Raw genomic sequence first — 112,847 nt, forward strand, 5'->3', positions numbered from 1 at the left:
ATTACACAAATACCCCCGATGTATTCTGCATTGAAATTCGAAGGCAGACCTCTCTACGAGTATGCAAGGCAAGGTATTGAAATTGAGCGCAAATCTCGACAAATTACCATTTATGACATCGGGCTTATGGAATTTCAAGGCAGCGTCATGACGATTGAGGTTTCTTGCAGCAAGGGCACTTACATTCGAACTTTGGCAGAAGATATAGGGCACGCACTTGGATGTGGTGCCCATTTAAAAGGTTTGGAACGCACCCAAACGGCCAATTTTCAATTGACAGAGGCTCTGACGATTGAAGCACTTGAAGCTATGGACTCGATATCTCGAGAAAAAGTACTTTTGCCCATAGACGCTCTATTAGAAGGCCTACCATCGATTGAACTAACTTCAGCTGAAACAGAATTGATTAAAAAAGGGCAAAGCATTGATTTTATAAGTAAAAATGAAGAAGAGTTACGTTTATACAGCGTTTCAGGCCAGTTTGTAGGAGTGGGTCAGCCCGACCTTCAAGGACGTCTTTTTCCTAAGCGCTTAATCGCAAATATATTATAAAAAACATATTGTTAAATCAAAAGAATACAATTAAAATACGCGGTTCTGAATGAGGAGAGAAGATTAAATGGCATCAACAGCAGCAGAAAGAGCCAAAGTTGTAAGTGAATATCAACAGGCAAAGAACGATACAGGATCCCCAGAAGTGCAAGTTGCACTTATCACAAGTCGTATTGGTTATTTAACAGACCATTTCAAAACCAATGCAAAAGACCATCACTCACGTCGTGGACTTTTAGCGCTTGTAAGTCAACGTAGAAAATTATTAGATTACCTTAAAGGTAAGAGTTTAGGCCGTTATCAATCATTGATTGAACGCCTTGGTTTACGTAAATAATTTTTTAACTATTTAAATTAATTAGTTTAAGAGATTTATTGATTCGTAAGTTTTGAAGCCGATTGCAATCCTTCTTTAAAGGAAGATGCGTCGGCTTTTTTATTGGATGTTAAATGTTAGTTAATGTATTCGTTATTAAGAAGTGAATAGCGGATGAAAAAAGAAAAGGGTAAATTATGTTTAAAGCAATTAAGAAAAGTATTCAATTTGGTGCACACACCTTAACACTGGAAACAGGTGAAATAGCAAGACAAGCTGATGGCGCAGTATTAGTAAGTTATGGCGATACAGCGGTATTAGTGACAGTTGTAGGAAGACACGATGTAAAAGAAGGCCAAGATTTTTTTCCACTCACAGTTGATTATCAAGAAAAAACATATGCTGCAGGTAAAATTCCTGGCGGTTTTTTCAAACGAGAAGCACGCCCAAGCGAAAAAGAGACACTAACCTCACGTCTAATTGATCGTCCATTACGTCCTTTATTTCCAGAAAGTTTTTACAACGAAATTCAAATCGTAGCGATGGTAGTGTCATCTGACAGTGAAATTGATTCTGATATTCCAGCAATTATTGGTGCTTCAGCTGCATTAGCTATTTCCGGCATTCCTTTCTATGGACCTATTGGTGCTGCGCGCGTCGGATATATTAACGAAGAGTATGTGACGAATCCAACAGCATCACAATTAAAAGAAAGTGAGCTCGATCTTGTGGTTGCGGCAACAGATTCGGCTGTATTGATGGTGGAATCAGAAGCAAAGGAATTACCTGAAAGCGTAATGTTAGGCGCTGTGCTTCATGGTCATAAAGAAATGCAAGCTGTGATTAAAATGATTAATGAACTAGCTAAAGAAGTTGGCAAAGAGCCATGGGATTGGGTTGCTCCTGAGCCTGATAAAGCTCTCATTAAAAAGATTCATGATTTAGCGGCAAAGGATGTGCATGCTGCATTTCAAATTAAATCAAAAGGCGAACGCTCAGCTAAGTTAGATGAAATTAAAAATAAAGTATTCGCAAAGCTTATTACTGAAGATACAGATACTGCTGAAACTAATAAAATTAAAAATGAATTTTTTAATTTAGAAGCAAAAACAGTGCGCACACAAATTTTAGATGGAGAGCCACGCATTGATGGACGCGATACTCGCACAGTCAGACCGATTGCAATTAGATCAAGCGTTCTTCCAAGAACTCATGGTTCAGCACTTTTCACGCGTGGTGAAACACAAGCGCTTGTAGTTGCTACATTAGGTACAGGTCGCGATGAGCAAACTATTGATGCACTTCAAGGTGAGTATTCAGATCGCTTCATGCTTCATTACAATATGCCTCCTTACGCAACAGGCGAAACAGGACGTGTAGGCACACCTAAGCGTCGTGAAATTGGTCATGGTCGATTAGCTAAGCGTGCATTGATTGCAGTACTGCCTTCTAAAGAAGATTTTAGTTATACGATGCGTGTCGTTTCTGAAATTACAGAATCAAATGGATCAAGCTCTATGGCATCTGTATGTGGCGGTTGTTTAGCATTGATGGACGCAGGTGTCCCAATCAAAGCCCACGTAGCAGGCATTGCGATGGGTCTTATCAAAGAAGGTAATCGTGTTGCTGTTCTTACAGATATCTTAGGTGACGAAGATCACTTGGGTGATATGGACTTTAAAGTAGCGGGTACTGAAGACGGTATTACAGCTCTTCAAATGGATATTAAAATTACAGGTATCACAACTGAAATTATGCAAGTTGCATTAAGCCAAGCAAAAGAAGGACGTGAGCATATTTTGGCGATCATGAAAAAAGAAATGAAAGGCAGCCGTCAAGAGCTATCTACATTTGCACCAAGAATTATTACTGTGAAAATTCATCCAGATAAAATTCGTGAAGTGATCGGTAAAGGTGGATCAGTGATTAAAGCCTTGACAGAAGAAACAGGTGCTACGATTGATATCGAAGATGATGGCACTATTAAGATTGCTTGTGTGGATGGTCTTCAAGGCGAAGAAGCAAAGCGCCGTATTTTAGAAATCACAGCAGAAATTGAAGTAGGTCAAATCTATGAAGGCACTGTGATTAAGATGTTAGATTTTGGCGCAATTGTATCTCTTCTTCCTGGTAAAGATGGTTTGCTTCACATTTCACAAATTGCACATCAACGTGTGAATGCAGTGACTGACTTCTTGTCTGAAGGACAAAAAGTTAAAGTGCAAGTGATTGAAGTGGATGATAAAGGCCGTGTTCGCGTAAGTGCTAAAGCACTGATTGAGCCGCCGCCTGCTGAAGAAAAAGCAGAAAGTAAGAAAGAAGACTAATTTGTTTTAGATAGATTTAAGACAATAAAAAACCCGGGATTCCCGGGTTTTTTATTTTAACAAATCATTATCCCGCCATTTGTTTTTCGCGGATTTCATCAAGCGTTTTGCAATCAATGCAAAGTGTTGCGGTAGGACGTGCTTCTAAACGTTTTAAACCGATTTCTTCACCACAGCCTGCGCAGTATCCATAATCTTGGCTTTCGATATTTCTTAAAGTCTCATCTATTTTTTTGATAAGTTTGCGTTCACGATCACGATTTCTAAGTTCAAGCGCCATATCAGATTCTTGGCTTGCGCGATCATTAGGATCTGCATGTGAAGTCAGTTCATCTTGCATCGTGTGCACAGTGCGATCGATATCCTGGCTTAATTCCGCTTTCCATTCATTAAGAATCGAGCGGAAATGATTAAGCTGGCTTTTGCTCATGTAGCCTTCACCTTTTTTAGCTTCATAAGATCTAAATTGTTTTAGGCCTTTTTGAGGTGAGCCTTTAACTTTAAGCGGGACAATTTTTGCAGGGGTAGGCTTCTTAGCTACAACCATTTTAGGCGCTGGTTTTTTATTCACTACGACTTTTTTAGCTAAAACCTTTTTCGGTGCCGGCTTTTTCTTAGCAACGACTTTTTTAGGCGCTGGTTTTTTCTTAGCCACTACTTTTTTAATTGGAGCTTTTTTCTTGGCTACAACTTTTTTAGCTATAACCTTTTTCGGTGCCGGCTTTTTCTTAGCAACGACTTTTTTAGGCGCTGGTTTTTTCTTAGCCACTACTTTTTTAATTGGAGCTTTTTTCCTAGCTACAACTTTTTTAGCTACTTTTTTAACTGCCATTTTTTAATCCTAAAGTAAAAACAAATGAAAATAATCGCGAAAGTTTACACTGATCGACTATGAAAGCAAGATGTAATTGACCTATTTTTACGACTATTTATTGGGTAGATAGCTTTTGTGCGAGAAGCGTATTTTCCATTAATGTTGCAACCGTCATAGGACCTACCCCCCCTGGTACAGGGGTGATAAAACCGGCCCTTGTTTTGGCGATATCAAATTCAATGTCACCTACAATCTTTCCACTCTCAAGCCTGTTAATGCCAATATCAATGACAATTGCCCCAGGTTTAATCCAACTTCCCTTAATCATGCCTGGAATACCAACCGCAGCTATAACGATGTCTGCCAATTCAATTTTTTGTTGGAGATGTTGGGTATAGCGATGACATATAGTGACAGTACAGCCTGCTAACAGAAGCTCTAAGCCCATAGGGCGACCTACATGATTGGATGCACCCACGACGATTGCATCAAGTCCTCGGGTTGAAAGCTGGGTGGCTTCAATAAGTTTCATGACACCGTATGGAGTACAAGATCTTAATTGGGGCTGCCTTATTGCTAAAAGACCAATATTCTTAGGATGAAATCCATCGACATCTTTATGTGGTGAAATAGTCTCAAAAATGACGTCATTATTAATATGAGCAGGCAAAGGCGACTGAACTAAGATGCCGTCGATATTGGCGTCATTATTTAATGTTTCAATAAGCGTTATAAGTTCTTTTTCAGATGTTTCATTAGGTAAATCATAAGCAATCGATTTCACACCTATTTTTTCACAGGCCAACCGTTTATTTTTGACATAGATGGACGACGCAGGATCAGAACCTACAAGAATGACCGCTAAGCTCGGATTTTGAATACCTTCTTTTGATCTCACGCCAATTTCTTTTTTGAGATCTTGAAGAAGATTTTCAGCAACCGATTTTCCATCAATTATCTTGGCTGTCATGGATTGATCAATGAATAAAAGACATCATTTTAACATATTGAATTTTTAACTATATCCATACTGGTTGAATCTTTTGTAAGAAGAGGTATCGAAGAGTATGATTAATATAAATTATTTTTTAAAGGAGCTTAAGGCTATGAAGAAAAGTGTCTGGTTAATTTCACTGGGATTAATTTTTGGTTTAAATACACCTATTTTTGCAGCACATGATGGTGCGGGCGAACATTGTAAAATGCATACAAAAAAATCATTTGAAGAAGCGGATATTGATCGTGATGGAACGCTTGATCGTGAAGAAGCAAAGGTTGTTTGCAAAGAAGATTTCGATCTTATGGATAAAGACCGTGATGGCACATTGTCCAAAGAAGAACTTAATGCATGTAAGGGTAAAAAAGGTAAATCAGGCCATAAAAAAGCCGCTAAACCAGCGTAAATAGAAGAAATCATGAGGGCTAAGATGGCCGCTTCATTTGACCTACGCCCTTAATTAGGCTATATTCTCGGCCTCGGGGTGTAGCGTAGCCTGGTAGCGCGCCTGCTTTGGGAGCAGGATGTCGGGAGTTCGAATCTCTCCACCCCGACCAGATTTAGCATCTTACTTTTTATAGAAAAAAAGGATTTTCTGTAACACGCTTTGTGTTGTTAAGCTGCCCGTAGCTCAACTGGATAGAGCACCAACCTTCTAAGTTGGGGGTTACAGGTTCAATTCCTGTCGGGCAGGCCAATTTTTAGTTCATTGGTGGCTGTAGCTCAGTTGGTAGAGTCCAGGATTGTGATTCCTGTTGTCGTGGGTTCGAGCCCCATCAGCCACCCCAGTTTTTTAAATGCATTGAATCAACAGTTAATAGACGATATAGTCATTTCAACTTTAATTAATGTTTAATGCATGCATGGACGATCAGCAACTTCTTCGATATAGCCGTCATATCTTATTGCCTGATATTGAGTATCAGGGGCAAGAAAAACTTCTTCATAGTCATATTCTTATTGTAGGTGCAGGTGGTTTAGGCGCACCTATTGCAATCTATTGCGCAGCTGCTGGCGTTGGAAAAATGACCATATGTGATTTTGACGATGTAGATTTAAGTAACTTACAAAGACAAATCATTCATGACACACAATCAGTCGGTGTGAATAAAGCCTCTTCCGCAAAACAGTTTATTCAATTACTTAATCCAGATGTAGAAGTTATTGCAGTGACAGAAAAACAAACTGAAGCAAGTATGAAAGTCATTGCAAAAGATGTGGATGTCATTATTGATGGCTCAGATAATTTTGCGACAAGGTATGCGCTTAATCGAATTGCAGTGGAGTTAAAAAAGCCTTTAGTTTCCGGTGCTGCTGTAGGATTTGAGGGCCAGATTAGCGTCTTTGATATGAGACATGATAAGAGCCCTTGTTATCACTGTTTATTTCCAGATACAGGCGATCGCAATGAAACACGCTGTGCTGACAATGGTGTTTTTTCGCCTACAGTAGGCATGATTGGAACTGCTCAAGCTGCTGAAGTAATGAAAATTATTTTAGGTATAGGCGAGTCTTTAGAAGGTCGCTTACTATTGCTTGATGTGAAATCCATGCAATGGAAAAATATCCAACTTAAAAAAGACCCATCCTGCACCGTATGTTCTAAGTGATTTTTTATGGCAGACATCTGCCATGAGGCCTGATATCACTTATCCCTATGTTAAAATGAATCTTTAACAAATCCTCTATGTGTTTTATTCATGGAAAATAATCTGTCTAAACCTTTTAGCCCAAAAGATATTGAAAGTCATTGGTATGATTTTTGGGAATCAAAAGGCTTCTATCAAGCAGGCTTAGATACTAAGCAAAAAAATTCATTTTGTATTTTATTGCCGCCACCCAACGTGACAGGAACGTTGCATATGGGGCATGGATTTAATCAAACTCTGATGGATGCATTAACTCGCTATCACCGCATGAAGGGCGAAAATACCTTATGGCAGCCCGGAACTGATCATGCAGGTATTGCGACACAAATTGTGGTTGAAAGACAGCTTGATAAAGAAGGCATTTCAAGACATGACCTTGGACGAGAAAAGTTTCTAGAAAAAGTATGGGAATGGAAAGCATATTCAGGCGGCACCATTACTGAACAGATGCGTCGCTTAGGGACTTCGCCAGATTGGTCACGCGAACGTTTTACAATGGATGAAGGCTTATCAAAAACGGTGACTGAAACATTTGTCAGTTTATATAAAGAGGGACTCGTTTATCGCGGTAAACGTTTAGTGAATTGGGACATTCAATTACAGACAGCGGTATCTGATTTAGAAGTCGTTCAAGAAGAAGAAGATGGATTCTTATGGCATATTCAATACCCACTCGCATCTGGTGAAGGCCATTTAACGGTTGCAACTACCAGGCCGGAAACGATGTTGGGGGATGTAGCTATCATGGTTCATCCCGAGGATGCGCGCTATCAAAAGCTTGTTGGGCAGATGGTAAAGCTCCCTTTATGTGATCGTGATATCCCTATCATCTCAGATGATTATGTAGATCAAACCTTCGGGACAGGTGTTGTGAAAGTGACCCCTGCGCACGATTTCAATGACTACGCAGTGGGCATGCGCCATAAATTACCTATGATAAGTGTTTTGACACTTGACGGACATATTAATGAATCAGCACCAAAAGTTTATCAAGGCCTAGAACGTTTTGCTGCACGTAAAAAAATTGTAGAAGATTTAGAGGCTCAAGGTTTTCTTATAAAAACTGAGAAACATAAACTTAAAATTCCACGAGGTGACAGAACAGATGTGGTGATTGAGCCGATGCTTACCGACCAATGGTTTGTAGCGATGACAAAAAAAACGCATGACGGAAAAAGCATTACAGAAAAAGCACTCGATGTTGTAAAGACAGGTGAAATTAAATTCTACCCAGATAACTGGGTGAACACTTATAACCAGTGGTTAAACAATATTCAGGATTGGTGCATTTCAAGGCAGCTATGGTGGGGGCATCAAATTCCAGCTTGGTATGGTGATGAAGGTCAGATATGGGTTGCACATAACGAGGAAGAAGCAAAAGCTTTAGCAGCAAAAGATGGCTATCAGGGAAATTTAAAGCGTGATCCAGATGTCTTGGATACTTGGTACTCATCCGCACTTTGGCCTTTCTCAACGCTTGATTGGACGCCTGACTATCCAAAAGCATCCAACCCAGCGCTCGATCTTTATTTGCCTTCGACAGTATTGGTGACAGGTTTTGACATTATCTTTTTCTGGGTCGCTCGAATGGTCATGATGACTAAACACATTACTGGAAAAATTCCATTTAAGCATGTGTATGTACATGGACTCATTCGTGATGCAGAAGGTCAGAAGATGAGTAAGTCAAAAGGAAATGTTTTGGATCCTATCGATTTGATCGATGGCATTTCTCTTGAAGCGCTTATTGAAAAAAGAACAACTGGGCTTATGAACCCGAAACAAGCCGAATCCATTACTAAAAAAACACGCAAAGAATTTCCAGAAGGTATCGCTGCATTTGGCACAGACGCCTTACGTTTTACTTATGCGAGTTTAGCAAGTCCAGGACGCGACATTAAATTTGATCTTCAGCGTTGTGAAGGCTATCGAAATTTTTGTAATAAATTATGGAATGCGACACGCTTTGTTCTTATGAACTGCGAAGGCAAAGAAAATGGTTTTGGCGAATGCGTCGATGGTTATCTTGAATTTTCAAAAGCCGATCGTTGGATTGTGAGCGAATTGCAGCAGAGAGAAACTGCTATTGAAAAAGCATTTCTAGATTACCGATTTGATTTATTGTCACAAGAGCTTTACCAATTTGTATGGGATGAATTTTGTGATTGGTATCTTGAGGTTGCTAAAGTTCAATTACAAATGGGTAGCGAAGCAGAGCAAAGAGCAACACGACGAACACTTTTACGTGTACTCGAGATTATTCTGCGATTAATACATCCAGTGATGCCTTTTATTACTGAAGAAATTTGGCAAACGATCGGCCCTATGAATGGGAAAAAAGGCCCTTCGATTATGCTAGAACCTTACCCACAAAGTGACAGTAAAAAAATTGATCAAGACAGCATTCACTGGATGTCGATTTTAAAAGAGATGGTAGATGTATGCCGAAAACTTCGTGGCGAAATGAATATTTCCCCGGCACAAAAAATTCCACTTGTGATTGCAGGCAATAAAAAATCACTTGAGCTTTACGCGCCATATCTTAAAGCGCTTGCTAAATTAACTGATGTTGAAATTGTGGAAGAACTTCCAGCCATCGATGCCCCAGTGATGTTAATCAAAGATTTTAAATTAATGCTTAAGGTTGAGGTGAACGCCGCAGAAGAAAGGGAAAGAATTACAAAAGAGCTTAATCGGATTCAAATTGAAATCCAAAAAGCTAAAGGTAAGCTAGAAAATGCTAGCTTTATAGATAAAGCTCCTGAGGCAGTGGTAGCACAAGAAAAAAAACGTTTAGAAGAGTTCGAGGAAAGCTTTGAAAAGTTAAATAGGCAACTAAAAAAGTTAGCTTAAACGACGTTTCTTAATAAAAAAAGTAATGGCACCATTTTCATCTTGAAGAGATAAAAGCTCGTGCCCTGTCTGACGACAGAATGCATCAAAATCTTTTTTACTTCCAGGATCTGTGGCAATAATTTTTAAGACCTGATCAGATTTAATTTCATTCAAGCCTTTTTTACATCGCAATATGGGAAGAGGACATTTAAGCCCCGTTGCGTCTACTTCATAATCATAATGCATATTATTTAAGTGCTGAGAAAGTGTAGCCGGCATTTGCCCAAGCAATAACACCGCCTGCTAAGTTATACACGTCATGATAATCATGTTCAGCCAAATAAGATGCAGCGTGAGCAGAGCGAACGCCACTATGACAATAAAAAACAATACTCGATTTTTTGGAAAGTTTGTCGAAAGCCTGAGGAAGGCTTACAAGTGGAATATGTTGCGCGCCTTGAATAATACCTCTTGCAACTTCATCATCATTTCTTACATCAATTAAAACTAAATTATCTTGCTTGATCATGCCGTGTAAGGTTGCGGCATCAATGGTCATAAAAGAACTCATGAAGTTAAATATTAAAGAATTATTTGAATGATCAGCGCAATGACATTTGTTGCAGCAAGCGCTTGAAGACCCCAGAGTGTGAATTTCATACCCCTCACTCTAAGCTCCATATTGGGTGTTGCTTCCAGAAAAGCTTTTGCATAAAAAAGTCGGCCCGTAGTAAATACACCACCTAAAAGCAAAACAATCGTCCAATGAATATGGTTGGCTTCAAGGCATCCTAAGAGAATGAGACCTAAAGGAACATATTCCGCAAAGTTTCCGTGGGAACGAATCGCTTGCTGTAAGTCTTCTCGACCGCCATCACCCAAAGACACTTCATTTTGACGTCTTAAGTTAATGACGTTTAATGTTAATTTAACGTATACAAAGGTAAGAATCGCGGCGTAAATAGCAGTAAGTTTTAACATGATGTTTAAATTAAATAATCTAAGATGCCTTCATTATAACATCGAGACGTGTGCCGTATAAATGGGCGGTTAGTTAATTTTTAGTGCAATGGCTTCTTGAAGTTTGAGAGACAGATCTTTTCTTGATTGCGAGGGTTTGATGGGATGCCCAATATCTACCACGACCTCGATTCGATTGGATTTAGCAACCCGCTTAAATGATTGGAGCAGACTCGTAGCCCCGTGAAAACTCGTACGATTTGTCAGTACGTTATTTTCTTTATACTTGATTGAGAAAGGCAAAAGTAATTTGTCAGCCTCAAAGGCCGATTGAAATAAGCTGCTCTTAAAAGGAAGCACTTGGTATCCTGTTGACGTAACGCCTTCAGGAAAGATGCATATCGATTGTTTTTCATTTTTAAAATGATGGTTCATCGCTTGAATGACTTCAGGCAAATTTGATTTGCGATTGCGGTCAATAAAAATAGCACCTGAAATTTTAGCGAGCATTCCAATAATAGGCCATGTTTTGACATCGGTTGCTGATACGAATGTGACGGGTTTTAAAGAAAAGATTACAGGAATATCAAGCCATGAAATATGATTTGAAACGATAAGATAGCTATCTTTACCTAAAAACTTTAAGACTTCTCCAGTGAGTGTAATTTTAATTTCTAAAATACGTAAGAGACGTTTCGCCCAGAACTGAATAAGAAGATGTGTGATATTTCTTGGCAGAATAATCATCATGACGCATAGGATCAGCGCCAGAAGAAGATGGAGTGCCATTAAAACAGATTTAAAAATAAAATTCATAGTGGATTATAAGAGTTCGATGCCGTAGGGTTTCACAATTTTTGCAAAAATATAAAATGCAACTAAGGTCATGACAACAGATATCCCAAGTGTTGGCCAAAAACCAAATCGCTTAAGTAAAAAAGGAAATGCTAAGAACATGGGCAAAGTAGGCACGACATACCAAAAAGTATACCAAGCATGATTTGCAATTTTAGATTCCGGTTGTTTTTCTAAATATAGCCAAATTAAAGTCAACACTGTGACAAGAGGAAGTGCTGCAATGAGCCCACCTAATCGATCACTTTTCTTAGCCACCTCAGAAATAAAAACAACCATACCTGAGGTGATTAAAAGCTTAAATAAAATCCACATTAATTTCCCTCTTCTTTTGTTACTTGAATGCCAGGCTTTTCTTCAGGATAGGCTTTTAAATAAACTGCCAAGTCTGGATCCAGCGTATCCCAATTGACCAAGCTTGCTACTTTTTTATAAATTTTATGCATAAAGTGATTTCGGTGTTTACAGAAATTTGTAAGATGCACGAGTTCATGACCCGTTTCGATTTTAGCAGGATATGCTGTTTGGCCACTTTGAATTGTTTTGGCACCAATCTTATATGCCCAATTAACAGCTTCAATCCATAAACGGAAATAGATAAACCAATCTCTAGGGGCGTCATAATCAATACCAATAAATTTGTTAATCACATGTTCTTTAAGATCAAAACAAAGCATAAAAGCTACAATTTCTTGAGAAGACTGGTGCCTTAAAATAATAAAGTGCGCTTCTTTTTCGCGAGAAATAAATTCAAAGAATTCAGGCGTGAGTTCTTCAAATTTAGTTTTACCTTTTAAATAAGTTCTTGAGAATAATCGGTAGAGCTGATGAAGGGTTTGATTGTCAGGTAAATGAACTACGCTCACATCAAGGGGAGCTGGAAGTGCTTTCTTTAATTTTTTGCGAAATTGGTATCTTCTAGACCCTTTGAGAGAGTTTATATAATCATCAGCATTTTCGCCTTCTAGTTTTAAAAGTGCCGACGGAAAACTTATAAGAGGAAATAAATTTTTAGATTTAGAAATAGAAGCAAGTGTTTGATGGTATGTATTAGGGAAGTCTTTCCATACCAACATAGCTGCTTTGTATTTTTGTGCTTGCGTCTCAGCAGCTTCCTGAATACAGAGAAAAATATCACCTTGTGTTACTGTCTGAGCTTTTAAAATTTTTGGATCAATCCCGATATGCCCCTCATCAGAGCAGGCACTCCCTATAAAAAAAGTACGTTGATATAAGAAAGACGGGATAACTTTACCGATTAACTTTACGATAGGTAAAATAATCGGAGGCATTACAAGCTCGATGGGCACATCCATTATGAATGCAGGCGCAATGGCGATCGGCTCTCCATTTAAAGAAATCAAGCCGTAAGTAAAAGTGAATTGCTCTTCAAGATGAGCACACTCAAGTGATCTATACCACCATTGACCTTCGTAAGGTGCTGGAAAGCAACTATCCCATAACGCCTGTGGTATTTGCGATTCAGAATTAAGCCATTCAAGAGAGAGCTGTTGTATCATTTATAAGAATTATACTTAAAACATCTTGATTCTCGACTTATGCAGAAATTTTTATTTTTTTTAATTGCACTTTTTTTTAGTGCCTCACTTTTCGCAGTTCATTCAGATTACTGTGTAAGCTGTGAACGGGACAAACGTGGCCACATTAAAAGAAGTCTTGAAGCCAAGAAAGCTTTCAAAAAAATGCAGCCATGCCCTTCGACAGGCAAGCCTTTTGGAGCTTGCCCTGGTTATATTATTGACCACATTATGCCTTTGAAGCGAGGCGGCGCTGATGCTCCATCGAATATGCAATGGCAGACCGTTGAAGAGTCAAAGGAAAAAGACAAATGGGAGTAACTTTTTATATGAAGCGTAATTTGAAGTAGAATAATCCATATCATGAAACGACAAATATTTTATATCGATTATCCGCAAGAGCATCAAGGCGATGCATTACATGCCTATCAATGTAAGTTTTGCAAAATAGATACCGTAAAAATTAATGGATTACTTGAAAATCATTTGCCCAGTTGTATCTATAGGACTGAAAAAGAAAAAACGATTACTGAGTAAGTCCTCGACCAATTAAAGCAGCACCAATCACACCCGCTGAGTCACCCAGCATGTTTTTAACAATCGGCGTTGAAGGCATATCATTAAAAATACGCGCATAAACTTCATCAATACCCTCCTTATATAAACTTTTTTCATTGGAAAGTCCGCCGCCTAATACAACAATATCTGGGTCTAAGATATTAATAAGATTAGCTAAGGCTTGACCAAATCGGGCATAAAAATCTTGTTTAATATTTTTTAGAGATTCGTCTTTCAATGAAGCATTAAAAAAATCAATCGCTGAGAGCTTCTTACCTGTTTTATCTTGAATTCTTTTTTCTAAACCACCACCCGATATAAAACTTTCTACACAGCCATTCGCACCGCAGTAACAGGGATAACCTTGAGGGTCGATCACCATATGACCCCATTCACCGGCAATATTTTGTGGCCCCTGTCTAATTTTTCCATCAAATACAATGCCACCACCACAGCCTGTTCCCATAATGACGCCAAATACAGAAGGGTATCCTTTACCTGCTCCCATTAACGCTTCTGCAAGAGCAAAACAGTTAGCATCATTTTCAATCAGGATGTCATGCACTAATTTGTCTTCAAGAAGGGATTGGAGCGGTAAGCTATTTAAGCAAAGTGTATTAGAGTTTTTAAGGAGATGTGTTTTCTTTGAGATCGAACCAGGCGTGCCTAAGCCTAGAGAATGTGTTTTATTTTGTATAGATACGAGGGCTTTTGTATAGAGCGCATGAATTTGGTTAAAGATATGCGCGCTACCCAAATGGGCTTCAGTAAGTAATCGTTCCCGAAAAAGTATTTTGTCCTGACCGTCTAAGACAGCCACTTCAATCTTAGTGCCACCCAAGTCAATACCGATATGATAATGAGATGCCATTTAATTATTCTGAAAATGACGTCTGATATACCAAATGATGAAAATGATTGCTCCACCTGCAATGACATAATGAAATTCGTGAAAGTAAACTTTTAATGTGTCCCAGTGCTCACCAAATACCATGCCTGTATATGCCAGTGCCCAGCACCAAATAAAGGAGCCAACAAATGTGTAGATAATAAACTTAGTCATATTCATACGTGCAATCCCTGCAGGAAGCGCAATAAAAGTCCTAACAGCTGGAAGGAGGCGGCCTATAAAAATAATAATCTCACCATAATTTTTAAACCAATCATCTGCCATCTTTAAATCTTTTTTAGAGATGAGAACGAAACGGCCATATTTTTCAGCAAGCTGTCTGCCGCCTGTTTTTCCAACATAGTAGGCAGGTATAGAACCCAATACACAGCCTAGCGCGCCCATTAAGGCAACAACCCAGAGCACCATCTCGCCTTTAAAAACAAGATACCCTGCGAAAGGCATGATAATTTCAGAGGGTAATGGAATGCACGCTGACTCAATCGCCATCAGCAATACGATACCTCCGTACCCCATAGTGGATATCACACTCATAATCCAAACAGCCAATAATCCAATTAATTTTTCTAGCATTACGCTTAACCTAATCTAAGTTGATATCGAATTCTATCTTATGTTTCATAAACCTTTAGTGAATCCGCAAATTTTTACTATAATGAATTACATAATTTTTAAACAAACATATATGAAACAGATAACGCTATTATTTTTATTTGTCATACTCTCAAGCTGCAGCATGATGACCTATACGAATCAGAGTAAACTATCAAATACGAGCAAAACTTATATTATTAACTGTGCTTTTTGGGAAGCTTGTTATGCAAAATCAGAAAAGTTATGCTCAAACGGGTATAGCCTTGTAGATAAATCAGCAAGCTTGCCTTACAGTCTAGAAATTTCATGTAAGTAATTTTAGCTATCAAACGATCAAATCCATCATGCATGAAATAAATGCGCAAAAGCCAAATACGGTAGCTTGGCAGTTTAATCATAGCTACACAAAATTACCCAAAGATTTTTTTGCTGAACAGCTCCCAGTAAAAGTATCAAATCCAAAACTTATTTTATTAAACGAGCCTTTATTAAAATCTCTAGGATTAGATAAAGAAGCCTTAAGTCGAGAGGCTTGGGGCAATATTTTTTGTGGGAATGAACTGCCTGAAAAAGCCCACCCTATTGCAGAAGCCTATGCAGGACATCAATTTGGACACTTTGGTATATTAGGTGATGGCCGGGCTGTTCTCTTGGGCGAACACGTCAATCCGGAAGGAGATCATTTTGATATCCAATTTAAAGGATCAGGACAAACACCCTACTCTAGACGTGGTGATGGTCGCGCCGCATTAGGGCCTATGTTAAGAGAGTTCATCATTAGTGAAGCGATGTTCGCACTTAAGATTCCTACCACAAGAAGTTTGGCAGTAGTGACGACAGGAGAAAGTGTGATGCGGGATGAAGTGTTGCCAGGCGCAATACTGACGCGCGTAGCGAAAAGCCATATTCGTGTAGGTACTTTTCAATTCGCTTCTACATTAAATGATATCAATAAATTAAAAGCGCTCGCTGATTACACGATTTATCGCCATTATCCTGAGTGCAAAGCAAAGGACAATCCCTACCTTGCATTTTTAAATGCAGTGATTGAAAGACAAGCATTGCTTATTAGTCAATGGATGCATGTAGGTTTTATTCATGGCGTTATGAATACAGATAATATGTCCATCAGTGGTGAAACAATTGATTATGGTCCTTGCGCATTTATGGACCATTACCACCCTGAAACCGTGTTCAGTTCGATTGACCGTCATGGTCGTTATGCATATGCGAACCAACCCCCTATAGCGCAATGGAATTTAGCAAGATTTGCAGAGACTTTAATTCCGCTTATAGATCACAATACTGATAAATCAATTGAGTTAGCTTCTCAGTCTGTTAATAATTTTTCAGATCAATTTCAAAAGGCTTGGTTAAGAGGTATGCGAGAGAAACTAGGTTTATTTAATGAGGGTGCAAACGACATTGAATTAATCAATGAATTACTAGTGCTTATGCAAAGAAATAAAGCTGACTATACCCTTACATTTAGACATCTTTCGTCGGATGCAATTTTAAAGGATGCTATTTTTAAAGATGCATCATTTAAAGTTTGGTATAAAAACTGGATACATTGCATTCAAAAACAAAAAGAAGGTGAAGAGACATTAAAACTCATGATGTTAAAACATAATCCAGCGGTCATTCCGCGGAATTATTTAGTGGAGAAAGCTTTATCGCTAGCAGTGGTGGATCAGGATTACCGTTTCTTAAATAATTTTATTGCAGCGCTTTTGAAGCCTTATGAGGACTCGAAAGTATTTGGTGAGCCACCATTAGAGGAAGATAAGTCTTATCAAACATTTTGTGGGACTTAAAAAAATAAAATCACACATAAGGCATGTAAGCCTTATGTGTGACGATTGAAACTATTTTGTTTTTTTAGCTTTAGGCGCTTCTTTTGCTTTTGAAGGCTTAACAGATTTTGCAAGTTGCGCTTTAAGATCTTCAAGATCTTTGCTTTGAGCCGTTACTTTTGCTTCTAAGTCAGATACAACAGCTTTCTTTTGAGCGTCAGCTTTTTCATAGTCGGTCACTTTTTGGTTTAGCGTTGCAATTTGACCATTTAGATTTTTAATTTCTGCAGTTTGTAAGCTCAATTGATCTTCAGCGTTATAAGCGCTATACGAAAAGTAACCCGCTACAGCGATTAGGATTGCAATGATGATGTTTTTAAAAGTGCCAGAGTTTTCCATCTATGATTCCTTCTTGATTATGTTGAATTTTAAAGTATGTGTTTATACACATACTCTCTTAGGTAGGCATGATATAAGAAAGTTCAGCAATCTCAAAGAAAACGAAGGCTTTTGAGAAAATAAAAAACCCGCTTAAAAGCGGGTTTTCTTTAAAACAAGCAATCAATTATTTTGAAGCAATCAATTTTGCTGCTTTTGAACAGAGTTCATCGCTTGATTTGTTTACCATGCCTAAAACATCTTCTGAGCGAAGATTTGCTTGGGACAGAGCTTTCTCAGCTTCGGTCTGAGCTTTGCAAGCAAGTGCGAAATCATTATTTTTAATAGCGATAACACTTAAATTTTGTAAGCGAGCCGCGCGTTCTAATTCATGAAGTTTTTCATTGCTTTGAATGAATGTGGATGCAGCCACTGTGGTTGAGATTGCTGCAACAGCAGCGACAATAATAAGACTTAAACGTACTGACTTTTTCATTTCTTTATCCTTTTGGGTTGTATTAATGATGTGCACTTTTGATGCACGTGATCATCTTAGTAGATAATTGTTAACAAATTATGACATTGGCATATCTTTTGCTAGGTTAGAGAAATTACTAAACTATAAATAAAAAAAGCCAGCGAGAGCTGGCTTTTTAATTTGATCTAAATTATTTAGATTGTGTTTTTAAAGCCTTGTTGCACAGCTCTTGATTGCTCTTATGAATCATTCCAAGTAAGTCTTCAGATTTTGAGTGAACTTTACCTAAATACTCTTCTGCTTCGGTTTGTGATTTGCAAGCAAGAACATAATCCTTATTACCAATAGCAATTAAAGTTAAATTTTGTAAGCGTGAAACAGCTTCTAATTCTTTAATCTTTGTTCTGGCACCAACATATTTAAATGCGACGGCTGCTGTGGCAACCAATCCAATAAGTGCAACTGCTATTGTTACTTTTGTATTTTTTTTCATTACTTTCCTTAGTTAGTGCTTTTTAAAATTTGAATGGTGGCCAGGGGCAGAATCGAACTGCCGACACGCGGATTTTCAATCCGCTGCTCTACCGACTGAGCTACCTGGCCAGATAAAATCTCACGATAAAAACCGTGAAGAAGCGGAATTATAGCAAAAATGCTGACTTTTACCGAGTTTTAGCCCTGAATTTAGCCAATATCAGCGTCTAGTTAAGGGGCGGAAGGGATTCTAAACCATCATTTAAGAGAACATTTGGGGCTGGGGTAGAGATGTCATAATTACTTCGTTATCATCCCTTATAATTTTGGTATGAAATCCTACAATATTCTTTTTCTTTGTACCGGCAATTCTGCCCGTAGCATTTTGGCTGAAGCACTAGTGACAACTTTAAGTGGCGGTAAGTTTATTGGTTATTCAGCAGGCTCTAATCCAGCAGGACGAGTAAATTCATTCGCTTCGGAGTTAGCCATAGAAATGGGCTATCCAAAAGAGAAGTTACGATCCAAGAATTGGGATGAATATAGTTTGCCTGATTCGCCTCAAATGGATTTCATTATTACGGTATGTGATAACGCAGCTAATGAAGCGTGTCCTATTTGGTTAGGTCATCCATCAATAGCACATTGGGGATTTCCTGATCCTGCGAGTATTGAAGGAACAGATCTGATTAAACGAGAAGCATTTCAAAAAATATTATTAGGATTAAAAAAGAATATTGAAGCACTTATTCAGTTACCTATCGATCAACTAGATTTGTTATCCTTAAAGAAAGCTATTCAAGACATCCATGATGAATAAAAAATATTTAACAGAATTCCTTGGCACCGCCGCATTATTATCTGTCATCACAGGCTCAGGTCTTATGGGGCAAGCACTTTCCTCTGGTAATAATGCCGTGACACTCCTTGGTAACAGTATTGCTACAGGCGCTGGGCTTTATGTATTAATTATGATTTTAGGCCCCATTTCAGGGGCACACTTTAATCCATTAGTCAGTGTGATGGCATACACCCACAAACAATTAAAACGCAAAGACTTAGTGCCTTATATTGCTTCACAGATTGCGGGTGCAATTGCGGGTGTTTGGATGACACATTTGATGTTTAACCTACCCATTCTTCAAACATCAACAAAGATAAGAACTGGATTAGGTGTTTGGGTCAGTGAAGTGATGGCAACACTGATGTTACTTACAGTGATTTATCTAGGATTGAAATATGCCAAGAAACATATAGCGATGATTGTGGCCTTAACAGTGACCGCAGGCTATTGGTTTACTTCTTCTACTTTTTTTTGTAATCCTGCCGTGACATTTGCCCGAAGTTTAACAGATACATTTGTAGGTATTGCCCCACAAAATATTTTAGGATTTGTCATTCCGCAAATTATTGCGCTCATCCTCATACTTCAAATCATTAAAAAATAGTTTTACACACTACTTCCGCATGCAAAATAGATGCGAAGAGCAGTTAGGTGATGAATATTATTTTTTGAAAGAGCATTCTAGAACACCTACTACCTCTTCCCCAAGATATACCATCATCGCCCCATTGGTTCTATTAAAAGTATAAGCATATTTATCATTCCAAAAGCGCATACTTTTCTCGTCAATAGATACTTTAGTTTGGGGGATTTTATTGACTATAACAATTTGCTTTGCTTCATCAAATTGCACAGACAAAGCCCCACCATCAATTGCATTACAAAAACTAGTCTGCATTTCAGCATATAGATTAGATGCAAAGAGAAGTGATAGAAGTAAAGTTAAAAATTTCATTTGATATCTTTCATTAAGTCAAATGGGCGTTGCGGTTAGGCTGAAAAAATAAAATTGGATTGAAGAAATAAAAAACTGTAAATCCTACCGCCTAAATATTTACAGGGCAGTAGCTTTTTTCGAAACAAACTGTCTTTTAAATAAAGATTGAATGCCCCAGTAAGCCAAAAGGTAGCACATCGTATAGATAAAGCTTTGCGGCAGATATTCCCATCCTGTTTGAATACTCTCTTTAATAGTGATATCAGGGAAAGTACCAGAGAGTAAATTATAAGTTTGAGTTGAAATTACAAATGTTATTAGCGTTGCAATAACACCACATGCCGTAAACCTTAGGAAACTTTTCGTGTTTGAAATACGCAAACCAAAAAACCACATTATTCCGTAAGAAGGTAATAATCCTAAGTAACCTAAATTAACAGGTATCTGATATGAACTATTGATTAATAGAGTTATTAAGTCAATCAAGAGACTAAATACAAAAAGAGAAAAAAACCACTTAGGATTTTTTAAAAGTAAGCCCCCAATTAAAAAAAGTGCAAAACTTGCATCAGGAAGAGCATATGGGCTTACAACATGACTACCCCTTGTTAGAATCATACAAAGTGTTATAAAGCAAAAATAGATGTATTTAGTATTGTTATTGATCATAGTGTTATAAAAAAGTTAATTAGTTATTTAAATTCGTATTCAGCGCTTATATATAAACTTCTTCCATTGGCTGGATAGTAAAAATAGTCTGTCTTACTAAAGTTTAGAATACCAGATTGTGCGTATTTTTTATCGAAAATATTTAATCCAGTTAAATTTATCTTAAATTCATTAATTTTCCACGTGGCTTTGGCATCTAAAGTCAAATACTGAGGCATCTTATCTTTAGTATTTTGAATGTCATCAGCAAAGTATCTTGAACCAACATAATTTGCCTGAAGAAGATATTTGCCATACTCCTGATTATTCCACCCCAAAATAAATGAGCCAGCCTCTTTAGGGACTGAAGGAACGAACTTTGAATCTAATGAACCCGACGTAAATCTTGCATCTAGATAACTATAGATAAATTTTACGTCCACACCTTCTGTTATTTTAAAATTTAAATTTGTTTCTAAGCCTTGCCTAAGGGTTGGATCGTAATTTGTATTAGCCCCTAATAAACTGTTATAAGCTATTTCATTCGTTAATTCTGTTCTAAACAAAGCAACACGAGCATCAAAAACATTAGATTTGTATAAAAGACCAATTTCATTATTTTTAGAAATTTGTGCCTTGAGAATATTTCCATAAAATGTGCTGATATAGTTTTGATCATATCCATAAAGCTCGTCTAAATTTGCAAATCTAAATCCCTGATTATTTTTTACATAGCCACCCCAGTTATCTTTAAAATAATTTAAGCTGATTTCATAAGCTTTTTTATTTTGAGATGTTTCTCCTTGAACGTAAGGATTGTATTGCCCATAAGAAGTATAAGCATCTTGATTTGCTTTTTGTTCGTTGTGATGTGACCTTAATCCAGAAGTGAGATTCAGGTAACTTGCAAGCCAGGTAGTGTTTTGCAAGTAAATACCATAAGATTTATCTTCCGCAGATTGATTGGCATTTCCAAAATTGTTAACATTTAATTTTCCTAAAATATAATCAAATCCAAAAACTGAAGAACTTTTAAGACCGGAAAAATTGTGATCCCATTTAATTCTAGGGGAGAAAGTATATGTATCAATAACCCTATAAGATTTGGAAGGGAAATCTGGGTTGTCAGATTTAAAACCTTGTCTTGAGACTGAAAATTCAGATGAAAACTCAAGGGAATCACTAATTTTAATATTTAATCCGGGTCTAACTTTAAATCCATCTTTTCTTTGAAAATTGTTTTGAAATCGAGCCGCTTTTGGATTTGCATTAAAAACACTGCTACTGATTGCGCCAGGAGTACCATTTTCTTGTTGGTATAATGAATAATCAATAAAGGAATCATATCTATCTGAAGATATTCCTACTCTTCCGGAAATTGCATTTGAAACACTTTGTGAATTTTCACGATAGCCATTTTCTTTAGAAGAACTAATGCCTGAATTATAATAAAACCCCTTATTGCTACCTGATAAATATGCATCTAATCCAATAAAATCATAGCTCCCCAAAGTTGTTTTTATAGAACTAGAATTTTTGCCAGATTTATTTGTAACAATATTAATAACTCCACCAGAAGCCTTATCTCCAAATAGAACCCCGCCACTTCCAGGAAGTATTTCTATATGATCAATATTTGATAATGGAATAGATGACCATTGAATGCTGCTTGAATCTACATTATTTAATCTTTGACCATCAATCAGTATTAAAGTATTTCCAATTGCAGACTCTCCAAATCCCCTCATATCAACAATTGCATCTATACCTTGATTACCATATTGAGAAGACACTTTTATACCAGCCTGTGATCTTAAAAGATCTGGTATAGACGAGTATGGTGAATTATCAATATCATCTCGGGAGATAATTTTAATACTTTGATTGGCATTAAAATCTGTTGAGCTAAATCGATTAGCAGTCACAACGACACCGCTTGGTTTAACAGCAGTTTCAGCAAAAACATTTGCTGTAAAGAGTTGAGTTACTAATAGACTCGGTAGAATAATTTTTTTCATAGTATTTCCAAATAATCATGCAACCCCGCATGAGATTAAAAAATAGAAATACCTTAAGGAGAAAATAAATGTGAAAAGTACTCACAAATCAAATACCACTCCCCGTAGTATTTCTGTGTGAGTTACTAGGCCGGTCTCCGGACTCGTAAGATTTGATTCACGGCCTTCCCGAAATAAATTCAGTGGCATGTATGTATGAATCCACGCTTACTTACCGTTGCGGGGGCAGTATAGGAATTGTTGTTACACTCACCTATTTCCCAGTTTCAATGTTTTCCTAAATGAAGATAAACCTTAAGAAGACATCACCTAACAACTTGAAAACATCGTAGCACATCTTTGCTATACTCAAACTTAACGATTTATAAATTTATTGATTGCAATGCAAAGGATATTTAGTTATGGCAAGAACAGTTAAATGTGTGAAGTTAGGTAAAGAATTAGACGGTTTAGATTTTCCCCCTTACCCAGGGCCTTTAGGTAAACGTATTTTTGAGAGTGTATCTAAGGAAGCTTGGGCTGGCTGGCTTAAGCACCAAACCATGTTAGTGAACGAGAACCGATTAAGTTTTGTGGATCCTGCGGCGCGTAAATATTTAACCGAACAAACGGAAGCTTATTTTTTTGGTGACGGCGCGGATAACGCATCGGGATATGTCCCACCTAAAAGCTAATTAAAAACGAAGACGAAAAAAAACACTTCCGAGGAAGTGTTTTTTATTGTGCAAATTGATTATTCAGCAATCGTCTTTTTAATTTCTTTGATTGTTGAGTGTCTAATGTCAGCACCCTTCACGGCATAAACGATATGTTCTGAAATATTTTTGCAATGATCACCAATGCGTTCGAGCGCTTTGACTACAACAAGTAACTCTAAAGACACTGAGATAGCTTTTGAATCTTCAAGCATATAGGTGAGAAGCTCTCTAATGGTTGCGCGATACTGATCGTCTACTGCTTCATCTTTCTTTGCGATCTCAATTGTTTTACTAATATCTAGTCGCGCGAATGAATCTAATACGGTTTTAAGCATCGAATGAACAGCTTCTACCATCAGTTTAATTTCACCGATTTTAATTTTTTTAATATTTGGATTTTCGTTAACACGAATAGCTGTGCGAGCAATCTTTGTTGCCTCATCACCAATGCGCTCTAAGTCTGTGATGGCTTTAAGAATTGTGATGATCATACGAAGGTCGCCTGCTGCAGGCTGCCTTTTCGCAATAATACGAGATGCATCTTCGTCAATTTCCATTTCAAGGCCGTTGACTTTCTCGTCGATTTTAATCACTTTATTCGCTAGTTCGACATCGTCCTTTTTAAGAGACTCAATAGCAGAAAGAATATTCTCTTCGACTAAACCGCCCATTTTTAAGACCTTCGCTCGTACCGCTTCTAATTCTAGGTCGTACTCTTTATAACTATGTTCTGAAGCCATTTTTAGTAATCCTTTTAAACTCTTACAATTTCACACCTTATATAATATTACTTATATATGACATTTTTAAGACTTAATAAGCTTATTTTTTGATAGTTTTAACCCCGTCTTTTGTGGCCAATAATAATATATTGGCTGGACGAGCCGCAAATAAACCGTTAGTAACGACTCCTACCATTTGATTGATAGTCGCTTCCATTTCGACAGGGTCTTTAATGACAAGACCATGAACGTCCAAGATGACGTTCCCATTATCGGTTGTAAAATTTCGTAACTGAGGCTGTCCGCCTAGTTTGGTAAGTTCTCGAGCCACATAGCTTTTAGCCATTGGGAGAACTTCGACAGGTAAAGGGAATTTGCCTAAGACAGGCACATATTTTGTTTCATCACAAATACAAATAAAGGTTTTAGCAACTGCCGCCACAATTTTTTCTCGAGTTAAAGCCCCGCCACCACCTTTGAGCATATGCATATGCTCAGTGATTTCATCGGCACCATCGACATAAATATCCATACTATTGACACTATTTAAGTCAAAAACCTCTATGCCATGTTTGCGTAAACGATCTGCTGATGCTTCACTACTAGCCACTGCGCCATCAATTTTATGTTTTACTTTTGCCAACTCATCGATGAAGTAATTAGCAGTAGAGCCAGTACCTACACCAATAATGCCAGACTTCACATATTCGATCGCAGCCTTTGCAACCTGTTGTTTTAATTCGTCTTGCGTGAATGCCATTTTTACTTAAACCCTTATATTTTATTTATAATGATGCTTTAACATCTATCATACACGCCAAGGCGACTCTTGAAAATTAGCATATGAAGAATGACTACGTAAAACGTATTAATGAGGCGCGAGTATATGACGTGGCAAAGAAAACACCACTCGAATTTCAGACATATCTTTCAAGCCGTTTTCATAATCAGATTTTTTTAAAGCGGGAAGATTTACAACCTGTCTTTTCATTTAAATTACGCGGCGCCTATAACAAGATGGCGGGCCTATCTAAACCGCAGCTAGATAAAGGCGTCATCACCGCTTCTGCGGGAAATCATGCGCAAGGCGTTGCGTTAAGCGCACAAAAACTAGGATGTCGCGCTGTAATCGTCATGCCTACTACAACCCCCCTTATTAAAATTGATGCTGTAAAACATCGAGGTGCTGAAGTAGTGCTATGGGGTGATTCTTATTCTGATGCTTATCAACATGCGCTCGAGATTGAAAAAAAAGAGGGCCTCACTTTTGTGCATCCTTACGATGATCCCGACGTCATCGCGGGACAGGGAACGATTGCTAAAGAAATTTTAGATGAATATAAAAAACCTATTCATGCCATCTTTTGTTGTGTTGGCGGAGGTGGACTTCTTGCAGGCATGGCAACTTATATCAAAGCGATGCGACCTGAAATTAAAGTGATCGGCGTTGAGGCCAAAGACGCAGAAGCTATGAGCTTATCTTTAAAAGCAGGCAAGCGTGTGGTGTTGGATCAGGTAGGCCTCTTTGCTGATGGCGCAGCCGTGAAAGAAGTAGGCCAGGTGACCTTTCCACTCTGTCAGGCTTATGTCGATGAAATGATTGTGGTGGATAACGATGCCATTTGTGCCGCCATTAAAGACGTTTTTGAGGATACGCGCTCTATTCTGGAGCCGGCAGGAGCTTTATCAGTTGCAGGCATGAAAGCTTATATCAAGAAACATAATTTAAAAGATGAGACTTTGGTAGGCATTGCATCGGGCGCTAATATGAATTTTGATCGTTTACGTTTTGTAGCGGAGCGAGCTGAAATTGGTGAAAAAAGAGAAGCTGTGCTTGCAGTCACCATACCTGAAACTCCAGGAGCCTTTAAAAACTTTTGTAGGTTATTAGGTCAGAGGAATATTACTGAATTTAATTATCGTTTTTCAGATCCTAAAAAAGCGCATATTTATGTGGGTCTTGCAACCAATGATAAGGACGAGCCATCACAGATTAAAGCCATGCTTGATAAGGAGGGCTTGCCTACCATTGATCTTACAAATAATGAGGTTGCAAAACTTCACTTAAGACACCTGGTCGGTGGACACTCACCTCAAGCTAAGAATGAAATGGTTTTTAGATTTGAGTTTCCAGAAAAGCCGGGCGCCCTCATGAAATTTTTAGAGACCATGGGACACAATTGGAACATCAGTTTATTTCATTACCGAAATCATGGCGCTGACTTTGGTCGTGTTTTAGTTGGTATGCAAGTCCCACCCGAAGATGAAATTAATTTTGAAGTCTTTTTGAATCAATTAGGCTACCCCTTCTGGGATGAAACAGATAATCCAGCCTATAAACTTTTCTTAGGTTAGTGCTTCCTTATTTTCATGAGGCGTTAAAGGGATAAATCCCCTGGAAGATTGTGAATAAATATTTAATAATTAAAAGCAAGATATTTTAGGAGAATCAAATGCAGGTTATAAAACCAGTTGTCATATTAGGATTACTTATTTCATCCTTATTAGCAAATGCTGAAGATCGAGGTAGGGCTTATGTATCTAACCAAGAAGGTGGTGTCAGTATTATTAATTTAAACACCATGGAAACAGAAGGCACAATTGATATTCAAGCAAAAAATCCCCGTGGTATTGGCATCACAGAAGATGGCCAGTATTTAATTACTGCAAATAAAGATGACGAGAATTTGTCCGTGATTGATTTAAAAACGAATCAATTTGTGAAACATATTTCAGTAGGTAAAAATCCAGAATTTGTTCGCGTATTTAGAGGACAAGTCTTTGTATCAACTGAGCCAGCCTCGACCGGTAAACCACCTGTGGCAGGCAAAGAAGATGATGATAAAGATGAGCCAAAAATCCCTGCACGTATTGCAGTGGTTGATTTAGCCAAGGGCAAAAAGATTCGAGATATTGTCGGTGGCCCAGAAACAGAAGGGATTGAATTTAGTAAAAGTGGTAAAGAAATTATTGTGACGAATGAAGCTGATAACACAATCACAGTCCACAACTTTAGTAATGGTAAATTATTAAAAACGATTTCAACTAAAAAATACGGAGATCGTCCACGTGGCATCAAAGTAGCGCCCAATGGAAAGTATTACGTCTCCACTCTGGAGTATGGAAATAATTTTATTGTCTTAGATAGTCAATTTAAACATCTTAAAACTGTGCCGACAGGTGAATCGCCTTATGGCATTAGTTTTGATCGAGAAGGCAAACGATTATTTGTCGCATCTTCGAAAGCAAAAACATTAGAAGTATTCGACACCACTAACTTTGAGAAAATTAAAGAAATTCCAACAGGTCGACGTTGTTGGCATTTTAGTTTTTCACCAGATGAAAAAGACATTTTACTAGCTTGTGGAAAATCTGATGAAGTGCTTGTCATTGATGCAGAAAAATTAGAAGTGACTAAGAGAATTCCTAATAAAGAAATTCCATGGGGTATCGTTGTTTATCCTAAAGCTATGGGCAGTTTAGATAGCGTTAAATAAAAAATAGGTGTTTATTTTAAAAGCCCAATATTTATTGGGCTTTTTTTATTTCAAATATTTCTCAATAAATTTCCACTCATCTTCTGTCACCGGAGTAATGGAGAGACGATTTCCTTTTTGAAGTATGCGCATATTTTCTAGTGCTTTAAACTCTCTTAGTTCTTTTAGACTTAATAAATTTGTTTTTTTAACAAGGGCCACATCTACATTGAGCCAGCGTGGATTTTCAGGTGTTGATTTAGGGTCAAAATACTTATGACCTTTTTGAAATTGAAAACGATCCGGATAAGCAAGCTTAGTTATCTTTACAACACCGGCAATCCCAGGTACATCACAATTGGAGTGATAAAAAAATGCAAGGTCGCCCACCTTCATTAAATCTCGCATAAAGTTTCTTGCTTGATAATTTCTAACACCATACCAATCAATGGTTTGTTTGGGGAGCTTTGCCAAATCATCGATTGACACATCGGATGGTTCGGATTTCATGAGCCAATAACGCATAGTTTTAAATAAAATAAAAGGTGGATAAAAGAGCTATGTTGATTTTCTTAAGTGTTGCCTAGACCAGCATCCTGAACCAAAGGTTCAAGGGGTAAAAGCCTAAGGTGCATTAGGTGCAATCGCCAAGGGTGTCTTAAAAGAGCACCCAATTTAGATCGCTCACACCGCAACCTGATGAGCTAAAACCGATGCTATAGACTAGTTCAAGGAATTATTAGCCTAAGCAACACTTAAAAAAACAAACGTGCTCATCGCAATGTTTAGTAAAGAATAGGCAGATCTTTAGTTTTGTGCAAGCACTTCGTCGATTTGATGTTCAATCGATGAAATTTTATGGCGGAATTGAGATAAGCCTTCACCGTCGGAAGTGTTTGAATTGATAAGTTCATTGGTGATATTAAGCGCTGCCATGATGATGATGCGATCAATTCCTACAATAGAGCCTTGAGATTGAATGAGATCAATTTTCTGATTTAAATATTGGACAGAATCTAACAGACTTTTTTCTTGGCCTTCAGGACATGCAACGATGAATTCGCGTGCCATGATAGTGACAGTAATATTTTTTGAGCTCATCGATTTTCTTCAGGAAGTTTTTTCATCATTTTTTCAAGACGAAGACTTGCTTCTTTCATATTGGACTGAAGTTTTATAAGTGTTGCTTCAGTCGATGCGAGCCGAGTCTCGAGCCCCTTATTTTTTCCCTGAGCAGATTCAATTAAGCTGATGAGCTGCTTAATTTTTTTCTCTAGTGCGATGAGTTGTGCTTCCATACCTTCACTATAGTTTAAAGAATTGAAGTGCGTCAATAGCGACTAAATAAATTAAATGCATCATGATTTCTTTTTAGCTCTTGGATGTGCTTTATCGTAAATATTTGCAAGATGCTGAAAGTCAAGATGGGTATAAACTTGCGTGGTGCTGATATTGGCATGACCTAACATTTCTTGCACTGCTCTTAAATCTTGACTTGATTGCAAAACGTGTGAGGCAAAGCTATGTCTTAATAAATGAGGGTGAACCGTACTATCAATACCTTGCTTGATAGCCCACATTTGAATGCGATACTGAATAGCGCGAGCTGTCATGCGCTTACCACGCTCCGTAATAAATAAGGCATCCATTGATTTGTCATCTGTTTTGATAGTTGCACGTTTTTCAATCCAAGATTGAATGGCATGCATTGCTTTTTGGCCTATAGGGACCATACGCATTTTATTGCCTTTGCCGGTGACAGTGATAACACCTTCTTGAAGATCGAGATCGTTGATATTGACATTTACTGCTTCACTTAAACGTAGTCCAGATGAATAAAATAATTCTAAAAAGGCTTTATCTCTTAACCCTAGTAATGTGGTGTCATCAATAGATACGAGTTTAACCATCTGCTCAATTGATAAAGTTTGCGGTAATGTCTTGGCACTCTTGGGTGCGTGGACATCTTTGACAGGATTTTCTTTAAACTGGTGGCGCTCAATCAGGTAATTAAAAAATCCTCGCCATGCAGACAACATACGTGCGATAGATTTGCCATGGAGTCCTTGGCTATTAAGTTTAGCACTTGCTCGTCTGATGTCTTGGATAGAAAAGGATTCAAAACGATCATGCTCGACAAGAACTACAAGCTGGGCAAGATCATGGGCATAACTTTTAATTGAGTTGCTGCTAAGACCTTTTTCAAAGGTGAGGTAATCGATATAGCTTTTTTGGAAGTGATTATGTTCCATAAGTTTTAAGTGATCTCAATATCTCCCTCATAGAGAGTGACAGCCGGGCCTTTCATCATTACAGGATATGAAGATCCTTTCCAATCGATAGATAATGATCCTCCTGGCATATCAACTTTCACAGGTGATATAAGTAAATGACGTTTGATTCCTGATACTACCGCAGCGCATGCCCCTGTTCCACAAGCAAGTGTTTCGCCTGCGCCTCTTTCAAAGACACGCAAACGAATATGATGAGACGATACAATTTCCATAAACCCAACATTGACGCGCTTTGGAAAAAGCTCATGTGATTCCAAATAAGCACCTAATATTTCAACATGAGCTTGTTGAGTATCTTTGACTGTGATCACTGCGTGAGGGTTGCCCATGGATAAAACTGCCATATTGATTGTTTCTTTTTGATGCGGTAAATCTATTGAAATAGGGTATTCATTTTTTTCGACATCTGAAATAAATGGAATAAGTTTAGGATTAAAAATAGGCTCACCCATATTCACTTCAATCAGATGCTCAGCGTCTTCAGTGAGCTCAATAACACCTGATTTTGTTTCCACGCGAATGGATTGTTTATCAGTTAAGTGCTTATCTTTTACAAATCGGTAAAAACAACGCGCACCATTGCCACATTGCTCAACCTCACCACCATCTTGATTAAAAATACGATATTTGAAATCAACGTTTTCAAGGGCTGTATGCTCAACAACGAGAAGCTGATCAAATCCGATCCCGAGTTGTCTGTGAGATAAAGATTGAATCGTATCTTTAGATAACTGGAAAGGAGACTTAGTATGATCGAGCACTACAAAGTCATTACCAATCCCATGCATTTTTGTAAAATGAAGTTTCATAAAATGATTGTCTCTTATTTGTTTGGCTTTTTAAATCGTTGATAATTCCAAAGATACTGTGTTGGATATTTTCGAATGAGCATCTCAAGTCGATTATTAATACCTTGGGGGGAGTGATCTTGACCCAAAGGTTCAATATAGACTTCGTATCCCTGGCCTCCAGAAAGTCTATGACCAAAACCAATCAGGACAGCGGCATTCGAAGATTCTGCAAGCTTAGAAACAAGAGTCATAGTATAGGCGGGTGTATTAAAAAATTGAGCCCATACGCCCTGACCTTCATTGGGCACTTGATCAGGCAAGACACCAATCGCTTCACCCTTTTTTAACGCTTGCATTAATTGCTTAACGCCATGGAGGTTTGCTTCAGCAAGATGAATTTGGGGGTGACGCCTTCCAGATAAAACAATATTTGCAAGCCAGTTATGTTTTGGACGTTTGAATAGAACTGTGATGGGTTGAAAGTTTGCGTAGTATTGTGCGGTAATTTCAAAACAGCCTAAATGAGGAGTTAAAAAAATAATACCCTTTTTCTTTTTGAGGGCAGCTTCAACATGCTGCCATCCGTAACATTGTTTGACCCAGCGAAAATTTTTTTGAGGTGAGTTAAACCAAATCGCAGGGGCTTCCATAAGACACTTTCCAATTTCGCGGATCGATAATTGTGTAAGTTTTTTTAAATCGTTTTCATCGGATGAAATAGAAGCACGTTTTAAATTAGCATCTATACGCTCTTTAAATCGACGATCAAATTGATAAGCGACTCGACCTAAAAATCCCCCTAATCCATGCAAGATAAAGAGAGGTAATTGAAAGAATATGGTAATGAAAAATAAGGATAGTCTTGATAGCATAATTGTATTTAAAGCTGATATTTTGCTATTCTAAACGCTTTACGTAATTTAGAACTTGGAAAAAACCATGAGCGAGCATTTATTTACTTCGGAATCTGTTTCCGAGGGCCATCCAGATAAAGTAGCTGATCAGATATCAGATGCGATCCTTGATGCTATCTTAGAACAAGACCCTACGGCTCGTGTTGCAGCTGAAACATTAACAAACACAGGGCTTGTTGTATTAGCAGGAGAGATCACCACGACAGCTAATGTGGATTACATTAAAGTTGCTCGCGATACGATTCGTTACATTGGCTATGACAATACTGATTACGGCATTGATTATAAAGGCTGTGCTGTCCTTGTCGCTTATGACAAGCAGTCGCCTGATATTGCGCAGGGTGTGGATGGTGCTTTAGATGACCCACTAGACCAAGGCGCAGGTGATCAAGGTTTAATGTTTGGTTATGCCTGTGATGAAACAGCGCAGTTGATGCCAATGCCTATTTGGCTATCTCACCGTTTAATGGAAAGGCAATCTTATTTAAGAAAAGATGGCAGGCTTCCATGGTTGCGTCCGGATGCTAAGGCACAAGTCACTTTAAAGTATAAAGATCATAAGCCGCATTCGATTGACACAGTTGTGCTCTCAACTCAGCATGATCCAGAGGTATCTCTCGAGACCATTCGGGAATCAGTGATTGAGGAAATTATTAAACCTATTTTGCCTAAAGAGCTTATTAAAGGGGACATCAAGTACCTTGTAAATCCTACAGGTCGATTTGTCATTGGCGGGCCTCAGGGTGATTGTGGACTCACTGGACGTAAAATCATTGTGGATACCTACGGCGGTTCAGCACCTCATGGCGGCGGGGCTTTTTCAGGAAAAGATCCAAGTAAAGTCGATCGTTCAGCGGCCTATGCAGCTCGCTATGTCGCTAAAAATATTGTGGCAGCAGGCTTGGCTTCTCGTTGTTTAGTGCAAATTTCATATGCGATTGGTGTTGCAAGACCGACCTCGGTCATGCTGGAAACTTACGGCACAGGTAAGATTGCAGACGACAAATTGACCGCATTAGTTCTTGAGCATTTTGATTTAAGACCTAAAGGCATTGTGAAAATGCTTGATTTATTGCGTCCCATTTATAAGAAAACGGCGGCTTATGGACATTTTGGACGTGACGAGCCAGAATTCTCATGGGAATCAGCAGATAAAGCTCAAATCCTTAAATCAGCAAGTTAAATATTTGAACTTTAGTAAGTATTTGAGTCCTAATTACTTTTAATTTATAATGCAATTCTTCTGAGGAACGCTGCGAGGTTTTTTCATAAAATCCCAGGCTCAGATTACAAGTTTACTTGTAAACGGCGTTCACCAATTTATAACCGTGCCAGTCACGGGATGTTGGTGGATACCGAAACATCCCAGCTGGTCACTTAGCATTCAAAAGGAATTTAAAATGAATACAGTGACTAACCAAAATTTAAATACACAAGACTATCTTATTGCCGATATTAATCAGGCTGACTTTGGCCGCAAAGAAATTACCATTGCAGAAACTGAAATGCCAGGTCTCATGGCTATTCGTGAAGAATATTCAAAAACAAAACCATTAAAAGGTGCCCGCATTAGCGGCTCACTTCATATGACGATTCAAACAGCAGTGCTCATTGAGACACTTAAAGATTTGGGAGCCGAGGTGAGATGGGCATCTTGCAATATCTACTCAACACAAGATCATGCAGCAGCAGCTATAGCTAAAAGCGGCACACCTGTCTTTGCTTTTAAAGGTGAAACACTTGATCAGTATTGGGAATACACGCATCGTATTTTTGAATGGAGCGATGGCGGCTATACCAACATGATTCTTGATGATGGTGGTGATGCAACTTTACTTCTTCACTTAGGTACGCGCGCTGAAAAAGATGCCGCATTGATTTCGAAGCCTTCAAGCGAAGAAGAGATTTCACTTTTTAATTCAATCAAGCAAAAGTTAGCAACAGATCCTCATTGGTATTCTGAAAGGCTTAAACACGTTCAAGGGGTAACCGAAGAAACGACTACAGGTGTTCATCGTTTATATCAAATGCATAAAGAGGGTAAATTAGCTTTCCCTGCAATTAATGTTAATGATTCAGTGACTAAATCTAAATTTGATAACCTTTATGGCTGTCGTGAATCTTTAGTAGATGCTATTAAACGTGCAACGGACGTAATGATTGCAGGTAAGGTAGCTGTTGTGGCTGGATATGGAGATGTAGGTAAGGGTTCAGCACAAGCACTCCGCGCTTTATCGGCACAAGTATGGGTCACTGAAATCGATCCTATTTGTGCACTTCAAGCTGCAATGGAAGGTTACCGAGTCGTGACTATGGATTACGCCGCTGAACATGCCGATATTTTTGTAACAGCTACAGGTAATTATCATGTCATTACTCATGACCATATGTCGCGTATGAAACATCAAGCAATCGTTTGTAATATTGGCCACTTCGATAATGAAATTGATGTGGCGTCTTTAAGTGATTGCAAATGGGAAGAAATCAAACCGCAAGTGGACCACGTGATTTTTAAAGACGGTAAACGAATCATCTTGCTTGCAAAAGGTAGGCTCGTGAATTTAGGATGCGGCACAGGGCATCCAAGTTATGTAATGAGCTCTTCATTCGCAAATCAAACGATTGCTCAGATTGAATTATTTGCGCACTCTGAGAAATATCCGGTTGGCGTATATACATTGCCGAAACATTTAGACGAGAAAGTTGCTCGCTTACAATTGAAAAAATTAAATGCGGAACTTACGACTTTGTCTGAAGTGCAGGCTAATTATATTGGCGTTAAAGAAGAAGGACCTTACAAGCCTGAGCAATATCGTTATTAATCATGGCTAAGAAAATTTCTTACAGTTTCGAGTTTTTTCCTCCCAATACACCGGAAGGTATTAAGAACTTAAAAGATACTCGTCAGCAACTCTCTGCATTTAAGCCCGAATTTTACTCGGTGACATTTGGTGCAGGGGGCTCTACGAGAGATCGGACGCTTGAAACAGTATTAGAAATAAAACAAGAAGGCTTTAATGCAGTACCTCATATTTCAGGTATTTCATCGACAAAAGCAGAAATTAAAACTTTACTTGATCTCTACCAGCAAAATAATATTAAGCATCTTGTAGCCTTGAGAGGTGATGTGCCGCAAGGAGCATTGCCAAGTGGAGAGTTTAAACATGCTAATGAATTAGTAAGTTTTATTCGACAAGAAACTAATGATTACTTTCATATTGAAGTAGCAGCCTATCCTGAATATCATCCTGAAGCGCCCTCAGCACAAATAGACATTCAAAACTTTAAAAATAAAGTGGATGCTGGGGCCAATTCGGCTATTACACAATTCTTTTTTAATGCCGATGCATATTTTAGATTTATGGATGAATGCTTAATTGCAGATATTGATGTGCCGATTATTCCAGGTGTTATGCCAATTTATAACATTAATCAATTAGCTCGCTTCGCATCTAATTGCGGCGCAGAAATTCCTCGCTGGCTCAGAATTAAATTAGAGAGCTATGGGGACGACTTACCCTCATTAAGATCATACGGTGTAGATGTGATATCTGAACTTTGTGAAACGTTGATTGGATGGGACGTACCGAGCTTACATTTTTATACGTTAAACCAAGCAGGCATTATTTCCCGCATCATTCAAAATATAGAAAGTACTTAGTGTAAAACTAAGTTGTGATCTTGGTAGATTGCATCTTCGATAAATAAAAAGTCTTTTTCACGACCTTCATTCCAAAGCGCCATCATCACAATCCAACGCATTTCCTCGATATTAATATGCTCTTGTTTCAGTGCCATAGCTCGATCCAGGATAATTTCTCGTTCATTTGTGTCAAGCACCTTGGCTTGTTCTAGGAATAATACAAAACCTAAGCTTTCAGCACTTATCTTTTTTTGTTCATTCTCGGAGTACATGCGATAGCCCAAGGAAGAACATGCGTTATTTTTTACAGGGATGGCATTAGTCATTGCTTTTAGCTGATTAAACCAAGTAAAGGCATTTTCAATATCTTGATTATCAAATCCGGCAGCTTCAAGTTCTGCAGTAATGCTTTTGAAGTCAGGCAAATTTTGCGTACTCAGATAATTTTCAAACATATAGATCAGCAGTTCTAGCATAAAGATTCCTTTACGATAGTGAATGAAAAATTACTTAGAAGTAAGTGAAGGCTAAATGAATTTGAGTCAGGTAATTGAGCTATTAGCAAAGTATAATATTCTTAATATGTCTAATAAATTTAAGGTGTTTAGACCTTGTAGATAAGTTATCAGCAATAAATAAAATAATCAACATTTATGGCAATTTTAAATATATTAAATTATCCTGACCCAAAACTGCATACTATTGCAAAACCAATTGAGGTTGTGGATAACTCAATTAGGAAGCTTATCGATGATATGGCGGAAACGATGTATTCTGCGCCAGGCATAGGATTGGCTGCAACTCAAGTTGATCGTCATCTTCAATTAATTCTGGTGGATATTTCTGAAACAAAAGACAATTTAAAGGTTTTTATTAATCCTAAAATTATTGAATCATCAGGGCAGCAAGTATATGAAGAGGGCTGTTTATCAGTGCCTGATGTTTTTGAATCAGTGAAACGTGCCGAACATATAAGAGTTCAAGCGCTTGATCGAGAAGGAAAATCTTTTGAGCTTGAAGCAGAGGGTTTATTGGCTGTTTGTATTCAGCATGAAATGGACCATCTTCTAGGTAAAGTATTTGTAGAATACTTATCATCATTAAAACGGAATCGCATCAAAATAAAAATGAAAAAACGCGCCAAAGAGCATTTGGTTAATGCTTAATTTAGCGACATCTATATAGTGAATCCCTTAAAAATTATTTTTGCCGGCACTCCTGACTTTGCTGTCCCAGCTTTGCAGGCTCTTTATGATAAAAATTATAAGGTAGTTGGTGTTTTAACTCAGCCTGATAGGCCATCAGGCCGCGGTTTGAAGCTTCATCCGAGCCCCGTAAAGCTTAAAGCAAATGAATTAAGTATCCCTGTTTATCAGCCTTCAGAATTAAAAAGCCAACAATCATACGAGACTTTGGCGGCAATCGATTTCAATGTGATGATAGTGGCAGCCTATGGACTGATTATTCCCCAAGCCATTCTAGACCTTCCTTCTTTGGGTTGTTTTAATATACATGCGTCTCTATTGCCGAGGTGGCGAGGTGCTGCTCCAATTCATCGTGCTATCTTGATAGGTGATAAGACAACCGGAGTCACTATTATGCGCGTAGTTCAAAAATTGGATGCGGGCGACATGGTTAAAAAAGCTGAAATTCAAATCAGCGAAAAGGATACAACTGAGCAGTTAACAAAAACACTTTCAATATTGGGCGCCAATTTAATGACAGAAGTCATGGATGAATTAGCCAAGAAAGGTGAGCTTCAATCTTCGCCTCAAAATGAAGCGAATGTAACTTATGCCGAAAAAGTAACTAAAGAAGAGTCAAAAATTAATTGGCATGATCCCGCCTTAGTAATTGCAAGAAAAGTCAGAGCATTTAATTCATTTCCAGTTGCACAAACTGAATATCGTGAAGCTGTATGTAAAATTTGGCAGGCTGAGGTTGCCATAGACGCTAATGAAGATGCCAATATAGGCGAAATTATAAAGCTTGACGAATTTATTCATGTGAAATGTGGTGAAGGTATCTTATCAATTAAAGAGCTTCAAATGCCCGGGGGGAAAAGACTTAAAGCCAAAGAATTCATTCTGGGGCATCGACCTATATTGGGAGACGTCTTTAAGTCGTAACTATTTTGCATCAATCTCAACTTATTGCAGCAGATTGTGTGTCCGAAGTTATAAAAGGACATAACTTAAATCAAGTTTTTGAAAGGCGTTTCGAACATCATCAGAATATTACGACACAACAAAAATCGGTTGCGATTTTTTTGGCATATGGGGCCATTCGATTTTTAGGTGAAAATCAATTTTTTATTCAGCAACTCATTGATAAAAAAATAACAAATAAAAAAATCGAAGCTTTACTTTGTGTTGCCTTATTTCAATTGAATCATGACCAATCCACTGATTTTACAGTAGTGAATGAAGCTGTAGAGGCAGCTAAATTGATCAATAAATCCTGGGCAGGTTCTTTTGTAAATGGAGTATTAAGAAATTTTATTCGTCAAAAAGAAAATTTACAAACAGAATTAAAAAATAACGAAGAGGCTTTTTATTCATACCCCGTATGGTGGATTAATCTTATTAAGCAAAATTATCCCAAGGACTGGGAAAGTATATTATTGAATGGAAATAAGCACCCGCCCCTGACGTTGAGAATTAATGAAAGAAAAACTAATCTTAAGCAATATGAAGAAAAACTTAAATCAGAAGTGATTTCTTATCGAGTTTTAGGAAATACTGCATTAGAGCTGGCCCAGCCTACTCCTGTAGAAAAAATACCTGGATTTATGGATGGCGAAGTTTCTATCCAAGACTTTGGCGCTCAGCTTGCTGCAAAACTTTTAGATTTGCAAGATGGCCAGATTTGTCTTGATGCCTGCAGTGCGCCTGGCGGAAAAACTGGGCATATGCTAGAAATTGCCGATATTGAGTTAGTGTCTATTGACCAGCAAAAAGACCGTCTATATAAAGTAAAGGAAAATTTAGAGAGATTGCACCTTCACGCCTATTTGAAATGTGCAGATTTAACAGCAGTGAATACATGGTGGAATGAAAAATTATTTGACCGTATCTTACTAGACGCGCCATGTTCAGCATCGGGGGTCGTTAGGCGTCACGTAGATATAAAATGGTTAAGAAGGCCGCGTGATATTGAAATGTTTGCTAAACAACAAGAGGCTATGCTTGAAGCTATGTGGCAGCTATTAAAAAAGGGTGGTAAATTACTTTACGCGACATGCTCTATCTTTCATGATGAGAATCAGAAGGTTATAAATCATTTTATTAAAGAGCATACGGACGCAAAAGAAGTAAAATGGTCTGTTGATTCAGAATATAGAAAATATGAAAATCAACTAATACCAAGCGAAAATCATGACGGATTCTTTTATGCATTGCTTGAAAAAAATTAAATTAAGTATTTTCTTTAGCCTTTGGATGGCCTTGTTCTTACCTTCATCTATTGTTGCGGCCGACAATAGCTTAATTATCAAAACTGCTGAAATTAATAGTCAATTCGAAGCCTATTTTTTAAATGCTGATTTTGACTTATCTTTTAATGATGATTTAGATGAAGCAATTAGAAAAGGTATTCCTATTAATTTTGTTATTGAATTTGAGCTAAAAAAACCCAGAAAATATTGGTTTGATGAAGAGGTTGCTAAAAAAACAAAAGAGATTCTATTAAGTTACCATGCCCTATCAAAACAATTTATTCTCGCTGAGTCTGAAAATCGTCTTATTGCTTTTGATAATTTAACTCAAGCAAAAAATGAACTTAAAAGAATAAAAAATTGGCGTATTTTTGATAAATCACAGATTGATGATACTGAAAAGTACTCGGCTTATCTTCTAGTTAAATTAGATCAGACTAAATTACCAAAACAGCTTCAAGCAGATATAACAAGCAATCAAGAATGGCAATTAGCTTCTAAACAATTCCAATGGACATTCGTAAATAAAAAATGAGATATCTTATTGCCATTGCTGCTTTAGTTGGTGCATTGCTTTTATTTCTTTTGTCGAAAGCAAGTTCAAGTTCTGAATTTATTTCAGGTAGCTCTTACACAATCGTTCTAATATTAAGCGGCTTTTTTATTTTGAGTCTGATTGCAATCATTGCAAATCAGATTAAGAAACTATTTAGAAATATTAAAAAAGATGTGATGGGAAGTCGATTATCCATGCGTCTTGTTATTTCCTTTACGCTTATGGCAGTTATACCAGGCTTAATTGTTTATTTAGTTTCTGTTAATTTCTTAACGCGTTCAATTGAGTCATGGTTTAATGTCAAAGTCGAATCAGCCCTAGATGGTGGCTTAAAACTGGGGCAAAAAGCATTAGATATCATGTTAACTGACCTGGAGTTAAAAGCGGAGCGTATGGCACTCTCGCTCTCCTCATTGCCTGCGACATCCCAATATGCTGCACTTAGTGATCTTCGCGAAAAAACAGGTGTTCAGGATGCCACAATCATTTCTGACCAAGGAAAAATTATAGCTGTATCAAGCAATGATGCAGAGTCATTTTTACCTGCATTGCCGACTTTAATACAATTGAAGCAGGCAGAAAATAATATCTACGGGAAAATTGAGCCGATAACAAATAAAGGCCTTTATTTGAGGGTATTGGCACCAATTAATGGGACTTCAGTCTCGAACGAAAGATTAATTTTACAAATTTTACAACCAGTACCAAACTCCCTGTCGACATTGGCTGAGTCAGTGCAGGACGTATTCCAAGACTACCAAAAGCTTTCCTATAGCAGGGATTCATTAAAATTAATTTTTTCAATTACATTAACCCTTGTCCTTATGCTTGCCATCTTGACTGCTGTCGCCATCGGATTTTTACTTAGCAGAAAATTATCAGAGCCATTAGCACTTCTTGCTGAAGGTACCAAAAAGATTGCAAAAGGAAATTTTAAGACAATGCTTCCCGAAAAAGGCAAAGATGAGCTAGGTGTGCTCGTGAGATCTTTTAATAGCATGACTAGACAATTAGACCAGGCTACCCAAACATCAGAAAATAATCAGATAAGACTTGAGTCTGCTCGATCATATCTTGAAACTGTATTAGCCCATTTGTCTTCAGGAGTGATTGTTATTAACGATGCAATGGAAATTAAATCATTTAATATTGCCGCTTCTAAAATTTTGCAGGTTGATTTGTCAAAAAATAAAGACCAATTGCTAACTTCAATTTCAAATAAAAATAAATTATTAAAAGATTTTGTTGTGAGCATTCAGGAAGAAATCAAGACATCAAATAGGAAGATGCAACCAGAAATCATAAAACAATTTGAAATTAGATATGAAAAAAATAATCAAGTGCTTTCCCTACAAATCACAACTCTCCCACAAAATAAAGTTAACAACTATGTCTTAATGATCGATGATATTACTATGATGATTCAAGCTCAAAGAAATGCTGCTTGGTCTGAGGTTGCGAGAAGGCTTGCGCACGAAATTAAAAATCCACTTACACCAATTCAACTTTCAGCTGAAAGAATTAAACATAAATTAGGATCTAAATTAAATAAAGACGATACAGAGATTCTAGATAAGGCTGTCTCAACTATTGTGAATCAAGTTGATGCAATGAAAACTATGGTAAATGAGTTTAGTGAATATGCCCGCGCACCTAAATTAAATTTAGAATCAACAGATATTAACGAAACCATTATAGAAATTTCTCATTTATTTGAAAATTCAGGAATTAAGATAACAACTAATTTATTAAAAGGGTTGCCTAAAATAAAAGTGGACGCGAATATGATGAGACAGGTACTAATAAATCTTATTCAAAATGCGCAAGACGCTATGGTTAGTAATACAAAAAAACCGAGTATTAAAATTAATACGAATAAGTATAAAAATTATCTCGTCTTATCCATTGAAGATAATGGCCCAGGTTTTTCAGAAGACATACTAAAAAAAGCATTTGAACCATATGTCACAACTAAATCGCATGGCACTGGTCTTGGCTTGGCTATTGTAAAAAAAATAATTGAAGAGCATGAAGGAATCATTGTTGTAGAAAATATAAAAAGTGGCGGCGCCCATATTAATATTCAACTGCCAATATCTAAAAGTAAATAATTATGAGCATAAAAAAAATACTAGTTGTGGATGACGAGTTAGGCATAAGAGAATTACTCAGAGATATTCTCATTGATGAGGGTTTTGAAATCTTTGTGGCTGAAAATGCCACAGAAGCTCGTGAGCTTAAAAAAAATAAAATGCCTGATTTGATCTTATTAGATATATGGATGCCTGATTGTGACGGCATTACTCTTCTTAAGGAGTGGGTAAATGAAAAATTTATGACTAGTCCAGTTGTAATGATGTCAGGGCATGGAACAATCGACACAGCCTTGGAAGCAACTAAAATCGGAGCTTTTGATTTCCTCGAAAAGCCCATTACGCTGCAAAAGCTTTTAAAGACAGTAAATGAAGCCTTAAAGCATGCAAATAATTTACCGAAAATAGAAATAAATTTACTTAACATTGGCAAGAGCGAGGTAATACAAGATCTTAAAAAAAGACTCGATAAACTCATTTCATTAAAAACACCCCTTCTTCTTGTGGGTCCCCAGGGTGGCTGTGCCAAGATTTGTGCTCAATACTTACACCCAAAAAATCAACCTTGGATTGATGTAAAAGATTTTGAGGTTGTTTCAAATGCACCAGCTGATCTTCTCGATCAACATAGAGGCGGTTCAATCTTCCTAAATGAAATTTCTCATTTAACTAAATCTCAGCAAAAAGGCTTAAATTTACTAATTAGTAAAGCGGCTAATTATGATGTAAGAATTATTTGTGCTACTTCAAAATCACTTACTCAGGAGAATGATGTTGATTTTGATGAGCGTATTTTGAATGAACTTTTGCCTGGGTCATTATTACTTCCTTCAATCAATGAGCATAAAGAAGATATTCCAGAATTAGCATCATCCATCTTGACAATGCATCTTACAAAATCTGATAAATCAGAGTATAAAGTTTTTGATGTTGCTGCTTTAAACATGATGCGCGGCATGAATTGGCTTGGTGATATTGAGGAGTTAGAAAGCTTTGTATTTAATTTAATGCAAACGAGTTTGCTTGAGAAAATTACCGCAGAAGATGTTAAGCGCGTTTCAAATCAATTTAATTTGTTACATGATAAAAATAAAACTTCAAAAAGAATTAAAGGCAATAAAGATGAAGGTTTGGGAGATATTTTTAATAAATCATTAAGAGATGCGCGCGATGAGTTTGAAAGAATGTATTTTAAGCATCACCTAAATCAAGATGATCAGAGTATGGCAAAACTTTCAGAAGTGTCTGGCGTTGAAAGAACCCACCTTTACAGAAAGTTGAAGCAACTTGGAATCAAAGTAAAGTAAATCAGAATTCTATGATGACAGGAGTATGGTCTGATGGGCGCTCGGATTTTCTTGGCTCTTTGTCAATGACGGAATTTGTAGTTTTGTCTGTTATATTTTTATTTGTGAGTATGTGATCAATGCGCATACCAAGATTTCGCCTGAATCCAGCCATTCGGTAATCCCACCAGCTATATTGAATTTCAGAAGGATTAATGACTCTAAAATTATCTGACAATCCTAGGCCAATAATTTTTTGAAATGCTTCCCTTTCTTTTGGACTGACAAGAATATTATTCTTCCAGGCCTCTGGATCGTGACAATCAATATCTTGAGGGGCAATATTAAAGTCGCCTGCAATAATAATGTCTGGAAAAGATACCATTTCATTTTTAAGCCATAGGGTGAAATGTTTTAACCAATCGAGCTTGTAGTGATATTTTTCTGAATCTACAGACTGCCCATTAGGAACATAGACACAAACTATTCTTATTTTTCCATAGTCCGTATTTATAGTTGCTGCAACTAATCTCTTTTGCTCATCCTCGAAATCAGGGATATTATTTTGAATATCAAAAAGCTCATATTTACTTATAATCGCAACCCCATTGTAAGTTTTTTGTCCATTATGGATAGCATGATAACCAAGGGCGCTTATGGCTTCATGAGGGAATTTAATATTCTCTTGTTTTGTTTCCTGAAGCAAAAGCAGGTCAGGCTGCGATTTTTTAATCCAATCTTCAACCTGGCCTATTCTTACTGTAAGAGAATTCACATTCCACGTTGCGAGCTTCATAACATTTAAGCCATGCCGCTATGTCTGAGCAAAGCATCAACAGAGGGTGCACGACCACGAAAAGCAATAAAAGATTCCATAGCGGGTCTAGAGCCGCCCTTTGATAAAAACTCATCTTGAAACTTTTGGCCAGCATTGCTCGACAAGACACCTTCTTCTTCGAATAAACTAAAAGCATCAGAAGCTAAGACTTCTGCCCATTTATAACTGTAATATCCTGCTGCATAACCGCCAGCGAAAATATGAGAAAAGCTGTTAGGAAATCGATTCCAGGTTGGAGGCCTTACAACGGCCACTTCGTCCCGAATATTTTCGAGCAGTTTTAAGGGGTTAATTTTATTCTGATCGTTATATTGAGTGTGCAATCTTATGTCGAATAAAGAAAACTCAATTTGCCTTAAAGTTTGCATGCCTGATTGAAAATTTTTAGCTTCAATCATTTTATTAAACAAAGCTTCAGGTAAGGGGTTCTTATTATCAACATGCTCGGTCATGTGCTTTACTACATCCCATTCCCAGCAAAAGTTCTCCATAAATTGGCTGGGCAATTCAACAGCATCCCATTCAACACCCTTAATTCCTGAAATACTATACTCATCCACTTTGGTTAGCATATGATGAAGGCCATGACCGAATTCATGGAAAAGAGTAATGACATCATCATGAGAAAATAAAGCCGGTTTATTTTCAGAGGGAGATGAAAAATTACATGTTAAGAAAGCGACTGGAAGTGATGATTCGAGAGTGTTTTTATATCGCGATATAGCTTCATCCATCCACGCTCCGCCTCGTTTATGGTTCCGCGCATATAAATCAAAATAAAATTGGCCAATTAATTCATCATCTTCATTTTTGATCGAATAAAAGCTTACATCATTATGCCAAGTAGGCGTTTCTGTTTTAATAATTTTCAATTTAAAGATTGTTTCAACGACTTTAAATAAACCCTTTAAAACCCGATGCTCAGGAAAATATTGTTTCACTTCATTTTCTGAAAAACTATATTTGGCTTGGCGAAGTTTTTCAGATAAATAAGCGATGTCCCAGGCTTCCATCTTTTCTATATTTAACGTTTTGGAAAAAGCATTAAGTTCTTCGATGTCCTTAAGAGCAAAGGGTTTTGCTTTGTGAGCTAAATCCATGAGAAAACTTACAATTTCTTCATTTGATTTTGCCATTTTAGTGACAAGAGACATTTCCGTAAAATGCTTGAATCCTAGTAATTTTGCTGACTCATAACGAAGCGCAAGTATTTCGTCAATGAGCATTGTATTATCAAACTTAGGAGATGCAAGCTCAGATGCACGGGTAGCATAACCACGGTAAAGCTTCTCTCGTAAATTTCTATCTTCCGCATATTGCATCACTGGTAAATAAGATGGGAAGTGGAGCGTAAATTTATAACCTTCTTTTTTGTCCTCAATAGCTTCACTTCGAGCTTTTTTAATATTTTCTTCAGGAATGCCTTGAAGATCATTAGCATCGATCACAAAAATAGAAAATTCATTGGTTGCATCCAAAATGTTTTCTTCAAACTGAGTTGAGAGTTTTGCAAGTTTTTCTTGAATAACCTTAAATCGCGCCTTCTCTAAATCATTAAGTTCTGCACCACCTAATTTAAATTCACGTAAAACGTTATCAATAATGCGCTTTTGTGATGATGTAAGTGACTTAAATATTTCACCCGCTTTAAGCGACTGATATTTTTTATAAAGCGTTTCATCTTGAGAAAGATTTGTATAGAACTCAGTAAGCTTTGTAAGATTATCGTTGTATACTTTTCTTAAGTCATCTGAATTAACAACTGCATTAAGATGCTCAATTTGACCCCATGCTCTTGAAATTTTTTCACTAATCATTTCAATAGGCTCTACAAAATTCTCCCATGAAATAGAGCCGCTCATTTCTTTAAGTGAGTTAATTAAGCTATTCGCTTCTTTGAGAATGCTTTCAATAGCTGGTGAAACATGCTCAGGCTTAATTTGATTGAAGAGAGGAAGGCTTTGGCGGTATAAGATAGGATTAGTCATCATTTTTAAAAAAATAGTTACTTATTAGGATTGATTAATCTTCTTAAGTAAAGTTTCAATTTTATCGACTTCGTTTAAGTTAAGCAGTCTTAGAACAGAAGTTTTAATGTTTTTGATCGAGCTATTTAAAACCTGTTCTTTTACGCTGAGGATATGAGAGGGATGCATTGAGAGTTGCTCAACACCCATACCGATCAATAATTTGGTCAGTTTGGGTTCTCCTGCCATTTCGCCACAAACAGCGATAGATTTTTTATATTTATGTGCAGACTTTATAGTAAGTGCAATCAATTTTAGTACAGCAGGATGAAGAGGGTTGTATAGATGCGAAACTGCATCATCTGTCCGATCAATCGCAAGTGCATATTGAATTAAGTCATTTGTCCCAATAGATAAAAAATCCAGTTCTTGAGCAAAAATATCTGCACTAATTGCTGCTGCTGGTATTTCAATCATGCCTCCAATAAGAATCTTTTCATTAAACTTTACTTTATCTTTTCTTAAGCTAGCTTTTGCCCTTTCTAAAAGAAGTTTGGTTTGGCGAAGCTCACTGATACTACTTAACATAGGGAAAAGAATTTTAATATTTCCAAATTGAGAGGCTCTTAAAATGGCGCGAAGTTGGGTCATGAAAATTTTGGGCTCGGACAAGCACAATCGAATAGCCCTCAATCCCAATGCCGGATTAGGGCTAATTTTTTTATTATTTAATGCTGTTTGTTTGTCAGCACCCGAATCTAAAGTGCGAATAGTGACAGGCCTTTTACCCATTGCTTCAGCTACTTTTTTGTAGGCCTGAAATTGTTCTTCTTCATCTGGCATATCTTGTCTATTCATAAATAAGAACTCTGTTCTGAATAGACCGACTCCAGTAGCACCTGAAGCATTCACTGAGATAATGTCGTTTGGGACTTCAATATTTGCAAAGAGGTGTATTAAAGCCCCATCTTTTGTAATTGATTTTTTCGTCTTAATACGCTGAAGCTTTTCTTGTTCGTCACTCCATGAATCTTGTAGTGATTTATAGTACTTTTGAATTTCTAGTGTTGGATTAACAATCACCACACCTTGAGAGCCATCAACGATGATTAAATCATTATCACGTATTAAAGTTCTGGCATTTTGCAACGCCACAATGGAGGGTATATTCAAACTTCTTGATAAAATCGCAGTATGGGAAGTTACACCGCCGCCATCTGTAACAAAGGCTGCGTATTTATGATTTTTAAAGTGCAGTGCATCCGCTGGTGAAATGTCATGTGCAACTAAAATTGTTAATTTTTCTTTATTTTTTGCAGCAATTTGGTTTGAGTGGCCTAAAAGTATTTTAATGACTCTTTCAACTACCTGTATAACATCTTGCTTTCTTTCCCTTAAATATTGATCTTCAATTTGATCAAATTGATTTACCACACTATCCATTTGTTTCTTAATGGCCCATTCTGCATTACATTTTTCGTTTTCAATAATAGATTTCGGCAAAGAAGACAATGACTTATCGTTTAGTATCATTAAGTGTGTATCAATAAAAGCACTTAACTCTTTTGGTGAATCTGAAGGTAGTTGAGATTTGATTTTATTAAGTTCAACTCTTACAGCAGCAATAGCATCTTCAAATCTTTTGACTTCAAGCGGAATATTTTTGATTTCAATATCATATTGAACAACTTCAAGGAGCGCATTTGAAATTAAATGTGCTCTGCCTATAGCAATGCCATTTGAAACCCCGATACCATGAATGCTAAATGGGGCCATATTACTTTATTCTCCCTCGCCGAAAAAATCATTGATGAGAGCAGAAAGAGAATTTAAAGCTTCTTTTTCATCTATACCTTCTGTCGTAATAGTGACAATTGAGCCTTGGCTAGCTGCAAGCATCATCACACCCATAATACTTTTTGCATTCACTTTTTTTTCATTTTTTTCAATCCATATATCTGACTCAAATTGATTGGCTATCTGGGTTAGTTTTGCCGAGGCTCTTGCATGTAAGCCAAGTTTGTTGATGATTTTAATAGAAAGTGTTAGCACGATTGATTAGCTTGAATATGAATGATGCCATCTTGAGCGCCCTGAATCGCTTTTGAAATAAGAGAGTCAAAAGATTCATTGCGATAACTAATAGTGCGGATTAGCATAGATAAATTAACCCCTGCAATTGCACTGACTTTTCCTGGCTTAATTATTTTAGTAATAATATTGCAAGGTGTTGCCCCAAATATATCTGTCAAAATTAAAACACCATCACCCTGATCTAAAAGATTAATTCTTTCAGATATTTGTTTAAACATACTTTCATGTGTGCAGTCATTTTCGATTGAGAGAGACTCTAAAAATAACGGCTTATCACCAAGAACATGTGTTGCACATTCAATAAGAGATTTTCCGAGTTCCCCGTGCGTGATAAGAAGAATACTGATCATAGGTATTTTAATGATTAATATCTCTGTGACGAATAATCACTTGAGATTTTGGGTTGGAAAAGTTGGTAAATAATTTATTTGCAATATAAACAGAGCGATGTTTGCCACCAGTGCATCCAATAGCTATATTTAGAGAATGTCTTTGGTCTGTTTTGAAAGCGTTGAGCCATTCATTTATGAAGTGATTAATATCATGAAACATCTTATCAACCTCTTTGTAGTTTTCAAAGAAATCTGCAACAGGCTTATCTATGCCCGTTAAGTTTTTTAGATTTGACTCATAGTGTGGGTTTGGAAGACAACGCACATCAAAGATAAAATCCGCATCAAGTGGGATACCAAATTTGTATCCGAATGAACTAAATTGTAAAGCCAAGTGATCTTCTTTTAGCTGAGTCAATTCACTCAACGTCTTTTTCAATATATTGGCTGACATATTACTTGTATCAATTTTGTATCCAATTTCAGCCAAAGGTGCGAGCATGGAGCGCTCTTTTTCTATAGTTTCATCAAGAGATAGCTTTTCATTTGCTAGCGGATGTCTACGTCTCGTTTCACCAAAACGTCTTACTATAGACTCTGTTGATGATTCCAAATAAATAAGCTTTGTTTTAATTGATAAAGACTCAATTTCTTTGATAACAAAAGGTAATTTTTCAATGTCAATACTTCTAATATCAACGCTAATAGCAACTTTATCTTGATGCTCATGATTAAGATGTTGAGAAATGCTAGACAAAAGTGTGACGGGTAAATTGTCAATACAGTAAAAGCCATTATCTTCGAGCGCATTTAGGGCAATGCTTTTGCCCGAGCCTGATAATCCTGAAATAATAATAACTTCCATAATTAATGATCTAAACTTAATTGAAGATTAAGTTTTTGTGAAAAAATCTCTGTTGTATTTGATCCTTTATTCAGCAATATATAGTTTTTAACTGCAGTTTCAATTAAAAGACTTATATGCCTTGCTTGATTTACAGGAAGCTCAATCTTAGGAACGGTAATATCAAAAAGCTTATAAGTGTTTATATTCATTGTCAGTCTCGAATAGACAATTTTTTTTTGGAATGATTTCAATTCAATTACTAAAAAAAGTTTTTCTTTTTTTATTACACTTCTATCGCCGAATAATTTTTTAATATCAAGTATGCCTAAGTTGCGCACCTCCATCATATTTTTAAGGAGTGATGGCGCTTGGCCTATGAGTGTATTTTTGTCTTGTTTGTAAAATGCAACACTATCATCAGCAATAAGCTTGTTGCCTCTATCAATTAAATCTAGGGCTACCTCGCTTTTACCAATACCTGATTTTCCAATAATTAGAATACCTTTACCTTTAATTTCAACAAAAACACCATGTGCATGTTTTGTAATTTCAGGGGCTTTAGATTTTAATAGGCCTAAATTAAAAAATTTCGATAAATACATTATTCTATCGGCTGATGTTTTAAGCCGCCTTCTACTCGGTGGTGGTCTTTATGAAGTTCTTTATATTTAATGACTTGACGATCTAATTTATCCGATAGTAAATCAATGGCGGTGTACATATTTTCGCCTCTGCACTCGGCATGAATATCACTCTTTGGCAGATGAATTGTAGTCTCTGCAATATGTTCTAGTTTATTAACTGTGAGTGTGACCTTTGCATCAATAACATGATCAAAATGATGAAAAATTTTAGCTAATTTAGTTTCAATATATTCCTTTAATGACGGAGTTATTTCTAAATGATGGCCAGTTAAATGAATATTCATGTTATTTCCTTAAGGTTAGTGTTATAGAATTTTTCTAAGGTTGGTTGGAGCAATATTTAGTATTTCTCTGTATTTCGCTACAGTTCTGCGGGCGATATTTATATCCTGATTCTTTAATAATAAAACAATCTCGTTATCTGAAAGTGGTTTTTTGGGATCTTCTTGTTTAATAACTTCTTTAATTTTAGCCCTAATTGCAGTAGATGCAAGTTCATTACCTGAGCTATTATCAATTGAACTTCCAAAAAAGAATTTGAGCTCATAAATACCCCGAGGAGTATTAATATATTTATTTGATGTAACTCTGGAAATCGTGGATTCATGAAGACCAACTTCTTCAGCAATTTCTCTTAGAATAAGAGGCTTCATCATTGATTCACCATAGTCTAAAAAATCTTTTTGATGTTTCATGATGGCTTCTGAAACCTTAAGAATTGTCACAAAGCGCTGTTGAATATTTTTCACAATCCATTTTGCTTCTTGTATTTGATTAGATAAATGATGGGTTGAGTCAGCTTCTGAATTTTTCATTAAGTCTCGATAAATATGATTTAAGCGGAGCTTTGGAATTGCTTGTTCGTTTAATGAAACTTGCCATTTAGCCTTGACTTTTTTTACATTAACTTCATGTTGAATGAAGTGATGACTTTCAATAGTAGAAAATATATTTCCAGGTTTTGGATTGAGACTTTTAATCACTTTCTGAACTTCTCTGAGTGATTCATCTTCACAGCCTAATATTTTTTTAAGCCTAACAAAGTCACGAGCGGCTAGAAGATTGAGATGATTCTTAATAACTTTAATAGAAAGTGTATGAACCGGAGTTTCCTCTTTACTTTCAAGCTGAAGCGTCAAGCATTCAATAAGATCTCTTGCGCCAATTCCAGGAGGCGCTTGTTTTTGAAGTAATTTCAATAAAGATTCTATTTCTTCAATATTTACCTCATACTCCTTTGGAATGCTTGCTAAAAAGTAATCAAGGCACTCTTCTAAATAACCATCTTCATTGATTGAATCTATTAGAAGAGAAATAATTGCTTGATCTTTTTCACTAATTGGAAGTAAATGAAAAATATCTTCAAGGTATTGTTTTAGAGTTTGTGTCGCAGACTCTCGATAATCATTTGAATCGGCATAATTATTATCTTTTGCATATTCGTCACCCCAATTGATTTCGTGCTCATAAATGGGCTCCTGGATTTCTTGATCGTTTAAAATTTCGAATGAAGTTTCTTCCTGAGGAATTCCTACAATATCTTTACTATCTTCCTCGTCTTCCTCAAGCATTTCAATTAAAGGGTTCTGCTGAATAAGGATTTCAAGTTCTTGATTAAGCTCTACCGATGACATCTGAAGAAGCTTAATGGACTGTTGGAGTTGAGGGGTAAGCGATAGGTTCTGGGACGCTTTAAATTGAAGATTTTGTTTCATCGCCTAAATAGCGCTAATTTAAATAGTTATAGATAAAAGTCCTTGCCCAAATAAACATCTTTGACATTTTGATCGTTAACAAGAGTTTTAGGTAGGCCGGATGCGAGAATTTTCCCTTGATTTACAATATACGCGCGATCACAAATGCCTAAAGTTTCACGAACATTATGATCTGTTATAAGAATCCCAATTTGTTGTTTAGCAAGATATTTAATGATTTTTTGAATATCAATGACCGCGATCGGATCAATACCTGCAAAAGGTTCATCCAATAGAATAAATGTGGGATCAGAAGCAAGGCATCTAGCAATTTCAACGCGACGTCTTTCGCCACCGGAAAGGCTAATTGCAGGACTATTTCTAATATGACTAATACCTAATTCTTGAAGAAGCCCTTCAAGCCTTACATTCATTTTTTCACGCGTTAACTCTTGCAATTCTAAAATGGCTAAAATATTTTCAGCCACTGTCATTTTTCTAAAGATCGAAGGCTCTTGAGGAAGGTAAGAGAGACCTAATTTTGCTCGACTATGAATGGGCATTATGGATATATTTGCACCATCGAGCGAGATGCGTCCTCGATCAGTCGGGATAAGTCCTACAATCATATAAAAACTTGTTGTTTTCCCAGCACCATTGGGACCCAGCAATCCTACAATTTCACCACTTTTGATAGTTAAAGATACATCTTGAACGACAGTTCTTTTTTTAAAAGTTTTTTTAAGGTTTTCAATGACTAATTCACTCATAGCGACTTATTATTCCTGTATTTTTTTCTTGGGTTGAATAATTGCACGCGTTCTGCCGCCCGGCACAGTCTCGCCCGCTTTATTTTTAGTGTTACCTGACATTGCTTTTGCAAATTCAGCATTTGCGTCGTACATGATGTAATCACCTTGAACGACATCCCCACCTTTTTTTACCCACGCTTTACTATATAAATGAACTTTGTCCATGCGGCCATCATATTCAATTCTCTGGGCGCTTCCTTCAATATATTCATTTTTACCTTCTTGTTTTTGTTTAAAAGTTGTGGGATTGCCGACACTTGTACTATGTTGAAAGCCTTGATTGTCTTCTCGGATGGTAAGTTCATCAGCTTTAATAAGAAGTGTACCTTGCGTCAAAATGACATTGCCAGAATATACACTTGTATTCTTTGAGTCATCAGAAGTCATTGTGTCAGATTCAAGCTCGATAGGCTTATCTCGGTCTGCCTTTTCTGCAAAAACGTAAGACGAGCTGATGGTAATGATGCATAAGCTAGCAAAGATAGTTTTCAGTGACGATACTTTTAAAAAAGATAAGCACATTATTTTTTTAGATTCTTATTTTGAATAATTGGATTAACGTTTAAATTTGTTTTTTTAACAGGCTTTTCATAATGCACACGAACTTTACCTAATAACGTCATTATTCCATTCTTTTTGTCATAATTCATACCAATTGCATTAACGACTGTTTTGGGATCTTGAGTAATGCGAACAGGCCTTTTTGTAAATGCTTGGTCTTTATTTGGCAATACAGTCAACTGATCTGTAAAGAGCTCCATTTTTGGTTTTGTTTCAGACTCGAGACGGACCACTTTTACATTATCAATAATTTGTACTTCTTCACCGTCGGTCGAAACAAGACCAATTCCACCTTCAATTTTTGAGCTAGGTAGATTATTTTTATATCTAATAAAAAGAGGTTTTTTAAGCCGCGTCGTATCATCTTGAGCAAAATGTGTCATTTCATTTGCAGATAAAATGAAATGAATAGATCCATTTGATTCAGTTTGTATTGTTTTGAAATTTGTTAAAAAATAATCGGGGCTGTTGCTTAGTTTATTTCCCCTTTTTTCACTTTCATTTTCAACAGAAACTTGAACCCAGTAAGAAATAAAAGCTAAGATTGCAGCAAAAAAAATAGGAAATAAAACAGAGAAGCGATTGATCATTTAAAGTAAGGTGCTACGATTTCATCATAAGTGCCTTGAGCCTTCATAATAAAATCACAAGCCTCACGAACGGCGCCATAACCAGCAATCTTTTCTGTAACAAGATGCGCAATTTTTTTAACTTCATCGTGCCCTGCAGGAACAGTAATAGCCAAACCTGATTGCAACATAGGAGGCAAATCTACAATATCATCTCCCATAAATGCGCATTCTTCAGGCTTTAATCCTGTCTTTTGAACGAGGTCAGCAAATGCTTCTTTTTTATCTGCAATGCCTTGGTAAAAGTAATCTACCTCTAAATTTTCAGCGCGAATAAGAACGCTATTTGAATTCCGGCCAGTAATAATTGCAAGCTTAACCCCACTTTTTTTTAGTAATCGCATACCTAAACCATCTTGAGTATTGAACATTTTGTATTCTTGACCATCATCCCCAATAAATAGAGAACCATCCGTCATAACACCATCAACATCAAAAATAACGAGTTTGATTTTTTGCGCACGCTCTTTTAGGTTTGAATTCATTAAATGACTTTCGCTTTAAAGAGGTCGTGCATATTAAAAGCCCCTACTAATTTATTCTCTCTGTTCACTACAAGAATGCCATTAATTTTATTGAGATCCATTAAGTTGATTGCATCAATAATGATTTGATCATCAAATATTGTCTTAGGGTTTTTGTTCATAATTTCTTTAATAGACTGTTTTTCATAATCTACTTTTTTAGAAAGCTGTCTTCTTAAATCACCGTCAGTAAATATACCTATGGGTTCGGATTGAGCATTTACAATCGCTGTAAAGCCTAAGCCCTTAAGAGATATCTCAAGTATCGCATCAGAAAGTAATGCATCTTCTTTGATTGAAGGCGCTTTATCGATTTCTCTCATAATATCTTTTACCCGAACAACTTGTCTTTTGCCTAAACTGCCACCTGGATGTGATCGGGCAAAATCTTCAGCGGTAAAAGCTCTTTGATCAAGAACACAAATTGCTAAAGCATCTCCTAACGCAAGGGATGCTGTGGAGCTAGCGGTAGGGGAAAGCCCTAAAGGACAAGCTTCTTGAGACACATGAGCGCTTAAATGAATTTCGGATTCTCTAGCAAGCTCAGAATCAGTATTGCCTGTAATTGAAATAATTTTTGCACCGATTCTTTTAATGACAGGCAGGATAGATAAAAGCTCATCACTTTTACCAGAATTTGATAGAAAAATAACTACATCATTAGATGTAATCATGCCTAAATCACCATGGCTAGCTTCTGCAGGATGCATAAAAAAGCTTGGCGTGCCTGTACTTGCGAAAGTAGAAGCTAGTTTTCTTCCGATATGCCCCGATTTGCCCATTCCACTTACCACAACTCTGCCATCGCAATGTAAAATGAGCTGAACCGCGTTGACGAAATGATCATCAAGTCTATTCGCTAAAGATAAAATTTCTTGTGCTTCAATTTCAAGAACTTGGCGAGCGCGTTCAAGAGTATTTTTTGATGATGTCTTAGTCATAATGACATTGTAGAGGGTAATAGATACTCGTGTAAAAGGGTTTATATATGCTTTAAGCCTAAAAATTATTGATTAATATTGGATAAATGAATGTTTGACTCTCTTCCCCTGGTCCTGATTTTACTTGTAAGCTCAGTTTTACTAGTTGGACTATTCCGATATTTAAAATTACCCGCGATGATTGCCTATTTTGTTGTGGGATTAATTTTAGGGCCTCATTTGATTGGTGTTCTGCCTGATTCTGAGTCTAGTCGCCATGTTGCTGAGTTTGGTATTGTATTTTTGATGTTCAGTATTGGCCTTGAGTTTAGCTTGCCTAAACTTTATTCCATGCGACGTATCTTGTTTGGCTTAGGGGGTGCACAGGTACTTATTACTTTATTTGCTTCTATTAGTCTTGCCTGGTGGTTAGGACTTCATTTAACTTCAGCATTCGTAATCGGCAGTGCAATTACTATGTCATCAACAGCAATTGTCTCAAAAATTTTAATGGAGCGCGTTGATTTAAATTCAAGACATGGTCGATTGGCCATTGGTATTCTGCTCTTTCAAGATATAGCTGTTATTCCAATCTTAATATTGATCCCAGCGCTTGGGGCTTCATCAGGTGATATTGGGACTATTTTTTTAATGGCACTTTTAAAGGCCATTTTTTTACTTTCTATTCTTTTTAAATTCGGTAGACCTTTAATGAACTCTTGGTTTGCTTTGGTAGCAAACCATAGGTCACGTGAATTATTCATTTTGAATGTCTTGATGATTACCCTTCTTTTTTCTTTCGCTACAAAAATGGCTGGATTATCTTATGGTATTGGAGCATTTATGGCTGGCATGCTCATTTCTGAAACTCGCTATCGTTATCAAGTTGAATCAGACATTGCAGCCTTTAGAGATATTTTATTAGGACTCTTCTTTATAAGCATTGGTATGCTGCTAAATCTTCACCAAGTAGCTTCGAATATCGGTTTTATCACTTTAGTTACTTTAGGATTTATTTTATTCAAAGCGTTTGTGATTATGGCCCTTGCGCGATTGTTTAATTATGAAATTGGGGTAGGTATAAGAACGGGGCTTATATTGGCCCAAGCAGGAGAGTTTAGTTTTGTGATATTAGCCCTTGCCAGAGAAGAGCATGTCATAGGAGCCCATGCTTTCCAAATTATTCTAGCTGCTTCATTACTTTCAATGATTTTAGCCCCATTTATTATTCAGTATAACGGCCGTATAGCGCGTTATCTATCAAAAAGCTATAACCGTAATAGTTCTGACACAGTTGAGGCGATCCAATCGGTAGGCCGCACTTTAAAAGACCATGTAATTTTGTGCGGTTATGGAAGAAGTGGGCAGTATTTAGGGCGATTTTTGAAAGAAGAGAATATTCCTTTTATTGCGATTGATATCGACCCAACGCGAGTGAGTGATGCATCAGCTGGTGGAGAGCATGTGATGTATGGCGATGCAAGTAGAAGAGTTGTTTTAGACGCTGCAGGGATTAAAACAGCTAAAGCACTTGTGATTAGTTATGCTGACTTTAGGGCCACTATGAAAGTGCTTCATGTGATTCAAGATACATATAAAAATATACCAGTCATTGTAAGGACGCTCGATGACACACATATGGATGAGATTAGAAATGCAGGAGCCAGTGAAGTTGTACCAGAAATTTTAGAGGGTAGTTTAATGTTAGCCTCCCATGCGTTAGTTGTTTTAGGTGTTCCTTTAAATCGAGTCGTAAAGCGTATCCGGTCTTTTAGAGAAGAGCGTTATAAAATGTTTAGAGGTTATTTTGCCGGTATCTCAGACGCAGAAGCTGAAGTGACAGAGCCACAACTGAGACTTCATGCGATTGAAATTACAAAGGAATCTCATATTCATTCATGGAAACTTAATCAAATTCCATTCGCCATGCTTAATGTAGAGCTTAAGTATTTGAGGCGTCCTAATATGTTAGAAGATATAGAGCCTAGAGACGACATTGTTTTATCTTCAGGGGATGTTCTTGTTGTGTTAGGTGTTGCAAATAAACTTAACGCTTTAGAAAAATACGTTCTGACTGGCAAATAAAGTATGACAAAAAAAGTTGCTGTCATTGGCGGCGGTATCGTGGGATGTATAACTTCATTCTTTCTTATTAAAGAAGGATATGAAGTTACTTTAATTGATCAGACTGCCATAGGCCAGGAAGCTTCGTGGGCTGGGGCTGGCATTCTCTCCCCTTTATTACCTTGGAACTACCAAGATAGCGTCAATGATCTTTGTTTTGGAAGTGCTGATTTTTATCATCAACTTTCTGAAATTTTAAAAAAAGATACAGGCATTGACCCTGAATGGGCTGAGTCAGGAATGTTGATATTCGACGAGCATGATAAAGATCTCGCGATGAATTGGTGTCAAAAAAATTCTATTGAAATTAAACAAATTCAAATAGAAAAAACATCATGCTTGCTTTTGCCGCATGTTGCCCAAATTAGAAATCCCCGCTTATTAAAAGCCTTAAAAAAATACTTAATTAAAAATAATGTCGTGATAATGGAGCATCAAAAAGTTAGCCCAATTTCTGATTCAAATAATTTTATTCGCCATCTTCAAATCGAAAAAAATATTAATTTGGAAGCAGATTGTTATGTTGTGGCATCTGGGGCATGGAGCTCAAACGTTTTAAATGAAATTGAGATGCCAAAAATTCGACCTATCAGAGGGCAGCTTATTCAATATCCTGCTATTAAAGAAAGATTGCCATACATCCTTTATAAAGATGATTTCTATTTGGTGCAAAGACAGGATGGCGTTGTTCTTGGAGGAAGTACAAAAGAAGACGTTGGTTTTGATAAAGGCATTACAGAAGAGGCTAGAAATTCTCTTCAGCAGAAAGCCGAATCTTTAATGCCTATTTTAAAAAACTACAAAATAGAAAATCAATGGAGTGGTCTGAGGCCAGGCTCCCTAGATAATGTGCCCATGATAGAAAAGCATCATAAATACAATAATGTATACTTAAATGTCGGTCACTATCGTTATGGGTTGACGATGGCCCCAAAAGCAGCAAGAATAATTAGTGATTTAATAACTTTAAATGGATAGGTGCTATGCGATTAAATATTTTTACAATTGTACTTCTATTCATCACAAGCTTTAATGCTATGGCGATTGAAGAACCAGAATTTATCAGCATTGAAAAAAAAGATGCATTTGAAATTAGAGAGTACCAGCCTAAATTAATAGCTCAGGTTCTTGTTAATGGAACATTTGATAGCGCATCGAGCAAAGGATTTCGTTTGCTAGCCGATTTTATTTTTGGAAATAATAAAACAAATGAAGGGTCAAAAAAGATTGAAATGACAGCGCCGGTAGTTACGCGCGATGCTTCTGAAAAGATAGAAATGACAGCACCAGTTATTTCTGAAGAAACAGAAAAGGGATGGTATGTTAGCTTTAATATGCCGAAGCAATATACAAAAGAGACTCTTCCTGTTCCTAATAATTCAGAAGTTAAGATTATCGAAATTCCTGCAGAAAAATTTGCAGTTATTTCATTCTCTGGTTTGGTACGAGAGAAAAAATATGTCGAGATGTTAAGTTTACTTTATGAAGAAATGAAAAAAAGAAACTTAGATCCAAAAGGCCCTGTAATACTAGCTCGCTATAATCCGCCTTGGACTCTCCCATTTCTGAGAAGAAATGAATTGATGATTAGATTTTAAAAAAAAATTAAAAATATTTGCATTCCTGGATTTTCTTCTTCTTCATCAGTCTTTTGAAAGCATTTACCGTTTCTTTAATGCTAATAGCTTCAATCCCTTTTTTTGGAGGAATGATCTGAATGTATCTTTCAGATTTTGGCCCAAATATCACATGATGATTATCTCTGATAGCGTTAATTGAATATAAAGCCAAGACTGGTATATTCCAAGCAACTGCTGCATGGACAGCATATGTATCGGTTGTGATAACAGCATCAACATGTTTAATAACGGCAAGATTTGAATCGATAGAATCTTTATAAGGAACAATTTTTAGGTTCCCATCAATTTTAGAATATTTGTCTGAAAGACTTAATTCATTTTTTTTACTGGTGCTTAATATCAAAAATTGATGTTTTGGATAATATTTTCTTAGGCTAATAATTAATTGGCTAATCCATTCATCAGATAAGCATTTATCTTTTGAACTCCCCCGACCGTTAATAATAATATTTTTGCTAAGCTCAGACTTGCCCAATTCATTTTTAGCGATCCGCTCGGTATTTTTATTCAGCTTAATATCGTAATGATAATGTTTTATCTTACTTCCAATCCAGCGAAGGAAAGTAAAATGTCTATTAGATATGTGGCAGTTAGACCAGGGGCCTTCTAAAACAATATCAGAGGTATTCTTTATTATAGGATTTGCAAATAGTATTCTTTGTTTTGCATTAATTAGACTAGATATTTTTTTAAATGATGATTTATTAACATCTAGTCCAAAATAAACAAGATAATCATATTTTTTAAATCTCGCTATGAGACTTGTATATGCTCGAATCAAAATGCTGCGACTAGGGCTTACATGAAGCCATTTCACATTAGGATGATTTTTATATAAAACAAGATTAGTATCACCACAAAGAATACCTATCGCTGCATTCGGCCAGACCTTAACAATTGCATTCAATAACCCAGTGAGAATTATAGAGTCTCCTATTTTATTGTCATGAGCTAAGAGTAAAATTTTAGGGTGCATAATTAATGTATAGAAAAAGATCTAGTATTGGTTATAATTAAATTCATTATTCACTTTAAATTTAGCTTAAATGAAACCAAATAAGTTTAGCAAACTCACTCAGCAAAGTCTTACTTTAGTTGGACAGGTTGTTTTAATAGTAATTGCTGTTTCAACTATTTTTGCTGTATTACACGAAATATTGCATATTTGGGAGGCGGGAGCTATTGCGGTAGGTGATTTATTGATGCTCTTCTTGTACTTAGAAGTTATATCAATGTTAAATCATTACTTAGGATCAGGAAATCTTCCGGTTCGCTATCCTTTGTATATTGGTATTATTGCGTTAGCTCGTTTTCTTGTTTTAGATATTCAAGAAATTGATGCGCTTAAGATGTTTGCTCTTTCAGGATCAATATTGCTCATTGCAATTGCTATATTAATTGTTCGATATGGGCACGTTCGATTTCCCTACAATGAAGACAATTAAGATATTTTCTTTCATTGGAGCGGGATTGGAATTACACTTTTATTTCTTCGTTTTAAGCGCTTTCTTAGGTTTTGCCTTAACCTCTCGCTTATAAAGTCCAGAGCGTCCCCCAGACTTTTCCACTAAGTGGATATTTGAGATCACCATCGTACGGTCTACTGCTTTCACCATGTCATAAATGGTGAGAAGGGCGATGCTAATGGCTGAGAGGGCTTCCATTTCAAGTCCTGTTTGTGCAAAACATTCACAAGATGATTGACAAACAATCGTATTATTTTTTTTATCAATGTTAAAGTTTATATCAATTTTAGTCAGGTTGATTGAATGACAAAGAGGAATAAGCTCCCAAGTTTTTTTTGCTGCTTGAATTCCTGCAATTTTTGCAGTGCTAAGAACATCACCTTTTTTAATTAAATTAGCTTGAATTAGTTTTAAAGTTTCTTTGTTTAATTGAATTGTGCCTTCGGCTATTGCTTTTCGATGGGTAATTGCTTTATCAGTAATGTCTACAAGTTGCGCATCACCTTTTTGATTAATATGAGTTAGTTTTTTCATAAATTTAATTAGTTTATCTTCTCAAACTTAGATGTAAGTGATTATTAATCTAGGTATCATACCAATGATGAAATTTATAATTACATTTTTAATAAGTTTTTTTTGTTATCTATCTGTTTTTGCTAATGAATTACCTGATTTGGGTGATTCATCTCAACTCATTATATCCGCGAAAGAAGAACAGGCTATTGCTAGAGCAATTTTAAAGGAAGTAGCAGTTAGCCCTGAAATTGTTCAGGATATTGAGGTGATTGATTATCTGAGAAATTTAGGCGATAGATTAGTGGCATATAGCCCGAACAAAAGACAACAGTTTAATTTTTTTGTAGTTAATGAGTCTTCAATTAATGCTTTTGCGATGATTGGTGGTGTGATTGGCGTTCATACAGGTTTAATTTTAGCTTCAAATAGTGAATCAGAGGTTGCTAGTGTATTGGGCCATGAAATTGCTCACGTGACACAAAGACATTTACCAAGAATGATTGCTCAGCAAAAAAATGATTCAATTAAAACTGTATTAGGTATTGCTTTAGCTCTTCTTGTCGCCAGAGCCAATCCTCAGTTGTCAGCTGGCACAATGACAGCTGCTTCAGCTATGGGAGTTCAAAAACAATTGGACTATACGAGAGAACATGAAAAAGAAGCAGACCGGGTAGGTTTTCAAATTTTGACTGACGCGGGTTTTGATGGTCGATCAATGGTTTCATTCTTTAACACTCTTCAAAGAGGCTCTCGTTTTTCAGAAGGCGCGGCACCTAGCTTTCTAAGAACTCACCCTATTACAACTGATCGTATAAGCGATATTTCAAATAGAGTCAAAGAAAGTCGTTATAGACAAATACCTGATAACCCTGATTTTATATTTATTAAATCAAAATTGAGAGCTTCAAATGGTACGCCTCAATCTGCGGTCGATGAGTTTGAAGGAAGCATTAAAGATAAACGTTATATGAATGAAGCATCCGAGCGATATGGGCTGGCAATCGCTTACATGAGGAAAAGTGACTTTGTCAGGGCCCGGCAAGAAGTTGAGTGGCTAAAAACGAATACTAAAAAAAATGCACTGATTGAAACGCTTGGTTGCAAACTAGAGGTTTCCACTAACCAACCAGTCCAAGCATTAAATCATTATTCAAAAGCGCTAAATATATACCCCAACTATCGAGCTTTAATTTACGGACTAGCAGAACATTACCTAATGACAAATGAACCTGAAAAATCTATCAGACTTATTAATGAAAAGTTAAATACCTATCCTGAAGATAGCTATTTCTATGAATTGCTTTCTAAGGCTTATGCAAAAGAAGGAAAAGAATTGCTTCAATATCAAGCTCAGTCCGAGGCTTACTATCGTAAATTTAACTTGCCCAGAGCAATAGAGCAGATGGAGTTTGCTGCTAAATCTAAAGATGGTAATTTTTATCAAAAATCGATTGTGGAGTCCCGTTTAAAACAATTGAAATTTGAGAATAGCCTCGAAGACATCAAAGATAAAAAATAAAATTATATTTTTAGTCTTACCTAGACCTTAAATATATTATTTTACTTTGATAAGTAATATATATCATATATATAATAACAATTGATTTTACATATTAAATTGACCTACCTATAATCATCATTTTTAAACCAACCAAAGAAGGAGAAGACGATGTCTTCATTAGTTAATACCGAAGTAAAACCGTTTAAAGCAACAGCATTTCATAACGGTAAGTTTGTTGATGTTTCAGAAGCAAGCCTTAAAGGCAAATGGTCAGTGGTAATTTTTATGCCAGCCGCATTTACATTTAACTGCCCAACAGAAGTTGAAGATGCTGCTGATCACTATGCAGAATTTCAAAAAGCAGGCGCAGAAGTTTATATTGTGACGACAGACACACATTTTTCCCATAAGGTATGGCATGAAACATCGCCTGCAGTTAGCAAAGCTAAGTTTCCATTAATAGGTGATCCAACGCATCAATTAACACGCGCTTTTGAAGTGCATATTGATGAAGAAGGTCTTGCTTTGCGCGGTACTTTTATCATCAATCCAAAGGGCGAAATTAAAACGATGGAAGTGCATGACAATGCCATAGCTCGTGACGTTAAAGAAACATTACGTAAGCTTAAAGCCGCACAATATGTGGCTAATAATCCAGGCCAAGTATGTCCAGCTAAATGGCAAGAGGGCGCTAAAACAATCGCTCCATCTCTAGATCTCGTAGGCAAGATCTAATTACAAAAAAATGAACCCCAGGCCATATAGGCCTGGGAATTTCATAAACATCTTAGGTAAATAAATGGCTCTCGACATAACAATTAGAAATCAATTACAAGATTACATGGCTAGACTTGTGAGCCCTATTAAGCTTTTAGCAAATGTTAACGAGAGCACTTCATCCCAAGAAATGTTAGGGATGTTAGAGGAAGTTACTTCTTTATCAGAAAAAATAACTTTAAATAAGGAAACAGATGTTTCCAAAAGAATCCCATCTTTTGAGGTCAATCGAGAGATAGACCCTACAGGCATAACTTTTGCAGGTATTCCGTCGGGGCATGAATTTACGTCATTTGTTTTGGCTTTGCTCCAAGCAGGAGGACATCCATTAAAGTTAGATGCCGAAAAAATAGAACAAATTAAAAACATACAAGGTACGTTTCATTTCGAAACTTATATTTCGCTGAGTTGCCATAATTGCCCTGATGTTGTTCAGGCGCTAAATGCAATGTCTATTATTAATCCCAATATTTCTCATACCATGATAGATGGCGCCTTATTTCAGAAGGAAGTGGAAGATAAACAAATTATGGCTGTGCCTACTATCTTTCTTAATGGCGAGCCTTTTGGCCAAGGAAGAATGGAGCTTGATGAAATTGTAAATAAGATTGACTCAAGTGCTAGCTTAAAAGAAGCTGAGAAAATTTCTAAAAAAGAAACTTACGATATTTTAATTATAGGAGGCGGTCCAGCGGGAGCGTCAGCTGCTATATATAGCGCTCGAAAAGGCATACGAACAGGAATTGTGTCTGAGCGTTTTGGCGGACAAGTTATGGACACTTTAGGCATAGAAAATTTTATTTCGGTCAAAGCCACAGAAGGACCAAAGTTAGTCTCAGCTCTTGAAGAGCACGTAAAAGAATATGAAGTCGATATTATGAATTTACAGCGTGCAAAGAGCATTCAAAAAAATGATGAAAATGCTTTGTTTGAAGTAGAGTTAGAAAATGGCGGAAAGCTTAAAAGTAAATCAGTCATTGTTGCAACGGGCGCAAGATGGAGAGAGTTAAATGTTCCTGGCGAAAAAGAATTCAAAGGTAAAGGTGTAGCTTATTGCCCACATTGCGATGGACCTTTATTTAAGGGCAAACACGTTGCAGTTATAGGTGGAGGAAACTCTGGTGTTGAAGCCGCGATTGATCTTGCAAATATCGTTGGGCATGTCACGCTTTTTGAATTTGCTGGAGAACTCAAGGCTGATGATATCTTACAAAAGAGACTCTATAGTTTGTCAAATGTTGATGTCATTTTAAATGCACAAACATTAGAAGTTCTTGGCTCTGATAAAGTGAATAGCATGATTTATCTTGATCGAAAAACAAACGAAAAGAAAACGATTGCACTTGAAGGTATTTTTATTCAAATTGGACTATTGCCAAATACTGACTTTGTAAAAAATACTGTAGATCTTTCTAAGTTTGGAGAAATTATTATTGATAGCCATGGCCAATCGTCATTACCAGGGCTATTCGCAGCTGGGGATGTAACCACCGTACCTTATAAGCAGATTATTATTGCAATGGGCGAGGGTGCTAAGGCTTCTTTAGGGGCTTTTGATTACTTGATTCGTCAATAAGATTAAATTTTATTGGCTGCAATAATTTCTTTAAGCAGCGGAAGAGTAATAGGTCTTTTGTAACTTAAAGACCATTTATCTAAATCTTCTAAAATAGAAAATAAATTTGGCATATCTCTTTTTAGATGCTTTAAGCAATAGTCAACAATATCGCCGTTAAGTTTCATACCTCTTTCATCAGCGTGTCTTAGAAGTGCTAATTTTTTTTCTTCATCTGAGAGAGCTATAACTTCATAAGTTATTCCCCAAGCAAGTCTCGTGGCTAAATCATCTCTTAATTTCATCTGGAGCGGCGAATAAAGTCCAGTCACAAGCATGTTCTGATGAGATTCTTTGCATCGATTATATGTGTTGAATAATTCAATTTGATCTGAGTCATTAAGTAAATGAACGTCATCATGAATCACAAATCCATGATCAGATGCAATTTGAGCCAAATGTGATTTACCTGAACCATCGTTACCCCAAAGATATATGAATTGAATAGGTAGTTTATGAGAGATGATTTGCTTTAAGGTATGAATTACTTCGATATTTTGACCAACCACAAAATTTTCAAAAGATTGTTTTGGGGTTGGAGATAGAGCTAATAGCATCTGTTTCATATCTATGAGAAAGCTTATTTAAGTAAAGATAGCCTTAATTATGCACATCTTTAAAATATATTTCGGTTAAAATTTCAATTATAACGACTAACCCAAATGTTTAATGAAAGAGAGTTAATCTTTTGAATAAAGATGATACAAGAAAAGATAATCAACCCATCACCTATAGAGATGCAGGGGTAGATATTGAGGCTGGAGATGCGCTTGTTGAAAGAATCAAGCCTTTTGCAAGAAAAACTATGAGAGCCGAGGTTTTGGGAGGTATTGGAGGTTTCGGATCTTTATTTGAAGTACCTAAAAAATATAAAGAGCCTGTTCTCGTTTCGGGTACAGACGGGGTCGGTACAAAACTTAAATTAGCATTCGAATTAAACAAACATGACACAGTTGGGATTGATTTAGTTGCTATGAGTGTTAACGATATATTGGTTCAAGGCGCTGAACCCTTATTTTTTCTAGATTATTTTGCATGCGGAAAACTTGACGTAGAAACAGCATCGCAAGTTATTAAAGGCATTGCTGAGGGCTGCGCTCAGTCTGGATGCGCTCTTGTGGGTGGAGAAACAGCAGAAATGCCAGGTATGTATCCTGAAGGTGAATATGATCTAGCTGGGTTTGCAGTAGGTGTTGTAGAAAAAAGTGAAATCATCGATGGCAAAACAATTCGATCTGGCGATGCGGTTATTGGCCTTGCTTCTAGCGGAGCTCATTCAAACGGATATTCGCTGATTAGGAAAATTATTAGTAATGAAAAGGCTGATTTTTCAGCACCCTTTGATGGAAAAACATTAAGAGATATTGTAATGGAGCCCACTAAGCTTTATGTAAAATCTATTCTTAAGCTGAAAGAGACAGTCAAGATTAAGGGTATGGCCCATATTACGGGTGGAGGCATTACAGAAAATATCCCACGAATTTTAGGCGAAGATTTAACAGCAGAAATTAAATCATCAAGCTGGCCATTACCAAAACTTTTTACATGGCTACAAGACAAAGGGAATATTTCTAGTGCAGAACTTTATCGTACATTTAATTGTGGAATAGGTATGGCTATTATCATTGATCAAAATGATGTGGCTCGCGCAAAGAAAATCTTAGAAGAATCACAAGAGACTGTTTACGAAATAGGCATCATTAGGAAACGTGAAGCTAATGAAGACCCTACTGTGGTGATTTAATTTAAACATGAAAAGATTATTGCCATTCAAAAAGTGGCTAGCAGTTTTTTTGATTTTATTTAATACGTTAGCTTTTTCAAAAGAACTCCCCAATATTTTAGAATTGAAGTACGACCTCACTCAAAACGGAGAGTCGCTGGGAACAGTCATTGAAAAATTTATGATTGATGAGCTAGGTAACTATCATATTGAGAGCATTACAAAAGGGGTTGGTCTATACGCTCTGTTTGGAGATCGTGTATTGATGAGCGAAGGCAAGATTACAATTGAAGGCTTAAAGCCAAAACGATTTGAAGTTCATCAAGGAAGTAACGCGAGTAAAAATGCAATCGTTGATTTTGATTGGGATAATCAAATATTAATTACTCAGTATAAAGGCAGTGAAACAAAAGAAAATATAGAAAATAAAACACAAGATTTGATTAGTTACTTATACCAATTTAATTATGAAAATTTTGACGAGCCCATAATTGAATTTGTGGCTGCCACAGGCAAGAAATATAAAAAATATCAATTCAGAGTTGTAGATAAAAAAGCTGTACTTTCGTTAGGCAATACAAGCTTTGAGACCACTTCAATTCAAAGTATCGCAGAAAAAGACGGAAAGCCAGAAACTCAAATATGGTTGAGCAATAAGCTTTATAAGCTGCCTATTCGTATTCGTTATCAGGAAAAAAATGGCTCAACATTAGAGCAAAACTTGGTGCAGACGAATATAGATCTAAATGCATTTTAATCACACAAAAAAACTTCTGAAAAGTAACCACGTAAAATTTTTGCTAGCGATTGTAGTTTCAATTCTAGCCCATCTTTTTTTGTTGGGAGGTATAGATGTATACAACCCATTCTTTTTAAAAGACTCAGATAGTCTAAATATTATTATTGTAAGTCATCTTGAAATTCCTTTGAAGAATGATCAACCGATAAGTCGAAAGATATCAGCCATCTCAAAAAAAAGCATTAAGAAAAACAAAGAAATAGGTAACAATTCGATTAAAAAAGAAGAGGGTAAAGGGGGTGATTTAGATCAGAACCTTGAACATGATGATTTAAACCAAACTCTCAATAGCGACGAAAAAAAAGAAATCCACTATAAAAAAGTGATTATTGATTATGATGTAAGAAGAGGGTTGGATGGCTCACCTATTGGAGCTGCTAAAACGACCTATTTAATAGATCAAGATAATCGTTACAGTATTAGAAACGAAGTTGAGGCAAGGGGATTTGTGTCTCTTTTTTATTGGAATAAATTAGTACAAACAAGCAACGGGCTAGTCACTTCAGAAGGTTTGAAGCCACTTAATTACCATTATCAATTCGGCAGCAAGATAGATAATTCAGCAGCATTTGATTGGGAATCTAAAAAAATAATTACTACAATGAATGGAAAAGTAAATGAGTTTGAAATATTGGAAGGCTCACAAGATATGTTGAGCTTTATGTATCAATTCATGTTTGAGCCCCCTTTAACAAAAATGAAACTGTATATTACAAATGGAAAATCTTATAAGCCCTATGATTATGCTTATATTGGAGATGAGATTATCGAGACTGATGTTGATAAGATAGCAACTATGCATATAGCAAAGTTTAATTATAACAATGAAGAAAGAATTGATTTGTGGCTTGCAAAAGACTATAGGTATCTTCCAATCAAAATAAGAAAAACAGAAAAAGATGGAAGTATTTTAGATCAATCCGCAAAAAAAATAGAAACTGAAAGTCTAGGTTTATAAATATGCTTAATCTGAATTTAATGCAACATTGTGCAAATATTTTGGGGGAAGTATTAGATTTTCATGGCCCTGCGGATATGAAATTGAGTAACTATTTTAGGGAGCATGGCGAACTGGGACAGAAAGATAGAGGTGAAATTGCTGAATGTATCTATGGTGTGATTCGGAGATTTAGATTTTTAAAGAAAATAAATGGAGATGAAAATAACTATAAAAAACTAGTTATTGCCTGGCTAATAAAAATTGAAGGAAGAAGTATTCGAGATTTGGAGCATGAATTAAGTAAAGAAGAAGTTGAATGGGCCAAATCATTAAAATCAAAAGATACAGAAGGATATACATGGCCAGAAAAATTAAGTTTACCCGACTGGCTTTGGGATTTATTAGTTGAACAATATGGTATAGATGAGGCAATACTTCTAGCTAGAAGTTTTCTTGAGCCAGCTAAATTGGATATACGAGTTAATACAATAAAAATAAGTCGAGATGATCTGGTTAATGAACTTGCAAAAGATACAACTGATATTGAAGTTATGACCTATTCCCCATCTGGCATCAGAATTGCCCGAGGGACGTCGTTAAGTCGGAATAGATTATTTTTAGAAGGAAAGATTGAAGTTCAAGATGAAAGCAGTCAAATATTAAGTTTCCTGGTAGATGCAAAAAGAGGAATGATGGTTGCAGATTTTTGCGCTGGCGCAGGCGGGAAGAGCTTAGCCATTGGGGCAATTATGAAGAACACTGGCCGTATATATGCTTATGATATTTCTGAAAAACGAATTATTAATTTAGGTAAACGACTAAAAAAATCAGGATTATCTAACTTATTTGCACAAAAGATTAAAAATGAAAAAGATGCAAAGTTAAAAAAGTTACATGGAAAATTTGATCGAGTGCTTGCTGACGTTCCTTGCAGTGGAACTGGCACATTTAGAAGAAACCCAGATTTGAAATGGAAAAATTCTATTCAGGACTTGGATGAGCTTAATTTAAAACAGTTAGCTATTCTTGAAGAAGCTAAAAAACTAGTAAAAAAAGAAGGCCGATTAATTTATTCTACATGTAGTCTTTTAAAAAGAGAAAATGGCCTCATTGTTGAAAGTTTTTTAGAGAAAAATAAAAATTTTAAAATAATTTCAGCGAAGGATATTTTGATAAAAAATCAAATATCTCTTTCGACAGGTGTTTTTTTGGAACTGACTCCGCATAAACAGAAAACAGATGGATTTTTTGCAGCAGTTTTAGAGCGTACTGATTAAATGAATAGATTAACGTTTATAGCGTAATTTTTCAGCATAAGATTCTATTTTTATCCAGTCAAAGTAAGGACCTGGGTCTGTTTTTCGTGATGGCGCAATATCAGAGTGACCTACAATACATTCAATCGGATATTTTTTGAGTATGCTTTGAATAAGTTTTTCTAAGCACTTATATTGCTCAGGTTCAAAAATATCATAGTCGCTACCTTCCAGTTCAATCCCAATCGAAAAATCATTGCAATTATTAACTTGATTCCAAGTTGATTCACCTGCGTGCCACGCCCGATCCAAACATGACACAAATTGAATGAGTGAACCATCTCTTCTCACTAAAAAATGAGATGATACTTTTAGATTTGAAATAGATTTAAAGTATTCGTGGTCGTCAGGGTTAAGTTTATTTGTAAATAAATCAATGATACTATTGTCGCCATAAGTTCTGGGTGGGAGGCTAATATTATGAATTACAATCAAATTAATATTAGACTTATTCGGTCGATTGTCAAAGTTAGGCGATAATATAACCTTTGCTTGATCTGCAAATCCTGAATCGTTTATCAATAAAGATGTAAGCATTGTTGATTTGAACCGTGTTTAAAATTAAAGGATTGAAATGATTTTTTTAGAATTATTTTTTATGTTATTAGTTATTTTAGTCTCAGCTGAGATATTTACCAATGCACTTGAACATTTAGGAGAAAAATTAAAAATTTCAGAGGGCGTCACAGGATCAATTTTTGCAGCTATAGGAACTGCACTTCCAGAGACATTAGTCCCGCTATTAGCACTTTTGTCTTCTCATGGAGATAAGGAAACTAACCACCAGGTTGGAGTTGGAGCAATTTTAGGTGCCCCTCTCATGCTCTCTACTTTAACAATGTTTATTATGGCTATCTCTGTCATTGGGCATAGAGGATTTGGAGGGCATTTAAAACCTGAAAAAACCGGATTGATTAGGGACTTAGATTTTTTTATATGCTCATTTATCTTTGCTGGAATAGCTTTATTTATTCCACACACGTCGGAGCTTACTAGAGGCTTAATAGCATTTTTAATGGTTTTTTCATATTTTATTTACATTTTAATGACTATTAGAGCATCAAAAAAACTTGTTAATGAAGGCCATGCGACTGAAGCATCAAATCCTATGTTTATGGAAAGAATTGGTCTTCCAAATAATTATTTGATTATTTCCATTCAATTACTTATTGGCTTAGCTCTGTTGGTATTTGGAGCAAAAGGATTTATTTCTGGTATTGAAGAGACTTCATCTATTTTAGGAATTTCAGCACTTATTTTGTCAATGTTAATTATTCCAATAGCGACTGAGCTCCCTGAAAAAGTAAATAGTATTTTTTGGATTCGCAAAGGTAAAGATACGCTTGCTTTTGGCAATATAACTGGCGCGATGGTATTTCAGGGAACACTTCTTCCCGCAATTGGCATACTTCTAACGCCATGGGAGCCAAGAAAAGAAGTTTATTTATGTATTTTTATAACACTTCTTTCTTCTTTATGGATCAGAATCCTCATTCAAAAATCTAGTATCAAAATTTGGCATTTAGGTATAAACGGTATTTTTTATTTTACATATCTATATTTTGCACTTCATTGATTTAGTTTTTATTTGTGAATAAAGATAATCCGTCGCTTATCCGAGTTTATAGTTCTTTAATATATGAATTATTTGCTCTAGTACCTATATGGATGGTGACAGGGTTTATTTTTATATATTTCTTTGATGAATTTTTTGGCGCATATCGTAAGCCAATATTTCAGATTTACTTATGGTTTATCTCAGGAATTTATTTAACCTATTGCTGGACTAAATCGGGCCAGACTCTCGCAATGAGAGCATGGAAATTAAAAATAGTATCTAGGAGCGGAACCCTTAATCAAAAATTAGCATGGAAACGTTATATTTATGCAACCTTGGGCGTGCTTATGGGAGGTATAGGTTTCTTATGGGCACTTACTAATAAGAAACATTTGTATCTTCACGATCAAATTTTAAATAATTATTTTATTGATGTTCAGTTTTATAAATCATCATCACACCGATTGAAAAAAAGATAAGCGTAGGAATTGCTGCACAGGAAAGTGGGTGCCAGTCATTAAGAAGGCCGATATATCTAAATCCTGAGTTCATAATCTGGTAGAAAATACCAAATAGAATGCCTAGAAATATTTTTACATTTTTACCACCAGAGCGTTCTTGAAAAAATCCGAATGGTATTGCAAACAATACCATTGCAATAGACGCTAGCGGATAAATTAATTTTTCCCATAAAGCAATTTCATACCTAGTAACTTTTTGCCTATTATTTTTCAAATATTTAATGAAATGGATAAGGCCCAGAGATGACATTTTTTCCGGAGAGACAAGAAGAACATTCATCATTTCAGGTTTTATAAGTGATTTCCAATTTGCACTTTTGAGTGAATTTGTAGAAATCTTATCTTGATTAAAAATTGTTTGATCCACATCCTCAAGTTTCCATTCAGATTCTTTAAAGTTAGCTTTTTTAGCATTTGTAATTGTTCTTAAATGAAAATTATTATCGAATTCGTATATATGTATATTTGATAGGCTTGAGTCTGGAAAAACATGCTCAACATTAATAAAGCTATTACTATCTTTAATCCACAAACCAGATCTAAATTCTTGAGTCACAATAGATTCTTTGGCTGTGACTCTTATTTCTTGAGCTTTTTTCTCTGTAAGGGGAGTTACAAGATCTCCCACTGCAAATGTAAATATAGTAAAAAATAGCCCTGTAAATGAGAGCGTAAATGCTATGTGCTTTATTGAGTATCCACTTGAGCGTATAACAGTTAATTCAGAATTTCCAGAAAGCTGTCCGATTGCATACATAGATCCAATGAGGACCGCGATAGGTACGATTTCATAAACATGTCCTGGAATACTAAGAACAACATAACTAAAAATACTAAGCAAGTTATATGTTCCTTTGCCGAAATCATTTATTTCTTGAATGAAATCAAAAAAAGAAAATATTCCTATGAGACCAATCATGATCCATAAAATTGGTATAGCAAGTTCTAAATTAAGATACCGATACAAAATTTTCATTTTGTATTTAAGATACTTTTTAGATTAAATAGCGGCTGATTGATCGATCGTTTATAAGTAAAGTAAATCGCTGCGAATAAAAAAATAAGATGAATTGGCCAAAAACCAATGGTCACACTTACTTTTTTTAGAGCGATGAATGTATTCATAATAGCTAAAAGATTATTGTAAATAATAAAAATTAAGACAGCAAAAATAATATTAAGAGATCTTCCTGCGCGAGGATTAGTAAAGCTTAAAGGAATAGCTAAGAAAACTAATAGAATGCATGATATAGGTGATGCAATCCTCCATTGAAGTTCTAATTGGTCGGCCAGAGTCTTTGATTTAATTACATCAGAAAGTTTTTTGCTATCAACAGTTTCTATGAAGGGCTCAACAGGTTGTTGGGCTGTCAATATGCCATATTGGTCAAATTCCGTAGTAGAGAACTCTTTTGTATTTGGAATGCCCTCGTACCTTCGGCCCTTTTGTAAAATAATATAGTTATCACCTTTGTTTGAAATTTCTCGATGACCGTTGCTAGCAATCACAACACCCAATTTATTATTGCGCTTTGTTTGAACAAAAATGTTTTTTACAGAACTCCCTAATTCATCAAAGCTTTCAATATAAAATACACGATCTAAACTTTTTGACTCTTTAAATGTCCCTGGATTAAGCCTTGATAATTCATCACGACTTTTTAATTGACTCTTAAATTGATCGGCTGTTCTTACCGCCCAAGGGTTTAAAAAAAGCGAGAGAAATGCCACCATAAATATAGCCGGCAGAGTAAAAGAAGCAATAGGCTTAATAATTTTTGCAAGACTCAAACCCGAGCTAAGCCAGATAATCATTTCGTGGTCACGATACCATCGAGAAAGGGTAAGAAGGACTGCCAAGAAAATAGATAGAGACAACAAAAGGGGCGAATATTTGATAAGATTAAGCCCTAGAATTGTTATGACTGAATCATTGGGGATAGCGCCCTTAGCTGCATATCTAAGATAAAATGTAATTCTTTGGGCCATCACGATACTTATAAGTATTAAAAGAGCCGTAATTGAATTAACAAGCAGTTCTTTTTTTAACGAAGTTTTAAATAGCATTGATTTTTCCCGTTTTATAAAATTCGAGAATATTTAAGGAATATATATGAAATTTAGCATAAAAACAGACCCCCTGGAGAAACAACGCTCAGATGTATTAGTTCTCGGAGTTTACGACTCACTTAAAGTTGCATCTGATAAATCAATTTTAAGCGCATCCACAATTAGTTATATTGCTTCTATTTTGAAACATGGGGATTTGAGTGGCAAGGCCGGTTCTTCTCTTATTTTATATAATGCTCCTGGGACAAAAATCCCAAAAATTCTTTTAATAGGTCTAGGCAAAGAAAAAGAGCTGGATGGAAAAAAATACCTTGCCGCAGTCAGGGCTATGATTGATGCTCTTAAGAAAATGGACGTTAAAACAATTGCATCTTACATACAAATTGCTCCAGTTATAGGAAGTGATATTGCTTGGAATGTTGAGCACTTTATAAATGAAGTTATGGACGCCAGTTATGAATTCGCCGAGCTCAAAACAATCAATAAAAAAACTAAAAAAACTTTTGATTTTCTGGTTAATGTAGATAAGAAAAATCAAAAAATCGCCGAGGGAGCGTTAAAGAAATCATTTGCATTAGCAAAAGGTATTGAACTTACAAAAACACTTGGCAATCTCCCCCCAAATATATGTACACCAACTTATTTGGGTAAAAAAGCCCAGGAAATTGGAAAAGAACATGGCATGAAGATTGATGTTTTGGATCAAAAACAAATTGAAAAATTAAAAATGGGTTCTTTTCTTGGTGTTGCTAAAGGTAGCAGACAGCCACCAAAATTTATTGTGCTTCAGCATAATAAAGGTAAAAAAACACAAAAGCCTATTGTTTTAGTAGGTAAGGGGATTACCTTCGATGCGGGTGGGATATCAATTAAACCTGCAGGTGATATGGATGAAATGAAATATGATATGTGCGGAGCAGCAAGCGTTCTTGGCACCTTTAAGACAATTGGCTTATTAAATCTCCCCATGAATGTTATCGGAATAATTCCAACGTGTGAGAATTTACCTGATGGTTTAGCTTTGAAACCCGGAGATATTTTAACCAGTATGTCAGGCCAAACAATTGAAGTATTAAATACTGACGCTGAAGGAAGATTGATCTTATGCGATGCATTAACTTTCGCAGAGAGATTTAATCCAGAGGTCGTAATTGATATTGCAACGCTCACTGGGGCATGTGTGATCGCTCTTGGACATCATGCTTCCGGCTTGTATAGCAATGACGATAAGTTAGCAAAAGATCTTGAATCAGCAGGCCAAATATCTATGGATCGTGCATGGCGTATGCCGTTGTGGGAAGACTATCAATCACAACTGGATAGTAACTTTGCTGATATGGCTAATATTGGGGGAAGAGCAGGAGGTAGCATTACTGCGGCTTGTTTCTTATCTAGATTTGCAAAAAAATATAAATGGGCTCATCTGGATATCGCAGGTACTGCATGGAAATCCGGAAAAGCTAAAGGAGCCACAGGAAGGCCAGTTGGATTATTAACTCAATATATTTTAAATAAAATATATTAAACCTACATGACTTATATAGATTTTTATTTTAATGTAGAAAATAAATTTAATAAAATTCACGAAATCTTAGAAAAAGAGATTTTTCGAAAAAGAAAAATACATATATCAGTAAGCGATTTAAATGCCGCAGAGTTATTAAGCGATTTTCTTTATACAGCCTCACTTACTTCATTCCTGCCACATACGATAGTTAATCACGAAAAAAGGACGTCTGTTCATATCGATTGGGAACATAAACCTTTAAGTGATGACTTTCTGGTTAATTTAAAGCCAGATATTTCATCTTTTTTTTCAAGGTACTTGAGACTTATTGAGATTGTATCTAACGATGAAGAAGATAAGAAAAAAGCAAGAGATCGTTTAAAGTTTTATCGCGATCGCGGTTATGAGATTAAGCTCATTGATGCTACAAAAGAAATTTAATTAGCGAGTAAGTTCAGCGTATTGAATAGCATCTAAAAAAAGCTCTTTGTTGTTTATGTCATCTTGAGATGATATTTTACAAATCCAAGTTTCATGAGGCTTGTCGTTAATTATTTCTGGAGATTTTTGAATATTAGGATTAATCTCCATCATCACACCATTAAGTGGGCCTATTAAATCAGAAGCAGTTTTGACTGATTCAATCACACCAAAGGCAATGCCTCTTAAGATTTGACTTTGTAATTCTGGTAGTTCTACAAAAACAATATCACCTAAAAGATTTTGTGCGTAATCGGTAATGCCAATTTCATAAGTAGCGTCCCCAATAGATTTAATCCATTGGTGCTCACGCGTATAAATAAGTGTATTGTGAATATTCATAATAAATTAGATAACAGCAATTTTATCTTTAAATACATTAAGTTAATGACAAATATGTTTTTTTTGTTTATTATCGCGTAAATTTAGTATGAATAGGAGATTACCGAGTGAGAGAACGTATCAGACTTTTTTTCATCCTAAGCATCACTTTCTTTCTTGTATTATCTGCAATTTCAGTCGAAGCAAAACAATCTAAATCTAATAAACCATCAAAAGCAGAATTAGCTGGTATATCTCGAGCAGATACTAAGACTAATAAAGATGGTCTTTTAAGGGTGGCCTCGTCAAACGCTCTGATTGTAAATCAAAATACAGGCGAAGTATTGTTTGCTAAAGATACCAACACTTTAACTTCTATCGCTTCTGTTACTAAGCTTATGACTGCCATGGTAACTTTAGATGCAAATCTTCCTATGGATGAAGAGATTGCCATCACCAATGAAGATGTAGATACGTTAAAAAATTCAAGTTCAAAATTGCCAGTGGGAACAGTGTTGCCACGATCTGAATTACTTAAAATTGCTTTAATTGCTTCTGATAATCGTGCAGCATCTGCCCTTGGGAGAAATTATCCAACAGGAAAAGCCGGTTTCGTAAATGCCATGAATATTAAAGCATTACAACTTGATATGACGCGCAGTGAATTTGCAGATCCTACAGGGCTTAATAATCATAATATGTCTACAGCTGAAGACCTTGTAAAGATGGTAAAAGCTGCATACCAATACCCTGAAATTCGAGAAATTACAACGACAGCTTCATACGAAGCTTACGTTAAAGGACATCATGCACCAGTAAATTTTAATAATACAAATGGATTGATTAGAAAGAGTGATTGGATTATTGGTTTATCAAAAACTGGTTTTATCCAAGAAGCTGGAAAATGTCTTGTCATGCAAGCTATGATAAGTGGGCAGCCTATGATTATAGTATTACTTAAATCCTATGGAAGTGCGACTCGAAGTGCAGATGCAAATAGAATTCGTAAGTGGATTGAAAAAACCTCTTCAATTTCTTATCTAAATCAATCTAAAAAAGACAGCTAAACTTTTTTAGCTTTTACGACCCTCTTCTTTGCTGCAGGTTTTTTAGTAGTTGCTTTTTTCTCAGATGCTTTCTTGACCGTTGTTTTTTTAGCTACAGTTTTCTTTTTACCCTTGCTCGAAGCTTCTTTATTGGTAATAAATATTAAAGCCTCTTCCAAAGTAATTTTTTCAATATCCTGATCTTTTGGTAAGGTAACTTTGGTAGAGCCTTTTTGAAGATATATGCCATAGCGACCATTAAAGATTTCAACCGAAAGGTTTTCTTCTGGGTCGTTACCCAAAATTCTTAAAGGAGCATTTTTAGCAATAGCTTCTGCAATTAGTTCCAGGGCTCGATCCAGAGTGATATCAAAAATAGATTCGGATCTAGGAATAGATTTAAATTTGCCATCATAATTTACATAAGGTCCAAAACGTCCAATATTTACAATCACCTTTTTACCTGTATCAGGGTGGAGGCCCAACTCTTTAGGAAGTGATAAAAGATTTAATGCTATACCTTCATTTAAGTCACTTAATGAAATTTCTTTAGGGACGCTAACGCGCTTAGGTTTCTTTTTACTGTCTTCCTCTTGGACGCCTACTTGAAGATAAGGCCCATAGGGCCCCACTAACAGAAGAACATCTTTTCCAGTTTCAGGATCTTTGCAAACAAGAACAGGTTCATTCGAAACACTTGAATCGCCATTTACATTTCTTGTATAGTCGCAATCAGGGTAGCCTGAGCATCCAATAAATTTTCCTCTTCTGCCAAGCCTGGAGAATAAAGGTTTGCTGCATTTAGGACAGTCTTCATGAATAGCTTCTTGTGTAATTTCAGCACGATCGATATTTGATTTTTCAATAATTGTTTTGTTGAAGTCATCCCAAAAGCTTTTCAGAAGAGGAATCCATTCTTTATTATTTTCTGCGATATCATCTAAAGAGCTCTCAAGACCTGCTGTGAAATCATAATCAACATAGCGGGTAAAATGCTCAGTTAAAAATTTATTAACCACACGACCTACATCAGTAGGCATAAATCTTTTTTTGTCGAGAATCACATATTCACGATCTTGAAGCGTAGAAATAATACTCGCATACGTAGAGGGTCTTCCAATACCATATTCTTCTAAAGATTTTACAAGGCTAGCTTCAGAGTATCTGGGAGGTGGCTCAGTGAAATGTTGATCCCCATAAATTTTATCAACAGTTAGAATTTCGCCAGTTTCAAGTGGAGGCAATTTAAGAGAGTCTTCATCTTCATTTGATGCATCATCTAAGCTTTCAGTATAAATGGCAATAAATCCTGGGAATATTAGTGTTTGTCCAGTTGCCCTAAATAAATTTGCTTCTGAGCCAATTGCAAGATCAACACTCACAGCATCAAACTTTGCCGGTGTCATTTGGCTTGCTAGAGATCGCTTCCAAATCATTTCATATAACTTAAATTGTTCAGGAGATAGTTTGCCAATAAGGCTCTGAGGTGTTCGGCTTATATCAGTTGGCCTAATTGCTTCATGTGCCTCTTGTGCATTTTTAGATTTCGTTTTATAAAAAATAGGTGCTTTAGGCAAATAATCTGCTTCAAAATTTGACTGAATGTATCCTCTAATTTGATTCATCGCTTCATTTGAGAGTGATAGTGAATCAGTTCTCATATAAGTAATTAAGCCTACGGCACCATTGCCAGTATCAAGGCCTTCATAAAGTTGCTGGGCAATTCTCATGGCTCGACTCGTTGTAAATCCAAGTTTTCGAACTGACTCTTGTTGAAGAGTTGATGTCGAGAAAGGGGGCGCAGGATTGCGCGTTCTTTGCTTTTTTTCAACACGAGTAACTTTTGTTTTCCCAGCACTTTCTAAAAGTAACTTGCCAACAATATTTTCGTGATCTTCTTTTGAAACAATAGTAAATTGCTCTACTTTTTTATTGTCGAGCTGAATGAGTTTTGCTTGGAATTTATTTTTAGACTTAATGGAATCTAAATGAATCGTCCAATATTCTTGGCTGATAAATTTTTCAATTTCAATTTCTCTTTCAATAATAAGTCTTAGTGCTGGACTCTGAACTCTTCCTGCTGATAGTCCTCTTCTAATTTTCTTCCAAAGTAGAGGTGATAAATTGAAACCTACAAGATAGTCGAGCGCTCTTCTGGCTTGCTGAGCATTGACAAGGGGCATTGATATATCTCGAGGATGTTCAATGGCATACTCGATAGCTGATTTTGTAATCTCTTGAAAAATGACCCGTTTAATTAACTTATCTTTAGTTAATTTTTTCTCGTTGAGTATTTCTAGAATGTGCCATGAAATAGCCTCTCCTTCTCTATCAGGATCCGTAGCTAAATAGACTTCATCAGATTTTTTTACGGCCCTTGCAATTTCATCCACATGTCTGGAGTTTCTTTCAATAATTGCATAATTCATTTTGAAATTATTATCTGTTTCAACGGCGCCTGTTTTTGGAATAAGGTCACGCACATGGCCATATGATGCTAAAACTTCGAATTTATTACCAAGATACTTTTGAAGAGTTTTGGCTTTAGATGGTGATTCAACAATTAAAAGTTTAGACATTTGGGGGTTTCTGGATCAAAAATTTGGATGAATAATAAATTTAAATCTTGATATATACAAGATGTCTATACTAACTTAGTTAGATAAATTACGTTAATTAAATTTAAATAGTGAATTTAAGAGGCAATATTTTCTGCAAATGAAGCAATATTATTTAAGCCGGTATTAAGATTTCTGATTAAATCTTCTGTAAAAAGAAGGTCATCATTTTCTTCTTCGTTAGATTGATTAAGATTTTCGAAGTCATAAAGACTTCGGTCCCCTAAGTGAGAGAGTTCAATATTAGATATGGCTCTGTATATATTATTAATTCGCCCAGGTTGCTCTTTCTCCCACTCCATCAGCATTCCTTTTATTTTTTTTCTCTGAAGATTTTCTTGTGAGCCGCATAAATTACAAGGAATAATAGGAAAATTCATACGAGAGGCATAGCTTGAAATCTCTTTTTCGGAACAATATGCTAAAGGCCGAATAATAATATTTTTACTATCATTAGAGATTAGCTTAGGTGGCATAGCTTTTAATTTAGAACCAAAAAACATATTAAGGAAAAGTGTCTCAACAATATCATCACGATGATGGCCCAAAGCAATTTTATTGATATTAAGTTCTTTCGCTGTCCTGTAAATAATTCCACGTCTTAAGCGAGAGCACAAAGAGCAGGTAGTTTTACCACTTGGTATTTTTTCTTTTACGATTGAATAGGTGTCTTCAGTAACAATGAGATGCTCAACACCTAAATTTTTTAAAAAATTAGGTAATACTTCGGCTGGAAATCCTGGCTGTTTTTGATCTAAATTCATCGCAATAATATCAAAATGAATAGGGGCTCTTTCTTTAAGTGCTAGTAAAAACATCAGCAATGAATATGAATCTTTTCCGCCGCTCATACATACTAGGACTCGGTCATTATTTTCAATCATATTAAAATCAGTGATTGCTTTGCCAGTTAAGCCTATAAGTTTATTCCGCAATTTGAGAAAGTTATTGGTTGCATTAATTGGAATTTGAGGAATCATAATGAAATAGATCTTCCACCATCGACAGCTAAAATATGACCTGTAATAAATGGGGCATCCAGCACTAAAAATTTGACTGCCATGGCAACATCTTCCGGCGTACCCATTTTTTTTAATAACGTTTGAGAAATAACTCTTTGTTTATAGATATCGTTAAATTCTTCATTATTTTCAGGCCACAAAACTGGACCAGGAGCAACAGCATTAACTCTTACATCTGGACTTAATTCTTGGGCCAAAGATTTTGTTAAAGTTGTAAGGCCTGATTTGGCAATACTATAAATAATATAATTTTTCTTCGGTTTATCTATATGTGTGTCAGTGATATTTATAATGCAGCCCTTAGTTTTAATAAGTTCATCTGCTGCGAGTTGAGATAAAAATAAAGGTGCCTTCAAATTGCTGCCGATTAGATCGTTCCAATTTTTTTCATTCATTTTCCCAATTTCGGTAGGGTAATAACTTGAGGCATTATTTATGAGGATATCTAATCTGCCATAAGTATTGATTGTTTGCTCGACTAGACTTGGCAATAGTTTCATATTCACAAGATCGGCTTGAATAATACTTGCGGAATCTTTACGAATTTTATTAAGATCTTCTTGAAGCTTTCTTGCTTCATCAGCTGAATGGCGATAGTGAATCATTAAATCGATACCGGATTCATGAAGAAGTTTGCAAATTGCTTGCCCAATTCTTTTAGCGCCGCCCGTAACCAGAGCAATTTTTCTATTAGATTTCATAGGTTTATGTATAAATGATTTCACTCTATTATAATCTAATACCTATGCCAACCATGCCTATAGCCTCGGAAATTGAGCTTCAATTAAGCGAGCAATTAAAAACAAAAATCATTCAGGCCATTCATTCTAGTCAAGGATGGATAAGTTTTGATCGCTTTATGGAGTTTGCACTCTATGACCCTGAATTCGGTTACTACAATGGAAATTTAAGAAAGTTTGGTGAAAAAGGCGACTTCGTTACGGCATCTGAAATATCAAGTTTTTTTGCCAAAACAATGTGCATTCAGTTTGAAGAAATTTTTCTATCGCTAGATAAAAATATAATAGAAATTGGTGCTGGATCAGGCAAGTTTGCTCTTGAGGTAATCCAGTCTTTGGACAGCAAAAAAATTGACCATTATTTTATTTTAGAAATAAGTCATTCATTGAGAAAGCGCCAATACGAACTTTTAATAAAAAATTTGCCTCCGCATTTGTTCAGCAAGGTACAGTGGATTGATAAAATTCCGCAAGAATATAATGGGATTGTTTTCTGTAATGAACTTTTAGATGCAATGCCTGTAGATTTGATAAAAAAATCGTCAGGGATTCCTTATCAAAAAGGTGTTGGTCTGGAAAATGATCTATTTATCTGGAAAGATAAGGCAATAAAAGATCTGTCTACATATGACCACATCAATCTAGAAAGTCTTCCAGACAATTATCTTGCAGAAGATGCAATTCATATTAAAAGTTGGATTAATAACATCAGCGAATCTATTAGTAAAGGCGTTGTAATAATTATTGACTATGGATTCAATCACAGTGAGTATTTTCACGAGCAAAGATCCCAGGGAACACTAATGTGCCATTTTAAGCATCATGCTCACGACAATCCTCTTATTCAGGTTGGAATCCAAGATATTACAAGTCATGTTAATTTTAGCTATGTGGCAAGAGAGGCTTCTAGCAAAGGACTCCATATTAATGGCTTTATTTCTCAGGCAAATTTTCTTATTAATTGCGGCATATTAGAGTTGCTTGAGAAAGTAAATATAGAAGATAGTCTCTTATATATGAAATCAGTATCGGAAATTCAAAAATTACTATCCCCTTCAGAAATGGGTGATTTATTTAAAGTGATGATAATAGAAAAGAATATAGATATAAATCTTGTAGGGCTTAAAAATAACAATAAAGTCAAAACGTTATGATTAATCAAGATAAAGAGGATATAAAGAGGCGACCTATTAGAAGTTATATTCTAAGGCAAGGAAGAATTACCAAAGCTCAGACGAATGCTATTCATGAAAGCTTTCAAAAACATGCTGTTATTTTTGAAAATAAATTAATTGATTTCAATGGGGCTTTTGAAAATAAAAGTAGAGATCTTATATTGGAAATTGGATTTGGTATGGGAACTTCTACTGCTGAGATTGCAAGGTCTAACTTGAATAAGAATTATATTGCGATTGAAGTCCACTCTCCCGGCGTAGGCAATTTGCTTAAGTTAATTCAAGAAAATAATATTTCTAATTTGAAAATTATTCAACATGATGCTGTGGAAGTTCTTAATTCAATGATTAAGGATGATTCTTTGAATGGTATTCATATTTTTTTTCCTGATCCATGGCCTAAAAAAAGACACCACAAAAGAAGGCTTATACAATCAAACTTACTAAAACTTATTGCGCAAAAGATTAAGAAGTCTGGATATCTTCATATCGCTACAGACTGGGAAGATTATGCTTTTTGGATTATTGATTTGTTGGATAAAGAAGACTTATTACAAAAGATGTCTGATGATTTTTTTAAAAAACCTGATTATCGTCCTTTAACGAAATATGAAAATCGAGGAATTAAACTAGGCTACAAAGTTTGGGACATGATTTATAGACGTATTTAGCCATTTCCCAATGATGGTTTCAGCGTCATCAACACCTTGTTTTTTTAAGCTGGAAAAAAGTTGAACCGTACATTCAATACCAAGAGATGCCCCCCACTTTTCATCTATTTCTTTTTGAACGCTACGAAGTATTTTATGTGAGGCTTCGCGAGACAGTTTGTCTGCTTTAGTTAATAAAATATGAATAGGTTTTTTATTTAATGAAAACCACTCTAACATTTGTTGGTCAAGAGGCGTGAGTGGATGCCTTATGTCCATCACTAAAACAAGACCAAAAAGACAAGAACGTTCCGACAAGTAAGTTGCTAGAGTTTTTTGCCAATGATCTTTGATAGCGTGAGGTACCTTGGCATAACCATAACCGGGTAAGTCTACTAGGAAACGATTTTCACCCAGAGAAAAGAAATTGATAAGTTGTGTTCGCCCCGGCTGCTTACTTACGAAAGCAAGACGATTATGATTAGCAAGCGTATTGATAGCACTGGATTTTCCAGCATTTGATCTGCCAGCAAAAGCAATCTCAATGCCAGTAGGGGGAGGCAAATCACTTAAATGGTGAGCAGATATAAAATATGATGCGTTTTGAAAAATAGCCATGCGCTTTACCTAACCTGTTCAATCCAATCAAAATGCTATCACGAGAATGGGATTTTAGATAAAATGAAGGTCTTGAAAATACTTTAAATACGGAGCTTTACGCAATGAGCAGTCGAAATGCTTTATTTATTCTCATCTTGTCTTTTTTAATTTCAAGTACTGCGATTTCAGAAACTATTGCTCAGAAAACTCCGCCGAAAGCAGTTGCAAATGTATGTGCGGCATGTCATGGAATCGATGGTAATAGCGCAATTTCAGCTAACCCGAAATTATCTGGACAGCACTCAGAATACCTTTATAAACAGCTAGCTAATTTTAAATCAGGCGCTCGCGCAAATGCTGTCATGTCTGGTATGGCAGGAATGCTATCAGATGCCGATATGCATTCTGTGGCAGAATATTTTTCAAAACAAACGTTAAGTTTGGGGCAAGCCAAAACAAATGGCTCAGGATCTTTAGGAGAAAAAATCTACCGAGCTGGTATCCAAGCTAATGCTGTCCCAGCATGTGCTTCATGTCATGGTCCCTCAGGTGACGGTTTGCCTATTAAATATCCACGCTTAAGCGGCCAACACTCAGAATATGTTTTAAATCAATTAAGACAGTTTAGATTAGGTGCTCGGGCAAACGATGAAGCAAAAATGATGCGAACTATTGCGGCTAAACTGACGGATCAAGAAATGGAAGCAGTAGCTGATTATATCCAAGGATTAAGATAAACCCTTCTCGTTCTTATTTAATCACTGCAACTTCTTTGCAGTTTTCGTAGTCGAAACTTTTCATTTTTAAAAATGAGTCATTTTGAAATCTACTACATTTAATGTCAGAAAAATAAACCAACTTCTGAGCTCAATGAGCTTTGCAGTCTCGATGCTTGTATTTTTGGGTATTGCATCAATCATAGGCACAATTCTTAAGCAGAATGAGCCATATGAAAATTACATTATTAAATTTGGTCAATTTTGGTTTGGATATTTTGAAAAGATTGGCCTCTATGATGTGTATCACAGCATTTGGTTTTTAACGATCCTACTTTTCTTGGTGATATCTACAACACTTTGCATTTCTAAAAATACACCAGCAATTCTTAAAGATTTTCTAGTATTCAAAGATTCTTTGGAGGAAAAATCTCTTCTATCCTTCTCGCACCATCTTGTTATAAAAAATAAAAAGAATGTGAATGTTTCAAAAATTCTTAATTATTTAAAGCAAGTTAAATTTAAGATTAAAGAGAAATCAAAAGAAAATGGTGATATTTTAATTGTAGCCAAAAAAGGTAACTATCAGCGTTTAGGTTATATTTTGACCCATGTGGGCGTAGTAGTAATTTGCTTGGGCGGACTATTAGATGGAAATTTAACTTTTAAAGCACAAGAGTTGCTAGGGTATAAAAAAATAGAAACATTAGATATACCAGCCTCAAAAGTCCCAGAGGTAAGCAGGTTGAGTTCTGACAATACTTCATTTAGGGCGAATATGACGCTTGTTGAAGGTGGTTCAGATAATGTTGCATTTGTGAGAATGAAGGATGGGTATCTTGTACAAGATTTACCTTTCAAAATAACTTTAAAAGATTTTAGAATTAACCATTATTCAACAGGCATGCCAAAATCATTTGAAAGTGATTTGGTTATTTCCGATCCAGAATTCCCCGAGGGTATAGCAAAAACAATTAGTGTGAACCACCCTTTTACTTATAAAGGTATTGCAATATATCAATCAGATTTCCAGGATGGTGGTACAAAACTCGATATTAAATTACGGAGCTTATTCAATTCGAATGCACCTCAAAAAATAGGTGGACAAATCTTTGAAAAAGTTAAATTGGATAAAGATCAAATTACCTATGAATTTAATGATTTTAGAAAGTTTAATATATTGCATTTAAAAGAGGGCGAGAAAGAAAAGCCCAGAAATGTAGGCCCAAGTGTTACCTATAAAATTAGAAATAACTCAGGACAGGCTCGCGAATACCTTTCGTATCAATATGCTATGGAAATTGATGGACGCTCTTTCTTTATTACCGGCATGAGAGAAACGCCGCAAGAAGAGTTCAGATATTTAAAAGTCCCTGCAGATAAAAAAGGGTCAATTGATGACTTTATGTTATTTAAAGATGCACTTCAAAATGAGGCTTTGATTTCGGCTGTCGCAAAAAAAATAGCAAATCAATCCATGAATGCAGACAAAAATGATACTGTTAAAGAATCGTTTGAAAATAGTGTCAATAAATTAATAACTTTATTTGCAAAGGGAGGATTTTCAAGTGTTTCTGAAAATTTAGATAAAAATATACCTCCTAGTGAAAAAGAAAAAGCCGCACAGACTTATTTAAAAATTATTGATATTGCATCAGTCGAGCTTTATAGAAATCGATTTAATTTTTTAGGCAAAGAGCTTGACCAAGGGCGCATTAAATTTATTCAAGACTCTTTAAATGCATATAGTGATATGTTTTTCTTTGGAGCCCCTTACTATTTTGAATTGACAAATTACGAACAAAAAGAGGCAAGCGGACTTCAGCTGACTAAATCGCCTGGGCAATTTTGGGTTTATTTGGGGTCTCTAAGTTTAGTGCTTGGTATTTTTTCAATGATTTATTTACATGAAAGAAAATTTTGGTTACTTATTAAGGCAAAAGGTGGCGTTATTCTTGCACTGAGCTCTAATCGCAAAAATATAGATTTTGAAAGTGATTACAAAAAATTAACTAACGATATTCGAAAAATTATTCAATGATAGGTGAGCTATGTTAAGTAAATTATTTAAATCTTTAAAAACGACTTCTCAAACATTTAATGTTTTATATCTTATCTTTTTGTTAGGAGGTGCTTTGTATGCACTAAAAACATTTCATAGCTACATGGATATTTATGAAAAGGTAATTTTATTCGGAAGTGTTGGTTTTTTTAGCTGGCTTGGTTGGAGCTGGAGTCATTTTAAAAAAATCACAATATTAGTTTTTATAATCAGTCTTTTCTCTATCCAGCTATATAAAGGGGTGTTAGTTAATAACGAACAAGTCTTTTTATTGAAATACTTAATAGCAAGTCAACCGGCCATTATGTGGATGAATGTGTTTTTTGTTTTATCACTTTTACTGTATTGGATAGGACTTCTTACAAAAAATAATTTCCTTAATGATATTGCATCCTCTTTTACATCAGTGGCTACTCTATTCGGATTTATTGGATTACTTGTAAGATGGTATGAATCTTACTTAATAGGTCTCGATGTTGGCCATATTCCAATTAGTAACTTATATGAAGTATTTATTTTATTTTGCTTAATCACATCGCTTTTATATCTATTTTACGAAGAAAAATTCAATACTAAAAAGCTAGGTGCATTTGTATTAATTATTATTAATGCGGCTGTAGGATTTATTTTATGGTACACATTTGATCGTCAAGCAGATGGAGTGCAGCCTTTGGTACCAGCGCTTCAATCTTATTGGATGAAAATACATGTGCCCGCAAATTTCATTGGATATGGATCTTTTTCATTGGCAGCCATGGTATCGGTAGCTTACTTACTTTCAGGTAAAAAAATACTCACTTCTTATTTACCAAAACTAGCTGTGCTTGATGATCTTATTTATAAATCTATTGCAATTGGATTTATCTTTTTTACAATCGCAACGATATTAGGCGCTATATGGGCGGCGGAAGCTTGGGGCGGTTATTGGTCATGGGACCCTAAAGAAACATGGGCGCTAATCGTTTGGTTAAATTACGCAGCGTGGCTTCATTATCGAATCGTAAAAGGCTTAAGAGGGTCTATTTTAGCCTGGTGGGCTTTGATTGGACTCATTATTACTACTTTCGCTTTTTTAGGCGTTAATATGTTTTTATCTGGCCTACATTCATACGGCGAATTATAATTCCATAGTAAAATGACCCTATAAAATTCACTTTCAAATATGACCCAAAAAAATATAGTCGAAATTAAAAAATTATCTTTTGGCTACGATAATCGTATGCTTCATAAAGATATCAATATGATTTTTCCGCGCGGTAAAGTCACGGCTATTATGGGTGGAAGTGGTTGTGGTAAAACAACTATTCTTCGTTTGATTGGTGGACAAATTAAACCTAAAGCAGGTCAGGTTTCTGTGGACGGCAAGATTGTCCATAAACAAGATAGGCAAGGCATTTATGAATTGCGAAGAAAAATGGGCATGCTTTTCCAGCATGGTGCACTTTTTACAGACTTGTCTGTATTTGACAACGTGGCATTTCCAATGCGTGAACATACAAAATTACCTGAAAGCATGATTCGTGATTTAGTGCTTATGAAACTTAATGCTGTAGGTCTTCGAGGCGCTCATAAGCTCATGTCTACTGAACTCTCAGGCGGCATGGCAAGACGCGTTGCTCTTGCAAGAGCTATTGCATTAGACCCAGATATTATTATGTATGACGAGCCTTTTGCAGGATTAGACCCTATTTCTATGGCAGTGATTTGTGACCTCATTAGAACGCTCAACGATGCGTTAGGGGCAACTTCAATTATTGTGACGCATGATGTAGAAGAAGCCTTTTCTTTTGCAGACTATATTTATTTTATTGCAGATGGCATCGTCGCTGCAGAGGGCTCACCGAAAGAACTATCAAAATCTAAACTACCTTTTGTGCATCAATTTGTTCATGGCGAAAAAGATGGTCCCGTTCCATTCCATTACAGTGCACCTAGTTATAAAAAAGATATTTACGAGTCTGTTTAATCATGAACCCAATTTTTAAAATTTTAAGTAGTTTAGGTAACCAAGTGACTTCAAGAATTTGGCGTCTTGGCTCTGCTACACGTTTATTTTTATTAACTTTAATTTATTCAGGTGAAAGTTTTAGGCGTATTCATTTAACGATCCGCGAAATTTATTTCACTGGCGTAATGTCTTTAATTATTATCATAGTGTCTGCTTTCTTCGTAGGCATGGTCTTAGGTTTGCAAGGTTATTACACACTTCAAAAATATGGCTCATCAGAATCTATCGGTGTTTTAGTGGCATTAGCGCTTCTGAGAGAGCTTGGACCCGTTGTAACAGCGCTCTTATTTGCTGGTAGAGCTGGCACTGCAATTACTGCTGAAATTGGCTTAATGAAGGCTACAGAGCAATTATCTGCTATGGAAATGATGGCCGTAAGTCCTATTGCTAGAATTATTGGCCCAAGATTTTGGGCGGGGGTCATTTCAATGCCTATATTGGCTTCCATTTTTTCAATGGTAGGGGTGATGGGCGGTTATTTAGTTGCAGTGCCAATCATCGGTGTGGATCACGGTGCATTTTGGTCACAGATGAACGTGAATGTTGATTTTAGATTTGATGTGGTTAACGGGCTGATTAAGAGCGTTGTATTTGGAATTGCTTGTACGATTATTGCCCTTTATGAAGGCTTTGACGCGCCTCCAACAGCCGAAGGTGTTAGTCGAGCCACCACAAGAACTGTCGTAACTTCTTCATTGACAGTTTTGGGATTAGATTTTATTTTAACTTCGTTTATGATTGCGCATTAATATAGGATTGGAGCAAATATGGATAAGACAACGTTAGATATTTGGGTAGGTTTATTTGTAGCGATTGGAATTGCTGCACTTATGGGTCTTGCTATGAAAGTTGGCAACCTAACAAGCAACACACTAGGGGAAACCTATGCAGTCACGGCAAATTATGAGAATATTGGAGGCCTTAAACCAAGAGCGCCTGTTAAGAGTTCGGGTGTTGTCGTAGGCCGCATTGATAACATCAAATTTGACACTAAAGTTTATCAGGCTGTTGTGACTTTAAAAATAGACAAAAGATATCCGTTCCCTAAAGATACTTTTGCAAATATTTATACATCAGGATTATTGGGTGAACAATACATTAGTTTAGAAGCAGGTGGCGACGATCACTTTCTCAAAGAGGGAGATCGTATTTCTAAGACTCAAGATGCGGTTGTATTAGAAAAGCTCATCAGTCAGTTTTTGTATAACAAAGCCACTGAAGAGCCAAAAAAATAATTAAAATTTAAAAGGAATTTTAAAGATATGAAAAAGTTTTTATTAGTGATCTTAAGTTTAATGATGTCGATGAGTATATTTGCTGCAGAGGCACCTGATGTTTTTGTTAAGAAAACAGCCGATGAAATTTTTGAAATTTTAAAAACCGATAAAGACTTAAAAGCAGGCAATAGAGAAAAAGCTTACAAAATTACTGAAGAGAAGATATTACCTTACTTTAATTTTGATCGTATCTCTAAGCTTGTATTAGGTAAAGCATATCCAGCCGCAACAAAAGAAGAGCAGGAAGCCTTTAAAAGAGAATTTAGAACCATGCTTGTAAAAACTTATGGCACTGCTCTATTAAAATTTAAAGATCAGACCCTCAATTATAAGCCAGCCCGATTTGAGCCCACTGACGAAGAAGTGTTAATTAAAACAGAGGTATTACAGCCAGGGGCACCACCTTTACCTATTGATTACATGCTTGAAAAAGATGGTAATTCATGGAAAGTTTTTGATATTATTATTGAAGGCGTGAGTTTAGTAACAAATTATCGCGGCCAATTTGGCAATGAAATTCGACAAAATGGCATGGCTTCTCTTATTGCAAAACTTGCCGAGAAGAATGCTAATTTTGATAAAACCGCAAACAAATGATCGAGTTTGATAAAAATCAATGGTATTTAAGTGGTGATCTTACGATTGAAAAGATACCTACTATCATTGATTTAATTAATAAACAAAAAACAGATAAAAAAATAACAATTGATTTTTCAAAAGTGACTTCAATTGATACTTCAACATTAAGTTTAATTTTTGAATTGCAACGACAAGCTAAGAAAACTCAATCACATTTTACTTTTAAGAATTTACCAAAGAATTTAAATAGCCTTGCTAAATTATACGGAGTGGAAGATCTCGTATCTTCCCTTCACTAAAGCTCTCCTCTTAAATTTCCATTTAAGAAACTTCCTTTACTCATTCTAATGAAAAAAGCCATTGTATTTAATAAAGTTAAAAAAAGCTTCGGTAAATTAGAAGCTCTCAAAGGTATTGATTTAACCATTGAAGAAGGCGAATTTTTTGCGTTGCTAGGACCAAATGGTGCAGGCAAATCCACACTTATTAATATTCTAGCCGGACTCGCAAAGCCATCTTCTGGATCAATCAAAGTCATGGGATATGACGTCATTCAAGATTATCAAAATGCGAGAAGATCGCTTGGTGTTGTGCCACAAGAATTAGTATTCGACCCTTTTTTTAATGTACGCGAAATGCTCAGATTTCAAGCCGGTTATTTTGGTAAAGGCCGTGAAAATGATGATTGGATTGATGAAGTGATTGAAGGCCTTGATCTTCAAGAAAAGGCTAATACAAATATGAGAATGCTTTCTGGTGGCATGAAAAGGAGGGCTTTAATTGCACAAGCGCTCGTGCATAAACCCCCAGTCATTGTTCTAGATGAGCCAACAGCTGGAGTAGACGTAGAGCTAAGAAACAGATTATGGCAGTTTATTAAAAAACTGAATCAAAAAGGCCACACCATTGTTCTAACCACACATTATTTAGAAGAAGCTGAGGCCTTATGCAGCCGCGTAGCTATGATGGATCAGGGCAAGGTAGTCGCATTAGACAAAACGAGAAATTTATTAAAGCGCTTTTCAGCGAAAAATTTAAAATTACGTTTAGATTTAAAAGGGAAAAAAATTCCAATAAATATTCAAAAGCTCATTCAGTCCAAAGATCATGATTTCATAACTTTCTTACTTGAAGAAATATCAGAAGTAGAATTTATTATGGGTGAATTAAAAAAAACAAAAATTAAAATATTGGATATGGAGCTTACAAATTCTGATTTAGAAAATGTCTTCTTGAAACTTACTGGAAGTAAAAGATGATCAATTTTAAAAATGAATTTTTAGGGACGTGGACGCTTCTTAAAAAAGAACTATTAAGATTCTGGCGCGTAGTTTTTCAAACAGTAGCAGCTCCAGTTATTACTGCAGTTCTTTACTTACTTATTTTTTCTCATGTTTTAGCAAACCACGTGAAGGTTTATGACAATATTGAGTACACTGCGTTCCTTATTCCAGGGTTGATCATGATGTCCTTATTGCAAAATTCGTTTGCAAATAGCTCATCAAGTCTTATTCAGTCGAAAGTCATGGGAAATATTGTATTTATTTTATTAACACCAATCACCTATCTTCAATTCTTTCTAGCCTTCTTAATAGCTTCAATTGTGAGAGGTGTTTTTGTAGGCGCTTGTATTTATTTATTTGCTCTTTTATATGTAGATTTGCCTATGTTGCATCCATGGATTATTTTTGGATTCGCAATGATTGGCGGCGCATTGCTCGGAACATTTGGCATTATTGCAGGTATATGGGCTCATCGATTTGATCAGATGGCAGTCTTCCAAAATTTTGTGATCATGCCATTATCTTTTTTATCAGGAGTATTTTATTCAATTCATTCCTTGCCGCCTTTTTGGCAAAAGCTATCTCAGCTCAATCCTTTCTTTTATATGATTGATGGTTTTAGGTACGGTTTTTTTGGGCAATCTGACGTTGCTCCATTGTTAAGCCTCTCAATCGTGACCTTCTTTTTCATTGTGTTAGCTTCCCTTACCTTAGGAATGTTAAAATCCGGCTATAAATTAAGAAGTTAAAAGATGACATCCAACGATATTAAGCAATCGATTATAGAAAAACTTGAATGTGAGTTTGTTGAAATTTTAGGTGAGGATGGCGCTCATTTTGAAGGCACGATTGTAAGTAGTTTATTTGAAGGATTAAATCGAGTTAAACAACACCAATTGGTATTTAATGCTTTAGGCGATAAGATGAAAAGTGACATTCATGCTTTATCTATGAAGACTTATACGCCAAATGAATGGGATCAATTAAAAACGTAATATTGAGGAGTAAGGCATGAGTGTGCAAGATAAGATACAAAAAACAATCAATGAACACAATGTAGTTTTATACATGAAAGGAAGCCCCAAATTTCCTCAGTGTGGATTTTCTAGTCTAGCAACTAAAATTTTAGATGCTTGTGATACTGATTTTCATGCTGTTGATGTATTGCAAGACCCGGAAATAAGAGAAGGCATCAAAGTATTTGCTAATTGGCCAACTATTCCACAGCTTTATATTCATGGAGAATTTATTGGCGGTGCAGACATTATTAAAGAGATGTATGAAACTGGAGAATTAGTAAAGTTATTAAAGGCTAATTCATAACTTGGATAAGTTAGTTATTCAAGGACAGTCCCCCCTTCACGGCGAGCTTGAAATATCAGGCGCTAAAAACGCAGCCTTACCTATACTTATTGCATCTCTTCTTACTGAAGATACATTGTCGTTAACGCATGTACCAGATCTTCAGGACGTTAATACAGCTAAGTCCTTGCTGAAGTATATGGGCGTTGATATCCAGGTTACAAAAGACAAAACCGACTTAACTGCAAAAGAAATTATTAATAAAAATGCACCTTATGAGCGAGTCAAAACAATGCGCGCTTCTATTCTTGTTTTAGGCCCTTTGCTTGCAAGATTTGGTGAGGCGCGAGTTTCATTGCCGGGAGGTTGCGCTATTGGATCTAGGCCTGTTGATATCCATATCAAAGGCTTACAAGCAATGGGCGCAAAAATAGATATTCATAATGGCTATATTGAGGCTTCGACAAAACATTTACCGAAGACTAAGTTACAAGGCTGTAAATTTTATATGGATATTGTGACTGTTACAGGTACCGAAAATTTAATGATGGCTGCTTCATTAGCCGAAGGGATAACCGTTTTAGAGAATGCTGCAAAAGAACCTGAAGTTGTAGATCTTGGACAGTGTTTAAATAAAATGGGAGCCAAGATTCAAGGTTTAGGGACTGACGTGATTACAATTGAAGGCGTGGACTCAGTTCACAAAGCAAATCATGATGTGATATTTGATAGAATTGAGGCGGGCACATATTTAGCAGCCGTTGCAATGACAGGTGGCGACGTACTTTTAAAAAATGTACAGCATAAATACTTAGATGCGATTACGCAAAAATTAATAGAAACCGGCGTTAAAATTGAGTCATACGAAAATTCGATACGTATTAAAAGTGATGGAAAGTTAAAGGCGGTAAGTATAAGAACTGCACCTTACCCTGCATTTCCTACAGATATGCAAGCGCAAATGATGGCATTAAATACTATTGCAGAAGGTGTATCAGAAGTTACTGAAACTATATTTGAAAATCGTTTTATGCATGTGCAAGAGCTTATTCGCATGGGGGCACAAATCGATATTAGAGGAAATACGGCGATTATTCGAGGCAAGGAATATTTAGAAGGGGCTTCCGTGATGGCAACAGATTTAAGGGCTTCCGCAAGCCTTGTTATTGCTAGTTTGGCAGCAAGAGGACAAACTACGATTGAGCGTATTTATCATCTTGATCGTGGGTATGAAAAATTAGAGGATAAATTAAATCAACTAGGTGCCAATATTAAACGGATTCATTAAGATGAAAATTACAATCGCATTATCTAAAGGAAGAATATTTGAACAAACCATCCCTCTTTTGGAAAGACTAGGGATTACTTGTAATGAAAATCCTGAGACGTCAAGGAAACTGATTTTAGATACTAATCAAAAAAATATAAAACTGATTATTGTAAGAGCTACAGATGTACCAACTTACGTTGAATATGGCGCAGCTGATATTGGTATTACAGGTAAAGATATCCTTGATGAATATATGGGCGAAGGGCTATATCAACCAATTGATCTTAATATTGGACGTTGCAAAATGATGGTCGCAGCTAAACAAGATTTTGATTACGCAGGCGCTGTAAAAAAAGGCGTTCGTTTAAAGGTAGCAACAAAATATGTAAAAACCGCTAAAGAGCACTTTGCAAAAAAAGGCATGCATATCGATTTAATTAAACTTTATGGCTCAATGGAGCTAGCTCCACTTGTAGGACTTGCAGATGTCATTGTAGATTTAGTCAGCACAGGGAAAACCTTAAAAGCTAATAATCTCATAGCTGTTGAAGACATTTGCGATATCAGTTCGCGACTAATTATTAACCAAGCATCTTTAAAATTAAAAAGAGAGCTATTGCAGCCTATTCTTGGCCAATTTGAAAAAGCTCTCAAAGCCTAATCGCACCTATGATTCAAATTAAAAAACTCAACACAGAAGATCCAAACTTTAAAGATCAGTTAAGTCAGCTCATTTTCTTTGAGGCTGAAGATAATATTCAAATCGAAAAGACGGTCACAGAAATTTTGAGTGATGTTAAAAAAAGAGGCGACGAAGCCGTGATTGAATATACTAAAAAATTTGATCATGTAGATTTTTCGCGCATGGCTGAGTTAGAAATTTCTAAAGAAGAACTAAGCTTGGCTTTGGAAAATTTACCTGCGGCATCGAGAGAGGCTCTTGAGAAGGCAGCTAAGAGAGTTTTTGAATATCACAAAAAACAGTTAATCAGTTCTTGGAGCTATACAGAAGATGATGAGACGTTACTTGGTCAAAAAGTTACATCATTAGACCGTGTAGGTTTATATGTTCCTGGAGGGAAAGCCGCATATCCTTCTTCAGTATTAATGAATGCAATTCCAGCAAAGGTTGCTGGGGTTCGAGAAATTATTATGGTGGTTCCATCTCCTCTTGGAGAAAGAAACCAATTGGTGTTAGCAGCTGCAGCACTTGTAAAAGTTGATCGTGTATTTGCAATTGGTGGCGCTCAAGCAATAGGCGCTTTAGCCTATGGCACGGAAACGATTCCTCAAGTCGACAAAATCGTAGGGCCGGGCAATGCTTATGTTGCAGAGGCTAAAAGAAGAGTTTTTGGTGTGGTTGGTATTGATATGATTGCAGGACCCTCAGAAATACTTATTATTGCAGATGAAAAATCTAATCCAGATTGGATTGCTATGGATTTATTTTCTCAGGCAGAACATGATGAGCTCGCACAATCAATTTTAATTAGCCCAAGCGCTGCCTTTTTAGATCAGGTTCAAGAAAGTGTTAACAAGCTGATTGAAAGCATGCCTAGAAAAAATATTATTGAAACTTCTTTAAAAAATAGAGGTGCAATGATTAAAGTAAAAACATTAGAAGAAGCGGCAGAGATTTCAAATTTTATTTCACCGGAACATTTGGAGCTTTCAGTAGATGATCCAGATCTGCTCGTTAATAGTATTAAACATGCCGGTGCTATTTTTATGGGAAGAAATACATGCGAAGCTGTAGGGGACTATTGTGCTGGACCAAATCATGTATTACCTACATCAAGAACAGCAAGATTTTCTTCGCCACTTGGCGTTTATGATTTTCAAAAACGCTCAAGCTTAATTAAATTATCCAATCAAGGCGCACGTAAGCTTGGAAAAATTGCTTCAGTCTTGGCGCATGGCGAAGGACTTCAGGCGCATGCAAAATCTGCAGAGTATCGTATAGATAATGAGTAAATTTTGGAGCAAGGTAGTTCATGTTTTAACACCATACGTTCCTGGCGAGCAACCCAAAATTAATAATCTTGTTAAGTTAAATACGAACGAGAATCCTTACGGGCCAAGCCCAAAAGTTATTGCTGCAATTAAACAGTTTGCGGATGACACTTTAAGGCTATACCCAGACCCAAATTCAGAAGCACTTAAAACATCAATTGCAGATTATTTTAAAGTAAAGACTAATAATGTTTTTGTAGGCAATGGTTCGGATGAAGTCTTAGCCATTGCTTTTCAGGCACTTTTAAAACATAACGCACCTATTTTATTTCCTGATATTACTTATAGTTTTTACCCCGTTTACTGCAAGCTGTATGAAATTGACTTTAAGGTCATACCTCTGAATGATTCATTTGAGATTGTATTAAATGATTATTTAATACCTAATGGAGGTATTATTTTTCCAAACCCAAATGCACCTACTGGCATTCCGATTACTTCAAATCAGATTGAAAATTTCCTCAAAAAGAATAATAGTTCTGTAGTTATTGTAGATGAAGCTTATGTCGATTTTGGTACGGAATCTGTTATTCACCTTACAGAAAAATACAATAATTTATTAGTCACCCATTCATTTTCAAAATCGAGATCATTGGCAGGATTAAGACTCGGTTACGCTATAGGACATGCAGACCTTATTGAGGCTTTGATAAGAGTCAAAGATAGTTTTAACTCTTACCCGATAGATCGATTAGGATTAGTTGCAGGCATTGAATCCTTCAAAGATGATTCATATTTTAAAAATATCTGCCAAAAAGTTATTCATACAAAATTAAATTTTATAGAAAAACTGACTAGCCTTAATTTTTCAGTACTTCCTTCAGGCGCTAATTTTATTTTTGCTAAACATACTAGTGTTGAGGGAAACATAATCGTAAGCAAACTAAGAGATCAAGGAATTGTGGTAAGGCGTTTTGATAATCCGATACGAATTTCTTCTTATATTCGATTCACAATTGGTTCTGATGAAGAAATGGATTCATTGCTTAAAGCCTTAAAGCTTATCCTAAGCACATGAAATAATTGATGTTAATTACATTTTTAATGAGTTAAAATATCTTATCTACTTTAAGTAAAAAAATATGACAAGATCAGCATCCGTTTCAAGAAATACAAACGAAACTAAAATTGAGGTAAGTATTAATCTTGATGGTCAGGGGAGTGCAAAACTCAATACTGGCATTGGTTTCTTGGATCATATGTTAGACCAAGTGGCGCGGCATGGTATGTTTGATTTAGAAGTCACAGCAAAAGGCGATCTTCATATTGATGCACATCATACTGTTGAAGACGTTGGTATAGTTCTTGGGCAGGCTTTCAATAAAGCAATCGGAGATAAAAAAGGCATTACCAGATATGGTTCAGCCATTATCCCTTTAGATGAAGCATTGTCTAGAGTTGTGCTTGATATCTCAGGTAGGCCCGGACTTGAATTTGATGTGGAATTTAAAAGAGCGGTTATAGGTGAATTTGACGTTGATTTAATACACGAATTTTTTCAAGGGTTCGTAAATCATGCAAATATCACGATTCACATCGACAATCTTAAAGGCGATAACTCACATCACCAGGCAGAAACAATATATAAGGCATTTGGAAGAGCCCTTAAAATGGCCGTTTGTATTGATCCAAAAATTTCTGGCATAACCCCCTCAACCAAAGGTAGTCTATAAACCTTTTTTCACCAAAATAATAATGATCGCAATCATTGATTATGGAATGGGAAATTTAAAGTCAGTATTTAATGCCTTTAAACAAGTCTCGCCTGAAGCTGATATTAAAGTTACAAGTAATCCTGCTGATATTAAAAAAGCACATCACGTCGTTTTTCCTGGCCAAGGCGCTATGCCTGATTGCATAAGAGAGCTTGATGAAAGAAATTTAAGATCCTCTGTTCTAGACGCGGCAAAAACAAAACCTTTTTTAGGAATATGCATTGGTTTGCAAATGCTATTTGATAAAAGTGAAGAAGGTAATGTGGACGGTTTAGGATTGTTGAGCGGCACCATTAAGCGATTTAATAATGAAAATACAGCGGACGAAAGCGGTCATAAGTTAAAAATTCCTCATATGGGATGGAATGAAGTGTCACAAACAAATAATCATCCTTTATGGCAAAACATCAGTAATAACGATCGATTTTATTTTGTTCATAGTTATTATTTAGAGTCTAAAGATAAAAATATCGTGTCAGCTGAAACGTCATATGCGCAAAAATTTTGTTGTGCTATTGCTAAAGAAAATATTTTTGCAGTGCAATTTCATCCAGAAAAAAGTTCTACAGCTGGCTTACAGCTTATAAAAAACTTCGTTCAATGGTCAGTATAGGTTTTTAGTTTATGTTAATTATTCCAGCGATTGATCTAAAAGATGGTAAGTGCGTTAGGCTTAAGCAAGGCTTAATGGAAGAATCAACAATCTTTTCAGAAAACCCTGGACAGGTAGCAAAGCAATGGGCAGATCTTGGCGCAAGAAGATTGCATCTGGTCGATCTAAATGGTGCTTTTGCAGGCAAACCAGTCAATGAATCGGCGATTAAAGCAATTGTAAAAGAAGTTGATGGTGCGATTCCAATTCAATTAGGCGGTGGCATTCGTAATCTTGATACTGTAGAAAAATACCTTAATAGCGGAGTTGACTACATCATCATAGGAACAGCTGCGGTTAAAAATCCTGGCTTCCTTCATGAGGCCTGTTATGCATTTCCTGGGCAAATCATTGTGGGACTTGATGCAAAAGAAGGAGAAGTGGCCATTGATGGGTGGGCTAAATTAACTGGACACAATGTGATTGAACTTGCAAAAAAATTTGAAGGATATGGTGTTGAAGGAATCATCTATACAGATATTGGACGTGATGGCATGTTAAATGGATTAAATATTGAGGCGACCGAAAAACTTGCTGAGGCGCTAACGATTCCTGTCATTGCCAGTGGTGGGGTGACCAATCTAGAAGACATTAGAAATTTAAGTTCAATTGCCTATTCGGGTGTCATTGGAGCAATTACAGGCAGGGCCATATACGAGGGCACGCTTGATTTTAAGGCAGCACAAGCGCTCGCAGATGAGCTTATCAAGTAAATGTCGCTCGCAAAAAGAATTATTCCTTGTCTAGATGTGACTGATGGCAGAGTGGTTAAAGGTATTAATTTTTTAGAGTTAAAAGATGCAGGAGACCCCGTAGAGGTCGCAAAAAAATATAACGAACAAGGCGCCGATGAATTAACTTTTTTAGATATCACAGCAAGTTCAGATAATCGAGGTTTGATACTTCATATTATTGAAAAAGTTGCAAAAGAAGTTTTTATACCACTGACGGTAGGCGGTGGTGTTCGAACTATAGAGGATGTAAGAAATTTACTTAATGCAGGTGCTGACAAAGTCAGTATTAATACATCAGCAATTGTTAATCCAGATATTGTTTATCAAACTTCATCTCGTTTTGGTTCCCAGTGTATTGTTGTTGCAATAGATGCAAAATTAACAGTCCAGGGAGATAAATCTTTTTGGCAAGTATTTACTCATGGAGGCAGAAATGCTACTGGGCTAGATGCAATTGAATGGGCTGCGAAAATGGCTTCATTAGGCGCAGGCGAATTATTAATTACGAGCATGGATCGAGACGGGACAAAAAAAGGGTTTGATCTCGAATTGATTAAGGCAATATCTGATAAAGTAGATGTGCCTATTATTGCTTCCGGAGGCGTTGGAGACCTTCAGCATCTTGTAGATGGTATAAAAATAGGTGGAGCTGATGCAGTCCTAGCAGCAAGTATATTTCACTTTGGAGAATATACAATCGATGAAGCAAAAGCATTTATGAAGTCTAATCACATAGAGATTCGTCAATGAGCTGGATACATTCAATTAAATGGGACTCTGATGGCCTTGTGCCGGTGATCGCTCAAGACTATAAAACAAATAAAGTTCTTATGTTTGCATGGATGAACGAAGAAGCTTTGGAGCTCACACAAAAAAATAAAAAAGCCTTTTATTGGTCAAGATCTAGGAAAAAAATTTGGGAAAAAGGTGAGGAATCCGGGCACACACAAAATGTTCGTGAAATAAGACTTGATTGTGATGGCGATGTTATTTTGATTAAAATCGAGCAAGTTGAAAATATTGCTTGCCATACTGGACGTGAAACTTGTTTCTACCAAAAATTAGATGATAAAGGCATTTGGGTAACTGATCATGTCGTCATCAAAGAGCCTAAAGATATTTATAAAAAATAAATAATATGAATACTATTTTAAAAAAGCTTACGGAAACACTCGAAGCTAGAAAAAAAGATGATCCGACTAAGTCATATACAGCTTCTTTGTATCGCGATGGATTAGAAGCTATTTTAAAAAAAGTAAATGAAGAGGCTTTCGAAACAATTATTGCCGCGCGCCAAGGAGATAATAAAGAGCTTATTCACGAAGTCGCCGATCTTTGGTTTCATACTTTAGTATTAATGGCACATAAAAATTTAAGTGCAGAAGATATTTTGAATGAACTTGCAAAGAGAGAAGGCACTTCGGGTATTGAAGAGAAAGAAAACCGTTCAAAAAGCAAAATAATATGACCTGCATTTTTTGTAAAATTATTGACGGTTCTATACCTAGCAAAAAAATATTTGAGAATGATGAGTTAATTGCTTTTCATGATGTTCACCCCATTGATAAGGTGCATTTTCTTATAACACCCAAAAAACATATTGAAAATTTAATGGCCTGCAATGAATCTGATAAGGACATCATATCGAATATGCTTCTATTAGCGCCGAAGTTAGCAAAAGATTTGGGATTAAAAGGTTTTCGAACAATGATTAATTCTGGTGTCGAAGGCGGTCAAGAAGTTTTTCATATGCACTTTCATGTATATGGTGGAAGTTCAAAACTAGCAAAAATTTAATAAGGGAGTTTTTATGGGCTTTTCAAGTATTACACATTGGCTAATAGTTTTATTAATTGTCTTCTTAATTTTCGGCACAAGTAAATTAAGAAATATTGGTAGCGACTTAGGCGCTGCCATTAAAAACTTTAAAGATGCTGTTAAGAATGAAAATACAACTAAAGTTAAAAAATCAATTCGAAGAACATCAAAAACAAGAGCCAGAAAATAAGTTTAATGTTTGATGTTTCATTCTCAGAATTAGTTGTTATTTTTTTTGTGGCACTTATGGTCATCGGCCCAGAAAAGTTGCCTAAGGTAGCTAAAGTCCTAGGCAAGCTCACTGGAAGAGCCCAAAGCTATATTGGCAAACTTAAAGAAGAAATTGAGCGAGAAGAAAAGTTTAAAGAGCTTCAAAAAATCCAGCGTGAAATTAAAAAAAAGTCGATTAAATCTCGGTGACTCACTTTAAACCTTTTATTCAGCAACTCATTGAATTAAGAAATACTCTTTTTAGGGCTGCGGTTAGTTTTATTATTATTTTTATATGTTTAAGTTTTTATGCAAATGATATTTACAGTTTTTTTTCAGCGCCAATCATTGCTAAGTTAACGGATGGGAACAGGCTGATCAGTACAGGTCTTACTTCAACTTTTTTAGTACCACTTAAAATCACAGCTTTTGTTTCGTTTTTGCTTTCACTTCCTTTTATTTTTTATCAGTTGTGGCGTTTTATTTCCCCTGGACTTTATAAAAAAGAAAAAAAATTAATTTTATTTTCATTTGTGAATGGATTTGTATTGTTCTTTATAGGGATGGCCTTTGCTTACTACCTAATTTTCCCAATTGTATTTAATTTCTTTATTCTCATGACGCCATCAAATGTAAGCTTGATGATAGATATTTCAAATTATTTAGATTTAATTTTATCCTTACTCATTTCATTTGGTTTGGCATTCGAAGTGCCTGTGATCATTCTTATATTAGTAACATTAGGATGGGTAAAGGTTAAAAAATTGGAAGAAGCAAGACCTTATATGATTGTTATTGCCTTTATCATTAGCGCTATTTTGACACCACCTGATGTTATCTCACAATTTTGCTTGGCTATTCCATTGTGTTTTTTATATGAATTGGGCTTATTTGCATCAAAACGAATTAACTTAAAGGCTTGATAAGCTTTAATTTAGCTTTGCCTGCTATTTAGATTTCGAATGAAACTTTGTATAATGAACTAACTTTCGCAGAGTTAATTTCTCTCAACCATATTAATTTCATAAAAGCATACTTAACAGAAGATCATGGCAAACCATCAAGACGATAAAATAGATAAAAAGAAAAGAAGTTTTTTAATTGCAGCTACTACTGTAACTGGCGCAATTGGCGCAGGAGCGATTGCCGTTCCTTTTTTATCAAGCATGACACCAAGTGAACGCGCTAAAGCAGCTGGAGCACCTGTTGAAGTTGACTTAAGTAAGATTGAAGCAGGATCTATGATCACGACTGAATGGAGAGGTCAGCCAGTTTGGATTATCAATCGCTCTAAGGCAATGTTAGATGATTTGAAAAAAAATGACCCTAATCTTTCTGACCCTAATCTTGATGTAGTTTCTCAGCAACCAAGTTATTGCAAGAATGCTACAAGATCTCTCAAACCTAATTTACTTGTCTTGGTTGGTATTTGCACTCATCTAGGTTGTTCACCAACCGCTAAATTAGAAATGCAAGGTGATATGGGCGAAAATTGGAATGGCGGATTTTTCTGTCCATGTCACGGTTCTAAGTTCGATTTAGCTGGGCGTGTATATAAGGGTTCTCCAGCACCAATTAATCTTGTAGTTCCTCCGCATAAATATATCAATGACAGCACCCTCTTAATTGGTGAAGATAATAAAGGATAAGGATTACTTAAAAGTATGAAATCAGAAATTAAAACAAAAAAATCTAAAGCCGGGTTAATGGCTTGGATAGATGAAAGATTCCCCTTGTCATCTTTAATTACAAACCATCTTACTGAGTATTACGCACCTAAAAATTTTAATTTCTGGTATTTTTTTGGAGCACTTGCCCTACTTACCCTGATTCTTCAATTGGTTACAGGCCTTTTGTTGACGATGCATTATAAGCCTGATGCAGAATTAGCATTCGCCTCTGTTGAATACATTATGCGAGATGTTTCATTCGGTTGGTTGATAAGATACATGCACTCTACAGGTGCATCTTTATTCTTTGTTGTTATTTATCTTCATATGTTTAAAGCTTTAATTTATGGATCCTATAAAAATCCAAGGGAGCTCTTATGGCTCTTTGGCGTAGCTATTTTTCTATGTTTGATGGGCGAGGCTTTCTTTGGATATCTTTTACCTTGGGGACAAATGTCTTATTGGGGCGCGCAAGTTATTGTAAATCTGTTTTCCACTATCCCATTTATAGGCCCAGATTTATCGGAGTGGCTAAGAGGTGATTATCTAGTTTCAGATGCAACACTCAATCGCTTTTTTGCTTTTCATGTGATTGCTCTTCCTATTGTACTTTTAGGTCTTGTATTTTTTCATCTGGTAGCGCTTCATGAAGTTGGCTCAAATAACCCTGATGGCGTTGAGATAAAAAAGAATCTCGATAAAAAAACAAGCATTCCTTTGGATGGCATTCCATTTCACCCCTATTACACAGTAAAAGATTTAATTGGTGTTTCGGTATTCCTTATTGTATTTGCGCTGATTGTTTTTTATTGGCCAGAAATGGGAGGCTACTTTTTAGAGGCCAATAATTTTATTCCTGCTGACCCACTAAAAACGCCTGCGCACATAGCGCCTGTTTGGTATTTCACTCCGTATTATTCAATTCTTCGGGCTGTCCCACCTGTTTTAAATTCACAATTTCCAGGCGTTGCTGCAATGGGATTATCCGTACTCGCATTTGCTTTTTTACCTTGGCTAGATAAAAGCAAGGTTAAATCAATTCGATACAAAGGCAATTTATTTAAAAGATGGATTGCATTATTTGTTGTGAGCTTTTTTGTTTTGGGATATTTAGGTACAGTTCCATCAAATGTTTGGGGACAATTCTCCAATGCAATTCCCTTGATTGGTGGGGTTGATAAAGCAACAGTAGTTGCTCGAATTTTTACGGTAACTTATTTCTTATTCTTTTTATTGATGCCCTACTTCAGTCAAAAAGATAAAACAAAACCAGTTCCATCAAGGGTCAGTAATAAATGAAAATTTTAACTAAATTATTTTTAATATTCGTTATTGTATTTTCTAATGTTGCATTTGCGAATGAGCATGTAACTTTAGATAAAGCGCCCATCGATTTAAATGATCAAGCCTCTCTTCAAAGAGGCGCTAAAACATTCATTAATTATTGTTTAAATTGCCATAGTGCAAACTATATGAGATACAACCGCTTAAAAGATATTGGTTTATCTGATAATTTAATTAAAGAGAATCTACTTTTCACAGCAGAAAAAGTTGGTGAGCCAATGAAAATTGCGATGACCAAAAAAGATGCTAAGGCATGGTTTGGAGTGGCTCCTCCCGATCTTTCTGTTGAAGTAAGGGCAAGAGGTGCGGATTGGATTTATAGTTATCTAAGAGGATATTATCGTGACTCATCTTCGCCTACCGGATGGAACAACACTATTTTTGAAAAAACGGCGATGCCTCACATTTTGTGGAAGTTGCAAGGCGATCAAAAGCTAAACCCAGAGCACCAAACTCTAGAGATTGTTAAATCAGGTTCGCTTTCGGTGAAAGAATATGATGCGCTTGTAGGAGACCTTGTAAATTATCTTACTTTCATGTCAGAACCCTCAAAGCTAAAAAGACTCCATATGGGGTATTATGTTTTGTTATTCCTCGGCTTGTTATTAGTTTTAACAGTCAAACTCAAGAAAGAATTTTGGAAAGATATTAAATAATTATGATGAAATTATATTCAGGCTCAATCGATCCTTTTAGCCATCGCTGTAGAATCGTTCTATTTGAAAAAGGTATGGACTTTGAAGTTGTTGATGTTGACTTAGCAAATAAACCGGAAGACCTCGCTATTCTAAGTCCTCATAATTCTGTTCCTGTCTTAGTAGAAAGAGATCTTGTATTAACAGACGCTAATATTATTAACGAATATATTGATGAGCGCTTTCCTCACCCTCAGCTTATGCCAGCTGATCCAGTGATGAGAGCTAGAGCACGTTTATTTTTAAGTGATTTTGAGAAGCAATTATTTGTGCATATTCCCGCTTTAGAATCCTCTGATGAAACTGCTAAAGAGATTGCAAAAAAACATGTGCGTGATAATTTACTTTTAATTGTTCCCATTTTTTCTAAACAACAACATTTATTGAGTGACGAATTTTCGATGTTAGATGTTGCGATTGCTCCTTTATTATGGCGATTGGGCCATTATGGTATTGAGCTTCCAAATCAAGCAGCACCATTACTCAAGTACGCAGAGAAATTATTCTCAAGACCACTTTATGCTGATGCAATGACACCTTCAGAAAAAGCGATGAGAAAATAATTTAGCATTAATGGCAAAATCAGCTTCAACCAAACCTTATCTTGTAAGAGCAATTTATGAATGGTGTGTTGCTGAACAACACACACCTTATTTGCTTGTAAAGATAGACCAAAATACCTTAGCCCCCAGAGCTTTTATTAAAGATGGAAAAATTCTTCTTAATTTAAGTCCTGGTTCTATTAAAGATTTGCTTATGGGAGATGAAGCAATTACCTTTACAGCAAGATTTAATGGCGCACCTGAAAATTTATACCTCCCTATTTCTGCTGTTGAAGGGATTTACGCTAAAGAAAATGGTGAAGGATTGTTCTTTGAAGCGAAAGAAGATCAAGAATTAGGTACAGCTGAAACAAAAAAATCACCCAATAAACCTAAATTAACTCTAGTTAAGAGCTAAAAAACTAGTTCAAATTTAAATAAATTGGTATAGTAGCGCCTCCTGATAACGCCGGATTAGCTCAGTTGGTAGAGCAGCGCACTTGTAATGCGAAGGTCGTCAGTTCGATTCCGACATCCGGCACCATCTTAGTTCGTATTTATTTCTTATCTATAAGTCCCTCATTAGTTTGACAAAAATCAAAAAAACCAACATAATTTAGGGTTCGGTTTGGAGGGGTGGCCGAGTGGTTAAAGGCGACGGACTGTAAATCCGTTCTCTCTGAGTACGAAGGTTCGAATCCTTCCCCCTCCACCATGAGTAATATGCTCTTTTGAGGTGACGTGGAGATTAGATCCATGGGTGTGCGGGTGTAGCTCAGCTGGTAGAGCATTAGTTTTCCAAACTAAATGTCGCGAGTTCGAACCTCGTCGCCCGCTCCAGATATATTGAGAATTTGGACACGCCCATGTGGCTCAGTGGTAGAGCACTCCCTTGGTAAGGGAGAGGTCGCGGGTCCGATTCCCGCCATGGGCACCAGTAGATATTTTTGAAGAATGTAATTAATTAAGGATATAACATTATGGCAAAAGGCAAATTTGAACGTACCAAACCCCATGTGAACGTTGGCACAATTGGTCACGTTGACCATGGTAAGACAACACTTACAGCGGCAATCACAACGATTCTTGCTAAGAAATTTGGCGGAGAAGCTAAGGCTTACGATCAAATTGATGCGGCGCCAGAAGAAAAAGCACGTGGTATTACAATTAATACAGCCCACGTAGAATACGAAACAGCGAATCGCCATTATGCGCACGTTGACTGCCCAGGCCATGCTGACTATGTTAAAAATATGATTACAGGTGCAGCGCAGATGGACGGCGCAATCCTTGTATGTTCAGCAGCTGACGGCCCAATGCCTCAAACTCGTGAACATATCCTTTTAGCTCGCCAAGTAGGCGTGCCTTACATTGTGGTCTTCTTAAATAAAGCAGACATGGTGGATGACAAAGAATTATTAGAGCTCGTTGAAATGGAAGTACGTGACCTTTTAACGAAATATGACTTCCCAGGCGACAAAACGCCAATCGTGATAGGTTCTGCAAAATTAGCACTCGAAGGTGACCAATCTGAAATTGGTGAGCCATCAATCTTTAAATTAGCTGAAGCACTTGATTCTTATATACCAATGCCAGAACGTGCAATCGACGGTGCATTCTTAATGCCAGTTGAAGATGTGTTCTCAATCTCAGGTCGCGGTACTGTAGTAACGGGTCGTGTTGAGCGCGGTATTGTTAAAGTGGGCGATGAAATTGAAATCGTAGGTATCAAACCTACACTTAAAACAACATGTACAGGCGTTGAAATGTTCCGTAAGTTACTTGACCAAGGTCAAGCAGGCGACAACGTAGGTGTGTTGTTACGTGGTACAAAACGTGAAGAAGTTGAACGTGGTCAAGTATTAGCTAAAGCAGGTTCAATCACACCACATACAAAATTCGCTGCAGAGATCTATGTGCTTGGTAAAGATGAAGGTGGTCGTCATACACCATTCTTCAATGGTTACCGCCCACAGTTCTACTTCAGAACAACAGACGTAACAGGCGCTGTTGATTTACCAGCAGGCACAGAAATGGTGATGCCAGGTGACAACGTGTCAATCACAGTAACACTCATTGCACCAATCGCGATGGAAGAAGGTTTACGTTTTGCGATTCGTGAAGGTGGCCGCACAGTAGGCGCTGGTGTTGTTGCTAAGGTGATTGAATAGTTTTAAAGATAAATTTTATATTTAGGCCAGTAGCTCAATTGGTAGAGTATCGGTCTCCAAAACCGAGGGTTGGGGGTTCGAGACCCTCCTGGCCTGCCATTAAAAGAAAGAAGTATTAATGACTGATAAGTTAAAAATTGTTTTTTCATTCTTACTTTTTGTAGCGGGAATAGTTGGGTTTTATCTATTAAGTGATCAAGCTTTAGTGCTAAGAATATTAGCAATTCTTGCCGGACTTGGATTTGCAGGGATAGTTTTTTGGAAAACAGCACTTGGTCAAAAGACATTTGGATTTATTAACGAATCCATTGTTGAAGCTAAAAGAGTTGTTTGGCCAACAAGAAAAGAAACAATACAAATGACAATTACTGTATTTATTCTAGTTGCTGTGATGGCAGTTTTCTTGGCATTGGTAGATATAAGTTTTTCATACATGATTAATTGGTTATTGGGACGGGGTTAGTAATGACGATGCGCTGGTATGCTGTCCAAGCTTTTTCTGGATATGAAAAGTTAGTTCAAAAAGGACTATCTGAAAGAATTGAGCGATCAAGTCTCCAGAGTTTTTTTGGTGATATTTTAGTGCCTGTAGAAGAGGTTATTGAAATGAAGGCTGGCCAAAAAACATTAAGCGAAAGAAAACTATATCCAGGCTACGTTCTTGTGCAAATGGAAATGAATGACGAGAGCTGGCATTTAGTTAAAAGTACACCAAAGGTCACTGCTTTCATTGGTGGTAGTGCACTAAAACCAACACCGATTAAAGATAAAGAAGTAGAGATTATTTTACAGCGTATGGATGAGAGCAAAACCAATCCAACGCAAAAACTAACCTTTGAAAAAGGTGAATCAATTCGAGTTATTGATGGACCGTTTAAAGAGTTCTCAGGAACGATTGAAGATATCAATTACGAAAAAAGCAAACTTAAAGTATCTGTGGTTATTTTTGGTAGAGCAACACCAGTTGAGCTTGAGTTTGGCCAAGTAGAAAAAGAAGTTTAGTAGTAAAGCAGTAAAAATTAACTAGGGAGCTTTTTTAAATAAAGCGTTTGCACCTAATTTAGGAGAATGAAATGGCAAAGAAAATCGTTGGCTATATAAAGCTACAAATCCCAGCCGGCAAAGCAAATCCAAGTCCACCTGTAGGACCTGCGCTAGGCCAAAGAGGCTTAAATATTATGGAGTTTTGTAAGGCATTTAATGCCGCTACACAAACTGTTGAACCCGGACTACCTATTCCCGTTGTGATTACCGCTTTCGCAGACAAGAGTTTTACTTTTGTTATGAAAACGCCACCTGCATCAATTCTAATTAAAAAAGCAGCAAAATTAGAAAAGGGTTCGCCAAGACCGCATACGGATAAAGTTGGAAAAATTACTAGAGCGCAAGCTGAAGAAATTGCCAAAACAAAAATGGCAGATCTTACAGCTTCTGATATGGATGCTGCAGTGCGAACAATCGCAGGCAGTGCTCGAAGCATGGGTATAGAAGTGGAGGGTGTATAAAATGCCATTAAATAAAAGAATTACAACATTAAGATCTAAAGTTGACCGTGATAAATCTTATCCCGCACAAGAAGGTCTTCAGCTTGTTAAAGAAACAGCAACAGCAAAATTTGATGAATCAGTGGATGCAGTGATTAATTTAGGTATTGACGCTAAAAAATCTGATCAACTTATTCGCGGTGCATTAGTGCTTCCAAATGGCACAGGCAAAACAACACGTGTTGCAGTGTTTGCCCAAGGTGCTGCAGCTGAAGCTGCAAAAGCAGCAGGGGCTGACATTGTAGGATTTGATGATCTCGCTGAAAAAATTAAAGGCGGCATGATGGATTTTGACGTTGTTATTGCAACGCCAGACGCGATGAAAGTTGTTGGTGCATTAGGTCAAGTATTAGGACCAAGAGGTTTAATGCCAAATCCAAAAGTAGGAACGGTAACGCCAGATACAGCTGCAGCAGTTAAGAATGCAAAAGGTGGACAAGTTCAATATAGAACTGATAAAGGCGGTATTGTCCATTGCACTATTGGTCGTGCATCATTTTCTGTGGACCAATTAAAAGGTAATTTGGCAGCGTTAATTGATGCAATTAACAAAGCTAAGCCACCCACAACTAAAGGTATTTTTGTAAAAAAATTATCGGTTTCTAGCACGATGGGTGCTGGTGTAAGAATCGATTCAACAAGTTTAGTGTAAGGAATTAAAAAAAAGCGAAAGCTTTTTTAAAAAGAACTTTGGGTTCACTGATACGAAAATATCGGTGAAGCTTTCAAAGACCGTAGGTGCTAACAAGTCTAATTCTAGTGATCGTTTGCTAGAGCCTACGCAGATGGCGGTACCCCTAAGGGATAGCATCCTGATAAAGGTCGCCGTAATGTTGGTATTAAGTTTACTTAATGCTTAATTTAACGGAAGGAGAAGACCTTGAGTCTTAATCTTGAACAAAAAAAGGCAGTGGTTGCTGAAGTTAATAAGCAAATCGCAGGCGCTCAAGCAGTTGTTTTAGCAGAAAACCGAGGTATTGGTGTTTCTGAGATGACAGCGCTAAGAGTTCAAGCCAGAAAATCAGGAGTTTATCTTCGCGTCTTAAAGAACACTTTAGTTCGAAGAGCCGTAGATGGAACTGCATTCTCTGACTTAGCTAATGAAATGGTAGGTCCAATAGTGTATGGCATCTCAACTGATCCAGTTGCAGTTGCTAAAGTGCTAAATGATTTTGCCAAGTCAAACGATAAGTTTGTTATTAAATCAGGAGCAATGCCGAATAAGGTAATGAGCGCTTCAAATATTGAGGCATTAGCATCATTACCAAGTCGTGAAGAATTACTCGCAAAATTATTGGGAACAATGCAAGCACCAATTGCGAAGTTTGTTCGTACGCTTAATGAGGTACCAACAAAATTTGTACGTGGCTTAGCGGCAGTTCGCGATCAAAAACCTGCGTAACTTTAACGATTAATTTAAATTTTTTTATTAGGAGTATTAAATGGCTATCTCTAAAGCTGAAATTTTAGATGCAGTAAGTGCAATGACAGTTCTTGACTTGTCAGAGCTTATTAAAGATATGGAAGAAAAATTTGGCGTTTCAGCTGCTGCTGCTGTTGCAGCTGCACCTGCCGCTGCTGCTGCTGGCGGCGCTGCTGCTGCAGAACAAACTGAGTTTACTGTGATGTTAACTGCTTCAGGTGAGCAAAAAGTAAACGTTATTAAAGCTGTTCGTGAAATCACAGGTCTTGGCTTAAAAGAAGCTAAAGACTTAGTAGATGGCGCACCTAAGCCAATTAAAGAAGGTGTTGCAAAAGCCGCAGCTGAAGAAGCACTAGCTAAATTAAAAGAAGCTGGCGCTACAGCAGAGCTTAAGTAATGCTAATTAGCATGGCTGACAGCTTGCTGTCAGCCATTGCTTTTTTGTTTTAAATAATTTTTAGATTAAAACTTATAAAAATTCATAAAACAATATTCTTCAATCTGAAAAGTTTATTGTTTTATGAAAATTACACCAGGAGACGCAATGAGCTATTCCTTTACTGAAAAAAAACGTATTAGAAAAAGTTTTGCTAAAAGAGAGCGTGTGCAAGATATACCATACTTGCTCACCATGCAGCTTGAGTCTTATGCAGCTTTTTTACAAAAGAATACGCATGCCGAACAGAGACTTAGCGAAGGCCTCCAGTCAACATTCAATTCAGTATTTCCTATCACAAGTCATTCCGGTAATGCCCGACTTGATTTTGTAACTTACAATTTAGGCGAGGAAGCATTTGATGTTAAAGAATGTCAACAACGCGGCTTAACATATGGTGTTCCATTAAGAGTCAAAGTTCGTTTAACTCTTATGGATAAAGAAGCATCAAAACCAACAGTTAAAGAAATTAAAGAGCAAGAAGTGTACATGGGTGAAATTCCACTTATGACAGATAATGGCTCGTTCGTTATTAATGGTACCGAGAGAGTTATCGTATCTCAGCTTCATAGAAGTCCTGGCGTATTTTTTGAGCATGACCGAGGCAAAACGCACAGCTCTGGAAAGTTATTATTTTCAGCAAGAATTATTCCTTATCGTGGCTCTTGGTTAGATTTCGAATTTGATCCTAAGGATTATTTGTATTTCCGTGTGGATCGTCGCAGAAAAATGCCAGTCACAATTTTGTTAAAAGCATTAGGTTATTCACCAGAACAAATTCTAGAAACATACTACGATTTTGATTCATTCCATGTGACTGCTAAATCAATTGATTTTGAATTAGTTCCTGATCGTCTAAGAGGTGAGATTGCTAAGTTTGATATCGCTGACAAAAGAGGAAATGTGATTGTACAAAAAGACAAGCGCATTACTGTTAAACATATTCGCGAAATGGAAAAAGCAGGCGTAAACAAAATTACGGTAGATAAAGATTTCATTTTGGGCCGCAAACTTTCAAAAGCAATTGTAGATAAAAATACAGGCGAAGTTATTGCTAGCGCAAATGACGAAATCACAGAGTCAGTATTGGATAAATTTATTGAAGTGGGTGTAGGACAAATTCATACACTCTATTCAAATGATTTAGATCATGGCGATTACATTTCTCAAACACTTACTTCTGATGAAGTTCCTGATCAATACAGTGCAAAAGTAGCTATTTATCGAATGATGAGACCTGGCGAGCCACCAACTGAAGATGCAGTTGAGGCTTTATTTAAAGGATTATTTTTTAATGAAGACCGATATGATTTATCTAATGTAGGTCGCATGAAATTTAATCGAAGAGCACATCCAAAAGCATATGAACAACATGCAAATTGGTTGCAAAGATTTTACAAACGCGTAGGCCCTCAAGGTGAAACTGGTGCAAATATTTTATCGAACGATGATATCTTAGCTGTGATTGGTGTTCTGATTGAATTACGAAATGGTCGAGGTGAAATAGATGATATTGACCATCTTGGTAATCGAAGAATTCGTTCTGTTGGTGAGCTTGTTGAAAATCAATTTAGAACTGGTCTTGTTCGAGTGGAGCGCGCAGTTAAAGAAAGATTAAGCCAAGCTGAGGCAGACAATTTAATGCCACATGACTTAATCAATTCAAAACCTATCTCAAGTGCGATTAGAGAATTCTTTGGTTCCTCACAACTATCTCAATTTATGGATCAAACCAATCCATTATCTGAGATTACGCACAAGCGAAGAGTTTCAGCCCTTGGCCCTGGTGGCTTAACAAGAGAGCGTGCTGGCTTCGAGGTACGTGACGTTCATTCGACGCATTATGGCCGCGTATGTCCAATTGAAACTCCAGAAGGACCAAACATTGGCCTCATTAATTCACTTGCACTTTATGCAAGAACGAATCAATACGGCTTCTTAGAAACACCTTATAGACGAGTTGAAAATGGCAAAGTCACTGCAAAGATAGATTATCTTTCTGCGATTGAAGAAAGTGAATTTGTTATAGCCCAGGCAAATACTGAGCTTGATAATAAAGGACACTTTCAAGACGATTTAATTTCATGTCGTCATCGTAACGAATTTACGATGTCCTCAGTAGATCCTATTCAATATATGGACGTAGCTCCTGGCCAAATCGTTTCTGTGGCAGCCGCATTAATTCCATTTCTAGAACACGACGATGCAAATCGTGCGCTTATGGGTGCAAACATGCAGCGTCAAGCTGTGCCATGCTTGAGAGCAGAGAAAGCAGTTGTAGGGACAGGTATTGAAAGAACAGTAGCAACTGATTCTGGCACAACAGTTCAAGCTAAGCGCGGAGGTGTTGTTGATTATGTCGATTCAAGACGTGTTGTGATTCGCGTGAACGACGATGAGGCTGCTGAC

At 36.4% G+C, this 112,847-nt stretch carries 130 protein-coding genes, 9 tRNA genes and 2 riboswitches (2 of these 141 cut by a window edge); of the genes, 88 read left to right on the top strand and 51 right to left on the bottom strand.

Features of this window, described 5'->3' with window-relative positions; translation table 11 throughout:
- The 3 genes from truB to pnp form a co-directional block, all read left to right on the top strand.
- Positions 1–552: the 3' portion of a tRNA pseudouridine(55) synthase TruB gene (gene truB, locus FIT79_RS00270; RefSeq protein ID WP_139870920.1), read on the top strand. Its footprint begins 351 nt before the window's first position; the window shows 552 of its 903 coding nt (coding positions 352–903); its start codon lies off the left edge, out of view; the stop codon is at positions 550–552.
- Positions 553–619: 67 nt separating this feature from the next.
- Positions 620–889, top strand: a complete 270-nt coding sequence (gene rpsO, locus FIT79_RS00275; protein WP_046486665.1) for a 30S ribosomal protein S15 — start codon at positions 620–622, stop codon at positions 887–889.
- 176 nt (positions 890–1,065) lie between these two features.
- Positions 1,066–3,195 (top strand): polyribonucleotide nucleotidyltransferase, encoded by a 2,130-nt coding sequence (pnp, locus tag FIT79_RS00280; RefSeq protein ID WP_028818164.1) that lies wholly within the window; start codon positions 1,066–1,068, stop codon positions 3,193–3,195.
- 67 nt (positions 3,196–3,262) lie between these two features.
- On the opposite strand, the gene dksA is transcribed toward pnp, so the two are convergent.
- Positions 3,263–3,625 (bottom strand): RNA polymerase-binding protein DksA, encoded by a 363-nt coding sequence (dksA, locus tag FIT79_RS00285; RefSeq protein WP_049814329.1) that lies wholly within the window; start codon positions 3,623–3,625, stop codon positions 3,263–3,265.
- A gap of 499 nt (positions 3,626–4,124) precedes the next feature.
- On the bottom strand, positions 4,125–4,979 hold the full coding sequence (gene folD / locus FIT79_RS00295; RefSeq protein WP_139875283.1) for a bifunctional methylenetetrahydrofolate dehydrogenase/methenyltetrahydrofolate cyclohydrolase FolD: 855 nt from the start codon (positions 4,977–4,979) through the stop codon (positions 4,125–4,127).
- Positions 4,980–5,115: 136 nt separating this feature from the next.
- Between folD and FIT79_RS00300 the strand changes: the two genes are divergently transcribed.
- The 6 genes from FIT79_RS00300 to FIT79_RS00325 all read left to right on the top strand — a co-directional run bounded on the left by FIT79_RS00300 (position 5,116) and on the right by FIT79_RS00325 (position 9,508).
- Positions 5,116–5,412, top strand: coding sequence for an EF-hand domain-containing protein (locus FIT79_RS00300; protein ID WP_189340241.1), 297 nt, complete (start codon positions 5,116–5,118; stop codon positions 5,410–5,412).
- A gap of 74 nt (positions 5,413–5,486) precedes the next feature.
- Positions 5,487–5,563 (top strand) — tRNA-Pro (locus tag FIT79_RS00305).
- A gap of 63 nt (positions 5,564–5,626) precedes the next feature.
- Positions 5,627–5,703, top strand: a tRNA-Arg gene (locus FIT79_RS00310).
- A gap of 15 nt (positions 5,704–5,718) precedes the next feature.
- Positions 5,719–5,794, top strand: a tRNA-His gene (locus FIT79_RS00315).
- A 75-nt stretch (positions 5,795–5,869) separates the two neighbouring features.
- A complete protein-coding gene (locus FIT79_RS00320; protein ID WP_139872306.1) occupies positions 5,870–6,616 on the top strand; it encodes a HesA/MoeB/ThiF family protein in 747 nt (248 codons plus the stop codon).
- 90 nt (positions 6,617–6,706) lie between these two features.
- Positions 6,707–9,508, top strand: a complete 2,802-nt coding sequence (locus FIT79_RS00325) for a valine--tRNA ligase (protein WP_139875284.1) — start codon at positions 6,707–6,709, stop codon at positions 9,506–9,508.
- Here the strand turns inward: FIT79_RS00325 and FIT79_RS00330 are convergent.
- From FIT79_RS00330 to FIT79_RS00355, 6 genes are all read right to left on the bottom strand, one after another.
- Positions 9,500–9,736, bottom strand: coding sequence for a sulfurtransferase TusA family protein (locus FIT79_RS00330; RefSeq protein ID WP_139866638.1), 237 nt, complete (start codon positions 9,734–9,736; stop codon positions 9,500–9,502). The genes FIT79_RS00325 and FIT79_RS00330 overlap by 9 nt on opposite strands.
- 1 nt (position 9,737) lies before the next feature.
- Positions 9,738–10,061 (bottom strand): rhodanese-like domain-containing protein, encoded by a 324-nt coding sequence (locus FIT79_RS00335; RefSeq protein ID WP_139866640.1) that lies wholly within the window; start codon positions 10,059–10,061, stop codon positions 9,738–9,740.
- Between the two features lie 11 nt (positions 10,062–10,072).
- Positions 10,073–10,471 (bottom strand): MAPEG family protein, encoded by a 399-nt coding sequence (locus FIT79_RS00340; RefSeq protein ID WP_139866642.1) that lies wholly within the window; start codon positions 10,469–10,471, stop codon positions 10,073–10,075.
- Positions 10,472–10,540: 69 nt separating this feature from the next.
- Positions 10,541–11,266, bottom strand: coding sequence for a lysophospholipid acyltransferase family protein (locus FIT79_RS00345; protein ID WP_139875285.1), 726 nt, complete (start codon positions 11,264–11,266; stop codon positions 10,541–10,543).
- 6 nt (positions 11,267–11,272) lie between these two features.
- Entirely contained in the window at positions 11,273–11,620 is a 348-nt protein-coding gene (locus FIT79_RS00350; protein ID WP_139866646.1) for a DUF3147 family protein, read from the bottom strand.
- Positions 11,620–12,825 (bottom strand): GNAT family N-acetyltransferase, encoded by a 1,206-nt coding sequence (locus FIT79_RS00355; RefSeq protein WP_139875286.1) that lies wholly within the window; start codon positions 12,823–12,825, stop codon positions 11,620–11,622. Before FIT79_RS00355 ends, FIT79_RS00350 begins: the two co-directional genes overlap by 1 nt.
- Positions 12,826–12,864: 39 nt before the next feature.
- Between FIT79_RS00355 and FIT79_RS06740 the strand changes: the two genes are divergently transcribed.
- A complete protein-coding gene (locus tag FIT79_RS06740; protein ID WP_223259586.1) occupies positions 12,865–13,164 on the top strand; it encodes an HNH endonuclease signature motif containing protein in 300 nt (99 codons plus the stop codon).
- Positions 13,165–13,206: 42 nt separating this feature from the next.
- Entirely contained in the window at positions 13,207–13,380 is a 174-nt protein-coding gene (locus tag FIT79_RS06705; RefSeq protein WP_189340243.1) for a hypothetical protein, read from the top strand.
- Here the strand turns inward: FIT79_RS06705 and FIT79_RS00365 are convergent.
- Positions 13,370–14,272 (bottom strand): ROK family protein, encoded by a 903-nt coding sequence (locus tag FIT79_RS00365; RefSeq protein WP_139875287.1) that lies wholly within the window; start codon positions 14,270–14,272, stop codon positions 13,370–13,372. The two genes, FIT79_RS06705 and FIT79_RS00365, sit on opposite strands and share 11 nt — an antisense overlap.
- Positions 14,273–14,884: a DedA family protein gene (locus tag FIT79_RS00370; protein WP_139875288.1), complete on the bottom strand. Its 612-nt coding sequence runs from the start codon at positions 14,882–14,884 to the stop codon at positions 14,273–14,275.
- 365 nt (positions 14,885–15,249) lie between these two features.
- Between FIT79_RS00370 and FIT79_RS00380 the strand changes: the two genes are divergently transcribed.
- Positions 15,250–16,722 (top strand): protein adenylyltransferase SelO, encoded by a 1,473-nt coding sequence (locus FIT79_RS00380; RefSeq protein ID WP_139875289.1) that lies wholly within the window; start codon positions 15,250–15,252, stop codon positions 16,720–16,722.
- 51 nt (positions 16,723–16,773) lie between these two features.
- Here the strand turns inward: FIT79_RS00380 and FIT79_RS00385 are convergent, their stop codons facing one another.
- From FIT79_RS00385 to FIT79_RS00400, 4 genes are all read right to left on the bottom strand, one after another.
- Positions 16,774–17,100, bottom strand: a complete 327-nt coding sequence (locus tag FIT79_RS00385; protein WP_139866657.1) for a uroporphyrinogen-III C-methyltransferase — start codon at positions 17,098–17,100, stop codon at positions 16,774–16,776.
- A gap of 166 nt (positions 17,101–17,266) precedes the next feature.
- Entirely contained in the window at positions 17,267–17,575 is a 309-nt protein-coding gene (locus FIT79_RS00390; protein WP_139866659.1) for a hypothetical protein, read from the bottom strand.
- A gap of 172 nt (positions 17,576–17,747) precedes the next feature.
- Entirely contained in the window at positions 17,748–18,050 is a 303-nt protein-coding gene (locus tag FIT79_RS00395; RefSeq protein ID WP_139866661.1) for a hypothetical protein, read from the bottom strand.
- 34 nt (positions 18,051–18,084) lie between these two features.
- Positions 18,085–18,160, bottom strand: a tRNA-Phe gene (locus FIT79_RS00400).
- Positions 18,161–18,362: 202 nt separating this feature from the next.
- On the opposite strand from FIT79_RS00400, the gene FIT79_RS00405 reads away from it, so the two are divergent.
- Both FIT79_RS00405 and FIT79_RS00410 read left to right on the top strand, forming a co-directional pair.
- Positions 18,363–18,851 carry an arsenate reductase ArsC gene (locus tag FIT79_RS00405; protein ID WP_139875290.1) on the top strand — a complete coding sequence of 163 codons (489 nt, stop codon included), beginning with the start codon at positions 18,363–18,365 and terminating at the stop codon, positions 18,849–18,851.
- On the top strand, positions 18,841–19,479 hold the full coding sequence (locus FIT79_RS00410) for an aquaporin (protein WP_139875291.1): 639 nt from the start codon (positions 18,841–18,843) through the stop codon (positions 19,477–19,479). The genes FIT79_RS00405 and FIT79_RS00410 overlap by 11 nt, the downstream gene beginning before the upstream one ends.
- A 57-nt stretch (positions 19,480–19,536) precedes the next feature.
- On the opposite strand, the gene FIT79_RS00415 is transcribed toward FIT79_RS00410, so the two are convergent.
- The 3 genes from FIT79_RS00415 to FIT79_RS00425 form a co-directional block, all read right to left on the bottom strand.
- Complete coding sequence (locus FIT79_RS00415) at positions 19,537–19,830, bottom strand: hypothetical protein (protein WP_139875292.1); 294 nt, start codon at positions 19,828–19,830, stop codon at positions 19,537–19,539.
- A gap of 99 nt (positions 19,831–19,929) precedes the next feature.
- On the bottom strand, positions 19,930–20,430 hold the full coding sequence (locus FIT79_RS00420; protein ID WP_139875293.1) for a hypothetical protein: 501 nt from the start codon (positions 20,428–20,430) through the stop codon (positions 19,930–19,932).
- A gap of 74 nt (positions 20,431–20,504) precedes the next feature.
- A complete protein-coding gene (locus FIT79_RS00425) occupies positions 20,505–22,478 on the bottom strand; it encodes a TonB-dependent receptor (RefSeq protein WP_139875294.1) in 1,974 nt (657 codons plus the stop codon).
- Positions 22,479–22,589: 111 nt separating this feature from the next.
- Positions 22,590–22,801: riboswitch (cobalamin riboswitch) on the bottom strand.
- A gap of 78 nt (positions 22,802–22,879) precedes the next feature.
- Here FIT79_RS00425 and FIT79_RS00430 point away from each other — a divergent pair.
- The gene (locus FIT79_RS00430; RefSeq protein WP_028818136.1) at positions 22,880–23,152 is read left to right on the top strand and encodes an oxidative damage protection protein; all 273 of its coding nucleotides are present in this window, start codon (positions 22,880–22,882) and stop codon (positions 23,150–23,152) included.
- 59 nt (positions 23,153–23,211) lie between these two features.
- Here FIT79_RS00430 and phoU read toward each other — a convergent pair whose 3' ends face one another.
- Together phoU and rpiA are read right to left on the bottom strand one after the other, a co-directional pair.
- Positions 23,212–23,916, bottom strand: a complete 705-nt coding sequence (phoU, locus tag FIT79_RS00435) for a phosphate signaling complex protein PhoU (RefSeq protein ID WP_139866673.1) — start codon at positions 23,914–23,916, stop codon at positions 23,212–23,214.
- Between the two features lie 82 nt (positions 23,917–23,998).
- Positions 23,999–24,658, bottom strand: coding sequence for a ribose-5-phosphate isomerase RpiA (gene rpiA / locus FIT79_RS00440; RefSeq protein ID WP_139866675.1), 660 nt, complete (start codon positions 24,656–24,658; stop codon positions 23,999–24,001).
- An 83-nt stretch (positions 24,659–24,741) separates the two neighbouring features.
- Between rpiA and ilvA the strand changes: the two genes are divergently transcribed.
- On the top strand, positions 24,742–26,253 hold the full coding sequence (ilvA, locus tag FIT79_RS00445) for a threonine ammonia-lyase, biosynthetic (RefSeq protein ID WP_028818139.1): 1,512 nt from the start codon (positions 24,742–24,744) through the stop codon (positions 26,251–26,253).
- Between the two features lie 98 nt (positions 26,254–26,351).
- On the top strand, positions 26,352–27,395 hold the full coding sequence (locus FIT79_RS00450) for a beta-propeller fold lactonase family protein (protein WP_139875295.1): 1,044 nt from the start codon (positions 26,352–26,354) through the stop codon (positions 27,393–27,395).
- A 45-nt stretch (positions 27,396–27,440) separates the two neighbouring features.
- Here the strand turns inward: FIT79_RS00450 and FIT79_RS00455 are convergent, their stop codons facing one another.
- The 6 genes from FIT79_RS00455 to FIT79_RS00480 all read right to left on the bottom strand — a co-directional run bounded on the left by FIT79_RS00455 (position 27,441) and on the right by FIT79_RS00480 (position 31,271).
- On the bottom strand, positions 27,441–27,899 hold the full coding sequence (locus tag FIT79_RS00455) for an EVE domain-containing protein (RefSeq protein WP_139875296.1): 459 nt from the start codon (positions 27,897–27,899) through the stop codon (positions 27,441–27,443).
- A 282-nt stretch (positions 27,900–28,181) separates the two neighbouring features.
- Positions 28,182–28,475, bottom strand: a complete 294-nt coding sequence (locus FIT79_RS00460; RefSeq protein ID WP_028818142.1) for a cell division protein ZapA — start codon at positions 28,473–28,475, stop codon at positions 28,182–28,184.
- On the bottom strand, positions 28,472–28,672 hold the full coding sequence (locus FIT79_RS00465) for a hypothetical protein (RefSeq protein ID WP_190243287.1): 201 nt from the start codon (positions 28,670–28,672) through the stop codon (positions 28,472–28,474). Before FIT79_RS00465 ends, FIT79_RS00460 begins: the two co-directional genes overlap by 4 nt.
- Positions 28,673–28,732: 60 nt before the next feature.
- Positions 28,733–29,626 (bottom strand): tyrosine recombinase XerC, encoded by an 894-nt coding sequence (xerC, locus tag FIT79_RS00470; RefSeq protein ID WP_139874139.1) that lies wholly within the window; start codon positions 29,624–29,626, stop codon positions 28,733–28,735.
- 5 nt (positions 29,627–29,631) lie between these two features.
- Complete coding sequence (gene dapF, locus FIT79_RS00475) at positions 29,632–30,477, bottom strand: diaminopimelate epimerase (RefSeq protein WP_139875298.1); 846 nt, start codon at positions 30,475–30,477, stop codon at positions 29,632–29,634.
- Between the two features lie 14 nt (positions 30,478–30,491).
- Complete coding sequence (locus tag FIT79_RS00480; RefSeq protein ID WP_420898288.1) at positions 30,492–31,271, bottom strand: lysophospholipid acyltransferase family protein; 780 nt, start codon at positions 31,269–31,271, stop codon at positions 30,492–30,494.
- Between the two features lie 127 nt (positions 31,272–31,398).
- Here FIT79_RS00480 and metK point away from each other — a divergent pair, with 127 nt between their 5' ends.
- From metK to metF, 3 genes are all read left to right on the top strand, one after another.
- Entirely contained in the window at positions 31,399–32,556 is a 1,158-nt protein-coding gene (gene metK, locus FIT79_RS00485) for a methionine adenosyltransferase (protein WP_139866691.1), read from the top strand.
- Positions 32,557–32,612: 56 nt separating this feature from the next.
- Positions 32,613–32,694: riboswitch (S-adenosyl-L-homocysteine riboswitch) on the top strand.
- Positions 32,695–32,773: 79 nt separating this feature from the next.
- A complete protein-coding gene (gene ahcY, locus FIT79_RS00490) occupies positions 32,774–34,195 on the top strand; it encodes an adenosylhomocysteinase (protein ID WP_139875300.1) in 1,422 nt (473 codons plus the stop codon).
- Positions 34,196–34,197: 2 nt separating this feature from the next.
- A complete protein-coding gene (gene metF, locus FIT79_RS00495) occupies positions 34,198–35,034 on the top strand; it encodes a methylenetetrahydrofolate reductase [NAD(P)H] (RefSeq protein ID WP_139869941.1) in 837 nt (278 codons plus the stop codon).
- Here the strand turns inward: metF and FIT79_RS00500 are convergent.
- Positions 35,031–35,492: a Smg family protein gene (locus FIT79_RS00500; RefSeq protein ID WP_139875301.1), complete on the bottom strand. Its 462-nt coding sequence runs from the start codon at positions 35,490–35,492 to the stop codon at positions 35,031–35,033. The two genes, metF and FIT79_RS00500, sit on opposite strands and share 4 nt — an antisense overlap.
- A 177-nt stretch (positions 35,493–35,669) precedes the next feature.
- Between FIT79_RS00500 and def the strand changes: the two genes are divergently transcribed.
- The 6 genes from def to FIT79_RS00530 are packed head-to-tail and all read left to right on the top strand — an operon-like array spanning position 35,670 to position 42,408.
- Complete coding sequence (gene def / locus FIT79_RS00505) at positions 35,670–36,182, top strand: peptide deformylase (RefSeq protein WP_139875302.1); 513 nt, start codon at positions 35,670–35,672, stop codon at positions 36,180–36,182.
- An 18-nt stretch (positions 36,183–36,200) separates the two neighbouring features.
- Positions 36,201–37,145: a methionyl-tRNA formyltransferase gene (gene fmt / locus FIT79_RS00510; protein WP_139875303.1), complete on the top strand. Its 945-nt coding sequence runs from the start codon at positions 36,201–36,203 to the stop codon at positions 37,143–37,145.
- Between the two features lie 5 nt (positions 37,146–37,150).
- Positions 37,151–38,431 (top strand): 16S rRNA (cytosine(967)-C(5))-methyltransferase RsmB, encoded by a 1,281-nt coding sequence (gene rsmB, locus FIT79_RS00515; protein WP_139875304.1) that lies wholly within the window; start codon positions 37,151–37,153, stop codon positions 38,429–38,431.
- A complete protein-coding gene (locus FIT79_RS00520; protein WP_139875305.1) occupies positions 38,394–38,987 on the top strand; it encodes a DUF4390 domain-containing protein in 594 nt (197 codons plus the stop codon). Before rsmB ends, FIT79_RS00520 begins: the two co-directional genes overlap by 38 nt.
- Positions 38,984–41,119: a sensor histidine kinase gene (locus tag FIT79_RS00525; RefSeq protein ID WP_139875306.1), complete on the top strand. Its 2,136-nt coding sequence runs from the start codon at positions 38,984–38,986 to the stop codon at positions 41,117–41,119. The genes FIT79_RS00520 and FIT79_RS00525 overlap by 4 nt, the downstream gene beginning before the upstream one ends.
- A 2-nt stretch (positions 41,120–41,121) precedes the next feature.
- Positions 41,122–42,408: a sigma-54-dependent transcriptional regulator gene (locus tag FIT79_RS00530; protein ID WP_139875307.1), complete on the top strand. Its 1,287-nt coding sequence runs from the start codon at positions 41,122–41,124 to the stop codon at positions 42,406–42,408.
- Position 42,409: 1 nt separating this feature from the next.
- Here FIT79_RS00530 and xth read toward each other — a convergent pair whose 3' ends face one another.
- The 14 genes from xth to FIT79_RS00600 are packed head-to-tail and all read right to left on the bottom strand — an operon-like array spanning position 42,410 to position 54,270.
- Entirely contained in the window at positions 42,410–43,183 is a 774-nt protein-coding gene (xth, locus tag FIT79_RS00535; RefSeq protein ID WP_139875308.1) for an exodeoxyribonuclease III, read from the bottom strand.
- Positions 43,184–43,188: 5 nt separating this feature from the next.
- A complete protein-coding gene (locus tag FIT79_RS00540) occupies positions 43,189–45,213 on the bottom strand; it encodes a M3 family metallopeptidase (RefSeq protein ID WP_139876070.1) in 2,025 nt (674 codons plus the stop codon).
- Positions 45,214–45,237: 24 nt separating this feature from the next.
- Entirely contained in the window at positions 45,238–46,968 is a 1,731-nt protein-coding gene (gene ptsP, locus FIT79_RS00545; protein ID WP_139875309.1) for a phosphoenolpyruvate--protein phosphotransferase, read from the bottom strand.
- Between the two features lie 6 nt (positions 46,969–46,974).
- Positions 46,975–47,244, bottom strand: a complete 270-nt coding sequence (locus FIT79_RS00550; RefSeq protein WP_139875310.1) for an HPr family phosphocarrier protein — start codon at positions 47,242–47,244, stop codon at positions 46,975–46,977.
- Positions 47,238–47,636: a PTS sugar transporter subunit IIA gene (locus FIT79_RS00555; protein WP_139866715.1), complete on the bottom strand. Its 399-nt coding sequence runs from the start codon at positions 47,634–47,636 to the stop codon at positions 47,238–47,240. Before FIT79_RS00555 ends, FIT79_RS00550 begins: the two co-directional genes overlap by 7 nt.
- Positions 47,637–47,643: 7 nt before the next feature.
- On the bottom strand, positions 47,644–48,483 hold the full coding sequence (gene rapZ, locus FIT79_RS00560; RefSeq protein WP_139866717.1) for an RNase adapter RapZ: 840 nt from the start codon (positions 48,481–48,483) through the stop codon (positions 47,644–47,646).
- A 2-nt stretch (positions 48,484–48,485) separates the two neighbouring features.
- A complete protein-coding gene (locus tag FIT79_RS00565) occupies positions 48,486–49,067 on the bottom strand; it encodes a hypothetical protein (RefSeq protein WP_139875311.1) in 582 nt (193 codons plus the stop codon).
- Positions 49,067–49,393 carry a ribosome hibernation-promoting factor, HPF/YfiA family gene (gene hpf / locus FIT79_RS00570; RefSeq protein WP_139875312.1) on the bottom strand — a complete coding sequence of 109 codons (327 nt, stop codon included), beginning with the start codon at positions 49,391–49,393 and terminating at the stop codon, positions 49,067–49,069. Before hpf ends, FIT79_RS00565 begins: the two co-directional genes overlap by 1 nt.
- A 21-nt stretch (positions 49,394–49,414) precedes the next feature.
- Positions 49,415–50,824: an RNA polymerase factor sigma-54 gene (gene rpoN / locus FIT79_RS00575; RefSeq protein WP_139875313.1), complete on the bottom strand. Its 1,410-nt coding sequence runs from the start codon at positions 50,822–50,824 to the stop codon at positions 49,415–49,417.
- 26 nt (positions 50,825–50,850) lie between these two features.
- Positions 50,851–51,573: an LPS export ABC transporter ATP-binding protein gene (gene lptB, locus FIT79_RS00580; protein ID WP_139875314.1), complete on the bottom strand. Its 723-nt coding sequence runs from the start codon at positions 51,571–51,573 to the stop codon at positions 50,851–50,853.
- Between the two features lie 9 nt (positions 51,574–51,582).
- A complete protein-coding gene (gene lptA, locus FIT79_RS00585) occupies positions 51,583–52,137 on the bottom strand; it encodes a lipopolysaccharide transport periplasmic protein LptA (RefSeq protein WP_139875315.1) in 555 nt (184 codons plus the stop codon).
- Positions 52,137–52,766, bottom strand: coding sequence for an LPS export ABC transporter periplasmic protein LptC (gene lptC / locus FIT79_RS00590; protein WP_139875316.1), 630 nt, complete (start codon positions 52,764–52,766; stop codon positions 52,137–52,139). Before lptC ends, lptA begins: the two co-directional genes overlap by 1 nt.
- Entirely contained in the window at positions 52,763–53,290 is a 528-nt protein-coding gene (locus FIT79_RS00595; protein ID WP_139866731.1) for a KdsC family phosphatase, read from the bottom strand. The genes lptC and FIT79_RS00595 overlap by 4 nt, the downstream gene beginning before the upstream one ends.
- On the bottom strand, positions 53,290–54,270 hold the full coding sequence (locus FIT79_RS00600; protein WP_139875317.1) for a KpsF/GutQ family sugar-phosphate isomerase: 981 nt from the start codon (positions 54,268–54,270) through the stop codon (positions 53,290–53,292). The genes FIT79_RS00595 and FIT79_RS00600 overlap by 1 nt, the downstream gene beginning before the upstream one ends.
- Before the next feature lie 90 nt (positions 54,271–54,360).
- Between FIT79_RS00600 and FIT79_RS00605 the strand changes: the two genes are divergently transcribed.
- Genes FIT79_RS00605 through FIT79_RS00615 form a run of 3 tightly spaced genes read left to right on the top strand, consistent with a single transcriptional unit; the run spans position 54,361 to position 57,971 of the window.
- Positions 54,361–56,334, top strand: a complete 1,974-nt coding sequence (locus FIT79_RS00605; protein WP_139875318.1) for a cation:proton antiporter — start codon at positions 54,361–54,363, stop codon at positions 56,332–56,334.
- Positions 56,335–56,337: 3 nt separating this feature from the next.
- A complete protein-coding gene (locus FIT79_RS00610) occupies positions 56,338–57,351 on the top strand; it encodes an NAD(P)/FAD-dependent oxidoreductase (RefSeq protein ID WP_139875319.1) in 1,014 nt (337 codons plus the stop codon).
- Between the two features lie 5 nt (positions 57,352–57,356).
- Positions 57,357–57,971, top strand: a complete 615-nt coding sequence (locus tag FIT79_RS00615) for an SOUL family heme-binding protein (protein ID WP_139875320.1) — start codon at positions 57,357–57,359, stop codon at positions 57,969–57,971.
- Between the two features lie 7 nt (positions 57,972–57,978).
- Here FIT79_RS00615 and FIT79_RS00620 read toward each other — a convergent pair whose 3' ends face one another.
- The gene (locus FIT79_RS00620; protein ID WP_139875321.1) at positions 57,979–58,989 is read right to left on the bottom strand and encodes a glycosyltransferase family 9 protein; all 1,011 of its coding nucleotides are present in this window, start codon (positions 58,987–58,989) and stop codon (positions 57,979–57,981) included.
- A 70-nt stretch (positions 58,990–59,059) separates the two neighbouring features.
- Between FIT79_RS00620 and FIT79_RS00625 the strand changes: the two genes are divergently transcribed.
- The gene (locus FIT79_RS00625; protein WP_139875322.1) at positions 59,060–59,458 is read left to right on the top strand and encodes a phosphate-starvation-inducible protein PsiE; all 399 of its coding nucleotides are present in this window, start codon (positions 59,060–59,062) and stop codon (positions 59,456–59,458) included.
- Positions 59,459–59,497: 39 nt separating this feature from the next.
- Here FIT79_RS00625 and moaC read toward each other — a convergent pair whose 3' ends face one another.
- Positions 59,498–60,013, bottom strand: coding sequence for a cyclic pyranopterin monophosphate synthase MoaC (gene moaC / locus FIT79_RS00630; protein ID WP_139875323.1), 516 nt, complete (start codon positions 60,011–60,013; stop codon positions 59,498–59,500).
- Positions 60,014–60,077: 64 nt separating this feature from the next.
- On the opposite strand from moaC, the gene FIT79_RS00635 reads away from it, so the two are divergent.
- From FIT79_RS00635 to ahpF, 3 genes are all read left to right on the top strand, one after another.
- Positions 60,078–61,514, top strand: coding sequence for a beta-barrel assembly-enhancing protease (locus FIT79_RS00635; protein WP_223259639.1), 1,437 nt, complete (start codon positions 60,078–60,080; stop codon positions 61,512–61,514).
- A 150-nt stretch (positions 61,515–61,664) separates the two neighbouring features.
- Positions 61,665–62,231 (top strand): alkyl hydroperoxide reductase subunit C, encoded by a 567-nt coding sequence (gene ahpC, locus FIT79_RS00640; protein WP_139866745.1) that lies wholly within the window; start codon positions 61,665–61,667, stop codon positions 62,229–62,231.
- Positions 62,232–62,295: 64 nt separating this feature from the next.
- A complete protein-coding gene (ahpF, locus tag FIT79_RS00645) occupies positions 62,296–63,849 on the top strand; it encodes an alkyl hydroperoxide reductase subunit F (protein ID WP_139875324.1) in 1,554 nt (517 codons plus the stop codon).
- A 2-nt stretch (positions 63,850–63,851) separates the two neighbouring features.
- On the opposite strand, the gene FIT79_RS00650 is transcribed toward ahpF, so the two are convergent.
- Positions 63,852–64,454, bottom strand: a complete 603-nt coding sequence (locus FIT79_RS00650) for an HdaA/DnaA family protein (RefSeq protein WP_139875325.1) — start codon at positions 64,452–64,454, stop codon at positions 63,852–63,854.
- 122 nt (positions 64,455–64,576) lie between these two features.
- On the opposite strand from FIT79_RS00650, the gene purM reads away from it, so the two are divergent.
- The 4 genes from purM to FIT79_RS00670 are packed head-to-tail and all read left to right on the top strand — an operon-like array spanning position 64,577 to position 68,627.
- A complete protein-coding gene (gene purM / locus FIT79_RS00655) occupies positions 64,577–65,632 on the top strand; it encodes a phosphoribosylformylglycinamidine cyclo-ligase (RefSeq protein ID WP_223259640.1) in 1,056 nt (351 codons plus the stop codon).
- Between the two features lie 7 nt (positions 65,633–65,639).
- Positions 65,640–66,368 (top strand): DUF3108 domain-containing protein, encoded by a 729-nt coding sequence (locus tag FIT79_RS00660; RefSeq protein WP_139875326.1) that lies wholly within the window; start codon positions 65,640–65,642, stop codon positions 66,366–66,368.
- Positions 66,358–67,368 (top strand): DUF3108 domain-containing protein, encoded by a 1,011-nt coding sequence (locus FIT79_RS00665; RefSeq protein WP_139875327.1) that lies wholly within the window; start codon positions 66,358–66,360, stop codon positions 67,366–67,368. The genes FIT79_RS00660 and FIT79_RS00665 overlap by 11 nt, the downstream gene beginning before the upstream one ends.
- Positions 67,369–67,370: 2 nt before the next feature.
- On the top strand, positions 67,371–68,627 hold the full coding sequence (locus tag FIT79_RS00670) for an RsmB/NOP family class I SAM-dependent RNA methyltransferase (RefSeq protein WP_139875328.1): 1,257 nt from the start codon (positions 67,371–67,373) through the stop codon (positions 68,625–68,627).
- A 9-nt stretch (positions 68,628–68,636) separates the two neighbouring features.
- Here the strand turns inward: FIT79_RS00670 and ampD are convergent, their stop codons facing one another.
- A complete protein-coding gene (ampD, locus tag FIT79_RS00675) occupies positions 68,637–69,203 on the bottom strand; it encodes a 1,6-anhydro-N-acetylmuramyl-L-alanine amidase AmpD (RefSeq protein ID WP_139875329.1) in 567 nt (188 codons plus the stop codon).
- A 37-nt stretch (positions 69,204–69,240) separates the two neighbouring features.
- On the opposite strand from ampD, the gene FIT79_RS00680 reads away from it, so the two are divergent.
- Both FIT79_RS00680 and FIT79_RS00685 read left to right on the top strand, forming a co-directional pair.
- A complete protein-coding gene (locus tag FIT79_RS00680) occupies positions 69,241–70,242 on the top strand; it encodes a sodium:calcium antiporter (RefSeq protein ID WP_139875330.1) in 1,002 nt (333 codons plus the stop codon).
- Between the two features lie 14 nt (positions 70,243–70,256).
- Positions 70,257–70,703: an RDD family protein gene (locus FIT79_RS00685; protein ID WP_139875331.1), complete on the top strand. Its 447-nt coding sequence runs from the start codon at positions 70,257–70,259 to the stop codon at positions 70,701–70,703.
- Here FIT79_RS00685 and lptG read toward each other — a convergent pair.
- Entirely contained in the window at positions 70,651–71,721 is a 1,071-nt protein-coding gene (gene lptG / locus FIT79_RS00690; protein WP_139875332.1) for an LPS export ABC transporter permease LptG, read from the bottom strand. The genes FIT79_RS00685 and lptG overlap by 53 nt on opposite strands.
- Positions 71,718–72,812 (bottom strand): LPS export ABC transporter permease LptF, encoded by a 1,095-nt coding sequence (lptF, locus tag FIT79_RS00695; protein WP_139875333.1) that lies wholly within the window; start codon positions 72,810–72,812, stop codon positions 71,718–71,720. Before lptF ends, lptG begins: the two co-directional genes overlap by 4 nt.
- Positions 72,813–72,858: 46 nt before the next feature.
- Between lptF and FIT79_RS00700 the strand changes: the two genes are divergently transcribed.
- Together FIT79_RS00700 and FIT79_RS00705 are read left to right on the top strand one after the other, a co-directional pair.
- Positions 72,859–74,340 carry a leucyl aminopeptidase gene (locus FIT79_RS00700; protein ID WP_139875334.1) on the top strand — a complete coding sequence of 494 codons (1,482 nt, stop codon included), beginning with the start codon at positions 72,859–72,861 and terminating at the stop codon, positions 74,338–74,340.
- A gap of 6 nt (positions 74,341–74,346) precedes the next feature.
- The gene (locus FIT79_RS00705; RefSeq protein WP_139875335.1) at positions 74,347–74,763 is read left to right on the top strand and encodes a DNA polymerase III subunit chi; all 417 of its coding nucleotides are present in this window, start codon (positions 74,347–74,349) and stop codon (positions 74,761–74,763) included.
- Here the strand turns inward: FIT79_RS00705 and gcvH are convergent, their stop codons facing one another.
- On the bottom strand, positions 74,764–75,144 hold the full coding sequence (gcvH, locus tag FIT79_RS00710) for a glycine cleavage system protein GcvH (RefSeq protein ID WP_139875336.1): 381 nt from the start codon (positions 75,142–75,144) through the stop codon (positions 74,764–74,766).
- Positions 75,145–75,251: 107 nt separating this feature from the next.
- Here gcvH and FIT79_RS00715 point away from each other — a divergent pair, with 107 nt between their 5' ends.
- Positions 75,252–76,190 carry a serine hydrolase gene (locus FIT79_RS00715; protein WP_223254732.1) on the top strand — a complete coding sequence of 313 codons (939 nt, stop codon included), beginning with the start codon at positions 75,252–75,254 and terminating at the stop codon, positions 76,188–76,190.
- On the opposite strand, the gene topA is transcribed toward FIT79_RS00715, so the two are convergent.
- From topA to FIT79_RS00730, 3 genes are all read right to left on the bottom strand, one after another.
- A complete protein-coding gene (topA, locus tag FIT79_RS00720; RefSeq protein ID WP_139875337.1) occupies positions 76,187–78,748 on the bottom strand; it encodes a type I DNA topoisomerase in 2,562 nt (853 codons plus the stop codon). The genes FIT79_RS00715 and topA overlap by 4 nt on opposite strands.
- A 116-nt stretch (positions 78,749–78,864) precedes the next feature.
- On the bottom strand, positions 78,865–79,767 hold the full coding sequence (gene ttcA / locus FIT79_RS00725; protein ID WP_139875338.1) for a tRNA 2-thiocytidine(32) synthetase TtcA: 903 nt from the start codon (positions 79,765–79,767) through the stop codon (positions 78,865–78,867).
- Positions 79,764–80,510, bottom strand: a complete 747-nt coding sequence (locus tag FIT79_RS00730; protein ID WP_139866779.1) for a pteridine reductase — start codon at positions 80,508–80,510, stop codon at positions 79,764–79,766. The genes ttcA and FIT79_RS00730 overlap by 4 nt, the downstream gene beginning before the upstream one ends.
- 14 nt (positions 80,511–80,524) lie before the next feature.
- On the opposite strand from FIT79_RS00730, the gene FIT79_RS00735 reads away from it, so the two are divergent.
- Complete coding sequence (locus FIT79_RS00735) at positions 80,525–81,703, top strand: class I SAM-dependent methyltransferase (protein WP_139875339.1); 1,179 nt, start codon at positions 80,525–80,527, stop codon at positions 81,701–81,703.
- Entirely contained in the window at positions 81,700–82,395 is a 696-nt protein-coding gene (gene trmB, locus FIT79_RS00740) for a tRNA (guanosine(46)-N7)-methyltransferase TrmB (protein ID WP_139875340.1), read from the top strand. Before FIT79_RS00735 ends, trmB begins: the two co-directional genes overlap by 4 nt.
- Here trmB and yihA read toward each other — a convergent pair.
- Positions 82,354–82,992: a ribosome biogenesis GTP-binding protein YihA/YsxC gene (yihA, locus tag FIT79_RS00745; RefSeq protein WP_139875341.1), complete on the bottom strand. Its 639-nt coding sequence runs from the start codon at positions 82,990–82,992 to the stop codon at positions 82,354–82,356. The genes trmB and yihA overlap by 42 nt on opposite strands.
- A gap of 104 nt (positions 82,993–83,096) precedes the next feature.
- Here yihA and FIT79_RS00750 point away from each other — a divergent pair, with 104 nt between their 5' ends.
- The 44 genes from FIT79_RS00750 to rpoB form a co-directional block, all read left to right on the top strand.
- The gene (locus FIT79_RS00750) at positions 83,097–83,711 is read left to right on the top strand and encodes a c-type cytochrome (protein ID WP_139866786.1); all 615 of its coding nucleotides are present in this window, start codon (positions 83,097–83,099) and stop codon (positions 83,709–83,711) included.
- An 82-nt stretch (positions 83,712–83,793) separates the two neighbouring features.
- Complete coding sequence (locus FIT79_RS00755) at positions 83,794–85,731, top strand: cytochrome c biogenesis protein ResB (protein ID WP_317615509.1); 1,938 nt, start codon at positions 83,794–83,796, stop codon at positions 85,729–85,731.
- A 10-nt stretch (positions 85,732–85,741) separates the two neighbouring features.
- Complete coding sequence (gene ccsB / locus FIT79_RS00760; RefSeq protein ID WP_139875342.1) at positions 85,742–86,875, top strand: c-type cytochrome biogenesis protein CcsB; 1,134 nt, start codon at positions 85,742–85,744, stop codon at positions 86,873–86,875.
- Positions 86,876–86,914: 39 nt separating this feature from the next.
- A complete protein-coding gene (locus tag FIT79_RS00765; RefSeq protein ID WP_139875343.1) occupies positions 86,915–87,718 on the top strand; it encodes an ABC transporter ATP-binding protein in 804 nt (267 codons plus the stop codon).
- 2 nt (positions 87,719–87,720) lie between these two features.
- Positions 87,721–88,509, top strand: a complete 789-nt coding sequence (gene mlaE / locus FIT79_RS00770) for a lipid asymmetry maintenance ABC transporter permease subunit MlaE (protein ID WP_139866792.1) — start codon at positions 87,721–87,723, stop codon at positions 88,507–88,509.
- 18 nt (positions 88,510–88,527) lie between these two features.
- Positions 88,528–88,995 carry an outer membrane lipid asymmetry maintenance protein MlaD gene (gene mlaD / locus FIT79_RS00775; protein WP_139866794.1) on the top strand — a complete coding sequence of 156 codons (468 nt, stop codon included), beginning with the start codon at positions 88,528–88,530 and terminating at the stop codon, positions 88,993–88,995.
- Between the two features lie 27 nt (positions 88,996–89,022).
- Complete coding sequence (locus FIT79_RS00780) at positions 89,023–89,634, top strand: MlaC/ttg2D family ABC transporter substrate-binding protein (protein WP_139875344.1); 612 nt, start codon at positions 89,023–89,025, stop codon at positions 89,632–89,634.
- Complete coding sequence (locus tag FIT79_RS00785; protein WP_139875345.1) at positions 89,631–89,915, top strand: STAS domain-containing protein; 285 nt, start codon at positions 89,631–89,633, stop codon at positions 89,913–89,915. The genes FIT79_RS00780 and FIT79_RS00785 overlap by 4 nt, the downstream gene beginning before the upstream one ends.
- 48 nt (positions 89,916–89,963) lie before the next feature.
- Positions 89,964–90,875 carry an ABC transporter ATP-binding protein gene (locus tag FIT79_RS00790; protein WP_139869990.1) on the top strand — a complete coding sequence of 304 codons (912 nt, stop codon included), beginning with the start codon at positions 89,964–89,966 and terminating at the stop codon, positions 90,873–90,875.
- On the top strand, positions 90,872–91,648 hold the full coding sequence (locus FIT79_RS00795; protein ID WP_139866802.1) for an ABC transporter permease: 777 nt from the start codon (positions 90,872–90,874) through the stop codon (positions 91,646–91,648). Before FIT79_RS00790 ends, FIT79_RS00795 begins: the two co-directional genes overlap by 4 nt.
- A 3-nt stretch (positions 91,649–91,651) precedes the next feature.
- The gene (locus FIT79_RS00800) at positions 91,652–91,894 is read left to right on the top strand and encodes a BolA family protein (protein WP_139866804.1); all 243 of its coding nucleotides are present in this window, start codon (positions 91,652–91,654) and stop codon (positions 91,892–91,894) included.
- Between the two features lie 16 nt (positions 91,895–91,910).
- Positions 91,911–92,222: a Grx4 family monothiol glutaredoxin gene (gene grxD / locus FIT79_RS00805; protein ID WP_139866806.1), complete on the top strand. Its 312-nt coding sequence runs from the start codon at positions 91,911–91,913 to the stop codon at positions 92,220–92,222.
- Position 92,223: 1 nt separating this feature from the next.
- Positions 92,224–93,489 carry a UDP-N-acetylglucosamine 1-carboxyvinyltransferase gene (murA, locus tag FIT79_RS00810; RefSeq protein ID WP_139875346.1) on the top strand — a complete coding sequence of 422 codons (1,266 nt, stop codon included), beginning with the start codon at positions 92,224–92,226 and terminating at the stop codon, positions 93,487–93,489.
- A 1-nt stretch (position 93,490) separates the two neighbouring features.
- Positions 93,491–94,132, top strand: coding sequence for an ATP phosphoribosyltransferase (hisG, locus tag FIT79_RS00815; protein WP_139875347.1), 642 nt, complete (start codon positions 93,491–93,493; stop codon positions 94,130–94,132).
- Positions 94,133–94,140: 8 nt separating this feature from the next.
- Positions 94,141–95,445, top strand: a complete 1,305-nt coding sequence (gene hisD, locus FIT79_RS00820) for a histidinol dehydrogenase (protein ID WP_420886482.1) — start codon at positions 94,141–94,143, stop codon at positions 95,443–95,445.
- Complete coding sequence (gene hisC, locus FIT79_RS00825) at positions 95,438–96,502, top strand: histidinol-phosphate transaminase (protein ID WP_139875348.1); 1,065 nt, start codon at positions 95,438–95,440, stop codon at positions 96,500–96,502. The genes hisD and hisC overlap by 8 nt, the downstream gene beginning before the upstream one ends.
- A 64-nt stretch (positions 96,503–96,566) precedes the next feature.
- Positions 96,567–97,157, top strand: coding sequence for an imidazoleglycerol-phosphate dehydratase HisB (gene hisB, locus FIT79_RS00830; protein ID WP_139875349.1), 591 nt, complete (start codon positions 96,567–96,569; stop codon positions 97,155–97,157).
- 22 nt (positions 97,158–97,179) lie between these two features.
- Positions 97,180–97,812 (top strand): imidazole glycerol phosphate synthase subunit HisH, encoded by a 633-nt coding sequence (gene hisH, locus FIT79_RS00835; protein ID WP_139866815.1) that lies wholly within the window; start codon positions 97,180–97,182, stop codon positions 97,810–97,812.
- Between the two features lie 11 nt (positions 97,813–97,823).
- Positions 97,824–98,564 (top strand): 1-(5-phosphoribosyl)-5-[(5-phosphoribosylamino)methylideneamino]imidazole-4-carboxamide isomerase, encoded by a 741-nt coding sequence (gene hisA / locus FIT79_RS00840; RefSeq protein ID WP_139869995.1) that lies wholly within the window; start codon positions 97,824–97,826, stop codon positions 98,562–98,564.
- Entirely contained in the window at positions 98,565–99,335 is a 771-nt protein-coding gene (gene hisF, locus FIT79_RS00845) for an imidazole glycerol phosphate synthase subunit HisF (RefSeq protein ID WP_139869996.1), read from the top strand.
- Entirely contained in the window at positions 99,332–99,718 is a 387-nt protein-coding gene (gene hisI / locus FIT79_RS00850; RefSeq protein WP_139866827.1) for a phosphoribosyl-AMP cyclohydrolase, read from the top strand. The genes hisF and hisI overlap by 4 nt, the downstream gene beginning before the upstream one ends.
- A gap of 5 nt (positions 99,719–99,723) precedes the next feature.
- Positions 99,724–100,053: a phosphoribosyl-ATP diphosphatase gene (locus tag FIT79_RS00855; RefSeq protein WP_139866829.1), complete on the top strand. Its 330-nt coding sequence runs from the start codon at positions 99,724–99,726 to the stop codon at positions 100,051–100,053.
- Positions 100,050–100,382: a histidine triad nucleotide-binding protein gene (locus FIT79_RS00860; RefSeq protein WP_139866831.1), complete on the top strand. Its 333-nt coding sequence runs from the start codon at positions 100,050–100,052 to the stop codon at positions 100,380–100,382. The genes FIT79_RS00855 and FIT79_RS00860 overlap by 4 nt, the downstream gene beginning before the upstream one ends.
- A 13-nt stretch (positions 100,383–100,395) precedes the next feature.
- On the top strand, positions 100,396–100,593 hold the full coding sequence (tatA, locus tag FIT79_RS00865; protein ID WP_139869997.1) for a Sec-independent protein translocase subunit TatA: 198 nt from the start codon (positions 100,396–100,398) through the stop codon (positions 100,591–100,593).
- A gap of 5 nt (positions 100,594–100,598) precedes the next feature.
- Positions 100,599–100,823: a Sec-independent protein translocase protein TatB gene (tatB, locus tag FIT79_RS00870; RefSeq protein ID WP_052734595.1), complete on the top strand. Its 225-nt coding sequence runs from the start codon at positions 100,599–100,601 to the stop codon at positions 100,821–100,823.
- Positions 100,820–101,536: a twin-arginine translocase subunit TatC gene (tatC, locus tag FIT79_RS00875; protein ID WP_139875350.1), complete on the top strand. Its 717-nt coding sequence runs from the start codon at positions 100,820–100,822 to the stop codon at positions 101,534–101,536. The genes tatB and tatC overlap by 4 nt, the downstream gene beginning before the upstream one ends.
- A gap of 126 nt (positions 101,537–101,662) precedes the next feature.
- Positions 101,663–102,262, top strand: a complete 600-nt coding sequence (petA, locus tag FIT79_RS00880; protein ID WP_139866837.1) for a ubiquinol-cytochrome c reductase iron-sulfur subunit — start codon at positions 101,663–101,665, stop codon at positions 102,260–102,262.
- A 15-nt stretch (positions 102,263–102,277) separates the two neighbouring features.
- Positions 102,278–103,582: a cytochrome b gene (locus FIT79_RS00885; RefSeq protein ID WP_139875351.1), complete on the top strand. Its 1,305-nt coding sequence runs from the start codon at positions 102,278–102,280 to the stop codon at positions 103,580–103,582.
- On the top strand, positions 103,579–104,283 hold the full coding sequence (locus FIT79_RS00890; RefSeq protein ID WP_139875352.1) for a cytochrome c1: 705 nt from the start codon (positions 103,579–103,581) through the stop codon (positions 104,281–104,283). Before FIT79_RS00885 ends, FIT79_RS00890 begins: the two co-directional genes overlap by 4 nt.
- 2 nt (positions 104,284–104,285) lie before the next feature.
- Positions 104,286–104,885 (top strand): glutathione S-transferase N-terminal domain-containing protein, encoded by a 600-nt coding sequence (locus FIT79_RS00895; RefSeq protein ID WP_139866844.1) that lies wholly within the window; start codon positions 104,286–104,288, stop codon positions 104,883–104,885.
- A gap of 10 nt (positions 104,886–104,895) precedes the next feature.
- The gene (locus FIT79_RS00900; RefSeq protein ID WP_139875353.1) at positions 104,896–105,282 is read left to right on the top strand and encodes a ClpXP protease specificity-enhancing factor; all 387 of its coding nucleotides are present in this window, start codon (positions 104,896–104,898) and stop codon (positions 105,280–105,282) included.
- 50 nt (positions 105,283–105,332) lie between these two features.
- Positions 105,333–105,408, top strand: a tRNA-Thr gene (locus FIT79_RS00905).
- Positions 105,409–105,494: 86 nt separating this feature from the next.
- Positions 105,495–105,579, top strand: a tRNA-Tyr gene (locus tag FIT79_RS00910).
- A gap of 49 nt (positions 105,580–105,628) precedes the next feature.
- Positions 105,629–105,704 (top strand) — tRNA-Gly (locus FIT79_RS00915).
- Between the two features lie 22 nt (positions 105,705–105,726).
- Positions 105,727–105,801 (top strand) — tRNA-Thr (locus tag FIT79_RS00920).
- 43 nt (positions 105,802–105,844) lie between these two features.
- The gene (gene tuf, locus FIT79_RS00925; protein WP_139866869.1) at positions 105,845–107,035 is read left to right on the top strand and encodes an elongation factor Tu; all 1,191 of its coding nucleotides are present in this window, start codon (positions 105,845–105,847) and stop codon (positions 107,033–107,035) included.
- 23 nt (positions 107,036–107,058) lie between these two features.
- Positions 107,059–107,134: transfer RNA gene (locus FIT79_RS00930), tRNA-Trp, on the top strand.
- Positions 107,135–107,153: 19 nt separating this feature from the next.
- Positions 107,154–107,498, top strand: coding sequence for a preprotein translocase subunit SecE (secE, locus tag FIT79_RS00935; protein ID WP_139866850.1), 345 nt, complete (start codon positions 107,154–107,156; stop codon positions 107,496–107,498).
- 2 nt (positions 107,499–107,500) lie between these two features.
- Positions 107,501–108,037, top strand: a complete 537-nt coding sequence (gene nusG, locus FIT79_RS00940; RefSeq protein ID WP_139868805.1) for a transcription termination/antitermination protein NusG — start codon at positions 107,501–107,503, stop codon at positions 108,035–108,037.
- Between the two features lie 71 nt (positions 108,038–108,108).
- Positions 108,109–108,540, top strand: coding sequence for a 50S ribosomal protein L11 (gene rplK, locus FIT79_RS00945; RefSeq protein WP_046486936.1), 432 nt, complete (start codon positions 108,109–108,111; stop codon positions 108,538–108,540).
- Position 108,541: 1 nt separating this feature from the next.
- Positions 108,542–109,231 (top strand): 50S ribosomal protein L1, encoded by a 690-nt coding sequence (gene rplA, locus FIT79_RS00950; protein WP_139866852.1) that lies wholly within the window; start codon positions 108,542–108,544, stop codon positions 109,229–109,231.
- Between the two features lie 228 nt (positions 109,232–109,459).
- On the top strand, positions 109,460–109,981 hold the full coding sequence (gene rplJ / locus FIT79_RS00955) for a 50S ribosomal protein L10 (RefSeq protein WP_139870002.1): 522 nt from the start codon (positions 109,460–109,462) through the stop codon (positions 109,979–109,981).
- Between the two features lie 40 nt (positions 109,982–110,021).
- Positions 110,022–110,399 carry a 50S ribosomal protein L7/L12 gene (gene rplL / locus FIT79_RS00960; RefSeq protein ID WP_139875354.1) on the top strand — a complete coding sequence of 126 codons (378 nt, stop codon included), beginning with the start codon at positions 110,022–110,024 and terminating at the stop codon, positions 110,397–110,399.
- Positions 110,400–110,546: 147 nt separating this feature from the next.
- A protein-coding gene (gene rpoB / locus FIT79_RS00965; RefSeq protein WP_139875355.1) for a DNA-directed RNA polymerase subunit beta crosses the window boundary here: on the top strand, positions 110,547–112,847 show its 5' portion. Its footprint extends 1,869 nt past the window's final position; only the first 2,301 of its 4,170 coding nucleotides appear in the window; the start codon lies at positions 110,547–110,549; its stop codon lies beyond the right edge, outside the window.

The sequence above is a fragment of the Candidatus Methylopumilus universalis genome (genome assembly GCF_006365315.1).
Lineage (GTDB): Bacteria > Pseudomonadota > Gammaproteobacteria > Burkholderiales > Methylophilaceae > Methylopumilus > Methylopumilus universalis.

Excerpts from the sequence above, each read along its gene's own strand:
- rpsO (WP_046486665.1), top strand. The coding sequence starts at position 620 with ATGGCATCAACAGCAGCAGAAAGAGCCAAAGTTGTAAGTGAATATCAA.
- pnp (WP_028818164.1), top strand. The coding sequence starts at position 1,066 with ATGTTTAAAGCAATTAAGAAAAGTATTCAATTTGGTGCACACACCTTA.
- dksA (WP_049814329.1), bottom strand. The coding sequence starts at position 3,625 with ATGAGCAAAAGCCAGCTTAATCATTTCCGCTCGATTCTTAATGAATGG.
- folD (WP_139875283.1), bottom strand. The coding sequence starts at position 4,979 with ATGACAGCCAAGATAATTGATGGAAAATCGGTTGCTGAAAATCTTCTT.
- FIT79_RS00300 (WP_189340241.1), top strand. The coding sequence starts at position 5,116 with ATGAAGAAAAGTGTCTGGTTAATTTCACTGGGATTAATTTTTGGTTTA.
- FIT79_RS00320 (WP_139872306.1), top strand. The coding sequence starts at position 5,870 with ATGGACGATCAGCAACTTCTTCGATATAGCCGTCATATCTTATTGCCT.
- FIT79_RS00325 (WP_139875284.1), top strand. The coding sequence starts at position 6,707 with ATGGAAAATAATCTGTCTAAACCTTTTAGCCCAAAAGATATTGAAAGT.
- FIT79_RS00330 (WP_139866638.1), bottom strand. The coding sequence starts at position 9,736 with ATGCATTATGATTATGAAGTAGACGCAACGGGGCTTAAATGTCCTCTT.
- FIT79_RS00335 (WP_139866640.1), bottom strand. The coding sequence starts at position 10,061 with ATGAGTTCTTTTATGACCATTGATGCCGCAACCTTACACGGCATGATC.
- FIT79_RS00340 (WP_139866642.1), bottom strand. The coding sequence starts at position 10,471 with ATGTTAAAACTTACTGCTATTTACGCCGCGATTCTTACCTTTGTATAC.
- FIT79_RS00345 (WP_139875285.1), bottom strand. The coding sequence starts at position 11,266 with ATGAATTTTATTTTTAAATCTGTTTTAATGGCACTCCATCTTCTTCTG.
- FIT79_RS00350 (WP_139866646.1), bottom strand. The coding sequence starts at position 11,620 with ATGTGGATTTTATTTAAGCTTTTAATCACCTCAGGTATGGTTGTTTTT.
- FIT79_RS00355 (WP_139875286.1), bottom strand. The coding sequence starts at position 12,825 with ATGATACAACAGCTCTCTCTTGAATGGCTTAATTCTGAATCGCAAATA.
- FIT79_RS06740 (WP_223259586.1), top strand. The coding sequence starts at position 12,865 with ATGCAGAAATTTTTATTTTTTTTAATTGCACTTTTTTTTAGTGCCTCA.
- FIT79_RS06705 (WP_189340243.1), top strand. The coding sequence starts at position 13,207 with ATGAAACGACAAATATTTTATATCGATTATCCGCAAGAGCATCAAGGC.
- FIT79_RS00365 (WP_139875287.1), bottom strand. The coding sequence starts at position 14,272 with ATGGCATCTCATTATCATATCGGTATTGACTTGGGTGGCACTAAGATT.
- FIT79_RS00370 (WP_139875288.1), bottom strand. The coding sequence starts at position 14,884 with ATGCTAGAAAAATTAATTGGATTATTGGCTGTTTGGATTATGAGTGTG.
- FIT79_RS00380 (WP_139875289.1), top strand. The coding sequence starts at position 15,250 with ATGCATGAAATAAATGCGCAAAAGCCAAATACGGTAGCTTGGCAGTTT.
- FIT79_RS00385 (WP_139866657.1), bottom strand. The coding sequence starts at position 17,100 with ATGGAAAACTCTGGCACTTTTAAAAACATCATCATTGCAATCCTAATC.
- FIT79_RS00390 (WP_139866659.1), bottom strand. The coding sequence starts at position 17,575 with ATGAAAAAGTCAGTACGTTTAAGTCTTATTATTGTCGCTGCTGTTGCA.
- FIT79_RS00395 (WP_139866661.1), bottom strand. The coding sequence starts at position 18,050 with ATGAAAAAAAATACAAAAGTAACAATAGCAGTTGCACTTATTGGATTG.
- FIT79_RS00405 (WP_139875290.1), top strand. The coding sequence starts at position 18,363 with ATGAAATCCTACAATATTCTTTTTCTTTGTACCGGCAATTCTGCCCGT.
- FIT79_RS00410 (WP_139875291.1), top strand. The coding sequence starts at position 18,841 with ATGATGAATAAAAAATATTTAACAGAATTCCTTGGCACCGCCGCATTA.
- FIT79_RS00415 (WP_139875292.1), bottom strand. The coding sequence starts at position 19,830 with ATGAAATTTTTAACTTTACTTCTATCACTTCTCTTTGCATCTAATCTA.
- FIT79_RS00420 (WP_139875293.1), bottom strand. The coding sequence starts at position 20,430 with ATGATTCTAACAAGGGGTAGTCATGTTGTAAGCCCATATGCTCTTCCT.
- FIT79_RS00425 (WP_139875294.1), bottom strand. The coding sequence starts at position 22,478 with ATGAAAAAAATTATTCTACCGAGTCTATTAGTAACTCAACTCTTTACA.
- FIT79_RS00430 (WP_028818136.1), top strand. The coding sequence starts at position 22,880 with ATGGCAAGAACAGTTAAATGTGTGAAGTTAGGTAAAGAATTAGACGGT.
- phoU (WP_139866673.1), bottom strand. The coding sequence starts at position 23,916 with ATGGCTTCAGAACATAGTTATAAAGAGTACGACCTAGAATTAGAAGCG.
- rpiA (WP_139866675.1), bottom strand. The coding sequence starts at position 24,658 with ATGGCATTCACGCAAGACGAATTAAAACAACAGGTTGCAAAGGCTGCG.
- ilvA (WP_028818139.1), top strand. The coding sequence starts at position 24,742 with ATGAAGAATGACTACGTAAAACGTATTAATGAGGCGCGAGTATATGAC.
- FIT79_RS00450 (WP_139875295.1), top strand. The coding sequence starts at position 26,352 with ATGCAGGTTATAAAACCAGTTGTCATATTAGGATTACTTATTTCATCC.
- FIT79_RS00455 (WP_139875296.1), bottom strand. The coding sequence starts at position 27,899 with ATGCGTTATTGGCTCATGAAATCCGAACCATCCGATGTGTCAATCGAT.
- FIT79_RS00460 (WP_028818142.1), bottom strand. The coding sequence starts at position 28,475 with ATGAGCTCAAAAAATATTACTGTCACTATCATGGCACGCGAATTCATC.
- FIT79_RS00465 (WP_190243287.1), bottom strand. The coding sequence starts at position 28,672 with ATGGAAGCACAACTCATCGCACTAGAGAAAAAAATTAAGCAGCTCATC.
- xerC (WP_139874139.1), bottom strand. The coding sequence starts at position 29,626 with ATGGAACATAATCACTTCCAAAAAAGCTATATCGATTACCTCACCTTT.
- dapF (WP_139875298.1), bottom strand. The coding sequence starts at position 30,477 with ATGAAACTTCATTTTACAAAAATGCATGGGATTGGTAATGACTTTGTA.
- metK (WP_139866691.1), top strand. The coding sequence starts at position 31,399 with ATGAGCGAGCATTTATTTACTTCGGAATCTGTTTCCGAGGGCCATCCA.
- ahcY (WP_139875300.1), top strand. The coding sequence starts at position 32,774 with ATGAATACAGTGACTAACCAAAATTTAAATACACAAGACTATCTTATT.
- metF (WP_139869941.1), top strand. The coding sequence starts at position 34,198 with ATGGCTAAGAAAATTTCTTACAGTTTCGAGTTTTTTCCTCCCAATACA.
- FIT79_RS00500 (WP_139875301.1), bottom strand. The coding sequence starts at position 35,492 with ATGCTAGAACTGCTGATCTATATGTTTGAAAATTATCTGAGTACGCAA.
- def (WP_139875302.1), top strand. The coding sequence starts at position 35,670 with ATGGCAATTTTAAATATATTAAATTATCCTGACCCAAAACTGCATACT.
- FIT79_RS00520 (WP_139875305.1), top strand. The coding sequence starts at position 38,394 with ATGACGGATTCTTTTATGCATTGCTTGAAAAAAATTAAATTAAGTATT.
- FIT79_RS00525 (WP_139875306.1), top strand. The coding sequence starts at position 38,984 with ATGAGATATCTTATTGCCATTGCTGCTTTAGTTGGTGCATTGCTTTTA.
- FIT79_RS00530 (WP_139875307.1), top strand. The coding sequence starts at position 41,122 with ATGAGCATAAAAAAAATACTAGTTGTGGATGACGAGTTAGGCATAAGA.
- xth (WP_139875308.1), bottom strand. The coding sequence starts at position 43,183 with ATGAAGCTCGCAACGTGGAATGTGAATTCTCTTACAGTAAGAATAGGC.
- FIT79_RS00540 (WP_139876070.1), bottom strand. The coding sequence starts at position 45,213 with ATGACTAATCCTATCTTATACCGCCAAAGCCTTCCTCTCTTCAATCAA.
- ptsP (WP_139875309.1), bottom strand. The coding sequence starts at position 46,968 with ATGGCCCCATTTAGCATTCATGGTATCGGGGTTTCAAATGGCATTGCT.
- FIT79_RS00555 (WP_139866715.1), bottom strand. The coding sequence starts at position 47,636 with ATGATCAGTATTCTTCTTATCACGCACGGGGAACTCGGAAAATCTCTT.
- rapZ (WP_139866717.1), bottom strand. The coding sequence starts at position 48,483 with ATGGAAGTTATTATTATTTCAGGATTATCAGGCTCGGGCAAAAGCATT.
- FIT79_RS00565 (WP_139875311.1), bottom strand. The coding sequence starts at position 49,067 with ATGTATTTATCGAAATTTTTTAATTTAGGCCTATTAAAATCTAAAGCC.
- hpf (WP_139875312.1), bottom strand. The coding sequence starts at position 49,393 with ATGAATATTCATTTAACTGGCCATCATTTAGAAATAACTCCGTCATTA.
- rpoN (WP_139875313.1), bottom strand. The coding sequence starts at position 50,824 with ATGAAACAAAATCTTCAATTTAAAGCGTCCCAGAACCTATCGCTTACC.
- lptB (WP_139875314.1), bottom strand. The coding sequence starts at position 51,573 with ATGAGTGAATTAGTCATTGAAAACCTTAAAAAAACTTTTAAAAAAAGA.
- lptA (WP_139875315.1), bottom strand. The coding sequence starts at position 52,137 with ATGTGCTTATCTTTTTTAAAAGTATCGTCACTGAAAACTATCTTTGCT.
- lptC (WP_139875316.1), bottom strand. The coding sequence starts at position 52,766 with ATGATCAATCGCTTCTCTGTTTTATTTCCTATTTTTTTTGCTGCAATC.
- FIT79_RS00595 (WP_139866731.1), bottom strand. The coding sequence starts at position 53,290 with ATGAATTCAAACCTAAAAGAGCGTGCGCAAAAAATCAAACTCGTTATT.
- FIT79_RS00600 (WP_139875317.1), bottom strand. The coding sequence starts at position 54,270 with ATGACTAAGACATCATCAAAAAATACTCTTGAACGCGCTCGCCAAGTT.
- FIT79_RS00605 (WP_139875318.1), top strand. The coding sequence starts at position 54,361 with ATGTTTGACTCTCTTCCCCTGGTCCTGATTTTACTTGTAAGCTCAGTT.
- FIT79_RS00610 (WP_139875319.1), top strand. The coding sequence starts at position 56,338 with ATGACAAAAAAAGTTGCTGTCATTGGCGGCGGTATCGTGGGATGTATA.
- FIT79_RS00615 (WP_139875320.1), top strand. The coding sequence starts at position 57,357 with ATGCGATTAAATATTTTTACAATTGTACTTCTATTCATCACAAGCTTT.
- FIT79_RS00620 (WP_139875321.1), bottom strand. The coding sequence starts at position 58,989 with ATGCACCCTAAAATTTTACTCTTAGCTCATGACAATAAAATAGGAGAC.
- FIT79_RS00625 (WP_139875322.1), top strand. The coding sequence starts at position 59,060 with ATGAAACCAAATAAGTTTAGCAAACTCACTCAGCAAAGTCTTACTTTA.
- moaC (WP_139875323.1), bottom strand. The coding sequence starts at position 60,013 with ATGAAAAAACTAACTCATATTAATCAAAAAGGTGATGCGCAACTTGTA.
- FIT79_RS00635 (WP_223259639.1), top strand. The coding sequence starts at position 60,078 with ATGATGAAATTTATAATTACATTTTTAATAAGTTTTTTTTGTTATCTA.
- ahpC (WP_139866745.1), top strand. The coding sequence starts at position 61,665 with ATGTCTTCATTAGTTAATACCGAAGTAAAACCGTTTAAAGCAACAGCA.
- ahpF (WP_139875324.1), top strand. The coding sequence starts at position 62,296 with ATGGCTCTCGACATAACAATTAGAAATCAATTACAAGATTACATGGCT.
- FIT79_RS00650 (WP_139875325.1), bottom strand. The coding sequence starts at position 64,454 with ATGAAACAGATGCTATTAGCTCTATCTCCAACCCCAAAACAATCTTTT.
- FIT79_RS00660 (WP_139875326.1), top strand. The coding sequence starts at position 65,640 with ATGAAAAGATTATTGCCATTCAAAAAGTGGCTAGCAGTTTTTTTGATT.
- FIT79_RS00665 (WP_139875327.1), top strand. The coding sequence starts at position 66,358 with ATGCATTTTAATCACACAAAAAAACTTCTGAAAAGTAACCACGTAAAA.
- FIT79_RS00670 (WP_139875328.1), top strand. The coding sequence starts at position 67,371 with ATGCTTAATCTGAATTTAATGCAACATTGTGCAAATATTTTGGGGGAA.
- ampD (WP_139875329.1), bottom strand. The coding sequence starts at position 69,203 with ATGCTTACATCTTTATTGATAAACGATTCAGGATTTGCAGATCAAGCA.
- FIT79_RS00680 (WP_139875330.1), top strand. The coding sequence starts at position 69,241 with ATGATTTTTTTAGAATTATTTTTTATGTTATTAGTTATTTTAGTCTCA.
- lptG (WP_139875332.1), bottom strand. The coding sequence starts at position 71,721 with ATGAAAATTTTGTATCGGTATCTTAATTTAGAACTTGCTATACCAATT.
- lptF (WP_139875333.1), bottom strand. The coding sequence starts at position 72,812 with ATGCTATTTAAAACTTCGTTAAAAAAAGAACTGCTTGTTAATTCAATT.
- FIT79_RS00700 (WP_139875334.1), top strand. The coding sequence starts at position 72,859 with ATGAAATTTAGCATAAAAACAGACCCCCTGGAGAAACAACGCTCAGAT.
- FIT79_RS00705 (WP_139875335.1), top strand. The coding sequence starts at position 74,347 with ATGACTTATATAGATTTTTATTTTAATGTAGAAAATAAATTTAATAAA.
- gcvH (WP_139875336.1), bottom strand. The coding sequence starts at position 75,144 with ATGAATATTCACAATACACTTATTTATACGCGTGAGCACCAATGGATT.
- topA (WP_139875337.1), bottom strand. The coding sequence starts at position 78,748 with ATGTCTAAACTTTTAATTGTTGAATCACCATCTAAAGCCAAAACTCTT.
- ttcA (WP_139875338.1), bottom strand. The coding sequence starts at position 79,767 with ATGATTCCTCAAATTCCAATTAATGCAACCAATAACTTTCTCAAATTG.
- FIT79_RS00730 (WP_139866779.1), bottom strand. The coding sequence starts at position 80,510 with ATGAAATCTAATAGAAAAATTGCTCTGGTTACGGGCGGCGCTAAAAGA.
- FIT79_RS00735 (WP_139875339.1), top strand. The coding sequence starts at position 80,525 with ATGATTTCACTCTATTATAATCTAATACCTATGCCAACCATGCCTATA.
- trmB (WP_139875340.1), top strand. The coding sequence starts at position 81,700 with ATGATTAATCAAGATAAAGAGGATATAAAGAGGCGACCTATTAGAAGT.
- yihA (WP_139875341.1), bottom strand. The coding sequence starts at position 82,992 with ATGGCTATTTTTCAAAACGCATCATATTTTATATCTGCTCACCATTTA.
- FIT79_RS00750 (WP_139866786.1), top strand. The coding sequence starts at position 83,097 with ATGAGCAGTCGAAATGCTTTATTTATTCTCATCTTGTCTTTTTTAATT.
- ccsB (WP_139875342.1), top strand. The coding sequence starts at position 85,742 with ATGTTAAGTAAATTATTTAAATCTTTAAAAACGACTTCTCAAACATTT.
- FIT79_RS00765 (WP_139875343.1), top strand. The coding sequence starts at position 86,915 with ATGACCCAAAAAAATATAGTCGAAATTAAAAAATTATCTTTTGGCTAC.
- mlaE (WP_139866792.1), top strand. The coding sequence starts at position 87,721 with ATGAACCCAATTTTTAAAATTTTAAGTAGTTTAGGTAACCAAGTGACT.
- mlaD (WP_139866794.1), top strand. The coding sequence starts at position 88,528 with ATGGATAAGACAACGTTAGATATTTGGGTAGGTTTATTTGTAGCGATT.
- FIT79_RS00780 (WP_139875344.1), top strand. The coding sequence starts at position 89,023 with ATGAAAAAGTTTTTATTAGTGATCTTAAGTTTAATGATGTCGATGAGT.
- FIT79_RS00785 (WP_139875345.1), top strand. The coding sequence starts at position 89,631 with ATGATCGAGTTTGATAAAAATCAATGGTATTTAAGTGGTGATCTTACG.
- FIT79_RS00790 (WP_139869990.1), top strand. The coding sequence starts at position 89,964 with ATGAAAAAAGCCATTGTATTTAATAAAGTTAAAAAAAGCTTCGGTAAA.
- FIT79_RS00795 (WP_139866802.1), top strand. The coding sequence starts at position 90,872 with ATGATCAATTTTAAAAATGAATTTTTAGGGACGTGGACGCTTCTTAAA.
- FIT79_RS00800 (WP_139866804.1), top strand. The coding sequence starts at position 91,652 with ATGACATCCAACGATATTAAGCAATCGATTATAGAAAAACTTGAATGT.
- grxD (WP_139866806.1), top strand. The coding sequence starts at position 91,911 with ATGAGTGTGCAAGATAAGATACAAAAAACAATCAATGAACACAATGTA.
- hisG (WP_139875347.1), top strand. The coding sequence starts at position 93,491 with ATGAAAATTACAATCGCATTATCTAAAGGAAGAATATTTGAACAAACC.
- hisD (WP_420886482.1), top strand. The coding sequence starts at position 94,141 with ATGATTCAAATTAAAAAACTCAACACAGAAGATCCAAACTTTAAAGAT.
- hisC (WP_139875348.1), top strand. The coding sequence starts at position 95,438 with ATGAGTAAATTTTGGAGCAAGGTAGTTCATGTTTTAACACCATACGTT.
- hisB (WP_139875349.1), top strand. The coding sequence starts at position 96,567 with ATGACAAGATCAGCATCCGTTTCAAGAAATACAAACGAAACTAAAATT.
- hisH (WP_139866815.1), top strand. The coding sequence starts at position 97,180 with ATGATCGCAATCATTGATTATGGAATGGGAAATTTAAAGTCAGTATTT.
- hisA (WP_139869995.1), top strand. The coding sequence starts at position 97,824 with ATGTTAATTATTCCAGCGATTGATCTAAAAGATGGTAAGTGCGTTAGG.
- hisF (WP_139869996.1), top strand. The coding sequence starts at position 98,565 with ATGTCGCTCGCAAAAAGAATTATTCCTTGTCTAGATGTGACTGATGGC.
- hisI (WP_139866827.1), top strand. The coding sequence starts at position 99,332 with ATGAGCTGGATACATTCAATTAAATGGGACTCTGATGGCCTTGTGCCG.
- FIT79_RS00855 (WP_139866829.1), top strand. The coding sequence starts at position 99,724 with ATGAATACTATTTTAAAAAAGCTTACGGAAACACTCGAAGCTAGAAAA.
- FIT79_RS00860 (WP_139866831.1), top strand. The coding sequence starts at position 100,050 with ATGACCTGCATTTTTTGTAAAATTATTGACGGTTCTATACCTAGCAAA.
- tatA (WP_139869997.1), top strand. The coding sequence starts at position 100,396 with ATGGGCTTTTCAAGTATTACACATTGGCTAATAGTTTTATTAATTGTC.
- tatB (WP_052734595.1), top strand. The coding sequence starts at position 100,599 with ATGTTTGATGTTTCATTCTCAGAATTAGTTGTTATTTTTTTTGTGGCA.
- petA (WP_139866837.1), top strand. The coding sequence starts at position 101,663 with ATGGCAAACCATCAAGACGATAAAATAGATAAAAAGAAAAGAAGTTTT.
- FIT79_RS00885 (WP_139875351.1), top strand. The coding sequence starts at position 102,278 with ATGAAATCAGAAATTAAAACAAAAAAATCTAAAGCCGGGTTAATGGCT.
- FIT79_RS00890 (WP_139875352.1), top strand. The coding sequence starts at position 103,579 with ATGAAAATTTTAACTAAATTATTTTTAATATTCGTTATTGTATTTTCT.
- FIT79_RS00895 (WP_139866844.1), top strand. The coding sequence starts at position 104,286 with ATGATGAAATTATATTCAGGCTCAATCGATCCTTTTAGCCATCGCTGT.
- FIT79_RS00900 (WP_139875353.1), top strand. The coding sequence starts at position 104,896 with ATGGCAAAATCAGCTTCAACCAAACCTTATCTTGTAAGAGCAATTTAT.
- tuf (WP_139866869.1), top strand. The coding sequence starts at position 105,845 with ATGGCAAAAGGCAAATTTGAACGTACCAAACCCCATGTGAACGTTGGC.
- secE (WP_139866850.1), top strand. The coding sequence starts at position 107,154 with ATGACTGATAAGTTAAAAATTGTTTTTTCATTCTTACTTTTTGTAGCG.
- nusG (WP_139868805.1), top strand. The coding sequence starts at position 107,501 with ATGACGATGCGCTGGTATGCTGTCCAAGCTTTTTCTGGATATGAAAAG.
- rplK (WP_046486936.1), top strand. The coding sequence starts at position 108,109 with ATGGCAAAGAAAATCGTTGGCTATATAAAGCTACAAATCCCAGCCGGC.
- rplA (WP_139866852.1), top strand. The coding sequence starts at position 108,542 with ATGCCATTAAATAAAAGAATTACAACATTAAGATCTAAAGTTGACCGT.
- rplL (WP_139875354.1), top strand. The coding sequence starts at position 110,022 with ATGGCTATCTCTAAAGCTGAAATTTTAGATGCAGTAAGTGCAATGACA.